The organism is Nodularia chucula CCY0103, from assembly GCF_963923915.1.
GTDB lineage: Bacteria > Cyanobacteriota > Cyanobacteriia > Cyanobacteriales > Nostocaceae > Nodularia > Nodularia chucula.
On record NZ_CAWUOL010000001.1, the window covers coordinates 115,344 to 212,312 of the forward strand.

Consider the following 96,969-nt stretch of genomic DNA (forward strand, 5'->3'; position numbering starts at 1 on the left):
GTTGCTTGCGAACAGATTATGACTATACGCTAACTAGATTTAGGATTAAAGATTGCCAAAATTTCCACTTTGCGCTACCACTCCTGGTATGGGAATCACAACTAAAATATTTCATGTATAATGTCTTCCTGCTCTGGTTTTAGCTATATACTTAGTGACTATAATTACTTTTGAAACCATTTCCGTTCTAGAGAATTTAGGTGACGAAAGTTTCACTTATACTTAATTGTATTTATATTGACATAGTAAAATTTCGTGCATTATTGGATGGTAATTTATCCCATGTTGTGCGATAAATATCGTATTTAAAAAATTTTTTCAAGCAGGAATAAATTATTACAGAGGGTTGTATGAATTTTAGTTTAATTTTCGCCAATCATCCTCACAGTATATGGCTATATGACCAAAAAACTGGCAAATTTTTAGATGTTAATCAAACTGCTATTATGCAGTACGGATACTCTAGAGAAGAATTTTTGCAAATGCACATAGAGGAAATTCAAGCAAAAATATCTGATTTAGATATGTCTGGGCAATATAAGCATCGCAAAAAGAATGGTGAATTTATTTCTGTAGAGACAATTGAATACGAAATTAAATATGAAGAATATCATGCTAAGTTAGTTCATATTAAAGATATTGCAGAAGATAAAAAACTAGAAGACACTCTTCAGGAAAGTGAAATAAAATTCCGCTCAATTTACGAGGTAATTCCTGTACCATTAATTATTTTACGGTTAGAAGACGGCATCATTTTATATGCCAATTCAGAATTACTAAAAATAGTTAATTGTGGATTAAAGGATTTAATTAATTGCCCAATTTCTGATTTATACTATGATCATACTTCTCAAAAACAAGCAATTTTATCTGCCCTGAATCAAGATGAATTACTGCAAAATTACGAATTACTACTTCAGCGAAAAGATGGTAGTTATTTCTGGGCGATCGCATCATTTCAATATTTAACTTTTCAGGGAGAATCGGCAATATTAGCTGTATTCTCAGACATCACTTCCCGGAAGGAAACTGAACTAGCTTTTAAGGCTCAAGCGGAACGAGAACAATTAATGCGAACTGTGTCTGAGCGGATTCGCCAATCTTTAAATTTACAAGATATTCTCAATACTACAGTTGAAGAAGTACGGAATTTACTCAAAGTTGATCGGGTTGTAGTTTATCAGTTTGCTGCTGATATGAGTGGCAAAATTGTTGCGGAATCTGTGGGAGAAGGATGGACAGTGGCTTTAGGAGTGACAATTAAAGATACTTGTTTTCAAACAGGAGGAGCCGTAGCTTATTACCAAGGACGAAAACGGGCGATCGCCAATATTTATCAAGCTGGATTAACTGATTGTCATCTTCACTTATTAGAACAATTTGAAGTCCAAGCTAATTTAGTCGTGCCGATTTTGCTAAAAATAGATGAGGAAAATACTGGCTCATCTTTGTGGGGTTTATTGGTGGCGCACCAATGTTCTACTAGCCGTGATTGGGAAGAAAATCAATTAGACTTGCTGGATCAACTTACAGTGCAGATTGCGATCGCCATTCAACAATCTAGCATATTTCACAAAGCCCAAAACGAGTTAGCAGAAAGACAAAAAGCGGAAATTAACTTAAAAGCTGCATTAGTAGAAAAAGAAGTTTTATTAAAAGAAGTTCACCATCGAGTTAAAAATAACTTACAAATTGTATCCAGCCTCTTACAACTCCAGTCTCAAACAATCAAAGATCCAGAAATTAGCCGGGTTTTCCAAGACAGCCAAAATCGCATTGACTCCATTTCGCTGATTCATAAAAACTTATATCTAGCCCCCAATATAGGTATACTGGATGTTCCCGACTATGTGGAAAATCTCGTCACCAGTATCCTGATTTCTTATCAAATAGAACCAAGTAAAATTTACCTAGAAACTCACATAGATCCAGTTAACTTAAATGTTGATCAAGCCATAGGCTGTGGGCTAATCATCAACGAATTATTATCCAATTGCTTTAAACACGCCTTTCCTGGTCAAAAAACAGGTAAAATTACTATTGATTTACGTGGTATCGGTAACGACGTTGAAATGATAATTCAAGATAATGGCGTTGGTTTACCAGATAACCTAGATTGGAGTAGTGCTGATTCTTTGGGTCTTTCATTGGTTTATGACTTAGTGATAGAACAACTAGAAGGTAGCATTACTGTAGAACGTCATCATGGCACAGTGTTTAAAATCCAGTTTCCCTGTCTAACCTTGCAGCACAATGGATCAAGTGAGAATTTTAGTTGTTGAAGATGAAGTGATTGTAGCCAGAACCATTGCTAATCAACTTACTCAGTTAGGATATATGGTTACGGGTAAGGCTTCTTCCGGGGAAGTGGCGATCGCTAAAGCATTAGAGACTAAGCCACAACTAGTATTAATGGATATTATCCTCAAAGGTAATATGGATGGAATTGCAGCAGCAGCTTCAATTCGGGACCAGTTAGATATTCCCGTAATTTTCCTGACTGCTTACGGTGACGATCAGACTTTACAACGTGCAAAACTCACTCAACCCTTTGGATATGTAGTTAAACCATTCACTGCTAAAGATTTAAAAATAGCTGTAGAAATCGGTTTATTAAAACACCAACTAGAACAGGATCTGCGCGAAAGTCGGGACAAATTAGCCACCCTGTTAAACTCCATGAGTGATGCTGTCATTGCAACCAATGAGCAAGCCGAAGTTACATTTATGAATCCTGCGGCTGAATTAATCACTGGTTGGCAACAAGCAGATGCTCAAGGAAAAGATATATCCATAGTTTTTAACATTGTCGATGAAATTACAGAAACTGAACTAGAAAACCCAGTAGTCAAAGTCCTGAGAGAACAAAAAGTTATTTATTTAGGAGAATTTACATCTTTAATTACTAAAAATGGTCAAAAAGTTCCGATTGGGGATAGTGCTTCCCCCATTATGCGACGCTCTGACACAATAGATGGTGTCGTTGTGGTTTTTTGGGATCTTAGTCAACGTCGTCAAACAGAATTTTTGGAGAGAGCCTTAAATCAAGAGCGAGAACTCAACAATCTTAAATCTCTATTTATCTCTACAGTTTCTCATGATTTTCGGAATCCCCTAACTGTAATTCAAACCGCAGTCGAACTCCTAGAAATCCAAGGAGATACCATCACACCAGCCAAAAAAAGTACCTACCTCCAGAGAATTAAAGGTGCTGTGGAATCCATGAAACAATTAATGGAAGATGTATTGTTTATGGGTAAGTCAGATGTGGGCAAACTAGAATGTGATCCCCATCTAGTCAATTTAGACAAACTATTTAGAGAATTTATTGAAGAATTTTCTTTAATTAGCCATGATAGAAATGAAATTATATTTACCTGTAAAAGTCAATTCACAGATGCTTTAATAGATGAAAAACTGTTACATTATATATTTCTGAATTTACTTTCTAATGCAGTTAAGTATTCTCCTCCTAATCAAAATATTCAAGTAAATTTAACCTGTGATGTCACAGAAAATATAGTCAAATTAGAGATTCAAGACCAAGGAATTGGGATTCCCGAAGTAGATCAACGGCGATTATTTGAATCATTCTATCGAGCCTCGAATGTGCATTCCATCCAGGGTACAGGACTAGGATTAGTGATTGTTAAAAGATGTGTGGAAACTCTCCAGGGTGAAATTAGTTTCAGTAGTGAAGTTGGTGTGGGTACAACATTTACAGTCATGTTTCCCCTTAATTATTCTGTCGGACACCATCCACCACAGGCGTAACTTGTTCACCAGAAAAGGGATTTGTACCACCACTCCAGTTAAAGTCACTAATCCGGATGCTAAAACCGCCTAATTCTAATACTGGGTTATAACGCAAAGTTAGTCCATAGGTGCGGCGGCTATATTCTAAAATATAATCTGTGCTAGTTTCTTTACCAGTGTCTAAGTTAATTGCTGTTTGAAAACCCAAACGCAATGGCCCGTAAATCTGCTGTGAGATTCCCGCACCTAACACTTTGTTATCAACGGAACGATCAAACAAAAACGGTGATAAGCCACTATTGAAACCCTGAGAATAAGTGACATTAAAAGCAGTGTAATCCAGGTATGGACGGGAAAAATTACCAAATTGTCCGATTAAGCCGATTGAACCGGTCAGGGTACTTTGATTTTCATTATTAGTATAATAACTACTTGTACCTGTGAGACTAGCCACGGTTTGCACGTAAGGGACAACAGGATTTGGTGTGTACTTTAATCCCTCAGTGGCGGTAGGTGGTAATGGTTCACCCTGCCAAAGTAAAAAGCCCCGACTCAGGCTGGCAGTACCTTGGAAGCGTCCCAGAGATATCCGATTATTTGTGCGGTCTGGTTCTAGTAAGTCTAGGCGGTCAGTGTTGGCGTTAATATATTGTACGCCTGCTTGATAGTTAAGGTTAATACCAGTATTACCTAAAGGAATCACAGGAGAGCTAATTAAACCGCCAAGACTACTTTGGACAGTTTGAAAACCGAGAGTACCATTGTATAGGCGATCGCGGTAACTATATTCCAAATTTAAAATGTGGGGATTGACATCGCCTAAAGCGTGGCGCATTCGCAAACTTCCCCGCAAATTTTCCTCAACCTGACTTAAATCAAAACTAGTTAATTCCCCAGCCCCTTCAACTGTTGTCCGTGGATTTAAAACCGCATTTACACGGGTTGTAACTCCAAATAAACTTGCTAAATCACCTGTACCTTCTTGTAAGGCTTTCTGCACAAAGAATTGTGGCGTAATTCGCCAATTTGTCTGTTCATTATCTACGGGGGTGAAGCCTCTTTCTAGAAACAACCCACCACGGCGATCGCCATCAAAACCCGGAGAAACAAAAAATGGTGAAGCATCCCGTTCAAAACGGTCTATAGTCTGTCTATCTACCGGAATGGGAATAGAAAGTTTTTGGTCAAATACTAAACGCTGTCCCCGCGTAGTAATGGTTTCAACTAAAGGAGATTCCTGGGTAGCAGTAACTTGAGAAGCACGTAACTCTAACTCTGGAGGTGAAAAGGGATCATTAGTAATCCGCACATCCTCAGCTTGCCAGCCTCGCGGATAAAATTCAATCCGTTCTGCTTCAAATCGCAGTCGCCTGACTTGACCGCCATTTTCAGGCGTAGGTACGTTACTTGTTGGTGTACCACCTAAAGTAAAATCAACACCCCCAGGACTACTGATTCCAGTCAGAGGTTGATTTCTTCTGACGCGATCGCTTAAAGGACTCTGAATTTGACTAGGTATCACATCACTAGCCGAAAAAGCCAAATCTCTTTGGGCTGAGGGGACAAAAATTTCCCCACTGCCGTTTTCTATTTCCCCATTATCTTGGATGAAATTATAGCTAAACCGTTCCCCTCGCAACACTTGATCGCCTCGTGTTAAGGCCACATTCCCAGACCCCACAGCGATCAAATTATCTAAATTCACCTGCAAGCGATCGGCATCTACCACAGCCCCATCAAAGCGCACCACAACATTACCTTCTGCGGTAATAATCTGCCGTTCTGCATCATACTCCTGCCGATCTGAGATCACCTCTACAGTTCTTTGTCGTACAGGCGGCGTAGATGTGGACTCTTCAACTGCTGGGAGGCGTGACTTAAATTCTATAGTTGCAGGGCCAGTATTTTCCTGACTAGATTCACGTGACTTAAACTCTAAAGTATTTTCTACCGGTTGAGAACTCCAGACATCATCTTCCGCCACCGAAATATTGATACTATCCGGAAATTGTTCTATGGAAACATTACTAACCGCCCCCTGTGGAGTTTCTTTCTCCGCTAGGACTTGCACCTGATTTCCACTGCTAGAATCACCCACACTCTGGGGACTCCCCAAACTCGCAGCACTCTGAGAACCCCTCAAAGGCGAAAATTCTGGCGGGAAAATTTCCCCACTACTATCAGGCGGAATTGACAAACTGAAAACAGCTTGATTTTTTTCCACTTGAGGAATTTGTGATACCACCAAGAACTTTTGTTGATCCCTTTCGGTATTAGTTTCACTCCTGAAAATTGCCGGAAATTGACTATCACTAACAGAAGAAACAGAGTTTTCTGATGGTATCGGTTCAACAATTGGTTGTAATGCTGGCGGAATGGAATGAAGCATATCTGGGCAAATCAAGCTAACAAATAGCCAAGTAGTAGCCGGAAGGATGAATAACACCTTTTACCTTCCGACTTTCGCTGTTTGCCTAAACATAACAGACTGCTCAGGAAGGAGGTTTAATGTTGTCCGTCTTCCGGCAGTTGTGCATAATTGATCAGAATCCTACTCTGAATCTCGCCGTCCGGGGTTACGGGCTGGATCGTTCGACAAGAATCCGAACACAAAAATAGCCACAAAGAACGCAACAACAATATAAACAGCGATTTTTAAAGTCACCATACAAATATCTCCAAAGGGTGTGAGAAAAAACTGTCTCTTTTACTATCGGCCATACATAAAATATAGCTACCTTATATTACCGAAATCTCGTCCCTTTTTGAGATGACTTTGCTTAATACACCTTAGCTGTTTTTCGCTCTTACTCCAGAGACGTTAACTAACAACAGAAGTTTCCCCTAAAAGTCACCAAGACTATGATGCTACCAAATCTTTGCTGACTCGACTTCTAATCACTCGGACAGGGGAACCGACAGCCACAGAATAGGGAGGAATATCTTTATTTACCACTGATCCCGCACCAATCACACTACCCTTACCGATAGTCACCCCATCCAAAACCGTTACTCCATGACCTAGCCAACAGTCATCTTCAATCACAATTCCCTGACGAGTTACCCCTTGAAATTTTATCGGCTTTGTTAGGTCTGCAAATTTGTGGTTATTGGCATATATTCCCGTATGGGATGCGATCATACAATGCTTACCAATTTTGATATTTCCAGGGCCAGCAATACAAACATCAGGAGCGATAAAAGTTTCATCATCAATAAATATAGAAGTGTCATCTAAACACCCAATATCAACATAACGCTCCAAAGCTACACCATTACCCAAACAAATTTTATTATTTTGGTGTCCTTGGGCATCCATTCGCACACCCTTAAAAATAAACACCCCATCACCAAGCTCAATTCCAGAAGTTCCCAGAAATTCCACCCCATTTTGAATATAAATAGGTTTACCCATCCTCGCAAAAATCTGACGGTATCCTAGACTTCGTAATTTTGGCCCCAGGGCAAGTGTGGGAATTTCTCCTAGTAAAGTAGTAATTAATAATTCTTGTAATCGCTGCAATTTTGAGTTATATCGCTTGTTATTCATAATGCAAAATCTCTTTGTTGTTCAAAATCTTCAAAACTGAAGAACAATATTTGGGAAATATTGGCAGTAGCACATATAGCAGTTCCCATGCTCGTGAGGTACAAAGTTTTTTAGTTTTAGGGAACAGGGAACGGGGAATAAATTGGTGTGTACTTCATCAGAGTGGGAAAGGCTATATACTGGTATTTTAAAATTACCAATTCACTGATTTTCATACACAACGATTCCATCACATTTACCCAATTAGGAATAGAACCACTAAAATTAAATAGGTAAATTTTGCATCAAACCTAATCCAAATTTTCGGCATTTTTCGGCGGGTTTATCCCTCATTCTGTTCAGGATAAAATTTAAGAAATGAAGGTACTATAAAAATCTAGTCCGCCTAACAATGACTTACTATCAATCAGCAAATTAAAGGAGCTTTTTCAATGCAAACAAATTCTTACTATTTTCACTGGCTTACTTGAAAATATCCTCTCGTTTTACCAATTTATCAAACATAAGCCAGATTGATATTCTATGAAAATTCTTATTCCAAAAAATCAAACTCAGGGTGGAGTTTCACCAACTTCAGCCATCACATTCAAATTAACCATCGGTGCAAATAAATAAGCACTGCCACGATTGCAATGACGACTTTCTCGCAACAAATTTTTAAAAGACGCGGCGCTCATCATGTTACACATCAATGATTTATAGGCAAGCTAAATAACAACTGTAATTATGTTAATTATTTTTCGTGATAGTTTTTTAAGCTTAACACATTTCTTTAAAAGCGAAGCACTTTTATTGAATAAGTTTTTCCTATTATTGATGTATCTCTATTAAGTTCAGAATAAACCTACATAATTAATTGGATAATAATTAGCAATATATATAGGAATCATATTTGATTTCTGAAAAACACGTAGGGTGCTGTATAGCCCAAGGGGCATGGCTCCGCTAAAGCGAAGCGTAACGCACCATCCTGAAAGCCTTTCGTGCGTTACGACGTTCCGTCTAACACACCCTACAACACCTAGATTTTTTCAATAATCAAACCGTAGTCCTATATATTGAATTTCTGCATAACTTAACTATTGATTATTTGGAGAGTATAATCTTTTACTAAGCTTATACAAACGATAATTATATTAACTAATTTTTTGAGGATTAATAATGTACTTATACCAAAATACATTTTGTGGAAAAATATCATCAATTAGTCAAGTTAATTTGATATTAAAAATGTTGATCATCACTACCTATAACTATCTGGGTTCAGTATTTTACAAGTATAAAATTCAAGCAATAGCATCTGTAGTGCTGTAAAATTAGCACAAAAAGGGGTCACTCACAATTAATGTGGTTTAATTTTTATATACTTTGAGGAATCATGTAAATCATTATAAATAATATTAACTTTCATCACCTTGACATATATTTCAGGATGCTACAAAGATAATTTAATTTTACATTGAATAAAAAATAAATATTCAATCTTAATTACATCTAAATACAGCAATAAGAACACACAGATTTTTTACTTAATCGCCATGAGAATTGATATCGGATTATACTTAAAAGTTTTGGGGAAATATAATAAATTCGCCGACACTCTTAGCAAAGGTTTTTTCTGTTTAGTTGAGGCTTCCAGTCGCTAGTTATACATGAGACTTGACAAACATCATCCAATCACAAACTAGATATTAGATAACAGCATGAATTGCTTATACACGCAATTACAAATATAAGAAAAAAGCAGTTTTATACGAGATATAACTGGGAGAATTTATGTTTGGTAAATCCTTAGAAAAAAGTATATCTCTAGATTATGCTGAATATAGATACGATTGATACTTATTTATGAATTTTTTTATTACATTTCATGCTCTAGAGTAAATCATACCAACTTAAAAGGAATTTAGAACCAAAACAGATGATGAAAACCTTGCAATTAAGGAGTTTCAAGGCTTTTTCCATATCCTTGCGATATCTGATATAATTTCTGACTTTGGTCGTGGGGGTAAAAAAAGTTGCATATAGGCTTTTTAGCTAAAGACTCCAGCATAATCAGGATTTATTTATATTTGTTTAACTTTTAGCTGATAGACCAAGAATGAAATTTTAATATACTAAGTAAATACTTGAGGGTAATCCATAGACTTAAAAATTCCCTTGGTGTAAACTTTATCAGCGATGTCAGAAATAATTTTTGATGCTGAAAAAGCCATCGTAATTTTACAAACACAGTAAAAAGAATTGGCGACGGTGGGTAGACAGCAAGAGATACCTCAGAAATAGCCAAAATTCAACTTGGAGTTTTATCAAAATTATGCAGCCAATTCGTACATTTAACGTTTCCCCTTCCTTACCATCACGGCTGGAACCTCTGAGGAAATTAGCATATAACTTGCATTGGGATTGGAATGTTGAAAGTAAAGATTTATTCCGTCGTTTAGACCCGGAACTGTGGGAGTCTAGCCATCATAACCCAGTGTTAATGCTAGGTACTATCAGTCAAGCGCGGTTATTAGAAGTTGTGGAAGATGAAGGCTTCCTCGCGCAAGTGGACAGGGCGGCGCGCCAGCTAGAAGATTATTTACAAGAACGTACTTGGTATCAGAAACAACGTCACCAAGAACCCAAGGAATGTTACGCCTATTTTTCGGCGGAATTTGGACTTGTAGATTGTTTACCAGTTTATTCTGGGGGTTTAGGTGTTCTTGCAGGGGATCACTTAAAATCTGCAAGTGATTTGGGTTTACCTCTTGTGGGTGTGGGTTTATTGTATCAACAAGGATACTTTGCTCAGTACCTGAATGCAGATGGTTGGCAACAAGAACGTTACCCCATCAATGATTTCTATAATATGCCTTTGCATCTGGAGCGTAATCCTGATGGTTCGGAATTACGAATTGCGGTAGATTATCCAGGGCGCAAGGTTTACGCCAGAGTTTGGCGCGTACAGGTGGGAATGGTGCCACTGTATATGCTAGATACCAACATTGAACCTAATAATCCTTACGACCACGATATTACGGATCAGCTGTATGGTGGTGATATCGATATGCGTATCCACCAGGAAATTATGCTGGGTATTGGTGGTGTACAAATGTTGAAGGCTCTGGGTTATGATGTGACTGCTTATCACATGAATGAAGGCCATGCGGCTTTTTCGTCTTTAGAACGTATCCGCATCTTAATTCAGGAAGCCGGATTGAGTTATGATCAAGCTAAACAAGTGGTAGCCTCTAGCAATATTTTTACTACTCATACGCCAGTACCCGCCGGGATAGATTTGTTCTCTCCTGACAAGATTCTCTATTATCTGGGGTACTATGCGGATATTTTTGGCTTGCCTAAAGAGCAGTTTTTAGGGCTGGGGCGAGAAAATACTGGTGATTTATCTGCACCTTTCAGTATGGCGGTGTTGGCGTTAAAGATGGCAACATTTTCTAACGGTGTGGCACAGTTACATGGTGTGGTATCACGGCAAATGTTTCAGGGTTTATGGAAAAAGGTACCGGTGGAAGAAGTACCAATTGCGGCAATTACCAATGGTGTTCATGCACGTAGTTGTGTGGCTAAGTCAAATCAGGAGTTGTACGATCGCTATTTAGGCCCCAATTGGTCATCAGCAGCACCAGATAGCCCTTTGTGGGATCGGATTGATACGATCCCCGATGAGGAATTGTGGCGCAATCACCAACGCTGTCGCTTAGATATGGTTGTCTATGTTAGAGAACACTTAGTAAAGCATTTGCGCGATCGCGGTGCGTCAGCTGCGGAAATTCACCAAGCCCAAGAAGTTCTCGATCCCAACGTTTTCACCATTGGCTTTGCACGACGTTTTGCCACCTACAAACGCGCTACCCTGTGGATGCGTGATTTAGATAGAATCAAGCAGATTTTGCTGAGTAACAAAAATCGCAAAGTGCAATTTGTGATCGCTGGTAAGGCTCACCCTAAAGATATTCCAGGAAAAGAATTGATCCGTGATATCAATCACTTTATTACTGAACAAAACTTGGAAAAACAAGTGGTGTTTGTGCCTAATTATGATATCCACATTGCTCGCTTGATGGTAGCAGGTTGTGATGTCTGGTTAAATACCCCTCGTCGTCCCAGGGAGGCTTCCGGTACTAGTGGGATGAAGGCGGCTATGAATGGGTTGCTAAATTTAAGTGTTCTTGATGGCTGGTGGGATGAGGCTGATTATGTCCGGACTGGTTGGTCAATTGGACATGGTGAAAATTACGATGATCCTAATTACCAGGATGAGGTGGAGGCTAATGCTCTTTATGAGTTGTTAGAGAAGGAGGTTGTGCCTCTGTTCTATGAATATCAGGATGTTGATGGCTTGCCCAGGTCATGGATTGCTAAGATGAAGGATGCTATTCGCTTGAATTGTCCTTTCTTTAATACAGCGCGGATGGTGGGCGAATATGCTCAACGGGCTTATTTTCCGGCTAGCGATCGCTATCATGTTCTCACTGCTGATAATTACGCTCCAGCGAAGGAGTTAGCCAGTTGGAAATCTAAACTCAGCGCCAAGTGGTTTAATATCAAGGTCAAAGATATTGATGTATCCACAGATGCTGATATTGAGGTCAACCAAAGTGTTGCTGTCAAAGCCAAGGTTGATTTAGCGACTCTGACTAATGATGATGTCCGGGTGGAGTTATACCAAGGTACGATTGATGCCAATGGTGAAATTGTCAATGCTATACCTGTGGTGATGGATTACCAAGGACAAGATACAGATAACTTAAGTGTTTACACTGCTAATATCACGTATACGGCTTCTGGTTTACAAGGTTTGTCTCTGCGTGTTCTACCCCAGCACCAACATTTGTCTAGTCCTTATGAGCCAAGATTAATCGCTTGGGCTGAATAGGGAAGAAGCAGGGGAGCAGGGCGCAGGGCGCAAGGGTAAAGAAAATTTTCCCTCCTATTCCCCACTCCCCACTCCCCACTCCCCACTTTTCTCAGGGATGACTATGTAGCCGGTGGTGCGATCGCCTAATACTAAGTTATGTTGTTCTCCCCAATACCACCAGTGGGCTGCTACATACGCACAAATTAAGCTGTCTAGTTTGTCTTCGTATGCTTTGAGTGCTGCACCTGTGGTAGGGATTTCGGAATTAAACGAACCACAGAGGCGCAAAGTACACAGAGAGGGAGTCAGGGTGGGGAGAATATCGAGAATATAATTTTGCAGTTTAATTAATTCTAAGCGACGCTCATTGATGCGTCCTTTTTTATATTTGAGGATGCGTTTTAAGTTGAATAAGTTAACTATGGCTGGATGGGGAAAGACTTCTATTTGATATCTACCTGGTTTTTGGGGATTAATTGTGGGTGCGTGGGCAAATCCCCGCAATTCTAGTTCTAAACCAAAGTTGATTGTGCGTTCTGCAAAGGGTAAGTTTTGATTAGCTGGGTAGCATCCGGCGTGATATTTGCCAAAGTATTTGTGTGTGAGTTTGTCCGGTAGACGACTTCCAATAGCGTTGGGGATCAAGGTAGGCGCGTCTACAGCAATTATGCCTGGTTCTTCTGGTGAGACATTTTTATCTATCCATGTCAGGATGTCTGCAATCAATTCTAGACGGTCTAAATCTAGGATTTGCAGTTGTCCTGCGATTAATTCTAAGCAGCACAAGCCGCTTGGTTGCGATTTCCAGCCTAAATCAACACCGATAAATTTCATGAATGTTATGAGTTAAAATAATGGGAAGTATATCCTAATCTGCTTCACATAAGAATAATTAACTTTGTATTCTGAATGGGGAGATTGATTCAACACGAATCGCCAGATTTCACCTCATGCAAGGTTTAATTCGTTGGTTTTTGCCTAATCTATCCTTAACTTAACTGTATTGAAATATATCTCTTTTAAAATTTGAGAACATTATAATATATCAAAAGACTTTTGATGCGTGTTATTAGCAAAAGAATACTTAGAGAATTTTGGGAAAAACACTCGCAAGCGGAATCAGGACTTATATTATGGTATCAGCGATTATCTGATTCTGAAGTGCAAAGTTTTAATGATGTCAGAAAAATTTTTTCATCAGCAGATTTAGTTGGCAACTTTACCGTCTTTAATATTAAAGGTAATAATTACCGACTCATAACCTATATAGATTACGAGTATCAAATTTTATTTGTACGTGCTGTACTTACACACGCTGAATACGACAAGGAGAATTGGAAAAATGACGAGTGGTTTAGAAACTCCTAGTAGCTACTATATAGAGCTAATGACCACATTTCCTCCCCGTCCAATTACTAATGATGACGATTTAATTGCTACCCAATCTCGAATTAATGGGATTCTGGATCAAGGAAATCTCACACAAGATGATCGAGACTATTTAAAAGTTCTTGCTACTCTGGTTTATGACTATGAAGAAAGTCATGAATTAATCCCTACTCTTCAAGGTGTTGAATGTCTCCAAGCATTATTGGAAGAATCTAATCTACAACCTCAAGATTTAGCTGACATCTTAGAAAGTGAGTCAACAGTTCTAGATATTTTAAATGGCAAACGCCAATTAACAGCAATAGAAATTCAAAAGTTGGCAAATTTTTTCCAGATTTCACCTACTTATTTAGAAATTTCTCCTGGAAAATGTCAAAATTGAATGAGTTTTGTAACCGCCACTTTACAGAGGGCGAATTTGAGATAAATTAAGTTGAAATTTATGGGCAAGCAGCGTATTCTTTCTGGAGTTCAACCAACGGGTAATTACCATCTGGGTAACTACTTGGGAGCTATTCGCAACTGGGTAGAAGGTCAGAGCGAATACGACAATTACCTCTTTGTGGCTGATTTGCACGCCATTACTGTACCACACGACCCCAAACTGTTAGCGTCTAATACCTATACCCTGGTGGCGCTTTATCTGGCTTGTGGTCTGGATTTAAATCACTCTACTATTTTTGTGCAATCTCACGTCTCTGCCCACAGTGAACTTACCTGGTTGTTTAATTGCATTACACCTTTAAACTGGTTGGAAGACATGATTCAGTTTAAGGAAAAGGCGATTAAGCAGGGTGAAAATGTGAATGTCGGCTTGTTGGACTATCCTGTGCTGATGGCTGCTGATATTTTGCTGTATCAAGCTGATAAAGTGCCAGTAGGTGAAGACCAAAAGCAACATTTGGAACTGACAAGAGATATTGTTAACAGATTTAATCACCAATTTGGTAAACCTGACCAGCCTGTGATTAAGTTACCAGAGCCTTTAATTCTTAAGGAAGGGGCAAGGGTAATGAGTTTGGCGGATGGTACACGCAAAATGTCGAAGTCTGATCCGTCTGATTTAAGCCGAATTAGTTTACTAGACCCACCAGAGCAGATTCAATATAAGATTAAGCGTTGTAAAACTGATCAGGTTCGGGGTTTGACTTTCGATGATCCGGAGCGTCCAGAGTGTAATAACTTGTTAAGTCTGTATATGCTGCTGTCTGGAAAGAAGAAGGAAGAGGTCGCAGCAGAATGTCAAGACATGGGCTGGGGACAATTTAAGCCATTGTTGACAGAAACCACAATTAATGCTTTAAAACCAATTCAGGAAAAATACCAGGCGTTGATCGCAGATCAAGCTTATCTCAATTCTGTGTTGCGGGATGGACGGGAGAAGGCTGAGGCGATCGCCAATCAAACTTTGACACAGGTAAAAACTGCGTTGGGCTACACTCTACCTCTTTAAGGGTTTCGCTTTTGGGCATAATTCGTTATAGCCTGGAAGGAAACCGAAACATTAATGTTATGCAGGATACCCAAAATCCCACAGTTTTAAATTCATTTCGTCGCGCCGCACAAGCAGGCGAGTTTTTAGTTACCGCCGAGGTAGCACCCCCAAAAGGGGTAAATGTCACACAGATGATTTCAATGGCGGCGACCCTTAAGGGGAGGGTTCATGCCGTCAATATTACCGATGGTAGCCGCGCTGTATTGCGGATGTCTTCGTTGGTAGCCTCAGTTTTTTTGTTACAAAATGGGATTGAGCCGATTTGTCAGATGGCTTGCCGCGATCGCAATAGAATTGGTTTACAAGCTGATTTAATGGGCGCTCATGCCTTCGGTATCCGCAACATTTTAGCTTTGACTGGCGACCCGGTGAAAGTAGGTGATCATCCCCATGCCAAACCAGTATTTGATTTGGAATCTGTACGACTGCTACAACTAATTCGCAAGATGAATCAGGGCGTTGATTGTAATGAGCAGCCTTTCCCCGATGGTGCTACTGATTTATTTGCTGGTGCGGCTGTCGATCCCCAGTCTCCTAGTTGGTCAGGTTTACAAAAGCGATTTGAACGGAAAATCGAAGCCGGAGCGCAATTTTTCCAAAGTCAAATGATTACAGATTTTGAACGTCTGGAAAAGTTTATGGATACCATCGCCACTAGTTACAATAAGCCGATTTTGGCTGGGATTTTTCTGTTAAAGTCTGCCAAGAATGCTCAGTTTATTAATAAGTGTGTTCCTGGTGTCAATATTCCCCAACACATTATTGATAGATTAGCCCAAGCCAAAGATCCCCTTCAGGAAGGAATGACAATTGCTGCCGAACAAGTGGTAATGGCGCGACAATTATGTCAGGGTGTCCACATCATGGCTGTGAAACGGGAAGATTTGATTGCGCCAATTTTAGATTTAGCGGGAATGACACCAGTGCATTAGGTGCTACCCCCGTAAAAGTGCGATCGCATTTCCTCTTGATTCCGGGTGATGCGATCGCCCTTCATTAAAGATTAAATCTCTACTGATCCGGTTTGCTAGAGAAAGCATTGAAAAAGTATCACGATACTTAAAAGTATCTCAACCGTGTTTCTCCTATTACCTAAAGGGGATGGTTTGACCGCCATGCCACAGATATTCTGATGAAACTAAATGTTATCCCGGAATAAATCCAGTGAATCACCTGCAATTTTGCTAAATTTAAGCAGATTTTTGGTTACAGTCAGTCGTCAACCCCTAACAAAACGAGTATGCTGTAGAAACCATATTAGAGCTATTGCCCCTATGAAGACTCGTAAACATTATCAAGGTTGATATGGAAAACTGAGTTTTAGTCTTCTGCTATCAAAAATTATTGGTAGCTGGTAGATAAGTTTTATGCAACGGAGATCATACCAAGTTGAAATTACGCGCCATCGCCTCGGTGTATTCTGGACAATCAATTAGTGGAAAAATTATTCCCTTGACTGGATAGGATTAACCGGGTGTAATTGATGTCCACGGCATTAAAGATTCGCGCTGCTATTCCACCGTGGATTCAGTTAGTAGAGATTGGAGAGCCAAAATTTCTATGCCTTCAGATGCTGAACTCTCTTTGGAGGCCGGTTTAGTTGCCCTCAAACAAGGAAATTACAAAACTGCGATCGCCAAACTTATACCTGTAGCTAGTAATCAAGAAAATCCTAACGCTAATTTACAGGCACGAGTTGGTTTAGTCATGGCTTACGCACGCGTTGGGCAAATCCGCCAAGCCACCATCCTATGCCAAACTCTGACTCGCAGCCAAAATACACAAGTTCAAGAATGGGCTAAAGTTGCCCTCTCACACTTGACAAAGCGCAAAAAAAACACCAAAACAGCCACAAATTCATCAAGCGGATTTGTCGCTTTTGAAAATTCTCGAAATACTCCATCTACAAATAAAGTACCAGAAGCTACAAGAGATCACAATTCATCTGCCGCAAAATCAGGTAACTTACAAAACCCCAACATCCCATCAGGTGAGTACCGCAACTTGATGGAATCAGCACCTGCTAGCACAACAGGAAGTTTTTCGGATTCCAGTAGTTATGGAACAGCGCCATCATCCAATATTTATTGGCGACAGGCAAAACGTGCCAAAGTTTGGCAGCCACTGCGTAAGCCTAACTTAATTCCCTTGCGGTTGCTCACAATCGGTACATTCATAGCTGTATTTTGGGTACTGCGATCAATAGTTAATCTCGCAATGGGATTAATTAACTCTACTTTAGTAAAATTACCTTACCTACAGCCGATACAGTTTTTATACGGCAACCCCGACCCATTTTTATTGATAGCTTTATTAATAATCATGGGATTATCACCTTGGTTACTAGATTGGCTATTAGGCAAATTTTATCAACAGCGAGATTTGTCTCCAGAAGTTTTACATGGTTACAGTCGGGAAACAGCCAGGGTATTACAACGTTATTGTCAACAACGTCGCTGGAAGTCACCGAAACTACGCATTCTACCTATAGCTGCTCCCATAGCACTGACTTATGGAAACTTGGCTCGGAATGCCAGGATTGTAGTCAGTCAAGGACTTCTGGAACAACTGGCAGATGATGAAATTGCTACTATTTATGGCACACAGTTAGGACATATTGCTCACAAAGATTTTGTTGCTTTGTCTCTGGTCTTGCTACTGACCCTACCAATTCATCGGTTATATCAGCAAATATCCACCTGGGGCAACAAAAAATCAGAGGGAATTTGGTATAAGCCAATTACTATTGTGGCTAGTGTGATTTATGGCTTTTGGTGTTTGTTGACTGGTGTTGGTTTATGGTTATCGCGGTTACGATTTTACTATAGCGATCGCCTCTCCTCCGAAATCACCGGTAATCCTAACGCTCTCACACGCGCCTTACTCAAAATTGCCATCGGCATTGCTGTTGACATTCAAAAATCAGAACAAACCAATTGGCATTTAGAAAGTTTAAATTTATTTATCCCAATCGGGTATCAGCAAAGCCTATCCTTGGGTAGTATTGCCGGAAAAATGCCCTTTGAATCTATCTTGACCTGGGATACTCTCCATCCCTATCGTCACTGGATGACTATCAATAACAGCCATCCTCTTATCGGCGATCGCATTCAACATCTGAATCAAATTTCCCGCCATTGGCATATAGACCCAGAACTAAATCTAACTAACAAATACACCCATCAGGTCAACCGGCAATCCTTCCTGTTACAAATCTCTCCCTTTTTAGGTATACCCCTGGGAGTGATGTTTGCCGGTCTTGGTTGGGGTCTGTGGCAAGCTGCTTTTGCTTTCAGGATGTTGAATTTAAAATGGATCTATGAAGATGGGAATTTTGTCATCGGTTCGGTACTAATTTGCTTTGGTATGGGTCTAGTGTTCCGGATGAATCGGTTTTTTCCCGACATCAAAACCCCTAATATCCAAGATGAACAAAACTTACCTAACCTACTAGCTCATCCCTCTGCCATTCCTATTGATAGTATTAGTGTCCGGCTAGCCGGTAAGCTATTGGGTCGCCGAGGTACAGGTAATGGCTTAGGACAAGATTTAATCCTTCAGTGCAGCACAGGATTAGTGAAATTACGTCACGTTGCTGCTTTAGGACAGTCAATTAATCCTCAAGACTTAATTGGTAGACAAATTATCGTTACAGGCTGGTTCCGTCGGGGAGCTACACCCTGGATTGATATTCACAAAGTAGAAACCCAAAGCGGTAAAAACATTTATAGTTCTCATCCCTTTTGGTCTACTTTTGTAGCCATTGCAGCACAGGTTTGGGGTGCAATCATTTTTCTCAGAGGCTAATGCTGCGAAAGAATGAGTCTTTGAATGATTTTTGGGTAATCAATTGTTCGGTTTTCTGTTTAGTAACCCTATCCCCTGAATGTAAAGAAAAATTGCACCTTCACTCCAATAATGTTAAATTTATTGATGAATTATTGACAAAAAAATTAACTTCCCAATGCCGCGCAGTTATCCAAAAATTAACCGATTCGTGCAAACTTATCCTTTTAATTCTCTCCATACAGTAGAAAATCCGCCAGCCATCGGCTGGTTTTTGTCTCTAATTCAGCAGTGAAGTGTACTTTATGCTACGATATTTTAATGCTATTGTGGAAAATGTATGTTCTGAACTAGCTACGCAGATGACACCGTGGTAATCTAAAGAATGGTATTTATTCCGCTAGCAAGGTTATCAAAGAAGATATTTACTTGAGCAAGCCAAGGCTTATAAATTTACGATTCTTAGAATTAAGGTGGTATTAGCTAGGCGTTGTATACGCTTTTGTATTAAACAAGCTTGATCCCAACGAAAAACTGTATTGTATAGGTTGACAGTTTGGAGTAAAAAATTTGGTTTACGGCAGTCTTGGTCAATAGCATCTATTTAACAGCCAAAGCCAAGTAATTATTTTCTTGCCTTGCCATGTTCGTTCAACTCTGGAGGTATAGTTCATGTCCGTTCGCCTATATATAGGTAATTTGCCAAAAGAAGAAATAGATCGTCAGGATTTACAAGCAGTTTTTGCCGAAGAAGGCGAAGCTGTGACTACAAAACTGATCAAAGACCGTAAAACTGGTAAATGCCGTGGTTTCGGTTTTCTTACAGTCAACAATGATGAACAAGCTGATCAAATTATTGAAAAGTATAATGGTCAATTGTTCAAAGAGACTCCCATCAAACTAGAGAAAGCATTACCCCGGACAAAGGGAGAAGAAGGTGAAGACCAAGCTCCTAAACCTGCCTCCAGTAGTGCTACTAGTCATCCGGCTCCTACTATCCAAAAAGAAGGTAGTCGTCGTGAAAAAAGCGGTAAAAAATCTCGCCGTGGTGGTGGCGGTAGTGTCCGGGAAACTAGCACAGGTGGTGACTCAGATGCAATTCGTCCAGATCCACGTTGGGCTTCTGAACTAGAAAAGCTCAAAGAGATGTTAGCGGCACAAACTACAAACTGAGTCTGTGGGGAATAGAACTGAAAACTGCAATTGTTCAGTTTCTAGGTTTTAATTCCCCTCTTTTGTGCGTTATTGCTACTTTTAGTGAAATTTGCCCAGATTTATAGCAACCGCCAAGGACGTTAGGACATAAGCTGATCATAAAAGTTAGATACCGAAAGGCTTTGGTAATTGATAACTATTGCATTGCTTCCCAAACGGTAAATACTTAACTATAGGACTACGGTTTGATTATTGAAAAAATCTAGGTGTTGTAGGGTGTGTTAGACGGAACGTCGTAACGCACGAAAGGCTTTCAGGATGGTGCGTTACGCTTCGCTTTAGCGGAGCCATGCCCCTTGGGCTATACAGCACCCTACGTGTTTTTCAGAAATCAAATATGATTCCTATATAAACCTTGAATTATTCATACTGCTCTATTTATATCGAAGTTTATCTATTACAAGTATTGGATATAAATATAATTTCTGGATGTATAAAGAAGTTGCAGAGAATTTTTGTGCAAATAACTATAGACCGCGTAGCCAATATCAGAAATTTTTTGACATAATTAAAATAAAATAAAGATTACAGTTCCTAAATAGTTGAGTTAAATTTGCGCGGCGAAACTTTGACGACACATTTCTAGAATTAGCAACACACAAAGTATGAACGCTATTACCGACAAACGTATTGCCTTAATTTCTGTTCATGGAGATCCGGCGATTGAAATTGGTAAAGAAGAAGCTGGCGGACAAAATGTTTACGTGCGTAATGTGGGTGAATCCCTAGCAAAGCTAGGATGGCAAGTTGATATGTTTACCCGCAAAGTCAGTGCAGAGCAAGAAACTATTGTGCAGTTGAGCAAAAATTGTCGTACTATCCGTTTAGAAGCAGGCGGTGTAAAGTTTGTGCCACGGGATGATCTGTTAGAATATATGCCGGAATTTTTGGATAATTTCCTGAAATTTCAAGCTGAGAATCAGATCACCTATCAGCTAGTTCACACCAACTACTGGCATTCTAGCTGGATAGGGATGCAATTGAAAAAAATCCAAGGTACTCAGCAAATTCATACTTACCATTCTTTAGGAGCCGTTAAGTACAATACAATAGAAACAATTCCCCTAGTTGCTAGTCAGCGATTGGCAGTGGAAAAACAAGTATTGGAGACAGCAGAAAGGATTGTGGCTACAAGTCCCCAGGAACAGCAACATATGCGATCGCTCGTTTCTACAGCAGGTGAGATAGATATCATTCCCTGTGGTACAGATATTCAGCGTTTTGGTTCTGTGAATGGCCATGCTGCTAGATTACAATTGGGAATTGCCCCAGAGACTAAGGTGGTGTTGTATGTGGGACGTTTTGATCGGCGTAAAGGCATAGAAACCTTGGTGCGTGCAGTTAACGAATCTCAGTTACGTGGCGATCAAAACCTGAAGTTAATTATTGGTGGTGGAAGCACTCCTGGTAATAGTGATGGTATTGAGCGCGATCGCATTGAGAATATAATTCAAGAATTGGGAATGACTGAATTTACCACCCTCCCCGGTCGTCTCAGTCAAGAAATATTACCCACGTACTATGCGGCGGCTGATGTTTGCGTGGTTCCCAGTCACTATGAACCTTTTGGACTCGTAGCCATTGAATCCATGGCCAGTGGTACACCTGTAGTCGCCAGTGATGTGGGTGGATTACAATTTACTGTGGTTCACGAAGTGACAGGTTTACTAGCACCGCCACAAAATATCGCCGCCTTTACAGCTGCTATAGATCGAATTTTGTTAAATCCACAATGGGGAGAGGAATTAGGTAAAGCTGGCAGAAACCGGGTAGAAAGTAAGTTTAGTTGGGATGGTGTCGCCACTCAGCTAGGTGAACTTTATAGCCAAATTTTGCAGCAAAAAGTCAAAGAACCAGCATTGCTTCAGTAGTACGTAATATAAATGTTGTGCAACCAGTTGACTATACGACCCTTACAGCTTCTTGTAGCGAACTACGCGCTCACTGGCTGCCATCTCGATTAGAACAAGTTTACCAGCGCGATCGCCACACTATTGCCGTAGCATTACGCACCCTCAAACAAAGGGACTGGCTAGAAATTTCTTGGCATCCCCAAGCAGCCCGTATCTCTATTGGCGAACCACCACCACGATTACCAGACACCTTCACCTTTAGCCAACAATTAGTACATCAATTGGGTGGTTTAGCCTTGGTGGACATTCAAGCGATCGCACCTTGGGAGCGTGTTGTAGATTTACAATTTGCCCGTCGTCCCGGAGAAGACGCACTCTACCATATATATGTGGAAGTGATGGGCAAATATAGCAACGCCATCCTCACCGATGCTAATAAGATGATCATCACAGCAGCCCATCAAGTTGGTCAGCATCAGTCTAGCGTCCGTCCCATTCAAACTGGACAACCTTATGAAATCCCGCCAAAACTAACTGGCCCCGTTCCCAGTTTAAGTGAATCCCCAGAACGCTGGCAAGAAAGGGTGAGCTTAGTACCAGGAGCCATCAAACGTCAATTATTAAAAAGTTATAGCGGCTTGAGTTCGGCACTGGTAGAGTCCATATTAGTAGCAGCAAATTTACCCCCAGAGATCACCACAGATCAACTCAGAGCAGAAGACTGGGAAAAGCTGTTTACCCGATGGCAAGAATGGCTACAAGCATTAGAACTAAGTAAATTTCAACCAGCTTGGACAGCAAAGGGTTATACTGTCATGGGTTGGGGCGCTGTTACACCAGAAACAAATATCCAAACTTTACTTAATCGCTACTATACTGACGAATTAAATCAGCAAGTTTTCGCTCAGTTACAGCATCAATTAAACCAGAAACTACATAATATTTTAGTAAAATTACGGAATAAAGCCGCCACTTTTTCCCAACGCTTGCAGCAATCAGATCAAGCTGATGAATACCGAGCTAAGGCTGATTTATTGATGTCTCACTTGCATAAATGGCAACCAGGGATGATAGAAATTATCCTGACTGATTTTGAAACAGAGCAGCCAGTGGCGATCGCCCTGCAACCAGATAAAAACGCCGTCCAAAATGCCCAAAAGCTTTACAAACAGCACCAAAAACTCAAACGCGCCCGTGCTGCGGTGGAACCATTGCTTTTTGATGTCAACTCCGAAGTTAGCTATTTAGAGCAAGTAGAAGCGGCGATCGCTCAGATAGAAAACTACCAAACAGCCGCAGATTTACAAGCTTTAGAAGAAATCCGCGACGAGTTAATTTCCCAAAAATATTTAGAAGATCCCGGATACCGCAGCCGCAGTAACAGCGAAACAGCCAGCACCAACTTTCATCGTTACCATACCCCCAACGGCTTTGAAGTTTTAATCGGTCGCAACAATCGCCAAAACGATCAATTGAGCTTTCGTGTAGCTGGAGATTATGATTTGTGGTTCCACGCTCAAGAAATTCCCGGAAGTCATCTACTACTGCGTTTAGAACCAGGAGCAGTTCCAGAAACAGTTGATTTGCAATTTGTCGCTAATCTCGCCGCTTACTATAGTCGCGCCCGTCAAAGTGAGCAAGTACCAGTAGTTTATACTCAACCCAAGCACGTTTACAAACCCAAAGGAGCCAAGCCAGGTATTGCTATTTACAAACAAGAGCGCATTCTCTGGGGACAACCGCAATGTGTAATTCGTAATTCGTAATTCGTAATGCCTCTTTTCCTGCGGAACGCTACGCGAACAGAGGAGCTTCGCTCTAAGCGCAGCTATGACGCAGGCTTTACGTAGTTCAAAGTCTCCCTTATCCTGGTTCTGCCTATTCCCCCTCCTGGTATTTTTATTTATTCTCCAAGATAGAGGTTGGTTTTGTTGGGACTTATCTTTTTTTAGAGATTTTTATAAAAAAATTGTGTTGACTGTTACAATATTGTTAAGAAAAGTTGCCCGTCAATTTTGGGAACGCGCAATTTAAGTTTCACTCCATGAGAAGACAACGCGGAAAAACATTTTTCAGGCCAGCTGTGGGAAGCTGGTCTTTTTCGTGGGCAGTCTGGGAGGTGCAGAGTGCAGAGTGCAGGGTGCAGGGGCGAAGATTGTTACTATCTAATCCCCAATCCCCAATCCCCAATCCCCAATCCCTTAGAAACTGAATCTAGTTCTCAGCGCACCAATCACGACATCATTATTATTGCTGTTATGGTCGGGTGATGTTAACCAAATGACACCGGGTGTAATGGTAATGTTATCGGTCAATTGATACTGGTAAAAAGCTTCAAGGTGATAGGAAGTATCCCTATCTGTACTCACTCCTGGGATGCTGGAACTAGTAACTCTGGGTTCTACACCAGCAATAATTCCAGCTAAGTTACCTCTTTTACCCAAATCAGGAAAGCCCAGGGTAACAGCGTAATTCCAAATTTCCGCCTCTCCGCGATCGCCTGTCAAGGCGCGGCTATTAGTATATCCAGCCCAACCACCTAATACTAGTCTTTCACTGATACCAATGGAGGCTTGGACACCGTAGGAATCGCTAGAAAATGCTTCACCATTCAAATCTGTGGTGGCTGCATTACTACCAGTCAGTAGTGGCTGTTTGTAAGAATTAATGTAAGTTAATCCTAACGCAATGCGATCGCTCGGTTTAATAGTTAACTGTGCTAAAGCACCGTAAGCACCATCAAATAAACCATTCTTCGGTGAGGGATCATTAGCTCCACCACTCAAATATCCTAAACTGAGTGCTAATCTATCGCCAAACTCCTGAGTTACCCCCAAACCCGCACCACCTATCTGGTTATAAATGGGGTTACGTGTACCAAAAGTTGACAAAGCCCCACTGCTACCATCACCGTCAAATATATTAACTGTACTAGTGATGTCATCTGCTGCGCCAGCATTAGCGATCGCAATTACCTCTGTTCTCGCACCCAAAGGAAACTTGTAAAACAGTGCATCTATCACAGCATTGGTAGTACCATCCTCACCAGCAAAAAATAAGTTACCCTCTGCTGTGCCAATATTAGGGCTAAGAATATTATTAGCTTGGATTCTCGTAAACAGGGTATCTTTCCCCGTAAAACTGGTAACAAATTGAATCCGTGTTCTCGTTCCCAGAGTCGTATTGTTATCAGTGATATCTTGATCATTCACCCTGTCACCACCCAAAACATCACTAATAACTGCCACCACTTCCCCTTGTAGTTTAGTAGTAGTGGAAAATCTATTAGCTTCCAATTCAGATGTAAGTGCTTCTAGCGAATCTACTCGTCCCCGTAATGTGGCTAATTCTGCGGAAAATTCTTCCTGTAACCTGACTAATGTGCCTAAATCTTGTTGTGACACCATATCGCTAGTAGCCGTAGCAATCAGTTCATTCACCCGATCTAGACAAGCATTCAAACCAGCCGCAAATTCATATCGAGTCAAAGCACGATTACCGCGATAAGTGCTATCAGGATAACCTGCAATACAACCATAACGTTCTACCAAAGACTGCAAAGCCTGAAAAGCCCAATCAGTAGGTTGCACATCTGATAACTGAGAAACCGAGGTAACTTGCGCCATTACCTCACCTTTCGTAAGGTTATCATCTGCAAATTTTGAATTATTTATTACTGATTTTACTGGTATTTCCCCTGAATAACCAGCAGGACTAAAAAAAAGCATAGCACCGCCTAGCATGGGGCTAAACACTAAGTATTTCCAGAATTTTTGCATTTCCTTCCTCACACTTAATTAATAGATTGCACTTAGCCACGGCATTTGAGAGAATACCTTTTGAAAAAAAAGTATTTCGCAAATATTAACAGAAGTTTAAGAATTTTGCTAATATCCCCAGGCGTAACTTTTATTGCATCCAGATGGAAATGAAGTATCTTATGAAACTTGTATAAAATCTGCTGTTATTTATACAAAATATTTTTTTGACAGCGATTGTGCGATAATAAGACTTATTCTATAATGTAGAATGAGTTTCATTCTCAATAAAAATTTAGAAAAACTAGGTCATGATCACTTTAGTTAGAGGAGAAAAATCGTGATTTGGAATCGTTTTCAACCTAAAAAACTCTCACCAAACCGAAGTATCCTGACTTTAATAGCTTTATTGACACTATCAGTCACTGCTGGCTGTAACGAATCAAACACAGATGTAGCAGAAAATTCAGCACAAACACCACAGGCACAAGAAGCAGTAGTCCCAGACAATACAACAGATAAAGTAGATGTTGTAGCTACAATTTTGCCTACTTATTTATTTACTAAGGCAGTAGCAGGAGAAGCAGCAAATGTATCAATTATTGTCCCACCAACTGCCGATGCTCATGATTATCAATCAACACCTGATGATGTCAAAGCTATTTCTAACGCCAGTATTTTAGTGAAAAATGGTTTGGGAATGGAGGAATTTCTGGACGATACCATCAAAAATGCCAATAATCCTAACTTGATTAAGATTGATGCCAGTCAAGGTATTGAAACCTTAGATGCAATTTCTCCTGTGGATAAAAGTGTAACAGAACATGGACACAGCCACGGACATAGCCACGGACATAGCCATGATCAAGGAAATCCTCACGTCTGGTTAGATCCAATTTTAGCAAAACAGCAAGTAACAAATATTCGGGATGGATTAATTGCGGCTGATCCTGCGAATAAAACTATTTATGAAGCCAACGCTGCGGCTTATATTCAACAATTGCAGAAGTTAGATCAAGAATTTCAGCAAACATTGCAGAAAACTCCTAACTGCACTTTTATTACTTTCCATGATGCCTTTCCATATTTAGCTCAACGCTATAACTTAAAACAGGTCGCTGTAGTACAAATTCCTGAAGACCAACTTTCACCAGCAGATGTGCAGAAAGCCGTAACAGCTGTACAAAAATATAATGCTAAAGCATTATTTAGTGAACCAGGAGTTGATAATAAATTGCTAACAACTCTCGCACAAGATTTAAATATAACCGTGCGTAACTTGGATTCTTTAGAAACTGCTGGTGGTGATACTAATCCTGAATATTACTTACAAGCCATGAGAAATAATTTGCAAACTCTAGCGGCTGGTTGTCAATAATTGCATAGAGAAGACAGCAATTCCTCATCATCGTTTATCTTCAGGGCATGATTAATTAATACTAATTATTCAGAAATAATGGCATCTCCTATTTTAAAAGTCGAAGGATTAAATGTATATCAAGGCAGTTATCAGGCTGTGCGAGATGTCACCTTTGAATTGTTACCAGGAACAGATACAGCTATCGTTGGTCCTAATGGTGCGGGAAAAAGTACCTTAGTGAAAGCAATTTTAGATTTAATTCCCCACAGTGCAGGTAAAATCGAAATTTTTGGTCGCCCAATTAGCAAGTTAAAAAAATTACGTTATCGATTGGGTTATATGCCCCAAAATTTTATCTTTGACCGCAGTTTTCCCATTTCTGTAGGGGAATTAGTGGGATTGGGATGGGCGAATGAACGCAAAAATCAACCTTCATTTTTTCCCCAACTATGGAAACAAGATAGGAGAAAATCCGCAGCAATAGCAGAGGCTTTAAGGCGTACCGATGCTTATCATCTTAAGCATCAAGCAATCGGAACTCTGAGTGGTGGTCAATTGAAGCGGGTATTGCTGGCTTATTGTTTAGTGATTCCTCGCCAACTCTTGGTGCTAGATGAAGCTTTTGCTGGGGTTGATATCCAAGGGACAACAGATTTTTACGCTTTGTTAAATGAATTAAAGCGGGAAGAAGGGTGGACGGTGTTGCAGGTTTCCCATGATATTGATATGGTTAACCGTCATTGCGATCGTGTTCTTTGCTTTAATCAAACTGTTGTTTGCACTGGCGAACCTGAAATTGCTCTTTCACCCCAAAACCTTTTAGCAACTTACGGGACTGGCTTCAGCCATTATCAGCATCACCATTAATAAAACTAAAAATTATCTGCGTTCATCTGCGTTTAATTATTTCTTTGTTTGATTATTTTTTGGCATCTGGTTCATCTAAGTGTTCAGCTACTGCCTGATAAAGATGAAAAATATGATTATCGTGAAGATGATAAAATACATTGCGTCCTTGTTTGCGATATCCCACTAAACGCATTACCCGTAAATTTCGTAATTGGTGGGAAACAGCAGATTCGCTCATGTTTAGTAATGATGCTAAATCACCAACACAGAGTTCCTTATTAGCTAAAAAAGATAAAATTCTCAGGCGGTTACTATCTCCTAAAAAGCTAAAAAATTCTGCCATCCTTTGAGCTTTTTCGGTGCTGAGAATTTCACCTGCTAAGTCTTCCACAATCATAATTATTAATATTTATACCCATCTATTTTAAATTATACTCAATATTCTGTAACTTTTAACATAAATCTATTAATCATAATTTTGATTTACATTTCTAAATATTTTCCAGCTATCAATAACAATAAGCTCAAAAAATATATTTTACTAATTAGGATAGTTTAGGTGTAAAAGTCAGTATATGTGTAAATAAGCTATTTTTTATTACTAAAAATTTGTTAGAATATCCTGATTAATACGGTAATAATCATGAATAAAATGGGATAGGTATAAATTTTAATTATGTATTTATGTTCTATTTACCAGTTTAACTGGCTAGCGATCGCCCCTAACTTTGACTTTGTAAATTTGTTACAATTTCCCTTCATGCAGAGAGCGATCGCAGGTGCTGTATTAATGGGCATTCTAGGAGGACTATTAGGTAGTTTTGCCACTCTGCGCCAGCTATCTTTTTTTAGCCATGCTGTAGGTCATGCAGCATTAATCGGCGTAGTCTTAGGAGTATTGCTACAGCTAAATCCAACTTGGATGCTATTACCTTTTACCCTAGTATTTGGTGTAGTTGTCCTCTACTTCATCGACAAAACCGATTTAGCCAGTGATAGCGTTTTGAGTATAGTGCTATCGGGGGCTTTAGCCATTGGCATAATTATGACTAGCTTTGTTCCCGGTTATCGTGGCAACTTAATGAGAGTATTATTTGGCGATATTCTGGCTATCAACAATACAGATTTAATTTTGACCGTACTTTTGCTCATCGCCAGTAGCATATTTATACTTTTAACCCTGCAACAGCAAATTTTATTGACTCTCAACCCTGATGTTGCTCAAGTACAAGGTGTTCCCGTCCAACTGTATCGCTATGGTTTCATTATTTTACTTTCCCTGTCGGTGGCTGTAGCAATCACAGCTATTGGCGTTTTGCTAGTCAATGCCTTTTTGGTGATTCCCGCTTCCACAGCCAAGTTAATCAGTCATCACTTTAGCCGGTTTTTGGGCTTATCCATCATCATCGGTTCTACCACAAGCTTTGTTGGTATTATGGTTTCCGGTGTTTTCAACTTGGCATCAGGCCCTAGTATTGTACTTGTGCAGTTTTTGTGCTTTCTCGGTGTTTTTTTGGCAGTGAAGTTGCAGTTTAAAGCAGTTTAATTTTTTTTTCTGAAAACTCTTGCCAAGCAATTGTTGTTGTGCTAAATTTAATAATCGTGAGTCAAATAAATAACCGCGCCGGGGTAGCTCAGTTGGTAGAGCGGAGGACTGAAAATCCTTGTGTCACCAGTTCAAGTCTGGTTCCTGGCATATAAATAGATAAAGTCCCTTAAAAGCAACTGTTTTTAAGGGGCTTTTACCTGTAACTAGTGAAAAATTGTTTTTTTTGTAGAGAGCAAATATACCACCCGCCCAGGAAGTTAGGAAATAGACTGATCATAAAAGTTGGCTCCCGAAAAGCTTTTACCCTACTCCCCACTCCCCACATCCTTAACTATTGCCAAGATGCCCAGATTCATAGAAAATCAATAAATACAAAAGGCAACTGCAACAACCAACCTGCCATGTTTGGACTAATAGATGTATTCTGGGCTTATATTCTAATCGCCATATTAATCCTCTTAGGAAGGTTAATCAGACAGCGCCTGGGAATATTGCGATCGCTCTACATACCCAGTTCCATTGTTGCAGGTATTATTGCCTTACTTCTAGGTAAAAGTGCTTTGGGTGCGATCGTCCAATCAATCGATCCAAAATCTCCCCTGGTTCAAGGCATATTTACAGAAAACATCCAAGCAGTTTGGTCACAGTCTCCTAGTATTTTTATTAATATTGTTTTTGCTACCCTATTTCTCGGTCAGTATGTTCCTACATTGCAGGAATTTTGGCGGAAAGCTGCACCACAAGTCGCATTAGGTCAAGCGATCGCCTGGGGACAATATGTGGTAGGAATAATACTAGCTATCACCATATTAACACCAGTATTTGATTTACCGCCCATAGTCGCTTGTTTAATTGAAGTCGCCTTTGAAGGGGGACACGGGACATCAGCCGGGATGGCTGCAACTTTTACAGACTTGGGTTTTAGCGCCGGGCAAGATTTATCTCTAGCTTTAGCCACAGTAGGACTAATTTCTGGAGTCGTTTCCGGGACAATTTTAATCCACTGGGGACGCAGAACAGGAAAAATCCAAGTTAGCCGCGAACCCTCAGATCATCTAGAAAATGCAGAGAATGAACTACCAAAAGAAGAACCAAGTGTCACAATTGCCAGAAAAAATCTAGTCCGTGACTTACTAATTGATCCGTTATCACTCAACTTTGGTTTTGTGGGATTAGCGATCGCCATCGGCTGGTTAATTTTAGAAGCCTTACGCTTCATAGAATCAATTACCTGGGGTAGAAATGGAGTGCAACTGATATCCTATGTACCCCTATTCCCCATCGCCCTGATTGGGGGAATAATAGTGCAGTATATAGTTATGCGTACCAGACGCACCTACTTAATTAGTCGTCCCCTCATGGAAAACATTGGCGGACTGGCGTTAGATATTACAATTGTCACAGCCCTAGCAAGTATTTCTCTCTCTGTACTGGGTGATAATCTGGTTCCTTTCTTGATTTTATCCATTGCTGGGATTGCATGGAACGTCTGTGCGTTTGTCTTTTTAGGCCCTCATCTTCTACCTTTTTACTGGTTTGAACGTGGTCTGGGCGATATGGGACAATCGATGGGAGTCACTTCCACCGGATTATTACTATTGCGAATGGTAGATCCAGATAACCAATCCGGTGCTTTTGAAAGCTTTGCTTATAAACAATTACTGTTTGAACCTATCGTTGGTGGAGGCTTATTTACCGCCGCCGCACCGCTTTTAATTGTTAATTTTGGCTCCATACCAATTTTGCTATTAACCTCATTCATCCTGGCATTTTGGCTAATATTTGGTTTCTATAACTGTAAGCAACTACGCAAGCAAGGCGCAAACTAAGGATCTTAAACCCACGCAGGTGGCCTTCCCTCCGGGAAGACGCTTCGCGTCATGTTTATGTAGCTGCGACTTCTAGTCGCCAAGGCTTTCTTGACTGTAAGCAGAAAAACCAGTTTCCTCAACAAATTTTTTCGCTGCTTCCAGCAGATACTCATAATAAGTACGAGCCACAATAGATAACTGTTTACCAGCAGGATAGCCGATAAACCAAGTCCGCTTAATGGGAAAATGTTCTACATCCAAAATACTGAACTCAGAAGAATCCGGCATCAAAGTATGACGCGATAACACAGAAATACCTAAACCCCCGGCGATCGCTTGCTTAATCGCCTCATTACTCCCCAACTCCAGCTTCACTTTTACTTGCACATCATGTTGATCAAACAATTGCTGTACAGCCCGGCGAGTTCCTGAACCCGGTTCACGCATAATAAAAGGTTCATTTGTCAACCTATCTATAGGAATATTTTTCTCTTTTGCCAAAGGATGATTAACCGGTGCAAACACCACCAAGGGATTATCTAAAAATGGCTCATAATTTACATCTAGACTTTCTGGTACTTGGCTCATAATGTACAAGTCATCCATGTTATTCACCATCCTTTCCAAGAGGCGTTCATGGTTAGTTACTTGTAACGAAATCTCAATTCCTGGATAAAGTCGGCAAAATGGCCCCAATAAACGGGGAACAAAATACTTTGCCGTCGTAATCACAGCCAAGCGTAATTGTCCTTGTTTCAAACCTTTTAAATCTGCCACAGTCATTTCAAACTGGGCTATAGTTTCAAAAATCTGGCGACAAGTTTCAAATAACTCCCTTCCCGCTTCCGTCAAAAAAAGCCGTTTTCCTACTTGTTCAAATAATGGCAACCCCACCGACTTTGTGAGTTGTTTAATTTGCATTGAGACAGTAGGTTGGGTAAGAAATAATTCTTCAGCCGCACGAGTAAAGCTACTGTGTCTAGCCGCCGCCTCAAACACTTTCAACTGGTGTAGCGTCGCCTGCTTCAACGGTGATTCTCCTCTACTAGCAATTTAAATTTATAGCAACCCCCAAGGATATTAGGACACAAACAGATAATAAAACTCTTACAATTAGTGAGTTTCAAGGCTGTCCCCTGCTATATAATCTAGTATCACTGAACACTTACCCATGATACCGGATCACCCATACAAAGTTCTGAATTGTAGTATAGATAAAAGTCTATTAATCTAATTAAAACAAAGTTATCTTACTTATGATATGGCAAAAATTAAAAGTGAAATACTTGCGGTGAATTAGTTTTAGAGTTTTGCCCTGTCCTAACTTCCTTAGCGGTTAGGACAAAACTAATAATGACAAAGGCTATTACACCTCAATGACAATTAGCGATCATCATTCATCTTTCCATAGTTCCTCTATCACTTTTTCCGTAACTTTGGCTGGGATCTGAGATAAATCAGGCAACTGTAGCACTTCTATTTCAGCCACTTGTTCTTCTCTCTCTACAGGCATATTCAATGGTTCGCGGTGTTCAATCCAGCAACTAGCTAAAGGTAAAGTGTTTTCCATTTCATCCAGTGGGCGAGGAATCACCATCACTGCATTCAATTCCCCAATCCTTTCTGCTTCAAACATTCCCGCTTCCACAGCTACGGCTACATTCGCCACAGTCCCACGAATAATGGCAGTACACAAACCTGCACCGATTTTTTCATATGCTGCCAAATGAACATCAGCCGCTTTTAACATAGCATCACAAGCACCCACCATTGCCGGAAATCCTCGCGTTTCCACCAAACCAATGGCTAAATTACTTAAACTGCTTTCATTCCCTTCTTCCATTAATTTACTTAGACGGCTAGTAATAGGTAATACTATCTCCAAGTTCGGATAAGGTCGAGGAATCACCAAGCTAGAAACCAATTGACCAAACTGTTCAGCTGTTTGCACCCCAGCTTCTACCGCCAAGCGCACATCAGCAATACCGCCCCTGACAATAGCCGTACACTGACCACTACCAATTTTTTCATAACCCACGAGATGAACCCCAGCCGATTTCAGCATCATATCTGCTGTCCCCACGATGGCGGGAAAGCTGCTAGTAGAGACTAAACCCAAAGCAGTGTTTTTCAGACTATCTCGACGGCGGGATTTCTGAATTGTGCTAAGGGAGTGTTGATTAGGTGTTTCCATGTGAATTTTCCAGGTTACTCACCAAACTGATAACTTACTACTAACACTTACTCAGAATCGTCGTCAGAAATAGGTTCATTTAGGGTTTTCCTATGGGGAAATAATGTAACTAATAATTTACTTATACTTACTTGTCCATAAATTTGGTTTCGGATACTATTAGATGCTTCAGTGGGAGGCTGGCTAGATTGTGGTTCCTGGAGACTGGAGTTCATAGCATCGGCTTTTTCCTCCACAGGTGCAGGTTCTTCTACAGGTTCAGGCTGGCTTTCCGGGGGAGATGAAGCCTGAGAAGAGGAAACCGACTGGTGTTTGAATTTCCAGTAAGTCTTGGCTGAGACGGTAGTTGAGGAGATAACTGTTTCCTCTTCTACTGTTAAACTATTTTCTGGCTGTTCTTCATCACTGGTGTTAGCAGTGTGATCAGGGGATAATTCCGGTTGTTCTGTGTTTTCAATCTGTCGGCTAGTGTCTCCCAAAATTGAGCCTGGAGGAATCACTAATCCCGGCTGAATAGAACAGTTAAAAACTGTCGTCGCTGAACCAACACAAGCATTTGCGCCAATTTTACCTGAACCAACCATCAAAAAACCGGCTCCCAAGTTGGCTCCTGCTTCTACCTCTAAGGTTCCTTCGCTAACTTGGAGAATTGACCCCATACCAATACAGACTCCTGGACCGATGATAATCTTGCTGTTGATAGCTGCTTGAAGTATCACTCCAGGTGCAAGCACTGCGCTAGGATGAATTGTCACCTCGCCACTAGTGTAAGAGTCGAAGTTGTTGCTGAGGTGCAGTGGCGGCACAGACATGAAAATTTTAACCTCGGAAGCCGGAAAAATATGAGTGCTGAGGGGTGAGTGGTGAAGTAAAAAGACAAGTCCCTACTCCCCCGGTTACTGAGCGCAGTCGAAGTAACTCCCTACTTCCCCTCTATATTATGGACGTTGAATAATCGTCTCTAAGATACGGCGTTTAGCTTTGGTGTCAATACCAATTAAACGCACATATTCTCCGGAATATTCACTAAGGTAGCTTTCTAAGGTGGCGATCGCTTCTCGGTCAGATTTGGTCTCTATTTGACCACAACTTGCCCAAGAACCAGTGCGGAACCGTCTTTCGTCTACGTGTTCAGCGCTAACTTTATATCCACCAGCCAAAATTTGTCTGATTTGATCTACAACTTCAGAACTTAATTTTGTACTAGTAGCAGTAGCGGTCGCGGTAGCACTACCATAACTTCCTCTACTAACAGATTTTTGCTGTTTATTAGCAGATGGGGCAACTGGTCCATCTGGTCTTTGGATAATGCTTTCTAAAACCCGTCGTTTAGCTTTTTTATCAATACCGATTACACGGACATACTCACCTTGATGGCCTGCTAGACATTCTTCTAAAGCAGCAATCACTTCATTTAGAGAAGTTGATTGAATGGGCTGACAACTTTGCCAAGAACCAGTGCGGAACCGTCTTTCATCTACGTGTTCTGTCCCAATTTTGTAACCACTTGATAGCAAATTACGAATTTGATCTATCGTTTCGCCATCGAGTGCGCCACTGCTAGGAACGTGACCATTGCCATTACTCTTGTAACGACCATTACCATTACTAGCCGCTGTATAGGCGCTAGATTTAATCGCACTCACGACACCATCCGGGCGTTGAATAATGGTTTCTAACACGCGCCGTCTACCACTATCAATGCCAAACAGCCGGACATATTCGCCGCTATGATCTCTCAAACAACTTTCTAGAGTGGCGATCGCCTCACCCATTGATCCAGGTTGAATGGGCTGGCAACTTTGCCAACAACCAGTCCGGAACCGTCTTTCGTCTACGTGTTCTGTCCCAATTTTATATCCTTGGTCTAAAAGATAACGTACTTGTTCGATGATTTCTGCACCCAAGCTATTGCTCGACACTTCACTACTCCTTTCTAGCTCTAAAACGGTAATACCAGTATTTGTATAAGATTTAGCAATCTCATCCCGAATGGGTGCAATACAATTGCTATCCGCAGCACACTGATAACCAGTTCTTAACAACTGATTTACCCCAACCACATGATGAGCGAACTCCTGATCCGCGACCTCGGCATTAGGCAAACGGTCAGCTTGATGCTGAGTAGTAATGATTGAACCCGAAGGTACGTACTTACCCGGAGGAATTTCTACATCTTTAATTAAAACGTGCATCATGATGACGCAGCCTGCACCGACTCTGGCATTAAATACCGTAGAACGAAAACCAATAAAGGCATCATCTCCTACATAAGCCGGTCCATGAATCAGTGCCATATGGGTAATAGAAACATTTTTCCCTACCCATACTGAGTATTTATTTTGGTCGTCGCCAATTACTCGGCCTTGATCCAATCCATGAATTACTACACCATCTTGAATATTAGTATTTTCGCCAATATAAAAAGGTGTGCCTTCATCCGCTCTAATCGAGGTTCCCGGCGCAACGATTACATTTGCCCCTATCCGCACATCTCCAATAATATTGGAGGCTGGATGTACAAATGTGCTTTTATGGACTTTTGGCTCGGCTAAATTCCTCGACCACGGGGTTGGGGGTGCCGCCGTGCTGCGGACTACCATTGCAAGATTCCTCCTGAATTATGCTTTTTGTCAGTTATTTCAGTCTCTTTACTGTTCACTGACTATTGATACTGCTCTTTTTTGCTATACATAAGGCGATTTTCCACGTAAATGGTATCAATAATCGCCACTACTGCTGCATCTACTGGTCTCTGTTCGTTACCGAGAATTTGACGAGCGGCACTACCACGAGTGACTAGCACCCACTCATCTACTCCAGCGCCAACTATATCTGCCGCTACTTCGTAGTTGGGCAAAATATTTCCTTCTTCATCTACTAACTGCAACAACAGCAGTTTCACACCTCGAAGACTTGGATCTTTTTGTGTACTGACTACTGTGCCACGAACTTTGGCAACTTGCATTACAGATTATGGTCTTCTACCAAAAGGACGAATCGCGTTCACATTTTCCCGGAACTGTTCTACATCTTCGGTATAACGAATTGGGAGGACGTATTCCAAGTTTTCATGGGGACGAGCAATGATATGGGTGGATAATACTTCTCCCCCGTTGACTCGTTTGACTGATTCCACTCCCGCACCCACGGAAGCTTGAACTTCGGAAACGTCACCGCGAACGATCACTGTAACTCTACCGCTACCGATTTTTTCATAACCTACCAGAGTAACGCGAGCGGCTTTTACCATCGCGTCAGCAGCTTCTACTACTGCTGGAAAGCCCAGCGTTTCTACCATTCCCACTGCAATTGACATTAGTTTTAATCCTGAATTAAAGTTTTTAACCTAGAAAAAGTAGACTTTGAGACAGCAGTCTCGTTAATTACTTTGTTTAATCAGCTTTTAAGTCCGGAACTGTTCTACAGCTTCCGTGTAACGGATCGGCAAAACGTACTCTAAGTTTTCGTGGGGACGGGCAATGATGTGAGTAGATAAGACTTCACCACCATTAACTCTTCTGGCGGCATCAATACCCGCAGATACGGAGGCTTGTACTTCCGATACATCTCCCCGCACAATCACGGTTACTCTCGCACTCCCAATTTTTTCATATCCTACTAACGTAACACGAGCGGCTTTCACCATCGCATCAGCAGCTTCTACTACTGCGGGAAAACCCTTAGTCTCAATCATTCCAACTGCAATTGGCATCGCAGAACTCCTAAAAATTTAATCTGATCAGCACTTTTTTGTGAAATGTTTAACGTGATGGCTGTATTTTGAGCCATAAAAACACTTCATAAATTAAGCATAGGAAAGCTTGGTCTTCCTGGCAATATAAATTAGTATAATAGTTTATGATAAATTAGTTTTAAAAAACTTAACAAAAATTTATACCGCAGGATACTCAACAGAAGTTGTACGATTACTATAGTATCCCCTCATGCTTTATAATTTTTTTTATTACATTTACAAAATGACATTCATAGCCAGGGGTAATCATCTCTAGTGAGCGGATATCGACGGCTGTATATTATGCTATCTCTGACTTTGCCAGATTTGAGCGGAGAAGCAACGACTTTGTGAAAAATATATAATTTTTTTTAATATATCGTATAAATATATTTGCTGAAAATAGAAATAGAAATTTATAATGACAAATGATGTAATAGAATTAAAACCTCCCAAATATGTAAACTAACATCAAAATAATACCCGAATAAGGTAAGCTGAAGAAAAAATGCTCACTCAAAATATAAATATAAAATAGTTTTAAAAAAGCTAAAAACTTATCATAAGTTATTTTTTTAGTAAATCATTATTTTAAGAAAATTTAAGAACAAGTCTAGGCTGAGTCGTCAAGGAAAATCTCAATGAATCAGTTTCTATTTTCAACAAGTTGGTGGGTGCCATTTTATAGTCTAATGGGCGCACTTGTAACCTTGCCGTGGGCGATGGGAATCATTAAACGTACAGGGCCTAGACCTGCGGCATATTTCAACTTGTTAACGACTATGATGGGTTTTGCCCATAGCCTTTTGGTATTTAAGCACATTTGGGATCAAGAACCAGAAATTTTAGTAATTAATTGGTTCCAGGCTGCGGATTTTAACTTATCATTTGCCCTGGAACTCTCACCAGTGAGCATTGGAGCAACAGTATTAATTACTGGATTAAGCTTGTTAGCACAAGTGTATGCCTTGGGATACATGGAAAAGGACTGGTCTTTAGCCCGTTTCTTCGCCTTAGTGGGCTTCTTTGAAATGGCGCTGTCTGGTTTAGCGATTAGTGATTCCTTGTTTCTCAGCTATGCAGTTTTGGAAGTCCTCACCCTTTCTACATACCTGTTAGTAGGGTTCTGGTATGCTCAACCCCTAGTAGTGACGGCGGCACGAGATGCCTTTTTAACGAAGCGGGTGGGAGACTTATTGCTATTAATGGGCGTAGTGGCGCTTTCGACAATGGCAGGTAGTTTGGATTTTTCTGATTTATATGAATGGGTGCAAACGGCTGAATTAAGTCCCCTGACATCGAGCTTACTGGGTTTGGCATTGATTGCCGGACCTGCCGGTAAATGCGCTCAGTTTCCCTTACACCTGTGGTTAGATGAAGCAATGGAAGGGCCAAACCCGGCTTCCGTGATGCGAAATTCTTTGGTTGTCGGTGGTGGTGCTTATGTGTTGTATAAACTTCAGCCAATTTTAGCTTTGTCCCCAGTTGCGTTAGATACGTTAGTTGTGCTAGGGACTTTGACGGCAATTGGGGCAACATTAGTCTCACTGGCGCAAACAGATATTAAGCGATCGCTCTCTCATTCCACCAGTGCATACATGGGCTTAGTATTTTTAGCCGTGGGGTTAGAGCAAGGTGGTGTGGCCTTAATGTTGCTGTTAACTCATGCGATCGCTAAAGCTCTATTATTCATGAGTTCCGGTTCAGTCATTTACACCACCAGCACCCAAGATTTAACAGAAATGGGTGGATTGTGGTCACGGATGCCAGCCACCACCACAGCCTTTATAGTCGGTTCTGCGGGGATGGTAACATTACTACCACTAGGGAGCTTCTGGGCAATGCTGGCATGGGCTGATGGCTTAGTTCATGCTAGCCCTTGGGTAATTGCCGTTTTAGTGTTAGTCAACGGCTTGACAGCGTTAAACCTCACACGAGTATTCCGATTAATCTTTTGGGGTAAACCACAACAGAAAACCCGTCGTTCCCCGGAAGTTGGCTGGCAGATGTCATTGCCAATGGTTTCACTGACTATAGTGACTTTACTGTTACCCCTGATGTTACAGCAATGGTTTCTGCTGCCCAATTGGGAAAGTCTGGATTGGTACATCTCATTGTTGCTTCTTTCTTCAACTTTAATTGGGGTAGGCATAGGATCTACCCTTTATCTGCATAAAGCATGGTCACGATCTAGAACTTTGATCTGGAGAATTATGCAGGATTTATTGGGTTATGATTTTTACATTGATAAAATTTATAAGCTAACCATAGTTAATGCCGTCGCCCTGCTATCGAAGTTTTCGGCTTGGAGCGATCGCTATCTGGTTGACGGTTTTGTCAACTTGGTAGGATTCGCCACAATTCTCGGTGGACAAGGTTTAAAATACAGCATTTCTGGTCAATCCCAGGGGTATATATTGACCATCCTCGTAGTAATCAGCGTTTTGGGATTCTTCGTGAGTTGGTCATTAGGTTTACTAGATAAATTACCTTTCTAAATATTTTCCTCTCTTCCTTTACCTCGTTTTGCCAATGCTGAGTGCATTAATCTTACTACCCTTATTGGGTGCAGCCTTAATCGGATTCTGGCCTGCTGAAATTAGTGGGAAACTTTCTCGGACAGTAGCTTTACTGTTCAGCAGTATCATTTTCTTGTGGTCAGTTTTACTGGCTATCAAGTTCAACCCTGGGGAAGCCAGTCAACAGTTTACCGAGTTTATCCCTTGGATAGATTCTTTAGGCTTGGATTATAATTTGGGCATAGATGGTTTATCTTTACCGTTGCTACTTTTGAATGGTTTGTTAACTGGTATTGCCATCTATAGCAGCGATCAATCCCTTCAGCGTCCCAGATTTTATTACTCCTTAATCCTGTTGTTAAATGCTGGGGTTACAGGAGCATTTTTGGCACAAGATTTACTCCTATTTTTCCTATTCTATGAATTGGAACTCATCCCCCTATATCTGTTAATTGCCATTTGGGGTGGTGCAAGACGCAGTTATGCAGCCACAAAATTTTTGATTTATACGGCGGTTTCCGGAATCTTAATTTTGGCAAGTTTCCTGGGTATGGTGTGGCTGAGTGGTTCTGATAGCTTTGCACTGGCAAGTTTGAATGCTACAACTTTGCCTTTAGCAACACAGCTATTACTCTTAGGAGGAATTTTAGTTGGGTTTGGAATTAAAATTCCTCTGTTTCCCTTCCATACTTGGTTACCAGATGCCCACGTAGAAGCTTCTACACCCATTTCTGTGTTATTGGCAGGAGTGTTATTGAAGTTAGGAACCTATGGCTTACTCCGCTTTGGCATGAATTTGTTACCAGAAGCTTGGAGTTATTTAGCCCCTTGGTTGGCAACTTGGGCTGTAATCAGTGTACTCTTTGGCTCATCCTGTGCGATCGCCCAAACAGATATGAAAAAAATGGTAGCATACAGCTCCATTGGACACATGGGATACGTACTGTTAGCGGCAGCAGCAGCCACACCTTTAAGCACTTTAGGCGCTGTCATGCAAATGATTAGTCACGGCTTAATTTCCGCCCTCCTATTCCTCCTAGTAGGAGTGGTTTACAAAAAAGCTGGTAGCCGAGATTTAGATGTGATTAAAGGACTACTGAACCCAGAAAAGGGTTTACCTGTAATTGGGAGTTTAATGGTTCTAGGAGTCATGGCCAGCGCTGGTGTACCTGGAATGGTAGGCTTTATCTCTGAATTTATTGTATTTCGGGGCAGTTATCCAGTATTTCCAGTGCAAACCCTCATATCTATTATTGGTACAGGGTTAACTGCGGTTTATTTCTTAATTCTCATGGATCGTGCCTTTTTTGGGCGATTATCTGCACAAGTTATCAACTTACCGCGCGTATTTTGGAGCGATCGCATACCCGCAATTATTCTAGCAGTATTAATTGTAATTTTCGGCATCCAACCCGCTTGGTTAGTGCGCTGGACTGAACCAACCATCACAGCAATGGTTAATACCCAAAATGTAGCAGCTGCGGTGTCCTTAAATAAGGAAAGTGGGGATTAGGGATTAACAAAAATCCTAACAATCCCCAATATCTAATTTACAGTGGGAGGAAGTCACTTTAATTTTAATAAAGTGACTTCTTAAAAATATTTATATCAAGAGCTAACTTTTATTGGTATGATAACTATAACATTTTTGAGGAAAAGAGTTTATTCGCCTTGCTACATTACACAATACCGTTAGACAAAACTAGAGGATGGTATATGAAATTAGATCAAACAGAGATTTATGCTGATGGAGCAGAAATTATGTTTAGTCATAACCTAACTAAACTAAAATTCTATTCTGTCGTTGATGTTTCAGAAAATAATGGAGAAATACAAACAGAAGAAGAACTCAAAGTACAGATAGCTATTCCAACACTTTCTTTATTGAGGTTATGTGCCGGATTTTTACATCAAATTAAAACAGATGAAAAAGAAGTCATTGCTATGATTGATAGTAATAAGGAGGAAATTATTAAAACCTTAGAAAAATTCACTCTAAATAATTCACTCTAAATAATAGTGATGGAGAATAAGATGTTATCTACAGAATATGTTTCCAAAAAAATCAGCCGACCAAATGGTTTTTTGAATTACTACAAACCCTACAAAATAGACAGAAATAAATCCTTTCATATCAGGACTATTCATATCGCTCCTATACGGTTTGATAAATTAAGGAACAATAAACAAATTTATAAAATTTCATATTCTGAGAAGCATAAAACTCCAATTAACGAAAATAAAGTACAAAATCTAGTTGCAATATTACGTAATTATCTGGATTTATACTATGATTGGGATGGCTATCAAGGAATTGCGCCGCAATTAAGAACAGTTGAAGAAAGTATTCGCCTAGTTGAAAAATTACCCGATTCCATACCACTGCCAAAACCTATGGTAAGTGGTACAGGGATAGTTGGTCTATTTTGGGAAAAGAAGAATATTTATGCTGAAATATGTTTTGAGGGTGATGGAACGTTTTGGTATTACGGAAATGATGGTAATTTTGAAATAGGAGAAGATTCTGTATCTCTTAGAGAAGATACTACGCTGCCAGTAGACTTAATCAATTTAATTAATAAAATTTAATCTTCTATGAATTGCTCAGATATTTATAGTATAAAATCTAATAAATGTAAATTTATACAAGAAAATGATGCTGAATGTACTTGTGAGAATACTTCAGTTAGTAGTTATTCTCCAGGTGTTGTAGAAGAAAACGAGATATTAATAAGACAGATTTACTCACCAATTCATATAGACGAAGAAACGGGAAAAATAAAACCACTTGCCTTTGATGATGTTAAAGATAAAGGTATGTCTGTAAATCGTAAAAAATATTCTTCTAAGGAGCAATTACTTCAAAAAGTTGAAAATAAACTAAGATTAGATCAACAAAGAGGTAAAAATAGGAATTTTCCTGGTGTGATTTATGCAAATTGTTATAAGGTTAGACGCATAAGCAGTAGTAATGGTATTAAAGCTTTTTGTGTATATGATACAGGTAACAAAAATGATTATTCTCATGCAGATATATGTCAAGCTATCTCTGGGCGTTTAGAAGGTAGTAAAATACGATATGAATTAAGGCAAGTATTTTCAGAAAAACCTATTACATTGGATATTTTATTTAATAATTAATTTGTATTTCAGTGAAGATTTTATTTTTTGACTTAAATATTTATAATCAGATGTCCAAAATATCCTGTTTTCTTGTCTAATTTCTGTTGTACTTGTTTCTTGTATAGCGTTTCTATATCTACATTATGTAAACAATATGTAAACAATTATCTGTGTTTAGCTTATTTGTGGTTAATTAAGTCTTACTTATGTGTACTTCACTTGGGGAATAACTGCTAAATATGTTTTTAAACAAGTTATGTGCTTCTTCTCACTCATCTATAATTACTTGGAGAACTGGTAATGGTAACTAAAAGCAAGAAACCTGCTCATCATCCTTTAGCTGAATATATTGACAGATTACTAAATGGAGGTACATTACTTCCCGATAGTCCAGAGAATGTCATGGAAGTAGTTGGCATACTCAAAAGCTATGGCATAGTTTTAGATGCCTATTCAAAAAATCTTATATATATTGCTGAACATCAATTTTTAGTATTTTTCCCGTTTTTTAAATACTTTAACGGCGAAATTTCTTTCCCAAAACTCATGCGTCATTGGTGGCATGACAGAATTAACTTTGAATATGCTGAATATTGTATGAAAGCCATGATGTGGCATGGTGGTGGGGGACTAGATCAATATTTAGATACACCAGAATTTGCAGAAAGAGCGCAAGCAGTTATTCAAGCCAAATTTAACAATAATCCCATGATGATGGGCATACACCAATTGTTTCCTGACTTTTTACCGGAAATGTTGCGTGTCTCTGCTTACTACACTGGTTTAGGTCAATTTTGGCGGGTGATGGCTGATATGTTCTTGGATTTATCAGACCGCTATGACCGAGGCGAGATTAAAACTATACCTGAAGTTGTAGACCACATTAAAGCAGCTTTAGTGGCAGATGCTGTCAAGCCTATTACCTACGCTGTCAAAATTAAAAACCAAGTCTATGACATCATTCCTAAATCTGTGGGTTTAACTTTTCTCGCAGATACAGCTGTTCCTTATGTAGAAGCAGTATTCTTTCGGGGAACTCCTTTTCATGGCACAGTTTCATACAATGCCCAAGCTTATCAAATTCCCCTTGACCAATCTCGATTTCAATATGGCGCACTATATGCCGATCCTTTACCTATCGGTGGTGCTGGTATTCCTCCCACTTTGCTGATGCAGGATATGCGCCATTATTTACCAGATTATTTACACGAAATTTACCGTCGCAGTCTTCGGGGTGAAGATGATTTGCGAGTACAAATTTGTACAACTTTCCAAAAATCTATGTTTTGTGTGACTACGGCAGCAATTTTGGGATTGATGCCTTATCATATCGATACTGAAGATGCATCTGAACAAACTGCTAATCGCGTCTATTTACAAAAGTGGATGTCTCGGTTGGAAACTTCGCGGTTACAGGATGTGAATAACTAAGAGTATCGTTAGGGTTTGCTTAGATATAGGACTTACGCAAACTCTACAAATTCTTGGCGTTCTTGGCGACTTGGCGGTTTGATAAATTGAGCTTTTCGGCAACTTTTGCGTAAGTCCTGAGATAGTAAAACCTAGATTTATTGATGTTTTCGGTCTTTTACCTTGTGAAAAAAGCGCAAGCAAATAGGGGTATAAGGCTAAAAAATATTGCATTTATAGCCATCGCCAAGGTAGTTAGGACATTTCCTGTTCCCTGTTCCCTACCCTGATGTTTTGATTGGGGAAGATAGCAAGAATCCAGTTGACATTCTTTTACCATGGTCTAGAGTATTTTCTGGCAAAAATCAATCTCTCATCTAGTGCGATCGCTAACGATATTTGTTACGGTGGCACGATAAGATTCTAAAACACTAGTCTTAATATAAGGTCTAAATGGCAGAAACACTATTTTTTAACGCTCTCCGGGAAGCCATTGATGAAGAAATGGCGCGTGATTCCAGTGTATTTGTTCTTGGGGAAGACGTAGGGCATTATGGCGGTTCCTACAAAGTTACTAAAGACTTATACAAAAAATATGGCGAACTGCGAGTTCTGGATACCCCCATCGCCGAAAACAGTTTTACTGGGATGGCTGTAGGCGCAGCCATGACTGGGTTACGACCGATAATTGAAGGCATGAATATGGGCTTTTTGCTCCTAGCCTTTAACCAAATTTCCAACAACGCGGGAATGCTACGCTATACTTCCGGCGGTAACTTTAAAATCCCTATGGTGATTCGTGGCCCCGGCGGTGTGGGTAGACAGTTGGGTGCAGAACATTCTCAACGTTTAGAAGCCTACTTTCAAGCCGTTCCTGGTTTAAAAATTGTTACCTGTTCCACACCCTACAACGCTAAAGGGTTACTAAAATCGGCTATTCGTGACGATAACCCGGTTTTGTTCTTTGAACACGTTCTACTTTATAACTTAAAAGAAGATTTACCAGAAGAAGAATATTTCCTACCTTTGGATAAAGCAGAAGTTGTGCGGAAGGGGAAAGATGTCACAATTCTGACTTACTCCCGAATGCGCCATCATGTGTTGCAAGCGGTAAAAACTTTAGAAAAACAAGGTTTTGATCCAGAAGTTATTGACTTAATATCACTCAAACCTTTAGATTTTGATACCATCGGGGCATCCATACGCAAAACCCATAAGGTCATTATTGTGGAAGAGTGTATGAGAACTGGGGGTATTGGTGCAGAGTTAACTGCTTCTATCAATGACCGTCTGTTTGATGAATTAGATGCGCCTGTGCTGCGGCTGTCTTCCCAAGATATCCCCACACCTTACAACGGTAATTTGGAACGGTTAACAATTGTCCAACCAGAACAAATTGTTGAAGCTGTGGAAAAAATGGTGGCTATGCGAGTTTAAGAATTGCGAAGTAGGTAGGGGCGGGTTTCAGCAGTGGGTATGTGGTTGATCGAAATTCTGAATAAACCCGCCTGTAGAGGAGTAGGGAGTGGTTAGTGGAGAAGAGGAAGGGTTGTAAAGCAGTAGTCCGTGTAAAGGAATTTCCAACTCCCCTGCTCCCCGCTCCCCGCTCCCCTGCTTCTTCATCTTCCCCTAAAGGTGGATTCAGCCATTCATAACTCGCACAAAGAACGTTATTATAGCCTTTGTCAGTTGCGAGTTATGGTATGCAAAGACAGCGATCGCTATTAGTTTTAATTTTTGTGTTGCTCATTGCCGCTATTGCAGTGATAGCAACTATTCCAGTTCCCTTGGGATTAGACTTAAGGGGAGGCTCACAGTTAACCATTCAGGTGAAACCAGCACCGGGAATGAGAGAAATTACTGAACGAGATTTGGCCGGTGTTCAGAAAGTTGTGGAAGGTCGAGTAAATGGCCTCGGGGTTTCCGAGCCAGTCATTCAAACTGTAGGTACAGATAAAATTCTTGTGCAGTTACCTGGTGTCAATGATCCAGAGCAAGCCGAGCGAGTCTTAGGCGGGACAGCACAGTTAGAATTTAAACAACAACGCCAGGGTACTGAAACTCAATTGTTTGCTTTTCAATCGTCACGCAGCGAGCTAAGAGCGCAGCAAGAACTGTTAAGAACCAGTGATGACAAAGCACTAATTATTAAAAATCAAGAAGAATTACAAAAAAATAATCAGGCGATCGCCGAATTGTTTGAAAGTAGTGATCCACCATTAGATGGCAAATATCTTCAGGATGCCTATGGTGAACCCACTACAAGTAATAACTGGAATGTTGCCATCCGGTTTGACGCTAAAGGTGGTGAACTGTTTGCCAATATCACCAAAAACCTCGCAGGTACTGGCCGGACTCTCGGCATCTTTTTGGATGATGAACTAATTAGCGCTCCCACAGTCGGTCTAGAATTTGCCGCTACAGGCATTACTGGCGGTGCAGCCATCATTACTGGTCGTTTTACTCCCCAAGAAGCCAATGACTTGGGTGTGCAGTTACGTGGTGGTGCGTTACCTGTACCAGTGGAAATCGCCGAAAGACGCACAGTAGGCGCTACCTTGGGTAGAGATAGTATTCAAAGTAGCATTTATGCTGGTATCGGCGGACTCATCCTCGTATTAATATTTATGGTGGTGTACTATCGATTACCAGGATTGATTGCGGATGTGTCATTAGTTATCTACTCCCTCCTCACCTGGGCGAGTTTTGCTCTCTTAGGCGTTACCCTGACTCTGCCAGGAATCGCTGGATTTATCCTCAGTATTGGTATGGCAGTTGATGCCAATGTGCTAATTTTTGAGCGCACAAGGGAAGAATTACGAGCCGGAAAATCGCTGTATCGTTCTGTAGAATCTGGTTTTTATCGCGCCTTTTCCAGTATTTTAGACAGCAACGTTACTACATGGATTGCTTGTGCAGCCCTATTTTGGTTTGGTTCGGGATTAGTCAGAGGCTTTGCTCTCACCTTAGCCTTGGGTGTAGCGGTGAGTATGTTTACAGCAGTTACCTGTAGCCGCACACTCATGTTTTTAGTAGTTACCAATCCGGCGGTAAAAAATAAGCGAGAGCTTTTCTGTCCGAACCTGCCAGCATTAAATCAGGCGGAGGTGGCTAAGTGAAACTAAGTATTAACAAAACGCGATCGCTATGGTGGGCTATTTCTAGTGCCATTATTCTCATTAGTATCATCTCAATGGTGATTTCGTGGCAAAACCCCCAAATTCGCGCCCCCCTACGCCCCGGTTTAGATTTCATCGGTGGTACACGTTTACAATTGGAACGTGATTGTACACAACTAAATAACTGCGACCAACCAATAAACATCACCACCGTCCGGGAAGTAGCCCAGGCACAGGGTTTAGGTGATAGCAGCATCCAAATAGTTGGTGAGAATGGAATATCAATTCGCACTAAGGACTTAGATGTTAATCAACGCACCAATTTACAAACTGCTTTAAGCGAAAAAATTGGGGCTTTTGACCCACAACAAAACCAAATTGATACTGTAGGCCCTACCCTGGGAGCCGAATTATTTAGGTCTGGTATTATCGCCCTGATTGTTTCTTGTGCGGGAATTATTATTTACTTGACCTTCCGCTTTCAATTAGATTATGCCTTATTTGCCATTGCAGCACTATTTCACGATGTCTTGGTTACTTTAGGCGTTTTCTCAATTTTCGGGTTAGTCCTGGGCATGGAAGTGGACAGTCTGTTTATTGTGGCGCTACTGACTATCATTGGTTTCTCCGTTAACGATACAGTAGTTATCTACGATCGCATTCGGGAAACTATCAAAATCCATCCTGATCAACCGATTGCTGACACTGTGGATGATGCTGTCAACCAAACATTGGGACGTTCTATCAACACTAGTGCTACCACTATGCTGCCCTTGTTTGCTATCTATTTCCTTGGCGGCGAAAGTCTAAAAAACTTTGCTTTAGCTCTAATTATTGGGTTTACTGCGGGAGTTTATTCCAGTCTTTTTATCGCCAGCACTCTTCTGGCTTGGTGGCGAGAACGCACAGGTAAATCTCCGGTATTAGTGAGTACCGAGCCAGTAGATACATCTGCTAGTTCTCAAGACAGTTAAAATGAGTTTAAAGCAATACCTGGCGATCAAACAATCTTTCCTGAATGATCATCAGCCAAGGTTTTCTGCTTTTCATTGATCTGCAATTGGTTGTTTACTCTGCTATGGATCAACCGGAAAAAACATCAATAAATAGCAACGATGCCGATAAGATGGATTTATCTTTTACCAAACAAGTACAAAAGCTACATCAGCTAACTGTATACGGTAGATGGTTTTTTGTTGGCTGTTTGTGGCTCACTATTGCACCATTCTCCTTGTGGAATTTACGGGGAGAAATTGCTCTTTTACAACAATATTTTACCTGGGTAGCAGTCAGATATGGACTATTCTATAATCCACTACCTACCCTGGGTTTAGCTTTTTGTATCGCTACTACTGTTTCTACTTTAGTTTGGCAAAGCCGAAATATTCTGCTGGGATTACCGCCACAGGAACAAAAACGTTTAGAAAAACAAGTTTTGAAAATCAGAGAACAGGGACAAACTCATCCTCTGTGGAAGTGGATTTGTCACTAATTTTTGATATTTAAACTTGAAGATACTTGCACATAGATATCATTACTCACAGCTTTTCAACACAATATGACAAAAATCAAACTGCCAAATTGGGGTGTACAAGATGAACTCTCCTCAAATTCAATTTAGCGAACATCGCCTTTCGGAAATCAACCTTTACAAACTCCAAGAATTATTTAATCTTGCCGCTTTTTGGGCAAAAGGTCGTACTATTGAGGATCTGAGCATAGCGATCGCCAATAGTGATCCAGTAATTCATATTTGGGATGGAGAAAGACTGATTGGCTTTGCCAGAGCCACTTCTGATGGTATCTATCGTGCTACCATTTGGGATGTCGTGATTCACCCAGAGTATCGTGGCACAGGTTTGGGACGTAAGTTAGTAGAAACGGTTTTGACTCATCCCCGCGTGAGACAAGTTGAGCGAGTATATTTAATGACTACTCATCAACAGGAATTTTATGAAAAAATCGGTTTTCAGTGTAACCCGACGATTACAATGGTGTTACACAATCAACCTGAAATTGAACCCCTTCCCGCTACTCAAGTTCACCTTCAGAAATCACTAGGGGGATAGATACTTGTAACCGAGTCAAATCCTCTGTTGTTTCTTCAGTGATTGGATATCTGACAATTTGTAATTTTCCTCCCATCACTTCCAATAGAGTTTGATTCAATAACAATTTCATTCCTGGAGAAAAATTTAGATTATCTTCATCAATATCAAAACTCTCAACTCCTGATTGAATCAAATCAATAGATTCACTTGTAGTGAAAGCATGGCTAGGTAAATCTAGGAAAATTTCCACAGTCTGATTTGTGAGTGATAAACTACTAGAAAGACTGATACTGCCAAACTGCATTTTAGCAATGGCAGTGTCTACTAAATTCACCAATATTTGCCTGAGCCATCGGTAATCTGCCAAAACATAAATTTCTGGATCGGGAAGCAACACACGCAAAGGAAAATTGCGATTTGCTGCTAGCATATAAGTTAAATTATTAACTTCCTGTAAAACTGTAGCCAGACAATGGGGTTGAATATCTAATTTATTAGTCCCGTGTTCTGTTCTAGCAATGTTGAGAATTTCATCAATTAGATGTAACAGTTTTAAAGCTCTGTCGTGGGCTTGAGCAATAAATTCTCGCTCTTCTTCCGGATTTTCACACAAATCTTCTAAAATTAACTGATGTAAGCCAATTAAACCATTTAATGGCGATCGCAATTCATGGGTACTCCGCGCCAAAAATCCGGCTTTAAACAGGCTCATTTCCTGCGCCATTTCGTATGCTAACTGCGTTTCCTTAGTCTCTTGTATAAGTTGTGAAACTTGGGTTTTATCTACGGATTTGACTGGAGATAAACTAAATAAATTGTTTAATAACCAACTAAATAATCCCCTAACACCCAAACCTAATATTAATCCTAATCCTAAATAGACCCAGTTATTCCAATTCATAGTTGAGGAAATGTTCACTAACTTATTACTTGACCACAATTCGTTGAAGTTAATTTACGGATTTTGTTGTTAATTAGTTTCATAAAATCAGGCATATATCAGCTATTTATCTAGCTAAACAGTTACCTTAATTAACTCAAGCAAATTTATTTAATTACAGATCAAACTCAGGTGAATCTAAATTTGATTTCTGTTGGCGTAGCCTGCGCTTTGCGCTTACAACTGAAAAAGCTGTTTTCCACTCCCTACTCCCTAATCCCCACGTAACGAATAGCAAAAATTAATTCACCACAACTATAGACGGTGAATCAAGATAAATTTATTCATATCAACCATTAAGGATGATATGTGTATTCAATTAATCTTATTGACACTAGGTTACATAAATAGTTCCGCGATTTTCCCCAGGAGAGACGCTACAGAAATGCTGTTAGTTAGTCCTCAGAGAGAATGGGTATTGATTTTGACTGCACCTTGGCGCAAAATTTGCCAGTTAGTCCCCGTCCATTTAATCACAGTAGAAGGTACACCAACGCTAGAAATTTTGCCATCAAACTCTGTAGGTTTCAAAGTCAGAACTTCTGGAAACTGCTGGGAAATTTCTTCTAACTTTTGTAAAGGCTGTTGACCCGAAAAATTGGCGCTAGTTGTGGCCAGGGGGCGCGTTTGTCTTAATATACTTTGAGCGATCGCACTGTCAGGAACTCTGATCCCAATTGTAGTCGGGTTATGAGGATTCATCTGTTTTGGCACTTGATCGCTAGCTGGTAATACCAATGTCAAGCCTCCTGGCCAATGTCTACCTGCTAACTCTTGCCAAATTTTCAACTCATTTTCACTACCTTTAACATAAGGCCATAAATCCTCTGCACTCGCCCCCATTAAAATCAGAGGTTTATCCTGACTACGCTGTTTAGCCTCAAAAATTAATTGGGCTTTTTCTGGTAAAACTGCCAGTGCAGGGACGGTATCTGTAGGAAAACTCACTAATAAACCACCACCTGCACCGGCGATTAAATCCACTAAAGAAACTAGACTCATCTTGAATTATTTGATGTAAGCTAACGCAAAGCGTTCAATCCCGGCTAAATCGGCATGAATTTGAATATTACAGTAACTACCTTGTTGTTCTAATAGTTTCCGCACAATATCCGCCTGTCCTGCCATCATTTCAATTAGCCACACACCACCAGAAACCAAATAGTTGGGAGAAATTTCTATCAACTGGCGAATACAATCCAAGCCATCAAAACCACCATCTAAAGCTAGATTTGGTTCATGATTCACTACTTCTGGTTGGAGAGTAGCCACGGTACTGGTGGGAATATAGGGCGGGTTAGACACCATACCACTAAACTCACCTTTCCAGGCTGTAAGGGGCTGCCACCAAGAACCCTGGTCAAATCTAATCCGGTTTTCAAAACCCAAATTACGCGCATTGTCACGGGCAATTTTTAAGGCTTCTGGGCTGTAATCAATGGCATGAATTGTCGCTTGTGGTAAAGCATCTGCTAAACCCAAGGCGATCGCACCGCTACCAGTTCCCAAATCAGCCCAATGTCCAGAAGTGAGAAATGGGGCTGCACTAGTATGAGTAGCAGCAGCCACAGCTAAATCAATTAAATACTCGGTTTCTGGTCGGGGAATCAAAACCGCCTTTGACACTGTGATTTTAAAGTTGCGCCAAGGTGTAACTCCAGTTATGTATTGCACCGGCAACCGTTCATTTAATCGCCTTTGCCACAACCGTTCTAAATCCTCTAAAGGCAACACCATTTTAATCTCAGGCCAATCTTTAAAAGATTCTAAACGCAGTGCCAAGCGGTCTAAGCCAGCTACTTCCAGTAGTAACCAATCCACCTCAGCAGATGAAATATCACTAGCCATAGCAGAGGCGATCGCTTGCTTACGCCATCCCCAAAGCTGTAAACCGGAAACTACCTGTAGCTGTTTATCTACCATGCCTTAACGTCGAGGAGTTGTGCTATCTGCGGGCAAAGTCTTGATATACTCTCTAGATTCTTGGGAAGGCACTAAAACAACTTGATTCAGCCAAGGATCATTTTTATCCTGCATTGTTTTAATCACCCCATCTATATCTATTACCTGAATATCTGCTTGGGGAAATTTGGGTTTCACTTGACTTAACAACCCTTGGGCATCTTGCTTACTTAAAAACAAAGGAATCAGTTCTTGATTCTCAGAAGTCAGTTGAATTGGCACATAGCCCTGATCTGGAGAAAATCTGACTGCAAAAATTGGCACGCTATTAAACTGCTGTACCTGTTGACCACTTTGACGCAATAAATCCATTGCCCCCTTGATTTCTTGTTCTACAGGTTTAAAGGCAAATAGAAGCCGTTCTGACTGGTTTTGACTTTGTTGTAATTGCTGATAAATTACCCCTAGAGGCACTGCTGTTACTTGTAGGCTTTTCACCATTTGCTGCATTTGGGGGTTTTGGCCTTGGACAGTTTGCAGTTCTTTAATAAAACTTTGAGCTTCCTGCCGACTCATATAAACCCCTGTGACTGAACCACCGGATTGTTGAGCATTTGGTAAAGGACGACTCAAAGGCAAACCTTCCTGATTAGTAATTAAATATACAGGAACTGAATCTAGCTTCTCTTTAATTTGCTGTTCTGACAAAGCTAGTACAGGAAAACTGCCAATCATGACAGATCCCAGTAAGGTACTTCCTACTAAACCTAATGTTGCTCCCCAGCGAACTAATGCTTTCATAATTACTCCTCGTCTCAATAGTTAAATTCAGTTAATCAAATAGTTGGATTAGCACCACACTCACTAGTCTTAGTTGTATAGCAATCCATTTAAAATGTGTACAATTTCTTTTTGCAGTTCAATATTAACAATCAATTCTCAAACAGGACTATTTTCCCAAGTTGGATTATTTATCGAGTTATGCGATCGCCTTGTCTATTCCTTTGTATCGCCTGTATTATCGCCCTGCTCTTCACTATACAATGCAGTTAATGTCTGGTTAACGCACTCTTAATAAACCAAAACTTTCCCAAAAGTGAAATAGTCAACACCATCTAACTGATTAATTCAGATGACGACATCACATCATCAATCGTTCCAAGGCTTACTGCTTTAATGGAGATTTACCAGCACTCATCTATCCCAGCTAAGATTGAAACAACTACCAAGGGATGACTGCTACCTCTAGATGAGAGTAGACAAATATTACTAAATAATTAAAGTCGGGATGACAGGATTCGAACCTGCGACATCCTGCTCCCAAAGCAGGCGCGCTACCAAGCTGCGCTACATCCCGAAAACATTCAGCTTAAAGCAAATAATTAGGTTTTAATCTAGCCTAATCATAGCATAAGTTATGCTTTAACATGGTTGATAGAAGTTTTGGTGGATTCACCTAACTTCTTACTCACCACAGCAATAAACAAATCATAGCAGCTTTTACATATTTTGGCTAACAAATTTTAGCTGATCTTGTTATCAATAAAATTATATATGCCAAGAATACATCAAGCTGCTTTCCTTCTGCCCTTTGTTTGCTGCTGAAAATCAGTGTGGATACCAAAACATACCTTTGATGCCTTCTGGATCAGACATAAAACCCATCCCGCGATAAAAATCTAGAACATGAGGGTCAGCAAAAAGTGTCACATTGCTAATTTCCTCACTTCTGAGTTTTTTGAGGACATATTTCATCAGCGCCTTACCCAGTCCTTTACCTTGAAAATCTGGGTGAACTACCACATCCCAAATAGTGGCATTAAACGCATGATCTGAGGTAGCACGCGCAAAACCTATCAGCCGTTTTTTGTTACCTCGCACTTGCCACATAGAGGCGACGAGAAAACTATGCTCAATGGCTTTTTTTACTTTTCTTAAAGGACGACGCGACCAACCAACTGCATCGCAAAGCTCCTCTAGTTCATACAAGTCAATTTCTCGATCCGTACTAAAAACTATGCGAGTTTCTATCTGAGAAGCTTCACCAGATTGATTAGAGCTAGATTCGCCCCAACCAGACCCTGTAATTTCTTCAACAGAGGTAGTTTTACTTGTCGCTAAAGAATCCGGACTATTAAACCAAGTTTTCCAAAAACCCATGCCGACGTGGTTCGGGTAGTATAACTCAATTGGTTTCCGCTTTCGGGGAATGTTGATTTTCGTCTTACAAAGCGACAACCTCAAATATTCCTAACTCCGGAATTTTTAATGGCAACTGCTTATGATGACGTGTTTCACACCAATCATATCCAAGTCTAGCATTTTGTTGTAGACCATAGAAAAAATTTCCGTAAAAGCCCAAAATATCACTTAATATTCTGTAGGATTTGAAATTAGGTATGGGATATTAGGCAATAATTGCTTGTCACCCCGTATCTTTAAGATATGGGAAAGAAAAAAATTGTGTGCCGCACGCTACGTGTCTCCACACCAGACCTAATCATCTGGTTTCAAAAATTTGAGTAATTTTTTGGGGTTTCCTAGTCCCCTGTTCCCTGCTGATGAAAGCAAGTGAGTCCTATACCCAACGATGGCTTCTGGTTTAAAATCTTCGACACTGGAACTTCTAAAGCGCTTTAACCGAGCCTTTCCCCAGTTTTATGAGCAATTTGTGAGTAGTGAGATTCAACTGCAAAATTTGCGCCTAGCTTACCGTCTTTATAAAACTAAGCGGGCTGTTATCGAATTAAAGTCGGAAGGTAGCAAAAGCGCTTTGCATTTTGCTTACCGCAATCAATCCTTTTTGCTCAGTGATATTTTCGGTGTGCTAGCGGCCTATGGATTAACCATTCATGGACTCAGTTTATATGGTCAGATTAGACCGCCAATGTTAGTTTTTATCAAACTCCTGGTATCTCGTGGGAGCAAAGCTTTAACCGAGAAAACCGCAGAAAATGTTTGTCGCGCTATTCGTGAGGCTTTAGGCGGGCGATTTGAGGTAGAAGAAATGCTAGCTGTAGAATTTAATCTCGATACTGGACTAGAACAAGTACAAACAGAGTTTTATGTTGATCCGGTGTTTCATCTTCCCGCCCTGGTAATTGAAGCGGACAATCAACCGGGATTATTTTACAAAGTTATGCACACCATTTGGCAAGAAGACCTTCTAGTAGTCAATGCTAATTTGCTGGTTTGGCGGGGACGCACACGGCTTATCCTGTATTTATTGGGACCGAATGAAAGCCTGATTCCGGAATATTTAGGACACAAAATTGCTGAAGGGGTGAGGTTGCGGTTATTAGGTAGATAAATCAGTCTAGTTAATGTCCCATAGTATACAGGAAGTCGCTATTGATCCCAGACTGAAAAACTGTATTAAGTGTCGCAGTATCTGACTCGCACCCGTTCTTCAGGGTACGATATTAAGTATGGCAACCATTGAAATCTTGGGCGTTCCACACGCATACGAACTCACGGCTCCTACTTCCTGTCCTCATGCTTTGGTGTTTATCCACGGTTGGCTAAATAGCCGTGGGTATTGGCAACCTGTAATTTCCCGGATATCAATTGATTTGCAGTGCTTGTCTTATGATTTACGAGGTTTTGGAGAATCTAAATCCCAACCAGAAGTAGATTTTAGTCAGGAAAAAAGTTCTGTCAGTTTGACTTCTCAATCAATTGATGATTTAAGTTTGTCTTTCGATTCTGTTTATACGCCAGCTGTTTACGCTCAGGATTTAGCAGCCCTTCTGGAACAGATGAATATTACTAGTGCTTGGCTAATTGGACATTCTTTAGGAGGCACGATTGCTCTTTGGGCGGCTGCTCAAATGCCGGAATGTGTAAAAGGAGTGATTTGTATCAACTCAGGCGGTGGTATTTATCTCAAAGAAGCTTTTGAGCAATTCCGTTCAGCAGGCCAAAGATTTTTGCAAGTCCGTCCCCGTTGGCTTTCTCATCTCCCTTTGGTTGATTTGTTATTCACTAGAGACAGTGTAGCCCGTCCTTTAGATCGTCATTGGGCGCGTCAGCGAATGATTGATTTTGTCATGGCTGATCCAGAAGCGGCATTAGGCGCATTGCTAGATTCCACAACAGAGGAAGAAATTAACCGTTTACCGCAGCTAGTGTCTCAATTGCAACAACCAGTTTATTTTTTAGCTGGTACTGATGATAAGGTGATGGAACCTAAGTATGTTCGCCATTTAGCTAGTTTTCATCACCTTTTTCAATACAGTGGCGACAATGTGATTGAAATTCCTAATTGTGGTCATTTAGCAATGTTAGAACAGCCAGATGTTGTTGCTGATTACATCAGGCTAATCGTTAATCGGTGAATTGGGGAGTAGGGATCTGGGGGAAATAAACAAATTAATAAAATTTCATCACCTGGCTGAGTGGCAGTCTAGACTCGACCCCTAAAGTCAAAGGTGATGTATGACCTAGTGATAGGTGATGAGAGGCGGCGCAGGCGATCATGGCGGCGTTATCGGTGCAATATTTCAGGGGAGGGAAGAGTACACGTATCTGATGCTCGGCGGCGTTTGTCTGTAAGATTTTTCTCAAGCTGCTGTTAGCGGCTACCCCTCCACCAATGGCTATGGTGTTCAAATTATGGTCGAGGGCGCAGGCGATCGCTCTTTTGGTCAGCGATCGCGCCACAGTTTCCTGAAAACTCGCTGCTAAATCATTTACGGGCACTGGTTTTTCATCTTTCTCTAATTGCTGTACTAATCGCAGTACCGCCGTTTTTAAGCCACTAAAACTGCTGTCATAGCGATGATATCCCCCACTCGGTAAAGACACTTTTCCCTCTGGCAAACTAAAGGCGCGGGGATTACCAGTTTGTGCTAATTGGTCAATTACTGGACCACCGGGATAACCCAATTTTAACAACCGGGCAACTTTATCAAAGGCTTCTCCAGCTGCATCATCACGAGTTTCGCCCAAGGTTTCGTAATTACCACAATTCTTCACATAAATCAAACTTGTATGTCCACCAGAAACGAGTAAGCTAAGGAATGGGGGAGCTAAAGTTGGCTCACTCAAATAAGTCGCGTAAATGTGACCTTCCAAGTGATGCACTCCCAAAAATGGCTTGTTGTGTAACATGGCTAAAGTTTTAGCAGCAGTTAACCCTACTAACAATGCGCCTACCAGTCCAGGGGCGCAGGTGGCCGCGATACCATCTATGTCCTCCCAGTTTAGTTGGGCTTGTTCTAGAGCCTGGGCGATCGCCTCATTGATTGTTTCTAGATGTTGACGGGATGCCACTTCTGGTACTACCCCGCCATATTGACGATGAACTAAAATCTGAGAAGCGACAATACTGCTATAAACTTGACGATTGTTTACAATAGCGACGGCAGTTTCATCGCAGCTAGTTTCGATTGCTAAAACAGTTGCCATTTTCAGGTTGTGTTAAGTAACGATTTGTTTGAGAAGCTTTAACTTTTATTTACTTAAACTTTACTGCGTTCCCAGCCAAGAGTATGATGACTTTCTAGTTATGCAAATAAACAACTGTACAAGCCGCTTCGTTTTGTACAAAGAACTTTGTGTTTTGTAATAAAAGGAAACAAATCTATGAGACGATTGTTTGCTTTGATTTTAGCGATTTGTCTTTGGGCTAACTTTGCCCCCCCAGCCCAAGCGCTTGGGGCTAACCTAGTACCCTGTAAAGACTCTCCCGCCTTTCAAGAGCTAGCAAAAAATGCCCGTAACACCACCGCCGACCCCGAATCTGGCAAAAAGCGGTTTGAACGTTATTCTCAGGCATTGTGTGGACCAGAAGGTTATCCTCACTTAATTGTTGATGGTCGCCTAGATCGAGCTGGTGACTTCCTAATTCCCAGTATTCTCTTTTTGTACATTGCCGGTTGGATCGGCTGGGTAGGACGTGCTTACCTGCAAGCCATTAACAAGGATGAATCCAAGGAAATCCAAATTGACCTGGGTTTGGCACTACCCATTATTGCATCAGGCTTTGCTTGGCCTCTAGCAGCGATTAAAGAATTCCTTTCAGGTGAATTAACCGCCAAAGATTCAGAAATTACTGTTTCTCCTCGTTAATTCTCCCTTACTCAATTCATTTGTTTTGGAGACTAAATTCATGGCAGACAAGAGCGATCAATCCTCTTACTTCATCACCTTTCTTTCTACAGCTCCAGTGGCCGCTACTATCTGGCTAACCATTACAGCTGGGATTTTAATTGAATTTAACCGCTTTTTTCCCGACTTACTTTTCCACCCACTACCATAGGTAGAAAATTGAGTTTCAGGCTAATTTTTTGTGGTGGGATTACTCAAGCTAATTGAGCGAAACTACTGCTGAAATTAGCAGTAAATATCAGCTATGAAACTCGTAAAGCTGTAAATAGCTTGCGGGTTTCCTAGTTTAGTAAGATTTCGTAAATTAATTTTTCTAAACTTCCTAGCCAAAAAACATATTTAGCTACAAATATTATTAATAATATAAAAATGCCCCAATTCTAAATTTAGAGGCGAACACAAAATATGTCCCAAGCAGTAAATTCATCGAAAAATCGCCCTAGCGATCCTAGAAATAGCGAAATTGTTGCTCCAGCAGGACGCGACTCCCAGGAAGGAAACTTAGAAACCCCAATTAATTCATCTCCCTTGGTGAAGTGGTTCATTAATAACTTACCTGCCTATCGTCAAGGTCTCAATCCTTCTCGACGTGGACTAGAAGTAGGCATGGCTCATGGTTACTTGCTATTCGGACCTTTTGCTAAACTAGGACCCCTACGTAATGCCGATAATGCTAACTTAGCTGGATTACTGGCAGCTATTGGTTTGGTTGTAATTCTGACTGCCTGTCTATCCTTATATGCTAATAGCAATCCCAACAAGGCACTGGCTAGTGTCACAGTCCCCAACCCACCAGTAGATGCTTTTAACTCCCAAGAAAGCTGGAATAATTTTGCTAGTTCTTTCTTAATCGGTGGAATTGGTGGTGCAGTAGTGGCTTATTTCTTGAGTAGCAATTTGGGACTCATTCAAGCTCTATTTAGCTAATTTCATTTTTTAACTGTTAGGCATTGGGCATTGGTAATAGCTAATTGTGAGTTACTTTTTAGTGTTACCCATGCCTAATGTCCTATTATTACTGTTAATACGCAAATGAAAAGCTGCGTTCTTTGGTGTGGAAAATGTTTAGTATTACAGAGTTTTAGCTACCCAAATAATGTAGCTTCTATGGTGCTGAGAGCATTTTCTAAATCATCATTAACAATTTGAACATCAAATTCCTCTGCGGCTTTAACTTCTTCTTCGGCGCGGTTTAGGCGACGAGCGATCGCCTCCTCAGAATCTTGGGCGCGACCACGTATGCGGCTCTCCAATTCATTCAGGGAAGGCGGTAGAATAAAAATGCTGAAAACGCCGGGGAAAGAAGCACGGATTTGTCTTGCTCCTTTTAGTTCAATTTCTAGCACCACTAACTTGCCAGATTGAACTTGGTTAAGCACAGCCTCACGGGGAGTACCATAATAATTCTCTGCAAATTCCGCCCACTCCAAAAATTCACCTTGATCAACTAATTGTTCAAACTTACTGCGGCTAATAAAGTAATAATTTTCCCCATTAATTTCTCCTGGACGAGGAGAACGAGTCGTCGCGGATACAGAATAGTAGAGTTCCGGATGACGTTTTAACAGTTCTTGCATTAAAGTACCTTTACCAACCCCACTGGGGCCAGTTAAAACAATTAGCCGACCGGGAGAGGGGCTTGCTTGGGTGGGAGAATTAGTCTGGATAGGTAAAACTTGCATTATCCGTTCAAACTGTGAATTAATTATTTAGACATTATTAGTCATTAGCTGTGTTTTCGTGATCAGAGGAACTTTTGAGCAACGAATTTGTAGCACGAGTGACAGAAAATTTGTCTAATTCATATCCTACTGCTGATGTGGTGCAAATGGGGGTAGGGTGCTTAACCTACATGAAATCAGTTCTCTACAGTATGATGATCACGAGATATCACAAACCGATTCGCTACCGTTTCCGGTTGAATCGCTGAAAGAATGACGTGGCTAGAATCAGTGATAATTACGGCTCTTGTCCGACGACCATAAGTCGCATCCACTAGTTGACCTCTATCCCGTGCATCGGTAATGATCCTTTTAATGGGCGCTGATTCTGGACTAACGATGGCAACTACTCTGTTGGCAGAGACGATGTTACCGAAACCAATGTTAATTAATTGTATTTCCATAAAAAATTTACACCAAATCTGGTGTGATAAGTTGGTAAGGTAATTATCCCCATGTTATCGTTAAAAAACGGGAGTTACAACGATTTATGTTTAGCAAGGGTGAGTTTTTAAATGACAAATAGGTTTTTTAGCTAATAAATAACCAGATATACTGTAAATCTTCCCCAGGAGATATGCGAAAATATAAAAAAACAATCTAATTCGCCAATGTAAATTTAGTTTTCATCAAGTTTATATTAAAACTGGACTAATTGACACTCCCCGGCGTGAACGCACGGGGATTCTTGGATCTAAGACATAACTTGCTCATGCAGGTTTTCACCAGTATGAGTAGAGGTTTTATCTCCCCAAGCGTTGCTTGCGTCTAGCGCAAAAGTTCCGGTATGCCCTACCGTACCCAATCCCCGACTAAGGATGATTCTAGCCGCGTTTTCATCTCTATCCATCACGCATCCACATTTACAAACGTGGGTTCGAGTGGATAGGGTTTTTTTGACAATTTCACCACAGCTAGAGCATTCCTGGCTACTGTATTGCGGGTTAACCGCCACCGTTACCCGTTTAAATACTTTACCAAAGTATTCAACCCAGACACGGAACTGATACCAAGATGCGTCATTAATAGACTTAGCAAGACAATGATTTTTCACCAAATTTTTAATTCTCAAATCTATGCGCTACGCGCACGCTACGCGAACATAGGCTATCAAGTCGTGAGACTGAACTACGCACCGTGCTAATTTCACAGCATGGTCTTTACGTTGCCTACTTATTTTGAGGTGGCGTTTTCCTAAAACAAGTCTTGCCTTGCCTCTATTTTTTGACCCTTTTACCTTTCTGGAAACTCGACGTTGTGAGCGCTTGAGAACTTTTTCACCAATACGAAGAAACTTAGGGTTCTCAACCATTATTCCATTAGAATCGGTGTAGTATTCTTTCAGCCCAACGTCTAACCCAACTGTATTGCCCGTAGGTTCTATGTTCTCAGAACGGTTTACATCAATACAAAACTGAACATACACACCATCTGCACGTTTGACCAATCTCACCCGTTTAATCTGGTTAACTTGGTAGAAATGCAAATCACGAGTACCTTTGAGTTTTAAGCGACCAATGCCTTTTTTGTCGGTGAAAGTTATTGATTTACGGTCATCGGCAATCCGCCAGCCTGATGTTTTGTACTCAACCGAGCGACAATCTTTCTGGAATTGAGGATACCCCTTTAAGCCTGGAATACCCTGTTTGCAGTTGTCATAAAACCGAGCGATAGAAGACCATGCACGTTCAGCAGAAGCTTGACGAGCCATTGAGTTAAGTTCATTCGCAAAGGGAAAGTTAGCTGCAAGTACAGCACAATATTTTTGCAAGTCGTTTTTGCCTATACCGCTAACATCCATCCATAGCCGAATACAGCTATTCCGAATGAACTTAGCAGTACGAATTGCTTCATCTACTGCAACGAATTGCGCTGGTTTTCCATAAGCTTTGAACTCAAAAACAAGCATCTTTCTACCTCCTGGCTTATACTACCATATTTGGTATAAGATTAATTCAAATATAATAAAAAGCCGTCGTTCCACGACGGGGCTTTAAACCCATTTCTTCGGTAACAATTTTCCTACCTCTAAAGACAGTAATCAGTAAATATTGTTTCTTCAACACGGCATCTGTGAGTTGACAAAATATCAGAGGAGTGTAAAAGTTGTTTTGAGCAGTTGAGATATCAAACAACCCTAGTGCTTGTTTATCGCCTCATGAGCCACATAAAGTAATATGACTTTTGAGACGCTAATTAAACGATCCTAAATAAATCTTGGCGATTTGTTAGGGATTTTAGGTGTTAATACACATTGATATTCTGATACTGGCTCACCCACTCACATTAACAAGAGCGAAGAGACAGACAATCAATGCACGAATTGTTAAATTTTAATGATGGAAATCTGCTGCTACAAGCTTTAACTCACCGTTCCTATGTCAACGAACACCCTGGTGAAAAGCATAATGAGCGCTTGGAGTTTTTAGGCGATGCTTTACTGACCTTTATCAGTGGTGAGTATCTGTATACGCGCTATCCAGATATAGCAGAAGATGAAATGACTCGTCGTAGATCGGCACTAGTAGATGAAAAACAATTGGCAAAATTTGGGTATGACATCGGTTTAAGCTCACAAATGCGCTTAGGGAGAGGAGCAAGACAAGATGGCGGATTTCAAAGCCCTAATTTATTGAGTAGTACCTTTGAATCGGTTGTGGGCGCGTATTATTTAGATTGCGATCGCAATATTGAAAAAATTCGCCCAATTATTCAAGATTTATTTGATTCTGTTCCTCCAGCCATTATGGAAATCCGTTCTAATGTGGATTCCAAAAATCGATTGCAAGAGTGGGTACAAGCAAAATTTGGATCTGTACTACCTAAGTATATAACCGAACGCATCGGCGGTCAGGATCATGCTCCAGAATATCTGGCTAAGGTATTTGTGGGTGAGCAGATTTACGGATACGGAAAAGCTCGTGGTAAAAAGGAAGCTGAAAAACAAGCTGCGGAAGATGCATTATCTAATCTGAAAAAACAGGGTTTAATTTAGTGGGTGTCTTTGTGGTTAGATAATTCTTTCTTCCACAAAGACACAAAAACTAATCAATATTTAGTTTTCTTTTTCAGTTCTCGCCATTTTTCCTGTAATCCATTCAAATTAGGAGTATGACCACCGTAACGCCAACCCACGTAAGCTTGGCAAATTTCATCTATCACCTGAGCTGTAGCTGGGGGATGATGCTGGTGTGATATGTTGGCATACTCTAAGGGTGTCTGTGCAGGATGTTTACCCAAACCTTTTTGAGCTAGCCATTCCAGCATTTGTTGATACAGACTTTCCATTGGGGGCAATTTTTTTAACCAGCGACGTTTCAACCATTGTCGCCACTGTCCCCAAGTTAGCCAACCTAAAAATGCCGTGCTTGTAGCTATGATTAATCCTGTTACAACACCAAGCCATCCTTGAGAAAAGAGAGCCAAGAATCGCATAAATGATCTAATTAACCAGGTAAAAATCTTACCAAATAGCGTGTTTAAAAATCCTGTGACAGGACTAGGTAGCCAGCCAGCTACCCACTGCCAAAATTGCCGTAGGACACTAAATGTCTCTATGTCTTCAACAGAAGGGGGAATTAAAGGATTGTTGGGGATGGGGTCAAAAGCAAACCATCCATATCGAGGGAAGTAAACTTCTGTCATTGCGTAAGCATCTGTGTTACGCACAACGTACATCCCGGTAAATGGATTAAATTGTCCAGCGCTGAAACCAGCCATTAATCTGGCGGGAATATCAATAGAGCGCAGCATTATTGTCAGAACAGTGGAAAAGTGATCGGGATAGCCGCCGTTGTTTTTGAATAAAAAGGCTTCTACCAAATCTTCATCTTCACTCAAAAAGGGCAAGCCTAAAGGATTGTCAGGAACAGAGTAGTTTTGCTTAAGGTACTGCGCCAAGTAAAGAGATATTTCATAAGCTGAATCCAGGGTTTTGGCTGAATTTGCTACTCGTTCTTGGTTGTAATTATTGATGATTTCTTCAGTGCGTTGGCGAACTTTTTCCTTAATTTCTGGGGGAACTTGGAAGTAATGATCTCGAATATGGGGGGGATATCTGGTGGAAGCCTCACCTAATAAAGTGCGATCGCGGTATGGTACTTGAGAAACTACAGTGTAGGTCATTCCTTCTGATAATCCTACAGGCGATCGCAGGCCATTTTCTTGATCCACTGCAATAATCGGTGCAGGATAATAGACCTCTTTTGGATGAGCCATAGCCGGAATCAAGTTAGGCAAATCTGACACCACTGTATAAGTTTGCACTATTTCTCGACTGCGACCAATAAATATGGGTAAAGGTAGACGAATTTGATAAGACCAAGGCGCTCGCCTGTGGGTAGTAACATCATCATTCCGGGAAATCTCCCATCCTTGCCCCGTGTAGTGGTCAAATGCCAGCACTCGCCAAAATCCTTCAATTTGCGATCGCACCCGCATTACTACCTTGGGTGTCATCTCTCCCCGCAAATTCTGGTTCATCTGGCTATTAAAACCGTAATAAAAATTATTATCTAGTTGACCATTTTGGTCTTCTCCATCACCGCTACCAGTACCATCATTGCCCCTACCTTCACGAACATAACCAGGATTAATAATAGTCTGACCCGTAAAATCATCATCGACATTAATAGGGGCGCTGACAGGAAAACTCCGGAGTTGATAACCAGGAAATCTCGGTAAAACTGCAAAAATTGCCAGTCCCAGCCCTACTATGATCAAAAAATTCAAACTTAAGAATTTTAAATTCAAGATGGGAGAACTTTGCAGAGAGAACTTTTTATTTTTTGGTTTTAATTTCTGAATACCGAGTTGAGAGCGATAGTTTAATACTAAAGTCGGCAAGGCGATCGCCAGAAATAACAGTAGCATGGGGGCAAAAGCTAGAGTTTGACTGAGTGTTGCTGCCACACCCAATAAAATCAAACCAATCACAATGGAATAACCCAAACTTTTGCGCCGAGGCGTATCAAAACTGTGGAGTATTTGCAGTTGAATCAATAACTCCGCCAAAGCCAGTCGCGTATCATGCAATTCTCCCAGCAACCGTCCAAAGAAAGCACCTAGTGCAATTAACATTCCGATGGCGATACAGAACTTAACTGGAATATTGGCACTACGACGATGGTAATAACTCCAGGTTGCACCTAATATACTTAACGGCACAGCCCACAGACTAAATTGAGTCTCGCTAGCAATATCCGTCGCCACAACGCCCACAATTACTAAAGCTAGCACTAGTAGCCGGAGGGAAAGAGCATTTTCCACATCCGTTGGGGCTGATCCTCGGTCATTTTGTCGCCAGTAACGGCCTATAGGTAGAAGCGCAACCTGATTGATTCTAGATAACTTAAACATTGAGAATATAACCCAAGGGGTATTGTAGATGCCATAGACACAATTTTGAGCAAGTCAACTAATATCAACCAAGTTGAAAAAAAATATGACAGATACAATTCAGATAGAAATCCAAATTGAGTCTGACCTTTTAATTGCAAATTATGAATGACAAATTAGTAAGACTACCCTGCTTGTGCTGAGTAAATTTGCCCACGAGTTCCTCCCCAGACAAAAAAAGGACTTCCCGGAGGTAAGCCATGTCAGTTTTAGTATCTCAGACAACTATCATTGTCATTGCGGTTTCAAGATCACAAATCATCACCGCTTGTTAATAAAGTAGAAACCCTAATGATCGATTGTTACTCAAAGATAACATTAAGACCACAATCACCATTTAATACATCGGTATTAATCAACCTAAAAAAATCACAGCAGTTATTGTCACTAAATCGTGGGATTAATGACAAACATTAAAGGCTGTTGGTCTAACTCCGTAAAATCAACTTCCAGAGTATAAATAGGAAGTGGTTGATTACAGTATAACTCTACACTCAAATTTCCTGGAGTCGCAGAATTTGCTACCGATTGGTTGCCATTTCCTTGCAATTTCAAAATTCCTGGAGCCGGTAACTTACAATCAACACTCAACTGTGTTAGGCCCTCTTGAGATTGGTATTCTACCCTCACAGTCAGAGTTCCCGCGCTAGTTAGCCATTGTCTTTCCAGCACAGGACGGGCTGATGATACTCGTAAAGTCAAATTATCCAGCAGTTCTTTAGCTGCTAGCAACGACAAAGCCATCTGTTGACGTGGCTGTAAATCTGAGTAATCGTCCTGAATATCCGGCATAGAATCCAAAGTATTCACAGAACGATAAGTGCTTCTCAACACCAATCCAGCTAAATCATTGATTGTTTGAGACTCATTCGGAAAAAAGCCTTCAACTACCTGAACTAGTTTTGCCCCTAGAGGTAGCGAAGAAGTAATCAAACCTTGACATTTTGCCAGTAAATCTTGGAAAACTTTCTCTGGTAAAGGAACAGGTATATTCAGCTTAGATTGCTGTGCTATCCATGCCCAATGAGGACTCAATGCCGGTGATTTTTCTTCCACAACATCTGAGTACTCTACCAATTGAGACTCCCAAGGAAATAAAGGAGGCTGCTTTTCAACTTCAACTTGTAACCGACGCTTAAGGACGGCTTGAAAACGTTCTTGCACAGTAGGAATTTCTCCCAATTGAAAGGTTTGGGGGATTCCTCCCAATTATGGCTCACCGCCTGTAAAGGCGGCTACCTCCTTGAGAGAGTTATATACCCCGTCAATTTCCTTACAATCTAACAATTTACACTCATAGATGTTAGCTTTATGTAGCAACAACCAATCAAGTAAATCAGTTTGTAAGGATTCTGAGTCACTATTCATGAGTAGATGCACTTGATCCGGATACTAAAGAGTTACGAATTTCCCATGCTTGTTCCAGCATTTTAAACCATCGTTTTTGGAGTTGCGCTGTGGACAAACCTAAAGTTTTGGCAATTTTTTCATCTGGTTGTCCTTCTTGTTTCAATTCCAGTAACGAGCGCTGTTTATCATCCAATTGCGCTGTATAATCTTGCCATTGCTGGGGAGTCAAACCCAAATTAGTGTGCAGTGAGGCTTCCAACCACTCGTGAACTAATTCCCAACGATGTAACAACGCAAACCTGATCAGATGATATTTAAAGCGTTGCTGTAAGTAGTCACGCTGACGGGGAGTTAAACCCAAAATTGACTCAATTTCCTGAGTAGACAAATCCTGAAGACGGAGAGAGAAATAATCAGCACAATCAGATTGTTGCCGTTGTTCCAGATAATCCATTAATTCTGTAATCACCACCGAACGCAGAGTATCTTCTTCTGGTTCTGGTTCCGGCTGCATAGCCATAGCTGAACGCAACTGCTGTACTGCGGGTTCTTCCCAAGAACCGTCATTATCGTTAGAACTACCTTCTGCGGCTTGTTCTATATCTACACTGGTTTCCTGGGGTTGCTGTTGCGAAAAGGTTTGGGCGCGGAGGATAATTAGCTGCTGCTGTCTTCCTGGTAAAGGGATTCGACGCTTACCATAGCGTTCAGTAAATGCCATGTACTCTGCCAATTCCAGCAGACTTTGCGGACGATAAGTCGCACCCAACTGATTTTCCCGACGGAAAGCATTTAAAGCTTCTAAATAAAAACCTTGGAGAAAATCTTCAATAATGGTCAGCCGCCCTTGATAGCTCAACTGCCTTTGAGGAGGATTAATGTAGCGATAAATAATTGCACTTAGAGTACTGTGTAACTCTACCCTACCTCGACTGGAACCCAACTGATAGTACCTGAGACACTGTTGCAGTCGATGTCTAGCCAGGGAAATAGCCGAACTTTGCACATCACCAGAAGCCTGGATACGTTTACTCTCTTGGCAAATTCGGTATACTTCTGTAGTAATTCTGCTGGCTACATCATGGCAATTCTGCTGTGAAGCCTTGGTGAATTCCTGAAGTTCCTGGTATAGGAGTTGGAATGTTCCCTTAACGCTGATAGAATTGTCTTCCTGAACGGTTGGGGTGGAAACTGTTTTGGTTGGAATTGTTGCAGTTGCGGCTGAATTCATAGTCTCGGTTTTCAAAAGACCCTACAATACTTAAGTAAAACCTGTGACGACTGTGGGTGTTGGCTGGTGGTTTAGATTTACTGATTAACTAAACATGGGCTAGTCCGGTACTTAAAATGTGCCAGATATTGATTGTTCCCAACTTTGATGGGATCGTTCACAATTTGATAGATGCTTTTGCCATTACCCAGGAGCCGTTTACAAGTCATTATGGATTTAAAAAAACAAATTCAATTGCTGATTAATAATGCACCCCGCGATGGCATAACACCACATCTTGTTTCAGCAATTAGTCCTGTATTGATCTCGATCACTAAAAAGTTACGCCATTCCCAGTACTATATTCTTCAGGATTCAGAAGAAAGCTGGGTTTTAACCACATTGAGCAATCGGGTAAATCCAGGATTAGAGAAGCGTGTTGTCTACGCTTTTTCTACCATACAGGATGTCTCCCTAATTTCACCTGCTGGGCTAGACCCTCAAATCGTACCTAAAATTGTTCCTGTAACCCATATTTTGTTCCAAATGGTGGCATTAGAACCCGTAGATAGCATAGTTTTTTTAGAAACGCCGGGTCAGACCACTCATACTGTGGAAATTAAACGTGCAGAATTGCAAAACCTCCTGCAACAACAGATGAAACAGCAGCCAAGAGGTTCACAAATTCCGCCAAATATTGCATAAATAAATTTTGCAGTTGGGATTCATTAGATACATCTAACATTCCAACTGCAAAACCTAAAATTTTTAATTGAAAAATCTCAAATTTGTTAATAAAGCCGACTGAGTACGTAGTCAGCAACATTAATTAGTGCTTCTCGTGATTCAGAGGGGGACAGAACCTCCAGATGATCAACTGCTAACTTAGCATGGTAAGCCGCTAATTCCCTCGCTTGCTGTATACCTTGACTGTCTTGAATCATATCTAGGGCTTGCTCTAAATCTCCTGCTTGCTCAAACTTCCGTTCAATCAGTGCTTCTAGGTCTGGTTTTTCCTCTAAAGCAAATAAAACGGGTGCAGTGAGATTACCACTTTTGAGATCCGAACCAGCAGGTTTACCCAAAGTGTCAGATGTGCTAGTGAAATCTAAAATATCGTCTACAATCTGAAATGCCAGACCTAGATGACGACCATAGTTGTACAAATGTTCGGCAGTTTCTGAAGAAACGTCACTCAGTAAACCAGCTGCTTTGGAACTGTTGGCAATTAACGAAGCTGTCTTGTAATAGCTCTTTTTGAGATAAGTCTCTATAGAGATACCATTATCAAAACAATTTATTCCTTGCTGGATTTCGCCGGTAGCCAGATCCATAATCACTTCTGAGAGTAGTTTCACCACCTCCAAATTGTCCAAATTGGCTAAATACCAGGACGATTGGGCAAAGAGAAAATCTCCTGCTAGGACAGCAATACGATTACCGAACAGACTATGAACAGTAGGCACACCACGTCGCATTTGTGCTTCATCTACCACATCGTCATGCACTAAGCTTGCCGTGTGAATCATTTCTGTGATTTCTGCTAGGCGGCGGTGACGCAGGGTTATGTCTTTTTCTAACATTGTGGCCCGCGATATCAGCAGAACAATTGCTGGTCTAATACGCTTTCCCCCAGCACCGAATAGATGTTCGGCGGCCATAAATAGGATGGGGTGGCGATTTCCAACTAGCTGCTTGAGGTTGTCTGCTAGTAGTCGCAGGTCTGCTTCCACAGGGGTAAACAGGGAGGTGGCTGAGGTCATGGATGGGCGGACTCTGGCTTAGGTTACGAAAGTTTACATATCCTACACTCATTTTAAGATAACCCTGTGCCAGCGCAAAGTTTTGATTAGAGAATACTTGCTTGTTTGCTGCCTATTATTTGTCAATCTTGAAGATCATCCAGATATCTTAATTGCCTACGATCCTTATGTATAGCGTCTATCGCTCTGTTTTTGCCTCCAAAAAATATGCTCTGCTTTAAAAAAATATTTTTTTAAATTTTTTGTTGCTATCGTCAATAGTGAAATAAATATAAATTACTTAATTTTTTCTGTATACTTTTAAGTAAGTAGTAAATTATATATATATTTTCTATAACCACTGATTTACCACAGTATTGCTGTTTTTCTGCCAAAAATTAATTCTAATCAATCAAAATCAAAGTTGTATATAATACAAACTATTATACATTTATAATTTTAACAAGGGATAGATCAGTCTGAGGATATGAATTTTTGAATATCTATAAATTTTTAAATTTAACCGCAAATTGGTCTTAAAACTGAGGATCATTGTGTTACCCTAAACTTACTAGGGATTTTAAATTTTTCACCACTCATTTTTGCCAAAGTAAAATTTTAAGTAATTTTACTCAACAGGTTTGAGTGTCTAAAATAAGTCATCACTGTCAACTAAGAATTAAGAAAACTATTTCTTTATTCTTTATCGGCAAAATAAGCCTCCAGAAGTAAAATATTGTGATAACCATCAGGATATCGCTGAAAGTTTTTAGCATCTGTTCAACGCTAAAAATTTTGTTTTCATAGGGGTATGTCCATAAATAATGCAGACTCATTAGACTGCTGAGGAGTGCAGTGGGAATTGCAGTTTAGCAATTTAACTGTTGTGGTGTGTGGTCTGCAAAAGGTCAATTGAATAATTATTTTAGTTAACCGTAAATAATTGTATATTTACGGAAAATTTTATAGAAAAATATCAACCATCAAGGATCACTGAGTTGGTTGAGTTTTTACTAATGCTAAAAAATCACATATTTCATTGAGAAGAGTGGTGGTAGAACCATGATTTACGGGAAGATACCTATGTTGACTTTTATTTTAGCCGCCGGATATTTGTTTACAGTCTATTTATTATTAGCACTGGCCAAGAGAACGGGCAAAAAATCTGATCCTCAAACTATACCTACAACTAATCCCGGAAAACAGGATTCAGATGTGTTAGTAAATGCTCATGTGAGTGAGGTGGTTAACAGTCAATAGGCTAACAATTTTAGAGATCAGGTACAATTGCAAATTCACATAATTTATTAATAACTATTAAAATTGATGCACGGTGGTATCAGTAAAATCGACACTTTCCACTGCGGGAGTATGTCCTAGCCACTGAACACCGGATTTGGCAAATTTTTCTGGACAACCGCTAACAGAGAAGCGTGTTGGTAATGGCGGGTGCGTATTTCTTAATCCCAGTAGGTCTAATTCTTGAGTACAAGCTGCTACGACGTGAACTGCTGGATCAACAAGTTTGACTTGAGAGGGGAGAAGCGATCGCAGTATTGGTGCAAGATGGGGATAATGGGTACAGCCGTAAACCAAGGTATCAATGTCTTGCTGAATTAACGGTTCTAAATATGACCGTGCAACCTCAGCAGTGTAAGGGTCATGGATGCGATTTTGTTCAATTAGTGGCACAAACTCAGGGCAACTAACTTGCCAGACTTTAACATTGCTATCAATTTCCAGAATAGCATGACGATAGGCATTACTTTTAGCTGTGGCTGGAGTAGCGATGACACCGATGCGTTTGCCTTGCTGTACTGCTGCCTTAGCCCCTGGTAAAATCACTCCGATGATTGGCATACTAAACTCTCGTCGGACTATTTCTAGTGCGAGGGCAGAACTAGTATTACAAGCCATAATTACCATTTTTACCCCTTGGTGCTGCATCCAGTTGAGGATTTCGCGCACATACTGTAGGATTTCTAGTTGCGATCGAATGCCATAAGGCAATCTTGCTGTATCTCCAAAGTAAATGATCGATTCATGGGGAAGATGGCGATAAAGTTGACGGAGTACTGTCAGCCCGCCGACTCCACTATCAAAAACGCCAATGGGGGCGCGTTGAGGCTCTTTATCAGCAAAATTGTCGTCAAAAATGGATGATGAGTACACAGGTAGATATTGGTTGAGCTTCTGGGATATAAAATACAAAATGTAGCAGAAAATATTCGATTCGTAACGTCTAAATTGTCGATTTGAAAATAAAATTCTGACCTGCGGTGTTCACAGATCAGAATTTTCTGAAGTTCCCACGGTGCATGACAGATTACAGGCGTGGGGCTAACAGAAGATTGATATTGAGTGATTAACTTATCTGCGTTGTAGATGCTGGAGAATACCACGAGCGATCGCATCTGCCATTTGATTTTGGTAAGCTGTGGTTCTCAGCCTAGCTGCATCCTGCGCCCCTGTGACAAAACCTACTTCTACTAGCACTGAAGGCATAGAACTTTGTCTGAGGACGTAAAATCTGGCTTGTCGGACGTTTCTATCTCTGATAGTGACATTCTGAACCACGCTATTATGAATCGAGCGAGCTAAACTCTGACCACTCTGGAAATAATATGTTTCCAAACCATTGACATCCGGGCGACTCATACTGATGGCATTCGCATGGATGCTGACAAATAAATCAGCATTGGCTCGGTCTGCCAACTGCACACGTCCTTGGAGGCTGACAAAATAATCGGAATCACGGGTTAATACGGCTTGGACACCGTTTTGCTCCAAAATCGCGGCTACTCTTTTGCTAATGGGCAAAACTATATCCGCTTCACGCAGTCCGCCAATACCAATTGCTCCGGGGTCTCTACCGCCATGTCCGGGGTCAATCATCACTACTGCTCTGGTTTTAGGTGCGGGACGTGATGCAGGCTGGGGTCTGGGTTGAGGGGGAGCAGTGGGAGTTGGTAATTGTCCTTGGGTTGGTGGTGGTAGAGGTGGTAAAGCAACTGGGGGTGACACATTAGCTTGGCGAGAGCCTTGTAATTGTAAAGCTACAAGCTGATTGCTAACTTGGTTTAGTTCCCCAATTTGCACTCCGGTGGCTGGTTGTACCAAAATCACCACAGAATTGTTTTGTGGTTGCAAACGTACCCGAAGAATGGGACTATTGGGGCCAAAATTTGGGCCTGTAACGTTGGCAGCTAACTTAGCATTGGGAATAGTGATGCGGAATAAACCAGATGATCTATCCCAGCCACCAGTGGCGTTGAGTTGGCTATCTGATCTAATCAGTAATTGGGTATCGTTATTTGCCAATTCCACCGACTGAATTGTTCCTGGGGAATTATTGGCAATTGATATATTGTTATTACTTGGGGGTGGGGGTGCTGGCTGATTATTTTGGGGATTATTGACAGTAGCATTTGCTGGTAATCTCACCACACGAGAGGGTAAAACCACCAAACCGCCATTACTACTATTAGTTACTTGCCAGTCTGGACTATTTTGGTCTACTCGCAAAGTCAGGCGGACACCCGGTGGTTGGCCATTTAAGGCTGTTAATTCTACCCGATTAACACCATGTCTGTTAATTTCATTATTTCGCTGGGTTAAACTGGGTGACAAGCTCGCATCGGCGATATCCATAAAAATGGTATTGCGATCGCTGCTGCGATTAACTTTAACTTGAGGATTGCCCCCATTAGTCCGGAGAAATAACCCATCCCCTGTCACCTGTAAGTTCTGAATTTGAGTTCTTCCTGGTGTGGCGCTAGCAATTTGGTTAGAGAACTCTGGTCTGGGTGCAGCATCAGAATCAATAGTTACCACATTGTAGATATTTGTAGCAGTAGATGGTGGTGGAGTAGGTTGGCTAGGACTAAGTTGGGCTGCATTCTCTTGTATTGGCGTTGGTAACTTTACCCGCCAGCGATTGGCACTGACGTTTTCAAATTGTACCTGCTGGGGGTCTAGAGTATAGCCAGGACTGAGTTCCACAACTAGGCGTGTTGTTTGTGGATCAAACTGTCCCACACGGACAGCACGAATCGCACCACCTACCTGTTGGGTGGACTGTGGCCGCCCGAAGGTAGTGCCGGGTAAATCAATTACCAGACGGGTAGGGCCAAATATGAGTTGTGCTTGGGGTTGAACAGGGCTGTTAGTGTTAATTTCCAGACTATTTTGATTGGCATCAAAACGCCAAGATTCCAGTCTTGCTGCTACAGCCGGCGACGATAGTAAGACAAGAGTTCCTACAGTACTGGGTAGTAACCAGTGTAATTTCACAATCCTTTCTCCTGATTCGCGTTCATGGGAGCCATCAATATCTCAACATATATGCTCATCGTCACACTGTTACAACCTAATCTTTCTGTTTGATACTTTTGTGACTTTTGTGCTGCTATAAAGACACAATTAATGGCTTAAATTACTAGTATTCCCTCTAACTTTGCCATCCTATCAGGATATTATATTCATGCCCGCAAAGTATTTTAGATGCAACAAGAGTATCACGATTATTAACTATAATCAGTCAATTTTTGTTCGTGATACTTGACTTAGCCTGTTAAGTGTGTTTGAGATTGGTAATGTCTGGCAATCAATGTTTTGAGTAAAAATTTTCAACTACTTTTAATTGATGTATTCAAAGTTGCAGTCACTGATAGCTAATTGTTGCCAAATAGCTAAATTCACATTATCAAGCGGGGAAAGACTGGTCAAACATAACATTTTGAATGCTAGTAGTAGTGAGACAAAAACTAAAATTGATAATCTCCAAGGACGGACATTGAGGGATTATGTTTCCTGAGACTGGGGGTTGGGGATTGACTGTTTGATTTAAGGAAGATATTTTCCTCGACTATAGACTCTCCACCCCAGTCTGTTGTCCGTCAAATTAGTTAGCTTTTGGATGCTTTATCCCCAGAATCTAAGTTATTTTCCTGGTCTTTGCCATCATTTACCGTAGCAACAATCGATTGAGATTTTTCAACATTCAAGGGTGTCCCAGTTGCATTTTCTAAAATCAGTTTGTCTGAGTCTGTGACTAAATTGTCTGATTCAGGAAATACCAACCTTAATAGTGGGGGAGCTATAAAGGTGGTAATGATCACCATCATGATAATTGCCGCTCCCAGTGATTTGGAAAGAACACCGCTGGCAGCACCGACACCAGCAAAAACCAAACCGACTTCACCACGAGGAACCATCCCCACACCAATTGCTAAACGGTTGATTTGGGGTTGACCAAAGACACTAAAACCTGTAATCACTTTACCAATGATGGCCACTATAATCAGGAAGATTGCCATAATTAAACCTTCTCGATTGCTGGGAATGGTTGGGTTCAACACTCCTAAGTCTGTTTTTGCCCCAACAGTGACAAAGAAAATCGGGACAAGGATATCAGCAATCGGTATAACTTGCTTTTGCAATTCTTTGCGTTTATCTGTTTCTTCTAGGACTAAACCTGCTGCAAATGCTCCCAAAATTGCTTCTAATTGAATTACTGAGGCTAAATAGGCCATAGCGAAGGCAAAGATGAATGCTGGGATGACTAGTTCACCACGTGTTTTCAGTTGTTCGGCGATCGCTACAAAGGTCTTGTTGAAAATATTACCTAGAACTACAGCACCAATCAGAAAACCACTGGCACTAATAATCAGGTAGATAACTTTGCTTACGTCTACTACCCCATCTTTAGCCAAGCTGGCAACTACTGCTAAGACGATGATTCCTAATACATCGTCCATGACAGCAGCACCGAGAATAATCTGTCCTTCTTTGGAACTAAGTTTTCCCAGTTCTGACAGTACCTTGGAAGTAATCCCAATACTAGTAGCAGTCAAAGCCGCCCCAGCGAAAATTGCAGGTACAGCACCGACACCAAAGAAAAACATTAATCCCACAGTACCAGCAGTAAAAGGTACTACTACCCCCACCACTGCTACTACGGCGGCTTGGGCCCCCACGGATATCAGGTCTTTTAAATTGGATTCCAACCCAATTTCAAATAGCAGAATGATTACACCCAGTTCTGCTAACACAGAAATGACTTCTGATTGAGCCTCGAATACGGCTGGGGTAGCTTCCGGAGTTAAACCCGCAGTCATTTGGAGAAAGGTCATGATCAGAGAGTTAGAACTGTCTGTTCCACCTTCTGGAAACACCAACAGATGCAACACAGAGATGCCCACAACCACACCTCCTAAGAGTTCACCTAAAACAGGCGGTAACCCTACTCGGTTGGATAACTCTCCACCAACTTTACTGGCGAGATAAATTACCACTAAACTCAGTAAGACTGCCCCTATCACCATTGAACTGTCTGCTGTTTCTGTGGTACTGGCCAGCAGGGGAAAATATACGTTGATTGCATCTAATAACTGCATTATGTTGTGCAAAAATCCTAATGTGTGCTGAGAAAATCCTTCTCTATAGTTTTACTACTTTATGGGAAGTTATATAAAGGGAAAATATATGGAAAACTATTCTGTGCTATTAGTCAATGAAATTAGTTTTTGCCAGTAAAATTCCGAAACTGGGACAACAGACAGTCTAGGAAGGCGCAGCAAGTCAAAATCTGGGAATTGTCCACTTTGCTTGATTTGAGCTAGTTCCAGGGGTACAGAGACTCTTCTGAGTGCCTTGATATCTACAACTACTCGTTTCGGATCGTTTAATGTTGGATCAGCATAGGGCTGAGTGACGACTTCTGCTATACCCATGACTTGTCGTTCTTTTCCTGTATGGTATATCAAGGCTAAGTCGCCAATTAGCATATTCCGTATATGTTTGAGTGCTAGGGGATTGTTGACTCCATCCCACACTGTACTCCCATCTCGTTCTAGATTAAAGTATGAATATTTTTCTGGTTCAGTTTTGAGGAGCCAGTATGCCATCAAATAATCTCCGCAAGTTTTAATTATTTTTTTTAGTTTCCAAAAATGTAACGGTTCCTAGTTATAACCAAGACAGTGCCAAAGTCATAATAAATAACTAAGGCAACATTCTGAGCGCTTAATTCATCATAGTTCAGAGATGCTTGTTGATAGTTTGTGAATTACTACATAACTTTTCTTTTAAACATCTGGATAATCTTTTAAGAGGAGTCAAAATTTTATGGGTGGACAGGCTTTATCCGGTTCTCAGTTGGGGGTTGGGAATTTTGGGAAAATCTTACTATTAGTTTTGCTGGTAGGTGTAATTTTTATGCAACCTGGATCAGCTCAACAAAAAGACATAATGTTACGAACTCTGACAGTGAGCGGTCGGGGTGTGGAAAAAATTCCTACTACTCTCTCTCAAGTAAGTATGTCGGTTGACGTTCAGGATAAAACTGCTCAATCAGCCCAAGCAGAAGCGGCTCGGAGGTCATCAGCTGTGGTAAGTTTCCTGCAAAGTCGAAATGTGGATCAGTTACAAACTACGGGTATCCGTCTCAATCCAGTTTATAGTTATACGGATAATGTGCAAAGAGTTACTGGATATGCTGCTAATAATACTGTGAGTTTTCGGATTGCTACAGAGAACGTTGGTGTGCTTTTAGATGAAGCTGTGAAAGCTGGTGCAACGGGAATTAATGGTGTGACTTTTATTGCTAGTGATCCGGCGATCGCAGCTGCTCAAAAAAAAGCACTCACACAAGCCACCCAAGATGCTCAACAACAAGGTAATGCTGTTTTAAGTAGTCTAGGTTTCCAGGCTCAGGAAGTGGTAAGTATTCAAGTTAATGGAGCTAGCGCGCCACCACCACCTATGTTGCAGCGTGCTGAAGTTGGTAAGTTATCTAGCGCTGATGCTTCCACACCAGTAATTGGTGGTGAACAGGAGGTAGAAGCATCTGTAACGCTACAAATTCGTTATTAAGTTATTAGGCTGAGGATCAGGGAAAGCAGGTAGGATAAATGATTAATGATTGGTTAAAAGTGTTCTGAAGACATATCTGCCATACCTGCTTCTGTATCCCGCTTGGAACCTAACAACTCTAATTGGTCTACTCTAATAATCGGCATGGAACGGTTAGCTCCTGTTTGGCGATCGCTCCATGTGTCAAACTTTAAGGAACCTTTAACTCCAATTAAACTGCCTTTACGCACATAATTACCCGCTACCTCGGCTGTTTTGTCCCACAGTTCCAAGGTGAACCAGTCTGGTTTATCGTCTTTACGCGATCGCCGATTCACAGCTAAGGTTAATCTACACTTCACAGATCCCGACTCAAAATATTTAATATCTGGATCGCCGCCGACACGACCAACAAGAGTGACAATGTTAATACTCATGGCTTTGTTTATAGTACAAACTTACTGATATATGTAATTTTTTATCATAACTAATTGTGAAGCCATTTCAAAATATGTTAAAAACTTAACAGTAAACCTGAGTATAAAAATGAAATAGTTAGCTAGAAAAACTTGCAAAAGTATACGGATATATTGAATTAGTTAGGGAATATCAACAACATAGACACCTAAAAGCTAGTCAGAATAGCTAAAGGCCTTGAGAAAATCGCTGACTTGCTAGACTCTTGCACCAAAACATAATAAGATCCAGCACTACTAACTCTAACAGTTTTTAGCCAACAATTATCACAAATAAGGGAATTAGAGACGAGTGGGGCTTTTTAGGAACTTTCAATCATCATTGGATATAGGTATCGACCTCGGTACTGCCAACACCTTAGTTTATGTATCTGGCAAAGGAATTGTACTTCAAGAACCTTCCGTAGTCGTCATTGACGAAAACAGACGGGACGAAGCCTTAGAAGTAGGGGAAGAAGCGAAAAAAATGCTCGGACGTACACCAAAAAATGTGATTGCAGTCCGTCCCTTACATGATGGAGTCATCTCTGATGTAGAGGCAGTAGAGCTGATGTTAAAACGCTTTATCAAAATCGTCAACGGCGGTAAATCATTAATGACACCGCGAATTATCATTGGTATTCCCAGTGGTGTAACAAAACTAGAAAGAGGAGCCGTATCAGAAGCCGCTATCAAAGCCGGAGCCAGAGAAGTCTACTTAATGGATGAGCCAATGGCAGCAGCAATAGGCGCTGGACTACCTGTCGGCGAGGCCACAGGAAACATGATTGTAGACATTGGTGGTGGGACTACAGAAGTTGCCGTACTCAGTTTTCAAGGTACTGTCATCAGTGAATCAGTACGGGTTGCTGGTGACGAACTTACAGAATCAATCATTAAGTATCTCAGAAAAGCTCATAACTTAGTTATTGGAGAATGGACGGCTGAAGATATCAAAATTCGTATTGGTTCAGCTTATCCCACCCAAGATCAAGAAGAGCCAATGATGGAAGTCCGAGGTATCCACTTGCTTTCCGGTTTACCAAGAACTGTCACACTTAGAGGCGAAGAAATTCGGGAATGTATGTTGGACTCCCTAATAGTGATTATAGAAGCTATCAAGCGAACACTAGAAAGGACACCACCAGAATTAGCCTCAGACATTATTGACAGAGGAATTATGATCGCTGGAGGCGGTGCTTTGCTCAGAGGTATAGATACCCTCATAAGTCAACAAACAGGTATCATTACCCACATTGCAGCTGATCCTCTCTGTTGTGTTGTCCTGGGAATAGGACGAGTATTAGAGAATTTTGATCAGCTAAAACGTACTTTAACAGGTCCCTATACCGATATTTAGTTAAAAAAAATAGATATTGGCTTCTCTGTGAGTGACATTTTGGTTTAATGTCAATAGAATGTAATATTTTTTTAATTTATAAACTTAGAGATAGATGGTTAATGTACGTCGTTGGTGGGATAGTAAATTACTGCAACTGGGTTTGGCTACGGTAGTGCTGGGTAGTGCGTGGATGTTGAGACAAACTCAAGGTCATGTACTCCTAGAAATGTACCAATTAGCTACCCGTCCCTTGGAAATGTTACAGACAAGCCCAACCCGTGAAGAACGTTTGAATGATGCTCGCTTTTGGGAATTACAAACACGCATAGCCGATTTAGAAGGTCAAAATCAAAACCTCCAAAATTTATTAGGTTACGTTGAGAAAGAATCACTAGGATCAGAGCCAATCATAGCCCGTGTAGTCGGGCGCAGTGCTGACCATTGGTGGCAACAAGTTATTCTCAATCGTGGCTCTAAAGATGGCATTCAACAAGGCTTTATTGTCCAAGCTGATGGTGGTTTGGTGGGTTTAGTAGAGAGTGTTACTCCGAACACTAGTCGTGTATTACTAATTAGTGACCTGAAAAATCAAGTGGGAGTAACAATTAACCGTTCTTCAGCTAAAGGTATTTTGCGGGGAGATGCTTCTGGTGAAGGTGTGTTGGAATTTTATGGAAAAATGCCTGATGCCAAAGTAGGAGATTTAATTTCTACATCTACTTACAGTCAGAGATTTCCTGCGGGTATACCAGTGGGAAAGATTACATTCCTTGATTTTAAACAATCTCCGGCATCAGTGGCAAAAGTTCAGCTTTTAACGCCGATACTATCATTAGATTGGGTTGCTGTATATGCTTTCGCACCAAGTACTGATGATACAGAGCCAACTAACTCAGAATTAGCCAACTAAAAGTGTATTGAGATTTTTATGAAACTGCCTTTATTCAAAGGTATCAGCCCTACTACAGTTAGAGAGCTAAAGCGAAGATTTTCACTGCTGAATACATCTATTTTTCACTGGAACCGGGGTACACGTAAAATAATCAATTGGGCAGTTACCTTTGGGTCTGTGCTGTTGTGTGTACTTATGTTACCAACCCGCTTTTTGGGAATGGAATTATTGGGAATTGGCCCTAATTGGCTGTTAATTTGGGTGGTGGCTTGGAGTGTAAAGCGTTCGTTCTGGCAAGGATTATTTGCTGGTGTAGTTTTAGGATTACTTCAAGATGCGATGACATCACCTGAACCTACCCGTGTAATTAGTCTAGCTGTTGTCGGTTCTTTGACTGCGTTGCTGCAAAAACAGCGTTTTATCCAAGAAGATTTTATTTCTATTGCTTTAATTGTTTTTCTCATGTCAATTTTGGCAGAAACTATCTTTGGATTGCAATTAGCTTTCATGGGGGATATTTTCGCTGGGGAAACCACAATGAGAGCGGAAGATATCTGGGCGTATTACCAACGAGGCGCTCTGGCTTCTGCTATTCTCAGTAGTCTTTGGGCCCCTGTGATTTATTATCCCTTAAATTTGTGGTGGCAAAAGTCCAAAGTATTGAAATCATAGCTGGGGAGTGGGGAGTGGGGAGTAGGGAGCAGGCTTGAAACTCCTGAATTGCAGGGATTTCATGATTTGTTTTTGTCCTAACGTCCTTGCCATTTGCTTTCCGTCCTAATTTTTATGTGATTGTCAATGTTTAAGATAGGAGCAGCTAGGGTACACAATATTGAAAGTACCGCCCAAAATTATGGATAATCTCCCAGTGGTTGCTCAAGCAGATATCTCTCTCAACAATGATACGCAGGAAAATGGGCTGATATTGCCATCGCCAGTTGACTCTAATTCACAACAAAAACCGACAATAGGTAGTGAATTTGACCGGGCGATGATGCAACGGTGTTTGACACTAGCACGCCGTGCTTTGGGACGCACTTCACCAAATCCTTTAGTGGGGGCGGTGGTTGTCCAAGATGGCAAGATTGTGGGGGAAGGGTTTCATCCCGGTGCAGGTCAGCCTCATGCAGAAGTTTTTGCGTTGAAAGCTGCCGGTGTGGGGGGGGACTCGACTGAAGAGAATCGCGCTCGTGGTGCTACCGTTTACGTTAATCTGGAACCTTGTAATCATTATGGACGCACTCCCCCCTGTTCAGAAGCATTAATTGCGGCTGGTGTGGCTAAGGTAGTGGTAGGTATAGTTGACCCCAACCCTTTGGTGGCTGGCGGCGGTATTGCTCGTTTACGGGCGGCTGGTGTCGAGGTGATTGTAGGAGTGGAAGCGGAAGCCTGTTATCAACTGAATGAGGCTTTTATTTATCGTATTCTCCATAAACAACCTTTGGGGATTTTAAAATATGCCATGACTTTAGATGGTAAAATCGCTACTACTTCTGGTCACAGTGCTTGGGTGACAAATCAAGATGCCCGTAATCAAGTTCATCAACTACGGGCGGGATGTGATGCCATTATTGTTGGTGGTAATACAGTCCGAAAAGATAATCCTTACTTAACCAGTCATCAGGTAGGCGCACATAATCCCCTGCGGGTGGTGATGAGTCGCAAGCTAAATTTGCCGGAAGATGCCCGCCTGTGGCAAACTACTGAGGCTCCCACTTTGGTGTTGACAGAGGAGGGAAGCTCTCCTGATTTTCAAAATTTCTTGCGTCAACAGGGGGTTGAGGTAGTAGAATTAACATCCCTGACACCAGAGTTGGTAATGACGAATTTGTACGATCGCGGTTTTTGTAGCATTTTATGGGAATGTGGTGGTACTTTGGCCGCCAGTGCGATCGCTCAAGGTGCAGTACAAAAAATTCTCGCTTTTATTGCTCCTAAAATTATTGGTGGTAGTCATGCTCCTACACCTGTGGGTGATTTGGGTTTGAATATTATGACCGAAGCCCTGAATTTGGAACGGGTTCGTTGGCGTGTGGTTGGTTCTGATTGCTTAGTTGAAGGTTATTTACCACAAAAAAACTCATAGTTGATAGTCCATGGCCAATAGTTGTCACTATTGTCTGTGGGCTTGATCACTGTCGCTCATAAGCAAGATCACGGATGAGGGTCAGTCGAGATTGAATGTAATCACTGAGGTAATCCGTTTCGTGGGCATCTAACAATGCTTGCTTTGTAGTTTGTTTTACTAGCAATTGTACCAAGCTAGCATCATCCATCTGTAAGAGGAGCTTGGTTTGAGAATTTTCAACTACAGACCAAAGCTGACGCAGAATTTTAGGAGTCATCAAGACCTCTAGTTAATCATTAACTTAGCTATTATTTAGATTACACAATTTAGGGAACAGATAACGCTTAAATATACAACATGAGACAACTATTATAAAAAACTTAATAGACTGATTGATAAGTTTATGAAGATTAATAATTAAGACACTATAGGAATCCGGTTTGATTTATGAAAAACTTAAGTGAGGATGAAATCCGGAACGCACTATGATTAAGGCTTTGGTGCGTTACGCTGCGCTTTAGCGAAGCCATGCCCCTTGGGCTATACACACCCTACGTGTTTGTTCAATAATCAAATAATAGTCCTATATATTTAATAATTCACAAAAAGTTACTTAAAATCTTATTTAAGTAGAAGAGTTGTAATGAATATTTGTTGTCGTCTACATTATTCATCAATAATTATCACAACTATAGCTGGGGACTGGAGACTGGGGATGTTTTGGTGGGTTACGACGGTAATGCATTTTTCGTGTTGTGCGAAGTTTTGTCACCGTCTAACCCACCTTATGGACTAGTACCGCAAGGCGGAAATCAAAAGTCAAAAGTTAAAAGTCAAAAAGCTTATAATATGGGATTTTCATGGGTTTTGAATGGTCTGTTTATTTACGCTGACTTGGACTAGTATATATTTTCCTCCTCAATTGTATTCGGAGTGCTATTAAAATAAAAACCCCAGTTGCAAACCGGGGTGAGAAAATTTAACTAGAATAGCTATAATAACTGCTATATCTGCTATTGTGATTGTTTTAACCAAATAGCATTTACACAGGATTTCGCCCAGATACAACTATAAAACCAACGGAATCAAGTCGAATCTGGGGTTGATGAATCCCATCTAAAATTGCTGTTTTCAAGGAACTTTCTATTTCTAATTCTCGAGCAAGTGCAGTATCCTCTTTTTGGCGATGGAGACGGAGGGTTAATTGCTCTACTTTTTTGTTTAATTCCTTTGTAGCCATCTGCACATATTCTTGTTGTAAGGCGATAAATTCAGGATGCTTATGGAGTAATTCACTAGAAATTTTACGACCTTGATGACAAAAATTCTGCCAATCACTAGGATTGACAAAAGTATCAATAATTCCTAAACGTTCTTTGGCAAGATTATAATCTTTGGATCTCTCGCTATTTCTATCTTTATAGGGTCTTTCCAGAATTTTTAGGAGTAATTGATCTTCAACTAAACCCATAGAATCATTGCGACCATCAATAAAGATAGTTTCTAGCATGGGCGGAAATAAAGCATCAACACGACGCTTTAAGGTGTAGCTCTGGGAGTTATCTAGTGTGTAAGTTTTTAGAACTTCTTTGACAGCTTCTAAATTTGTTTCTACTACATAATTAAACCGGAAACCAAACCATTCTTTACCTTTTGTAGCATCCCAAGATTCATCTGTGCGCCATACTGCAAATGTTTTACCTCTATCATCCCAATTTATATGGCTGACTAGGGCTTCAATTAATCCTTCGCCAATACGAAAGAGTTTAACGCCAGAATTTTGGTTAGCTATGCGGCGATTATAAGTACCAAATTGGTCGGGATGATTATTAGCAAAGTGGGTTTGTAATTCATCTACAGAAACTAAGGTACGGGTTGTTGGTTGATAGCGCTTAATTTCGGCGGAGTTGGGATTGTTAACTGGCTTAAATCCTAGTGCGTCGCACATCCAACCTTCAGTTGCTTGTTTCATTTCTAGATGACAAGCATCGTAATCATCAAGGGTTTGAAAATATTGGCTGGTATTTTCGTTGAGAATATCAATTTCATCCAGTGCAGTTTGCTCGCTAATTTTCAAGGTTTCGGCGGTGATTTGTTGTTGAATTGGCGAAATCACGGCCAATAATCCCGCAGCACTTTTTTGAAATAAAGCTGTTTCTAGTTCTATCAGTTTCTCATCTACATAAAATTGGAGACTGGCGATTGATTGCTCAAAGATACCAAATCCATTTTTTAGGAGTTGATACCAAGCATTGTGTGGACTATCTTCTAAGAATGGTCCTAGTAAGGCATAGGATTGAATGCCAATTTTGCTGCCAATGCGGTCAAATCTACCAATTCTTTGTTCTAATTGATTGGGAGACCAAGGTAGGTCAAAGTGGATGAAGCAGTCCGCGAATTGTAGGTTAAGTCCTTCTTGACCAGAGCGATCGCATACTAAAATAAAGCATCCGGGGTTATTTTGAAATCTAGTTAAGTTTTCTGCAACTTTTTCTTTTGGTTCGGCAAATTGATGGCTGGCGATCGCCTCTGCACCAAAGTAATGAGATAATCGTTGTACAATTGCTTGACAAGACTGTCTAAAACTGGTGAAAACTACGATTTTAGGCAAAATATCCCCAGGCATGGGACGGCGAACTCGATGCTGTATTCTGGTGATTAATTCTGACTTATTTCTACGAACACTGGCAGAAATTTTGAAGTATGTAGCTAACTGATTCAGCAGCACTGTATTTAAATTATCTGTACGTTCTCCCTCTTCTACAGGTTGACGCAGAATTTGCATACAGGATTGTAAAATCTCTGATTCCTCTGGGAATTTCGGGGTAGTAGTTAAGACGCGCAGCTCATTTTCTGTAAACTCCGGGATCAGTTGAGATGGGGTTTTACCTGTGAGGCGCGCAGTAATTACCTGTTCTAAAATTCCTAACCAAGTACCAGAAGCCAGGAATAACAACAGAAAAATTTGCTGATAGGGCTGTTCTTGGGGGGCGAGAGTCCGCCATTTTTCTATCAATTCATGAAGATCAAGCGATCGCTCATCCAAATCATATTCTTCTTTGGGTGTCACATCCCGATCAAAGATGACATCTTCCACCGCCGCACGACGATTACGCAACATTCGCCGATGTAGCCGATAGGTTTCGCTGATATGGGTACGAATGGCGGCGATAATTTCCCCCGTGTCAGCAGTTTTAGCTGTTAAAGAATTTTCTAAATTGTTCGCCTGATTCATCAAATACTCATCTTCAGCAAAGAGATTCCGCAATTCTTGGAGATGAGTTTGCTTAACATCAACATTTGTACCTGCGGGAAAAGCCAAGAGAAAGCGCCCAATTTCTTGGCAATTTTGCACCTTAGCCCGAAAACCTGCCAAATCATTTAACTTATAGGTTACTGGGTCTAGCAGATGTAGCATAGCTAGAAAATTTTGCTCGTGGTTCAGCACAGGAGTGGCAGATAATAGCAGCAAGCGATCGCTTTTATGAGCCAGATTTTTACAAGACTCAAAACGCTGACGCACAGCAGCATCTCTAGAAATGGCCATGACCGCAACATGATGGGCTTCATCCACAATTAAGCAGCCAATGTTGGCTTTCTGGTTAATTTTATGAATATCTTCAACCGCCAGCACCACTACTCGTTTACCAAAATGAGAGATATAAAATTTATTTTCTAATTCCGCCCGCCATTGTGAAACTAAATATTGAGGAACCAAGACCACCGCGCCTTTTTTTGGTTCGTCTAAGAGAAATTGCCGGAGGATGACACCCGCTTCAATAGTTTTTCCTAGTCCCACCTCATCTGCTAACAAATAGCGTTGAATTGGGTCTTCCAGCACCCGGCGGACAACTTCCACTTGGTGAGGATAAAGTTCAATATTCGCGGAAATCAGCCCTTTTATGCCGCGACTCACAGCCCGTTGTTGAATTAAGGATTTAACAAAGGTTAATCTTTTGTCATGAAAATAGGGTGTTTCATGACCCTTCATCGCCAGAGTTTCAATGGGATCTGTAATCGGTATATTACAACGGACATAAATTTCCTGTTCCGTGGCAATTGTCGTCTTTTTATCAGGTAAATCAATTTGATACATTTCTGTATCTTCATCCCAGGTACAAATTCGCCCAATTAGCCATGTGTCCTGGTTCGGCGAGCTAATGTAGCATCGAGTTTGTGGCGGAAGCCGAACTGGAGATAGGGAATCTAAAGATAAGGTTTTTTGGAGGCGTTGCCCCCCGGAACAGAAATACTCAACAATCACATCGGGTTGAGATATCTCAGTAACTTTTCCTATTCCCAAATAGTTTTTCTGGGACTGCACCAGTGAACCAAGCTCAATCATACTTCGACTTATTTGAAGATTCTAAGAGAAATTACTACGCCAAGAGCAATAGCAGTTCTCCACACTAGCTTGATAACGAGAATCTGGCAACTTGAATCAGGAAGAGGTAAAAAAACTCCGATGAATATTGCTGTGCTGTAGCTATGATTAAGTCAGAACAATCTCAGTAGTTCCAGAAGAATCAACAATGGTGACGACAGTTGTTGTGATTAATACTCTCATTTCAATGCTACTACTCTACATAGCTTGGCGAGTATGGAAACTCAAGCAGTGGATTGGGTGTGTAGCTGATAAACTCAACGCCTATGAACGGAATACTCACGCAGTTCTGTTTACAGCACCGGAAAATATTGATATTGCCCAGCAACAGATTTATCACCTACGCCAAAGAAACCAACAGCTACAGCTACAAGTGCAACAAGTACGTCAAATTATCAGTTTACTATTGTTAGGAAAGCGTTTCTGGGGTAAGTCTTTCGGCGGGATGGGTTTGAGATCAAGAAAAAATACAGTCACCAAATAAAAGCAACATTTCTCACTGATATCTGTCAGGATACATTAACTAAATAGCATTATTGGCATCACGACTGGTCAACATCACACCTAAAATGGGTGTAAAGAGAGAAATAATCAAATGTCTAATAACCGTTCTGGAGTATTTGTGGGTGGTTTCATGCTAGGAGCTACCATTGGCGCTTTAACTGGTTTACTTGTAGCTCCTCGTACAGGAAGGGAAACCCGTAAACTTTTACAAAAATCTGCTAACGCTATTCCTGACTTAGCAGAAGATTTATCAACCAGTGTACAAATTCAGGCAGATCGCCTTTCGGCTAGCGCCCTGAGAAATTGGGATGATACCTTAGAGAAACTGCAAGATGCGATCGCAGCTGGTGTAGATGCTAGTCAACGCGAAAGCCAAAACTTAAGAGAGCAACAAGCTCAACAAGACTCAGATTCGATTTCGCCGCAATTGTAAAGCTCATAGATGGTATAACCGTGATTGATCCCCTGTTTTGGTTGGGACTATCCTTATTATTAGTCGCTGCCAGCCTCACTGCTGTTTTGGTAGCGGCCATACCCGCTTTGCAGGAGTTAGCACGTGCCGCTCGTAGTGCAGAAAAGCTATTTGACACTCTCTCACGGGAGTTACCACCTACATTACTTTCTATCCGTCAAACCGGCATGGAAATCACAGATTTAACGGATGATCTCAGTGAAGGTGTGCAAAGCGCAGGTAAAGTAGTTCAGCAAGTTGATCAAACTTTAGACACTGCCAAAAAACAAGTTAAAAACGTGCAAATCAGCACCCGCAGCCTAGTTGTAGGCGTAAAAACCGCTTGGAAATCTTTTACACGTTCCAAACCCGTCAGAAGAGTGGAACGCCTATCAATGAAGGAAAAACCAGCCTTAACGTTGCGAGAACGAGAAATTAAAAAGGGAGTAGGGAGTAGGGAGTAGGGAGTAGGGGGGCAGGGTGCAGGGTGCAGGGGAGAGAAGATGGTAACTTCCCGATGACTAATGATTAACCTTTGCTTAAATCCCTAAAATTAGAGTAAAGTAAACAAGTGTAAAGAAGTATCACTTTTCTCATACTCTTTTAAAACAACTTGTTCACTTCTACTGTTTATACTTGTATAAGAACGTCCATGCATTCCTGTTTTTGGCGACGAACTCTGGTATCTATAACTGTATTTTTCTTGGCTGTGTCAATGTGGGTAATGCATTCACCCCCAGCAATGGCTTACGATAATCCTGACCTATTACCCAACTATCAAACTCCAGTCATAGATTTAGCTAAATCTCTCACAGATATCCAAGAAGCGGAACTGGTGACAGAGTTAGAACAATTTGAAGGTGAAACTGGCTGGAAACTCAGAGTCTTAACTCAGTATGACCGCACCCCTGGTCGTGCAGTGATTAATTATTGGAATTTAGATGATAAAAGTATTTTGCTAGTGGCTGATTCTCGTGGCGGTAACATTCTCAGTTTTAGTGTGGGAGATGCCGTTTATGAACTTCTACCCCGGACTTTTTGGATAGAATTGCAAACTCGCTTCGGAAATTTGTATTTTGTCCGAGATGAAGGAGAAGATCAAGCCATTTTACAAGCCTTAAATTCAGTTGAGGGCTGTTTGCTGCAAGGTGGTTGTTCTGTGGTTCCTGGACTACCTAAAGAACAATGGATACTCACACTCATTACTTCCATTGTGGGGGGGATAATTTGTGGATTTGCAGCTCATCCCCAAAAAGAAGGACAGATTATTGCTTGGCAATGGGCTTTAATTTTTTCCCCTCTTTGGGGAATTTTGTTTATCGCTTTTGGTATTGGCCCGGTGGTGACACGTACCAGTGATTGGTTGCCTCTAGTTCGTAATATCTCTGGTTTTTTGATTGGCGCTTTAGTTGCTTACTTAATTCCTGCTTTGATGCGTTCTTCTTCTAATGCTGAGTCTTAAGTTCCTCAGTGCTGAGTGAAAATTAAAATACTCAAGACCCAGTGTTCCTGAAACTGATAAGCTGAAATCTGGTATCTCAGAGCTGAATAGCAATGGAATGGCACGTAACTGATGCTGAAAGTTTAGCAATCATTGATAGTGAAATAGGTAGTCATGTTTTTTCACCCTCAGAGTATGAAATTGTCAGGAGAGTGATATATGCCACGGCTGATTTTGAATATAAATCTCTGATTCACTTTTCTGAGCGTGCTTTACAAGCTGGTGCGGCGGCTTTAGCGGCACGGACTACAATTGTAGTGGATGTACCAATGGTACAAGTAGGCATTGCCCAGGATATTCAAAATACTTTTGCTAATCCTGTTTATTGCAGTTCGGAGGCTTTAACACGGCCACAAAAAGAAAAATCTCGTCCAGCTTGGGGAATTGAAACTTTAGCCAAGCGTTATCCAGAGGGAATTTTTGTGATTGGTCAAGCTCAAACTGCTCTAACTGCTTTAGTAGATTTAATTGCAGATGAGGAAATTCAGCCAGCGCTGATAATTGCTACTCCTGTGACTTTTCTGAATGGGGATGAAACTAAAGAGCGTTTACAAGATTCTCTAATTCCTCACATCATTATTGAGAGTCGCAAAGGTAATGCTGTTGTGGCATCTGCTATTGTTGATGGATTGGTGGATTTGGCTTGGCAAGCCTATGGTAAGGAGAGAGGAAAAAGTTAAGTTAAAGTCTTTTAGTGGGAACAGGGAACAGGGAACAGGGAACAGTTTTATACCTATATCTTGTGGTTTTATGCTATGGAATAGATGTTATAGCAACCCTCAAGGACGTTAGGACATAAACTGATCATCAAAGTTAGACACCAAAAGGCTTTTACCCCACTCCCTACTCCCCACTCCCTACTCCCTAGCTATATACCTATTCAGACGGATTTGATCTTAATCCATTCTGCGGCGACGGCGGTTTGGTCTTTCTGGTTGTTTTTTACGTAAGCGCCGACTGACTTCACTAAAAAAGTCTCTTCGGAGATAAGGATAGTCGTTTACCCACAGGTCACAACTGGGAATGTAGACATCGGTAAATTCTTCAATGCGGCTCAAGTCAGAACGGTTGGACATGAGAATCATTTCGGCAACTTGACCACGGAGAATGACTTTGTAGGAGTTACGCAGTGGTGCTTGTAATTCCACTGTAAATCCTGTGTTGTCGCCAATTTCTAAGTTAATCAGTTTTTCCCGATTTTCAACAATGACTAACTCACCTTTATTGTTAACGGTTTCTTGTTTGCCCATTAATTTGTCTGTAATCCACCAGTCGAGGATGCGACCGCGAAAAAATCCACAGTATTTATAACGTCGGCATTTTGCATTGCGTATGCTGGCTTGAAATACGGGATACCAGAGCCAAAAAAAAGCACTCAGGACTCCAACGAGAAATGTGATGAGGTTAAATTCTAGGCGTAAGAGAACTTCTCCTAAGAGAATTATGGCTATGGCGATGACAGAAATTAACAGTCGTTGCAAAAAATTTGAAAATTTCCCGGCGTAGTACTGGTATTGTGCGCCAGTGGCAATGAAGGGAACGAGTTGTTCAAATTTTTTCCGTGTCAGTGGGACTAACATAAGTGCTGAGTTTGCCAGTTAAAGAATTTTTTCTAATCCATACACTAATGACTTGATCTGCGAGACTTTGCGAATTGCTAGCAGAACTCCTGGCATATAACAGGAGCGATCGCTGGTATCATGTCTTAATGTATAAATTTGTCCGGGTGCGCCAAATATCACTTCTTGATGGGCTATCAGTCCCGGCAGACGCACGCTATGAATCCTAATTCCTTCTTCTGCTAAACTGCCCCTGGCTCCTGGTATTTTTTCGGTTTCTTCTACAATTGCAGTGTTAAAAGGTTTACCGAGTTCTCCTAGTAATTGTGCGGTTTGAATTGCTGTTCCACTGGGTGCGTCGGCTTTTTGGTTGTGGTGCAGTTCAATAATTTCTACATGGTCGAAATATTGGGAGGCTGTGACTGCGGCTTGTTGTAACAGTACCATGCCTATGGAAAAGTTGGGAATAATTAGACAACCTGTACTAGCTTTTTCGGCAAAATCGGCTAATTCTTGGAGTTTTTCGGGACTTAAGCCTGTGGTACCAACTACTGGACGAATCCCGTAGGCGATCGCACTCCGCACATTATCATAAACTCCATCAGGGTGGGTAAAGTCTACCATGACTCCCGGTGGTGACTGGCGATCGCCAGCTACATAACCCAGCATGGCTTCTAATTGATTGGTAATTGGTACTTCTAAAGGTTCACTTAAACCTGCCAATTCTCCAGCATCTTGGTCTTGATGTTCTGGACTGGTATCAATTGCAGCCACTAAGTTTAAATCTGGTGCTTGCGCCACGGCTTTAATAACTTCGCGTCCCATTTTACCGGCCGCACCGTTAACAATAACTGGGATAGGAGCTTGATTTGTCATAGTTTGGTAATTTGTAATTCGTAATGCCTCTTTTCCTGCGGAACGCTACGCGAACAGAGGAGCTTCGCTAACGTAATTCGTAGTTTCTGGTGCGCGTAATATTATTCGAATACTGGCGACCAAATTTCGGCAATGTTCACTTCCCAACCGGGGAGTAAATCTGGCAAAGTCAGGATATCACCATTTTGTAATACTATTTTCTCACTAGAACGGTAAACTTCCATAGTTCTGGTTCTAGGGTCAATTAAAATGCCGATTTGAGTCCCCAGGCTGATAAATTCTTGAATTTTTTCCCGGAGTTTATCTAAAGAATCGGTTTTAGACTTCACCTCTACTATTAAATCGGGTAGCAATTCGGCATAATCTTCTGTAGAACGTTTGAGCCTATCTGCTCGGATAAATGATACATCGGGAGCGCGTAAATCTTTGTTAGGTAATCTAAAGCCAGCACTGGAACCAGTTACACGTCCTAGCTGCCGTGGTCTTACCCAATTCCTCAGCAGCGCTGCAAATTCAGTTCCTACTTCTTCCGATTCGTAACCCGATGGACTCATAACAACTACGTTCCCGTCTACCAATTCCATGCGATAGTCAGGATGAGCTGCTTGCATTTTCTCTAAGTCTTGGACAGTAAGAGACATAAGACCTCCTGAAGTACCTAAATATATTTTGGCATTTTTGGTAAAGAGTAATTTATCAGCTTTGCAGAATTTTTTTAGGTCAAATTCTGACGGACATGGTGTTTGCAAGTGCTATGAAAATGATTATCATTTAATTATGAGTATATCGATGATTACCGTTGTTGCTGGCCCGGCGGGTTGTGGCAAAACTACTTGGATTTGCCAACAGCTACGTAATACCCCTTCTGCGGAAAATGTAATTTATTTTAGCCCTGGAACTGGGAATGTCCCCATTGACCAGATTCGTCTGAGTGCGGAGTTTCCAGAGGTGAAAGTTTTTAGTGATGGCCAAGAGGTAGAATTTCTCAACCAACTAGCAGGGGCTGAGACTATTTATATAGAACTAGGATTTTATTTAGAACTAAAAACAATTGAGCAAATTGTCGGAAATGTTCCATATCAGTCTGTTGCAGTTTTACCGTCGCAGCTGAAAGATTCGGAATATCACCCCTGGGCGGCAAAAATTGTTAAAGGGCTGGATATTGAGACTAGTATTGCCCAAAATCAGATTTGGCGATCGCCTACCAATGGTCAAGTTATCGACGAAGATAGTTTAAATGAATTTTGGTATGAACTATCCCACGGTGCTTATGGCACAGTCAGCCGTGCTAAAGGAATTTTTGATGTTGCTGATGGAAGGGCATTATACGCCGATTTTGTCGCAGGTGTAGCTACTACAGATTTTCTAGAATTAGACCTACCACGCCACTTAGAAGGAAGACCGCAGCGTTTCAGTGGTTTGGAAGTCTGGGGAGAAAACTTAGATGAGTCGGCCATTAAACAAACATTACAAGATTGCTATTTGTCAGATGGTGCGATCGCCCAATACCAAGAACAAGTAAAACAAATTCTTACAGAGGAGACTATAGAGTGAAAATAGCAGTTATGTCATGTATTCATGGCAATTATGAAGCATTAGATGCCGTCTTATTAGATATAGACCAACAAAAAGCCGATAAAATCTTCTGTCTAGGAGACTTAGTAGGATATGGCCCCCATCCCAACGCCGTAGTTACACAAATTCGGGCGTTAGATATTCCCACCTGTATGGGTTGTTGGGATGAAGATATAGTTGAAGGCTTGAACGCTTGTGATTGTAGTTATCCCTCATTATTAGCAGAGAAGCGGGGAAAAATTGCTCATGAGTGGACAGATAAAGAAATACATCCAGAACACCGGGGATTTTTCGCCCAACTACCCCACAGTTTACGTGAAGAAAATCTAGCCTTCGTTCATGGTAGCCCCCACAGCAACCACGAATATTTATTACCAGAACTTGATGCCTTTGCCGCTTTAGAGCGCGTACTTTCCACAGATGCAGACGTGCTTTTTTGTGGACATACTCATGTACCTTATGTGCGTAATCTAGACGGAGGTAGTTTAAAAATTCGTGTCCAAAGTCAGGAAAAAGCAGCAGCAGAAAAGAGCTTTAATGCTTCCCTCAAGCGAATTATTAACGTCGGTTCTGTAGGCGAACCCCGACATGGGCGACCCAATGCCACCTATGTAATTTATAACACAGATACTCAAGAAGTCACATTGAGAGAAATACCTTACGACTATCAGAAAACCTGTGCAGCAATTATCGAAAAAGGTTTACCCAAAATATTTGCCTGGCGTTTAGCCCAAGGCTTAGAATTTGCGGAAAGGGCTGATGACCCTACCCATGTTTGTACTCGTTAGTGGGGAGTAGGGAGTGGGGAATTATTAATCCAAAAAAATCTAAAATTTGTATGAATAAGTGGGCAATTTTAAGCGGAATTGAAGGTAACTTGGCGGCTTATGAAGCTGTCATGGCGGATATTAAGCGTCAAAATAATGTGGAAGCGTTGTATATTTTGGGCGATTTAGTCGGACCCCGGCGCGAAACTGAACAATTAGTTAAACGGGTGCTAAACCCCCAACGGGGAGAACTAGAACCACTGATTTGTAAAGGTTGGTGGGAAGAACAGTGTTTTATTCTCCACGGATTGGGGGGAAGTGGCGAACCGACAGAATTAATCGCTAAATATGGGGGAGAAACAGTTAAATTGCTGTGGGAATGCGTTTCCCGACCAATGGCACAATGGTTAATGACCCTAGACTTTGGTTTTTTTGAACTGGATTCTTTATTAATACACGGTACAACAGTAGGAATTGACGAAGCACTTACCCCAGATACACCGCCAATTCAAATGCTAGACCGCTTATCAAGAATGCAAGCCAATAACTTATTTTGTGGTCGTTCTGGCTTGGCTTTTCAATATCAACTCCAAGGGGGGTCAATTACTAGCGGAGTTACAACCCTAGATAATCAAGCATCTCCCCAAACTGTGCAAGTCTCGGCGCGTCAGGTAATTGGGGTGGGTAATGTGGGCAGAAATCCAGGGGAAGCAATTTATACACTCTATCATCCAGGGACAAACCATGTAGAGTTTAAAACTGTCCGTTACGGTATTAGCAAAGGTTTTCAGTCCCTGTCAGATGTCAACCCTAAAATAGCTATTAGCTACGACAGCAAACCCTAATTAAAGGTTTGTAGTGAGGACTTGACTTTTTTCCGTCTCCTAATTCACAACAAGCTAAATTTTATTCGCGCAACCTTCCAAAACCATGTCACCTTGAATAAACAAGGCTGAGTAAGGATATAAGTTATCTGACATTCCATCACTACAGTTATTAGCTTTTCTGATAATCAACATTGTGTTGTTTGCTTCCCCCAGTCGATAAACTCTGACTGTCTCTAGAAAGCGTCCATCAGCCCCCAATGGTTCCACATAAGGAAAATCTTCTTTTTGATCCCTTCCTAATGAAGAATAGACAATTCCACTGGAGCTAACATCGACACTCCAAAAGGGTTCAGTCCCAAAAGCCCGAAATTCTAGATTCTCGGTGGTATCGTTGCTCGAAATAGGTTGATTATTATTGGTGCTGTTAGCTGGTACACAACTAGTCAGTCCTAATATCAGGGTACAGAAAATTAAGGTTTTCATGGTGTGTAGAATGTATAAGAACTGATTCATTTTACTTAGGGTTACTTAAGTCATCAGGTTGAATTTGGGAATCAGTCAGAGAAAAAGCAACCACAGTGGCGCAGAGGATACAGAATTATTGATGAAATATGCTTTCAGCCCGCACCAAGAGTTGGGATGAGTGTCAAAATGTAAAGTGTAAAGTTTATTGACAGGGTGAATTATGCCGAAAGCAATTTGGAATGGTACTGTTTTAGCCGAAAGTGATAATACTGTTGTGGTGGAAGGTAATCATTATTTCCCCGCAGACGCTATTAAGAAGGAATATTTCCAAGAAAGTAACACTCATACTAGTTGTCCTTGGAAGGGTGTCGCCAGTTACTACAGCATTGAAGTAGATGGACAAACTAACCAGGATGCTGCTTGGTACTATCCTAGTGCAAAAGAAAAGGCTAAAAATATTGAAGGCTATGTGGCTTTTTGGAAAGGTGTAAAAGTTGAGGCTTAGTTGTAAAATGAGTTTTTTGGCAGATATGGGAATTTAACTAGCAACTGTAATGTAGTCAGGCGATCGCTCATTGTAATTATCTCCCATTGTGGAGTGGAGTGAAAGGCGATCGCCACTAAATTTATCTCTAACTCTTGATCGGCGATCGCTAATTATTCTAAAATTTAAGTGAAGTATAAATCCTGGTGCTTTGTCTTGAGAAATTGCCTATTTTCGTGAGACAATAATATTAAACTGATAACTTATAGTTTAATCATCTGAATAAGATGTAATTTCATGGCTAGACGCTTCATTTTGAGCGACTATTTTGAACAAGTGATCGCTAGTGCAGTTTATGACAAGCTCGAAGATGGTACATTTGCAGGTAGAATCCCTATTTGTCAGGGAGTCATAGCCTTTGGCTCGACTTTGCGCGAGTGTGAAAATGAGTTACGCTCAACACTGGAAGATTGGATTTTGCTGGGGTTGAAGCTGGGACATCCTCTACCAGTGATTGATATTAGTATGAAATAGCCATACCTCAATTTAACTCCATTCTCCGCGCCTCTGCCACTCTGCGTGAGCTTTTAAAAATTAGGTGATAAACCTGCTTGTTTGCAAATTTAATTGGCAGTAATGCGATCAATGGTACGATGCCTTTTTACAGGAATAGTTTTTGTCTCATTACTATAGATAGAATGATTTCCTCCTTCTCTTAACAAATAGAATCCATTCTGTTCTAACTATTTAATTAAATCTTTTCGTTTAACTGACACACTCAAACCTCTACAGGAATTTGTTCGAGTAAAGAATTGCCTGTAGGAATTTCTTTATTTTGTTGACGATAGGCAAGAATCATTTCTTTGGTTGCATCTTGTAACATCGCTCGACATTCTTCTAGAGTTTCTCCCTCAGTGATGACTTCTTGCCATTCAATGAGTTGTCCCATATATCCGCTATTAATTTTTGTATATTTTGCAGTGTATGTTATTAACATCAGGTGGTTATGAATGTATTTCTATAATTTATCGTAGTTTATTTTTTTCTAGGCAAGCGTTCGTGTAGATATCGCAATCATTATCGTCTGTGAAAAACTACGAGTCCGGTTAAATACTTACTAAACCCGCAAACCCGCCAAACCTCTGCTATGTCTCCCCTCCTCGCTTGCCTACGGTGTACACACAAGTAGAAGTAAACTACTAGGG

Annotated in this window: 86 protein-coding genes, 2 tRNA genes and 3 pseudogenes; 50 read left to right on the forward strand and 41 right to left on the reverse strand. The window is 40.9% G+C overall.

Annotation, left to right across the window (positions count from 1 at the left end; translation table 11 throughout):
* The first annotated feature begins 350 nt into the window (after positions 1-350).
* Both ACM0OP_RS00460 and ACM0OP_RS00465 read left to right on the forward strand, forming a co-directional pair.
* Positions 351-2,282, forward strand: a complete 1,932-nt coding sequence (locus ACM0OP_RS00460) for a PAS domain-containing sensor histidine kinase (protein ID WP_414526417.1) — start codon at positions 351-353, stop codon at positions 2,280-2,282.
* On the forward strand, positions 2,254-3,774 hold the full coding sequence (locus ACM0OP_RS00465) for a hybrid sensor histidine kinase/response regulator (protein WP_414526418.1): 1,521 nt from the start codon (positions 2,254-2,256) through the stop codon (positions 3,772-3,774). The genes ACM0OP_RS00460 and ACM0OP_RS00465 overlap by 29 nt, the downstream gene beginning before the upstream one ends.
* Here ACM0OP_RS00465 and ACM0OP_RS00470 read toward each other — a convergent pair.
* The 4 genes from ACM0OP_RS00470 to ACM0OP_RS00485 form a co-directional block, all read right to left on the reverse strand.
* Positions 3,737-6,145: a DUF3769 domain-containing protein gene (locus ACM0OP_RS00470; protein WP_414526504.1), complete on the reverse strand. Its 2,409-nt coding sequence runs from the start codon at positions 6,143-6,145 to the stop codon at positions 3,737-3,739. The genes ACM0OP_RS00465 and ACM0OP_RS00470 overlap by 38 nt on opposite strands.
* Positions 6,146-6,307: 162 nt before the next feature.
* The gene (locus tag ACM0OP_RS00475; RefSeq protein ID WP_280652617.1) at positions 6,308-6,424 is read right to left on the reverse strand and encodes a photosystem II reaction center protein I; all 117 of its coding nucleotides are present in this window, start codon (positions 6,422-6,424) and stop codon (positions 6,308-6,310) included.
* Between the two features lie 192 nt (positions 6,425-6,616).
* A complete protein-coding gene (locus ACM0OP_RS00480) occupies positions 6,617-7,306 on the reverse strand; it encodes an acyltransferase (RefSeq protein ID WP_414526419.1) in 690 nt (229 codons plus the stop codon).
* Positions 7,307-7,857: 551 nt separating this feature from the next.
* Complete coding sequence (locus ACM0OP_RS00485) at positions 7,858-7,986, reverse strand: hypothetical protein (RefSeq protein WP_414526420.1); 129 nt, start codon at positions 7,984-7,986, stop codon at positions 7,858-7,860.
* A 1,637-nt stretch (positions 7,987-9,623) separates the two neighbouring features.
* Between ACM0OP_RS00485 and glgP the strand changes: the two genes are divergently transcribed.
* Complete coding sequence (glgP, locus tag ACM0OP_RS00490; RefSeq protein WP_414526421.1) at positions 9,624-12,188, forward strand: alpha-glucan family phosphorylase; 2,565 nt, start codon at positions 9,624-9,626, stop codon at positions 12,186-12,188.
* A gap of 54 nt (positions 12,189-12,242) precedes the next feature.
* Here the strand turns inward: glgP and ACM0OP_RS00495 are convergent, their stop codons facing one another.
* The gene (locus ACM0OP_RS00495) at positions 12,243-13,004 is read right to left on the reverse strand and encodes a DUF429 domain-containing protein (protein ID WP_414526422.1); all 762 of its coding nucleotides are present in this window, start codon (positions 13,002-13,004) and stop codon (positions 12,243-12,245) included.
* Positions 13,005-13,229: 225 nt separating this feature from the next.
* Between ACM0OP_RS00495 and ACM0OP_RS00500 the strand changes: the two genes are divergently transcribed.
* The 8 genes from ACM0OP_RS00500 (at position 13,230) to ACM0OP_RS00535 (ending at position 23,674) form a co-directional block, all read left to right on the forward strand.
* Positions 13,230-13,538, forward strand: a complete 309-nt coding sequence (locus tag ACM0OP_RS00500; RefSeq protein WP_414526423.1) for a type II toxin-antitoxin system HigB family toxin — start codon at positions 13,230-13,232, stop codon at positions 13,536-13,538.
* Positions 13,513-13,941, forward strand: coding sequence for a helix-turn-helix domain-containing protein (locus ACM0OP_RS00505; RefSeq protein WP_414526424.1), 429 nt, complete (start codon positions 13,513-13,515; stop codon positions 13,939-13,941). Before ACM0OP_RS00500 ends, ACM0OP_RS00505 begins: the two co-directional genes overlap by 26 nt.
* 60 nt (positions 13,942-14,001) lie before the next feature.
* Positions 14,002-15,012: a tryptophan--tRNA ligase gene (trpS, locus tag ACM0OP_RS00510; RefSeq protein WP_414526425.1), complete on the forward strand. Its 1,011-nt coding sequence runs from the start codon at positions 14,002-14,004 to the stop codon at positions 15,010-15,012.
* A gap of 59 nt (positions 15,013-15,071) precedes the next feature.
* Positions 15,072-15,986 carry a methylenetetrahydrofolate reductase gene (locus ACM0OP_RS00515; RefSeq protein ID WP_414526426.1) on the forward strand — a complete coding sequence of 305 codons (915 nt, stop codon included), beginning with the start codon at positions 15,072-15,074 and terminating at the stop codon, positions 15,984-15,986.
* A 628-nt stretch (positions 15,987-16,614) separates the two neighbouring features.
* Positions 16,615-18,861 carry a M48 family metalloprotease gene (locus ACM0OP_RS00520; RefSeq protein ID WP_414526427.1) on the forward strand — a complete coding sequence of 749 codons (2,247 nt, stop codon included), beginning with the start codon at positions 16,615-16,617 and terminating at the stop codon, positions 18,859-18,861.
* A gap of 651 nt (positions 18,862-19,512) precedes the next feature.
* A complete protein-coding gene (locus ACM0OP_RS00525) occupies positions 19,513-20,013 on the forward strand; it encodes an RNA recognition motif domain-containing protein (RefSeq protein WP_414526428.1) in 501 nt (166 codons plus the stop codon).
* Between the two features lie 647 nt (positions 20,014-20,660).
* Positions 20,661-21,926, forward strand: coding sequence for a glycosyltransferase family 4 protein (locus ACM0OP_RS00530; RefSeq protein ID WP_414526429.1), 1,266 nt, complete (start codon positions 20,661-20,663; stop codon positions 21,924-21,926).
* Between the two features lie 17 nt (positions 21,927-21,943).
* Complete coding sequence (locus ACM0OP_RS00535; RefSeq protein WP_414526430.1) at positions 21,944-23,674, forward strand: Rqc2 family fibronectin-binding protein; 1,731 nt, start codon at positions 21,944-21,946, stop codon at positions 23,672-23,674.
* A gap of 435 nt (positions 23,675-24,109) precedes the next feature.
* On the opposite strand, the gene ACM0OP_RS00540 is transcribed toward ACM0OP_RS00535, so the two are convergent.
* On the reverse strand, positions 24,110-25,687 hold the full coding sequence (locus ACM0OP_RS00540) for an iron uptake porin (RefSeq protein WP_414526431.1): 1,578 nt from the start codon (positions 25,685-25,687) through the stop codon (positions 24,110-24,112).
* A gap of 319 nt (positions 25,688-26,006) precedes the next feature.
* On the opposite strand from ACM0OP_RS00540, the gene ACM0OP_RS00545 reads away from it, so the two are divergent.
* Positions 26,007-27,044: a metal ABC transporter solute-binding protein, Zn/Mn family gene (locus ACM0OP_RS00545; protein ID WP_414526432.1), complete on the forward strand. Its 1,038-nt coding sequence runs from the start codon at positions 26,007-26,009 to the stop codon at positions 27,042-27,044.
* A 78-nt stretch (positions 27,045-27,122) separates the two neighbouring features.
* Positions 27,123-27,893 carry a metal ABC transporter ATP-binding protein gene (locus ACM0OP_RS00550; RefSeq protein WP_414526433.1) on the forward strand — a complete coding sequence of 257 codons (771 nt, stop codon included), beginning with the start codon at positions 27,123-27,125 and terminating at the stop codon, positions 27,891-27,893.
* A gap of 52 nt (positions 27,894-27,945) precedes the next feature.
* On the opposite strand, the gene ACM0OP_RS00555 is transcribed toward ACM0OP_RS00550, so the two are convergent.
* The gene (locus ACM0OP_RS00555) at positions 27,946-28,272 is read right to left on the reverse strand and encodes an ArsR/SmtB family transcription factor (RefSeq protein ID WP_414526434.1); all 327 of its coding nucleotides are present in this window, start codon (positions 28,270-28,272) and stop codon (positions 27,946-27,948) included.
* A gap of 279 nt (positions 28,273-28,551) precedes the next feature.
* On the opposite strand from ACM0OP_RS00555, the gene ACM0OP_RS00560 reads away from it, so the two are divergent.
* From ACM0OP_RS00560 to ACM0OP_RS00570, 3 genes are all read left to right on the forward strand, one after another.
* Positions 28,552-29,421 (forward strand): metal ABC transporter permease, encoded by an 870-nt coding sequence (locus tag ACM0OP_RS00560; RefSeq protein WP_414526435.1) that lies wholly within the window; start codon positions 28,552-28,554, stop codon positions 29,419-29,421.
* Positions 29,422-29,498: 77 nt separating this feature from the next.
* Positions 29,499-29,571: transfer RNA gene (locus ACM0OP_RS00565), tRNA-Phe, on the forward strand.
* A gap of 254 nt (positions 29,572-29,825) precedes the next feature.
* A complete protein-coding gene (locus tag ACM0OP_RS00570) occupies positions 29,826-31,253 on the forward strand; it encodes a sodium/glutamate symporter (RefSeq protein ID WP_414526436.1) in 1,428 nt (475 codons plus the stop codon).
* A gap of 72 nt (positions 31,254-31,325) precedes the next feature.
* Here the strand turns inward: ACM0OP_RS00570 and ACM0OP_RS00575 are convergent, their stop codons facing one another.
* The 7 genes from ACM0OP_RS00575 to ACM0OP_RS00605 form a co-directional block, all read right to left on the reverse strand.
* Positions 31,326-32,264, reverse strand: coding sequence for a LysR family transcriptional regulator (locus ACM0OP_RS00575; RefSeq protein WP_414526437.1), 939 nt, complete (start codon positions 32,262-32,264; stop codon positions 31,326-31,328).
* A gap of 364 nt (positions 32,265-32,628) precedes the next feature.
* Positions 32,629-33,429, reverse strand: coding sequence for a BMC domain-containing protein (locus ACM0OP_RS00580; protein WP_414526438.1), 801 nt, complete (start codon positions 33,427-33,429; stop codon positions 32,629-32,631).
* A 47-nt stretch (positions 33,430-33,476) separates the two neighbouring features.
* Positions 33,477-34,241: a transferase gene (locus ACM0OP_RS00585; RefSeq protein ID WP_414526439.1), complete on the reverse strand. Its 765-nt coding sequence runs from the start codon at positions 34,239-34,241 to the stop codon at positions 33,477-33,479.
* 126 nt (positions 34,242-34,367) lie between these two features.
* Complete coding sequence (locus tag ACM0OP_RS00590; RefSeq protein ID WP_414526440.1) at positions 34,368-36,032, reverse strand: ribulose bisphosphate carboxylase small subunit; 1,665 nt, start codon at positions 36,030-36,032, stop codon at positions 34,368-34,370.
* 62 nt (positions 36,033-36,094) lie between these two features.
* Entirely contained in the window at positions 36,095-36,397 is a 303-nt protein-coding gene (locus ACM0OP_RS00595; protein ID WP_414526441.1) for a EutN/CcmL family microcompartment protein, read from the reverse strand.
* A 6-nt stretch (positions 36,398-36,403) separates the two neighbouring features.
* A complete protein-coding gene (locus ACM0OP_RS00600; protein WP_414526442.1) occupies positions 36,404-36,748 on the reverse strand; it encodes a carbon dioxide-concentrating mechanism protein CcmK in 345 nt (114 codons plus the stop codon).
* Between the two features lie 87 nt (positions 36,749-36,835).
* Positions 36,836-37,144: a carbon dioxide-concentrating mechanism protein CcmK gene (locus ACM0OP_RS00605; RefSeq protein ID WP_414526443.1), complete on the reverse strand. Its 309-nt coding sequence runs from the start codon at positions 37,142-37,144 to the stop codon at positions 36,836-36,838.
* Positions 37,145-37,806: 662 nt separating this feature from the next.
* Between ACM0OP_RS00605 and ACM0OP_RS00610 the strand changes: the two genes are divergently transcribed.
* The 11 genes from ACM0OP_RS00610 (at position 37,807) to ACM0OP_RS00660 (ending at position 49,405) form a co-directional block, all read left to right on the forward strand.
* Positions 37,807-39,663, forward strand: a complete 1,857-nt coding sequence (locus ACM0OP_RS00610) for an NAD(P)H-quinone oxidoreductase subunit F (RefSeq protein ID WP_414526444.1) — start codon at positions 37,807-37,809, stop codon at positions 39,661-39,663.
* Between the two features lie 34 nt (positions 39,664-39,697).
* A complete protein-coding gene (locus tag ACM0OP_RS00615; protein WP_414526445.1) occupies positions 39,698-41,197 on the forward strand; it encodes an NADH-quinone oxidoreductase subunit M in 1,500 nt (499 codons plus the stop codon).
* 203 nt (positions 41,198-41,400) lie between these two features.
* Positions 41,401-41,697 carry a hypothetical protein gene (locus tag ACM0OP_RS00620; RefSeq protein WP_414526446.1) on the forward strand — a complete coding sequence of 99 codons (297 nt, stop codon included), beginning with the start codon at positions 41,401-41,403 and terminating at the stop codon, positions 41,695-41,697.
* 21 nt (positions 41,698-41,718) lie between these two features.
* Entirely contained in the window at positions 41,719-42,273 is a 555-nt protein-coding gene (locus ACM0OP_RS00625) for a hypothetical protein (protein WP_414526447.1), read from the forward strand.
* A gap of 6 nt (positions 42,274-42,279) precedes the next feature.
* Positions 42,280-42,825 (forward strand): hypothetical protein, encoded by a 546-nt coding sequence (locus tag ACM0OP_RS00630; RefSeq protein WP_414526448.1) that lies wholly within the window; start codon positions 42,280-42,282, stop codon positions 42,823-42,825.
* 282 nt (positions 42,826-43,107) lie between these two features.
* Positions 43,108-44,238, forward strand: coding sequence for a CO2 hydration protein (locus ACM0OP_RS00635; RefSeq protein WP_414526449.1), 1,131 nt, complete (start codon positions 43,108-43,110; stop codon positions 44,236-44,238).
* Between the two features lie 432 nt (positions 44,239-44,670).
* Entirely contained in the window at positions 44,671-45,654 is a 984-nt protein-coding gene (locus ACM0OP_RS00640) for an alpha-ketoacid dehydrogenase subunit beta (protein WP_414526450.1), read from the forward strand.
* Positions 45,655-45,920: 266 nt separating this feature from the next.
* Positions 45,921-47,336: a protein translocase subunit SecD gene (secD, locus tag ACM0OP_RS00645; protein WP_414526505.1), complete on the forward strand. Its 1,416-nt coding sequence runs from the start codon at positions 45,921-45,923 to the stop codon at positions 47,334-47,336.
* Positions 47,333-48,310, forward strand: a complete 978-nt coding sequence (secF, locus tag ACM0OP_RS00650; protein ID WP_414526451.1) for a protein translocase subunit SecF — start codon at positions 47,333-47,335, stop codon at positions 48,308-48,310. The genes secD and secF overlap by 4 nt, the downstream gene beginning before the upstream one ends.
* Positions 48,311-48,414: 104 nt before the next feature.
* Positions 48,415-48,828, forward strand: a complete 414-nt coding sequence (locus ACM0OP_RS00655) for a hypothetical protein (protein ID WP_414526506.1) — start codon at positions 48,415-48,417, stop codon at positions 48,826-48,828.
* Positions 48,829-48,931: 103 nt separating this feature from the next.
* On the forward strand, positions 48,932-49,405 hold the full coding sequence (locus ACM0OP_RS00660) for a GNAT family N-acetyltransferase (RefSeq protein ID WP_414526452.1): 474 nt from the start codon (positions 48,932-48,934) through the stop codon (positions 49,403-49,405).
* Here the strand turns inward: ACM0OP_RS00660 and ACM0OP_RS00665 are convergent.
* From ACM0OP_RS00665 to ACM0OP_RS00690, 6 genes are all read right to left on the reverse strand, one after another.
* On the reverse strand, positions 49,368-50,288 hold the full coding sequence (locus tag ACM0OP_RS00665; protein ID WP_414526453.1) for a sensor histidine kinase: 921 nt from the start codon (positions 50,286-50,288) through the stop codon (positions 49,368-49,370). The genes ACM0OP_RS00660 and ACM0OP_RS00665 overlap by 38 nt on opposite strands.
* Before the next feature lie 441 nt (positions 50,289-50,729).
* On the reverse strand, positions 50,730-51,329 hold the full coding sequence (locus ACM0OP_RS00670) for an L-threonylcarbamoyladenylate synthase (RefSeq protein WP_414526454.1): 600 nt from the start codon (positions 51,327-51,329) through the stop codon (positions 50,730-50,732).
* Between the two features lie 6 nt (positions 51,330-51,335).
* On the reverse strand, positions 51,336-52,250 hold the full coding sequence (gene prmC / locus ACM0OP_RS00675; protein ID WP_414526455.1) for a peptide chain release factor N(5)-glutamine methyltransferase: 915 nt from the start codon (positions 52,248-52,250) through the stop codon (positions 51,336-51,338).
* A gap of 3 nt (positions 52,251-52,253) precedes the next feature.
* Positions 52,254-53,030: a Tic22 family protein gene (locus ACM0OP_RS00680; RefSeq protein WP_414526456.1), complete on the reverse strand. Its 777-nt coding sequence runs from the start codon at positions 53,028-53,030 to the stop codon at positions 52,254-52,256.
* A gap of 482 nt (positions 53,031-53,512) precedes the next feature.
* Positions 53,513-53,586 (reverse strand) — tRNA-Pro (locus ACM0OP_RS00685).
* 251 nt (positions 53,587-53,837) lie between these two features.
* Complete coding sequence (locus ACM0OP_RS00690; RefSeq protein ID WP_414526457.1) at positions 53,838-54,389, reverse strand: GNAT family N-acetyltransferase; 552 nt, start codon at positions 54,387-54,389, stop codon at positions 53,838-53,840.
* Positions 54,390-54,819: 430 nt separating this feature from the next.
* Between ACM0OP_RS00690 and ACM0OP_RS00695 the strand changes: the two genes are divergently transcribed.
* Positions 54,820-55,539: a hypothetical protein gene (locus tag ACM0OP_RS00695; RefSeq protein ID WP_414526458.1), complete on the forward strand. Its 720-nt coding sequence runs from the start codon at positions 54,820-54,822 to the stop codon at positions 55,537-55,539.
* Positions 55,540-55,657: 118 nt separating this feature from the next.
* Positions 55,658-56,566, forward strand: coding sequence for an alpha/beta fold hydrolase (locus ACM0OP_RS00700; protein ID WP_414526459.1), 909 nt, complete (start codon positions 55,658-55,660; stop codon positions 56,564-56,566).
* Between the two features lie 34 nt (positions 56,567-56,600).
* Here ACM0OP_RS00700 and tsaD read toward each other — a convergent pair whose 3' ends face one another.
* On the reverse strand, positions 56,601-57,638 hold the full coding sequence (gene tsaD / locus ACM0OP_RS00705) for a tRNA (adenosine(37)-N6)-threonylcarbamoyltransferase complex transferase subunit TsaD (RefSeq protein WP_414526460.1): 1,038 nt from the start codon (positions 57,636-57,638) through the stop codon (positions 56,601-56,603).
* A 177-nt stretch (positions 57,639-57,815) separates the two neighbouring features.
* Between tsaD and ACM0OP_RS00710 the strand changes: the two genes are divergently transcribed.
* The 3 genes from ACM0OP_RS00710 (at position 57,816) to ACM0OP_RS00720 (ending at position 59,267) form a co-directional block, all read left to right on the forward strand.
* Positions 57,816-58,301: a Photosystem I reaction center subunit III gene (locus ACM0OP_RS00710; RefSeq protein ID WP_414526461.1), complete on the forward strand. Its 486-nt coding sequence runs from the start codon at positions 57,816-57,818 to the stop codon at positions 58,299-58,301.
* Between the two features lie 40 nt (positions 58,302-58,341).
* Entirely contained in the window at positions 58,342-58,491 is a 150-nt protein-coding gene (psaJ, locus tag ACM0OP_RS00715) for a photosystem I reaction center subunit IX (RefSeq protein ID WP_414526462.1), read from the forward strand.
* A gap of 254 nt (positions 58,492-58,745) precedes the next feature.
* Entirely contained in the window at positions 58,746-59,267 is a 522-nt protein-coding gene (locus ACM0OP_RS00720; protein WP_414526463.1) for a photosystem I reaction center protein subunit XI, read from the forward strand.
* 158 nt (positions 59,268-59,425) lie between these two features.
* Here ACM0OP_RS00720 and gmk read toward each other — a convergent pair whose 3' ends face one another.
* The 3 genes and pseudogenes from gmk to ACM0OP_RS00735 all read right to left on the reverse strand — a co-directional run bounded on the left by gmk (position 59,426) and on the right by ACM0OP_RS00735 (position 61,970).
* Entirely contained in the window at positions 59,426-60,025 is a 600-nt protein-coding gene (gmk, locus tag ACM0OP_RS00725) for a guanylate kinase (protein ID WP_414526507.1), read from the reverse strand.
* A 173-nt stretch (positions 60,026-60,198) separates the two neighbouring features.
* Positions 60,199-60,465, reverse strand: coding sequence for an extracellular matrix/biofilm regulator RemA (gene remA / locus ACM0OP_RS00730; RefSeq protein ID WP_193997704.1), 267 nt, complete (start codon positions 60,463-60,465; stop codon positions 60,199-60,201).
* A 290-nt stretch (positions 60,466-60,755) separates the two neighbouring features.
* Positions 60,756-61,970 (reverse strand): annotated as a pseudogene (locus tag ACM0OP_RS00735) (RNA-guided endonuclease InsQ/TnpB family protein).
* Between the two features lie 405 nt (positions 61,971-62,375).
* On the opposite strand from ACM0OP_RS00735, the gene rnc reads away from it, so the two are divergent.
* A complete protein-coding gene (gene rnc, locus ACM0OP_RS00740) occupies positions 62,376-63,056 on the forward strand; it encodes a ribonuclease III (RefSeq protein ID WP_414526464.1) in 681 nt (226 codons plus the stop codon).
* Positions 63,057-63,109: 53 nt separating this feature from the next.
* Here rnc and ACM0OP_RS00745 read toward each other — a convergent pair whose 3' ends face one another.
* From ACM0OP_RS00745 to hetZ, 3 genes and pseudogenes are all read right to left on the reverse strand, one after another.
* Complete coding sequence (locus ACM0OP_RS00745) at positions 63,110-65,419, reverse strand: transglutaminase TgpA family protein (protein WP_414526465.1); 2,310 nt, start codon at positions 65,417-65,419, stop codon at positions 63,110-63,112.
* A 426-nt stretch (positions 65,420-65,845) separates the two neighbouring features.
* A pseudogene (locus ACM0OP_RS00750) lies at positions 65,846-66,826 on the reverse strand (PatU).
* The gene (gene hetZ, locus ACM0OP_RS00755; protein ID WP_414526466.1) at positions 66,819-68,039 is read right to left on the reverse strand and encodes a heterocyst differentiation protein HetZ; all 1,221 of its coding nucleotides are present in this window, start codon (positions 68,037-68,039) and stop codon (positions 66,819-66,821) included. The pseudogene ACM0OP_RS00750 and the gene hetZ overlap by 8 nt, the downstream one beginning before the upstream one ends.
* A gap of 210 nt (positions 68,040-68,249) precedes the next feature.
* Here hetZ and ACM0OP_RS00760 point away from each other — a divergent pair, with 210 nt between their 5' ends.
* Positions 68,250-68,723 (forward strand): hypothetical protein, encoded by a 474-nt coding sequence (locus ACM0OP_RS00760; protein WP_414526508.1) that lies wholly within the window; start codon positions 68,250-68,252, stop codon positions 68,721-68,723.
* Positions 68,724-68,809: 86 nt separating this feature from the next.
* Here ACM0OP_RS00760 and sds read toward each other — a convergent pair whose 3' ends face one another.
* Positions 68,810-69,781: a solanesyl diphosphate synthase gene (gene sds, locus ACM0OP_RS00765; protein ID WP_414526467.1), complete on the reverse strand. Its 972-nt coding sequence runs from the start codon at positions 69,779-69,781 to the stop codon at positions 68,810-68,812.
* Between the two features lie 1,062 nt (positions 69,782-70,843).
* On the opposite strand from sds, the gene ACM0OP_RS00770 reads away from it, so the two are divergent.
* Positions 70,844-71,020: a hypothetical protein gene (locus tag ACM0OP_RS00770; RefSeq protein WP_414526468.1), complete on the forward strand. Its 177-nt coding sequence runs from the start codon at positions 70,844-70,846 to the stop codon at positions 71,018-71,020.
* Positions 71,021-71,077: 57 nt separating this feature from the next.
* Here the strand turns inward: ACM0OP_RS00770 and murI are convergent, their stop codons facing one another.
* The 4 genes from murI to ACM0OP_RS00790 all read right to left on the reverse strand — a co-directional run bounded on the left by murI (position 71,078) and on the right by ACM0OP_RS00790 (position 76,668).
* A complete protein-coding gene (gene murI, locus ACM0OP_RS00775; RefSeq protein ID WP_414526469.1) occupies positions 71,078-71,932 on the reverse strand; it encodes a glutamate racemase in 855 nt (284 codons plus the stop codon).
* 198 nt (positions 71,933-72,130) lie between these two features.
* Positions 72,131-74,053 carry an N-acetylmuramoyl-L-alanine amidase gene (locus ACM0OP_RS00780; RefSeq protein WP_414526470.1) on the reverse strand — a complete coding sequence of 641 codons (1,923 nt, stop codon included), beginning with the start codon at positions 74,051-74,053 and terminating at the stop codon, positions 72,131-72,133.
* 614 nt (positions 74,054-74,667) lie between these two features.
* Positions 74,668-76,158: a cation:proton antiporter gene (locus ACM0OP_RS00785; RefSeq protein ID WP_414526471.1), complete on the reverse strand. Its 1,491-nt coding sequence runs from the start codon at positions 76,156-76,158 to the stop codon at positions 74,668-74,670.
* Between the two features lie 96 nt (positions 76,159-76,254).
* Entirely contained in the window at positions 76,255-76,668 is a 414-nt protein-coding gene (locus ACM0OP_RS00790; RefSeq protein WP_414526472.1) for an EVE domain-containing protein, read from the reverse strand.
* A gap of 220 nt (positions 76,669-76,888) precedes the next feature.
* On the opposite strand from ACM0OP_RS00790, the gene ACM0OP_RS00795 reads away from it, so the two are divergent.
* Positions 76,889-77,635, forward strand: coding sequence for an SIMPL domain-containing protein (locus tag ACM0OP_RS00795; protein ID WP_414526473.1), 747 nt, complete (start codon positions 76,889-76,891; stop codon positions 77,633-77,635).
* 53 nt (positions 77,636-77,688) lie between these two features.
* Here the strand turns inward: ACM0OP_RS00795 and ACM0OP_RS00800 are convergent, their stop codons facing one another.
* Positions 77,689-78,051 carry a single-stranded DNA-binding protein gene (locus tag ACM0OP_RS00800; RefSeq protein WP_414526474.1) on the reverse strand — a complete coding sequence of 121 codons (363 nt, stop codon included), beginning with the start codon at positions 78,049-78,051 and terminating at the stop codon, positions 77,689-77,691.
* Positions 78,052-78,418: 367 nt separating this feature from the next.
* On the opposite strand from ACM0OP_RS00800, the gene ACM0OP_RS00805 reads away from it, so the two are divergent.
* The 4 genes from ACM0OP_RS00805 to ribD all read left to right on the forward strand — a co-directional run bounded on the left by ACM0OP_RS00805 (position 78,419) and on the right by ribD (position 82,389).
* The gene (locus tag ACM0OP_RS00805) at positions 78,419-79,429 is read left to right on the forward strand and encodes a rod shape-determining protein (protein WP_414526509.1); all 1,011 of its coding nucleotides are present in this window, start codon (positions 78,419-78,421) and stop codon (positions 79,427-79,429) included.
* A 94-nt stretch (positions 79,430-79,523) separates the two neighbouring features.
* On the forward strand, positions 79,524-80,321 hold the full coding sequence (gene mreC, locus ACM0OP_RS00810; RefSeq protein ID WP_414526475.1) for a rod shape-determining protein MreC: 798 nt from the start codon (positions 79,524-79,526) through the stop codon (positions 80,319-80,321).
* Positions 80,322-80,339: 18 nt separating this feature from the next.
* Positions 80,340-80,975, forward strand: a complete 636-nt coding sequence (mreD, locus tag ACM0OP_RS00815) for a rod shape-determining protein MreD (RefSeq protein ID WP_414526476.1) — start codon at positions 80,340-80,342, stop codon at positions 80,973-80,975.
* A gap of 181 nt (positions 80,976-81,156) precedes the next feature.
* Positions 81,157-82,389, forward strand: a complete 1,233-nt coding sequence (gene ribD / locus ACM0OP_RS00820; protein WP_414526477.1) for a bifunctional diaminohydroxyphosphoribosylaminopyrimidine deaminase/5-amino-6-(5-phosphoribosylamino)uracil reductase RibD — start codon at positions 81,157-81,159, stop codon at positions 82,387-82,389.
* Between the two features lie 46 nt (positions 82,390-82,435).
* On the opposite strand, the gene ACM0OP_RS00825 is transcribed toward ribD, so the two are convergent.
* Both ACM0OP_RS00825 and dpdE read right to left on the reverse strand, forming a co-directional pair.
* Positions 82,436-82,648 carry a hypothetical protein gene (locus tag ACM0OP_RS00825; RefSeq protein ID WP_414526478.1) on the reverse strand — a complete coding sequence of 71 codons (213 nt, stop codon included), beginning with the start codon at positions 82,646-82,648 and terminating at the stop codon, positions 82,436-82,438.
* A 765-nt stretch (positions 82,649-83,413) separates the two neighbouring features.
* Complete coding sequence (gene dpdE, locus ACM0OP_RS00830; RefSeq protein ID WP_414526479.1) at positions 83,414-86,716, reverse strand: protein DpdE; 3,303 nt, start codon at positions 86,714-86,716, stop codon at positions 83,414-83,416.
* 187 nt (positions 86,717-86,903) lie between these two features.
* Between dpdE and ACM0OP_RS00835 the strand changes: the two genes are divergently transcribed.
* The 5 genes from ACM0OP_RS00835 (at position 86,904) to ACM0OP_RS00855 (ending at position 89,891) form a co-directional block, all read left to right on the forward strand.
* A complete protein-coding gene (locus ACM0OP_RS00835; RefSeq protein WP_414526480.1) occupies positions 86,904-87,239 on the forward strand; it encodes a hypothetical protein in 336 nt (111 codons plus the stop codon).
* A 111-nt stretch (positions 87,240-87,350) separates the two neighbouring features.
* A complete protein-coding gene (locus ACM0OP_RS00840) occupies positions 87,351-87,692 on the forward strand; it encodes a YtxH domain-containing protein (protein ID WP_414526481.1) in 342 nt (113 codons plus the stop codon).
* A 20-nt stretch (positions 87,693-87,712) separates the two neighbouring features.
* On the forward strand, positions 87,713-88,174 hold the full coding sequence (locus ACM0OP_RS00845; RefSeq protein ID WP_414526482.1) for a hypothetical protein: 462 nt from the start codon (positions 87,713-87,715) through the stop codon (positions 88,172-88,174).
* 188 nt (positions 88,175-88,362) lie between these two features.
* On the forward strand, positions 88,363-89,172 hold the full coding sequence (locus tag ACM0OP_RS00850; protein ID WP_414526483.1) for a TPM domain-containing protein: 810 nt from the start codon (positions 88,363-88,365) through the stop codon (positions 89,170-89,172).
* Positions 89,173-89,264: 92 nt separating this feature from the next.
* A complete protein-coding gene (locus tag ACM0OP_RS00855) occupies positions 89,265-89,891 on the forward strand; it encodes a precorrin-8X methylmutase (protein WP_414526484.1) in 627 nt (208 codons plus the stop codon).
* A 216-nt stretch (positions 89,892-90,107) separates the two neighbouring features.
* Here the strand turns inward: ACM0OP_RS00855 and ACM0OP_RS00860 are convergent, their stop codons facing one another.
* The 3 genes from ACM0OP_RS00860 to ACM0OP_RS00870 all read right to left on the reverse strand — a co-directional run bounded on the left by ACM0OP_RS00860 (position 90,108) and on the right by ACM0OP_RS00870 (position 92,287).
* Positions 90,108-90,791, reverse strand: a complete 684-nt coding sequence (locus ACM0OP_RS00860; RefSeq protein ID WP_414526485.1) for a phosphate ABC transporter permease — start codon at positions 90,789-90,791, stop codon at positions 90,108-90,110.
* An 18-nt stretch (positions 90,792-90,809) separates the two neighbouring features.
* Positions 90,810-91,646 carry a 4-hydroxy-tetrahydrodipicolinate reductase gene (gene dapB / locus ACM0OP_RS00865; protein WP_414526486.1) on the reverse strand — a complete coding sequence of 279 codons (837 nt, stop codon included), beginning with the start codon at positions 91,644-91,646 and terminating at the stop codon, positions 90,810-90,812.
* A 101-nt stretch (positions 91,647-91,747) separates the two neighbouring features.
* On the reverse strand, positions 91,748-92,287 hold the full coding sequence (locus ACM0OP_RS00870; RefSeq protein ID WP_414526487.1) for a Uma2 family endonuclease: 540 nt from the start codon (positions 92,285-92,287) through the stop codon (positions 91,748-91,750).
* Between the two features lie 136 nt (positions 92,288-92,423).
* On the opposite strand from ACM0OP_RS00870, the gene ACM0OP_RS00875 reads away from it, so the two are divergent.
* Genes ACM0OP_RS00875 through ACM0OP_RS00885 form a run of 3 tightly spaced genes read left to right on the forward strand, consistent with a single transcriptional unit; the run spans position 92,424 to position 94,833 of the window.
* Positions 92,424-93,200 (forward strand): CobW C-terminal domain-containing protein, encoded by a 777-nt coding sequence (locus ACM0OP_RS00875; RefSeq protein ID WP_414526488.1) that lies wholly within the window; start codon positions 92,424-92,426, stop codon positions 93,198-93,200.
* Positions 93,197-94,009 (forward strand): metallophosphoesterase family protein, encoded by an 813-nt coding sequence (locus ACM0OP_RS00880; RefSeq protein ID WP_414526489.1) that lies wholly within the window; start codon positions 93,197-93,199, stop codon positions 94,007-94,009. The genes ACM0OP_RS00875 and ACM0OP_RS00880 overlap by 4 nt, the downstream gene beginning before the upstream one ends.
* Before the next feature lie 50 nt (positions 94,010-94,059).
* Positions 94,060-94,833, forward strand: coding sequence for a metallophosphatase (locus ACM0OP_RS00885; protein ID WP_414526490.1), 774 nt, complete (start codon positions 94,060-94,062; stop codon positions 94,831-94,833).
* A 54-nt stretch (positions 94,834-94,887) separates the two neighbouring features.
* Here the strand turns inward: ACM0OP_RS00885 and ACM0OP_RS00890 are convergent, their stop codons facing one another.
* Complete coding sequence (locus tag ACM0OP_RS00890; RefSeq protein ID WP_414526491.1) at positions 94,888-95,328, reverse strand: COG3650 family protein; 441 nt, start codon at positions 95,326-95,328, stop codon at positions 94,888-94,890.
* A 172-nt stretch (positions 95,329-95,500) separates the two neighbouring features.
* Here ACM0OP_RS00890 and ACM0OP_RS00895 point away from each other — a divergent pair, with 172 nt between their 5' ends.
* The gene (locus ACM0OP_RS00895) at positions 95,501-95,785 is read left to right on the forward strand and encodes a DUF427 domain-containing protein (RefSeq protein ID WP_414526492.1); all 285 of its coding nucleotides are present in this window, start codon (positions 95,501-95,503) and stop codon (positions 95,783-95,785) included.
* Positions 95,786-96,061: 276 nt separating this feature from the next.
* On the forward strand, positions 96,062-96,298 hold the full coding sequence (locus ACM0OP_RS00900; protein WP_414526493.1) for a type II toxin-antitoxin system HicB family antitoxin: 237 nt from the start codon (positions 96,062-96,064) through the stop codon (positions 96,296-96,298).
* Positions 96,299-96,387: 89 nt separating this feature from the next.
* Here ACM0OP_RS00900 and ACM0OP_RS00905 read toward each other — a convergent pair.
* Positions 96,388-96,495: pseudogene (locus ACM0OP_RS00905) on the reverse strand (type II toxin-antitoxin system HicA family toxin); the annotation flags it as partial.
* A gap of 47 nt (positions 96,496-96,542) precedes the next feature.
* The gene (locus ACM0OP_RS00910) at positions 96,543-96,761 is read right to left on the reverse strand and encodes a type II toxin-antitoxin system HicB family antitoxin (protein ID WP_414526494.1); all 219 of its coding nucleotides are present in this window, start codon (positions 96,759-96,761) and stop codon (positions 96,543-96,545) included.
* Positions 96,762-96,969 lie beyond the last annotated feature (208 nt).

Bases quoted from the DNA above. Each gene is read 5' to 3' on its own strand.
- ACM0OP_RS00860 (WP_414526485.1), bottom strand. From the start codon at position 90,791: ATGTTAGTCCCACTGACACGGAAAAAATTTGAACAACTCGTTCCCTTC.
- ACM0OP_RS00680 (WP_414526456.1), bottom strand. From the start codon at position 53,030: ATGAAAGCATTAGTTCGCTGGGGAGCAACATTAGGTTTAGTAGGAAGT.
- ACM0OP_RS00515 (WP_414526426.1), top strand. From the start codon at position 15,072: ATGCAGGATACCCAAAATCCCACAGTTTTAAATTCATTTCGTCGCGCC.
- psaJ (WP_414526462.1), top strand. From the start codon at position 58,342: ATGGCAGACAAGAGCGATCAATCCTCTTACTTCATCACCTTTCTTTCT.
- ACM0OP_RS00520 (WP_414526427.1), top strand. From the start codon at position 16,615: ATGCCTTCAGATGCTGAACTCTCTTTGGAGGCCGGTTTAGTTGCCCTC.
- hetZ (WP_414526466.1), bottom strand. From the start codon at position 68,039: ATGAATTCAGCCGCAACTGCAACAATTCCAACCAAAACAGTTTCCACC.
- ACM0OP_RS00480 (WP_414526419.1), bottom strand. From the start codon at position 7,306: ATGAATAACAAGCGATATAACTCAAAATTGCAGCGATTACAAGAATTA.
- ACM0OP_RS00785 (WP_414526471.1), bottom strand. From the start codon at position 76,158: ATGCAGTTATTAGATGCAATCAACGTATATTTTCCCCTGCTGGCCAGT.
- ACM0OP_RS00795 (WP_414526473.1), top strand. From the start codon at position 76,889: ATGGGTGGACAGGCTTTATCCGGTTCTCAGTTGGGGGTTGGGAATTTT.
- ACM0OP_RS00700 (WP_414526459.1), top strand. From the start codon at position 55,658: ATGGCAACCATTGAAATCTTGGGCGTTCCACACGCATACGAACTCACG.
- ACM0OP_RS00550 (WP_414526433.1), top strand. From the start codon at position 27,123: ATGGCATCTCCTATTTTAAAAGTCGAAGGATTAAATGTATATCAAGGC.
- mreC (WP_414526475.1), top strand. From the start codon at position 79,524: ATGGTTAATGTACGTCGTTGGTGGGATAGTAAATTACTGCAACTGGGT.
- ACM0OP_RS00500 (WP_414526423.1), top strand. From the start codon at position 13,230: ATGCGTGTTATTAGCAAAAGAATACTTAGAGAATTTTGGGAAAAACAC.
- ACM0OP_RS00760 (WP_414526508.1), top strand. From the start codon at position 68,250: ATGGATTTAAAAAAACAAATTCAATTGCTGATTAATAATGCACCCCGC.
- ACM0OP_RS00825 (WP_414526478.1), bottom strand. From the start codon at position 82,648: ATGACTCCTAAAATTCTGCGTCAGCTTTGGTCTGTAGTTGAAAATTCT.
- ACM0OP_RS00475 (WP_280652617.1), bottom strand. From the start codon at position 6,424: ATGGTGACTTTAAAAATCGCTGTTTATATTGTTGTTGCGTTCTTTGTG.
- ACM0OP_RS00555 (WP_414526434.1), bottom strand. From the start codon at position 28,272: ATGATTGTGGAAGACTTAGCAGGTGAAATTCTCAGCACCGAAAAAGCT.
- tsaD (WP_414526460.1), bottom strand. From the start codon at position 57,638: ATGGCAACTGTTTTAGCAATCGAAACTAGCTGCGATGAAACTGCCGTC.
- ACM0OP_RS00530 (WP_414526429.1), top strand. From the start codon at position 20,661: ATGAACGCTATTACCGACAAACGTATTGCCTTAATTTCTGTTCATGGA.
- sds (WP_414526467.1), bottom strand. From the start codon at position 69,781: ATGACCTCAGCCACCTCCCTGTTTACCCCTGTGGAAGCAGACCTGCGA.
- dapB (WP_414526486.1), bottom strand. From the start codon at position 91,646: ATGACAAATCAAGCTCCTATCCCAGTTATTGTTAACGGTGCGGCCGGT.
- ACM0OP_RS00660 (WP_414526452.1), top strand. From the start codon at position 48,932: ATGAACTCTCCTCAAATTCAATTTAGCGAACATCGCCTTTCGGAAATC.
- ACM0OP_RS00495 (WP_414526422.1), bottom strand. From the start codon at position 13,004: ATGAAATTTATCGGTGTTGATTTAGGCTGGAAATCGCAACCAAGCGGC.
- ACM0OP_RS00615 (WP_414526445.1), top strand. From the start codon at position 39,698: ATGCTGAGTGCATTAATCTTACTACCCTTATTGGGTGCAGCCTTAATC.
- ACM0OP_RS00720 (WP_414526463.1), top strand. From the start codon at position 58,746: ATGTCCCAAGCAGTAAATTCATCGAAAAATCGCCCTAGCGATCCTAGA.
- glgP (WP_414526421.1), top strand. From the start codon at position 9,624: ATGCAGCCAATTCGTACATTTAACGTTTCCCCTTCCTTACCATCACGG.
- ACM0OP_RS00910 (WP_414526494.1), bottom strand. From the start codon at position 96,761: ATGTTAATAACATACACTGCAAAATATACAAAAATTAATAGCGGATAT.
- ribD (WP_414526477.1), top strand. From the start codon at position 81,157: ATGGATAATCTCCCAGTGGTTGCTCAAGCAGATATCTCTCTCAACAAT.
- ACM0OP_RS00505 (WP_414526424.1), top strand. From the start codon at position 13,513: ATGACGAGTGGTTTAGAAACTCCTAGTAGCTACTATATAGAGCTAATG.
- secD (WP_414526505.1), top strand. From the start codon at position 45,921: ATGCAAAGACAGCGATCGCTATTAGTTTTAATTTTTGTGTTGCTCATT.
- ACM0OP_RS00890 (WP_414526491.1), bottom strand. From the start codon at position 95,328: ATGAATCAGTTCTTATACATTCTACACACCATGAAAACCTTAATTTTC.
- ACM0OP_RS00670 (WP_414526454.1), bottom strand. From the start codon at position 51,329: ATGAGTCTAGTTTCTTTAGTGGATTTAATCGCCGGTGCAGGTGGTGGT.
- ACM0OP_RS00540 (WP_414526431.1), bottom strand. From the start codon at position 25,687: ATGCAAAAATTCTGGAAATACTTAGTGTTTAGCCCCATGCTAGGCGGT.
- ACM0OP_RS00595 (WP_414526441.1), bottom strand. From the start codon at position 36,397: ATGCAAGTTGCCAAAGTTCGTGGCACAGTAGTCAGTACACAAAAAGAT.
- trpS (WP_414526425.1), top strand. From the start codon at position 14,002: ATGGGCAAGCAGCGTATTCTTTCTGGAGTTCAACCAACGGGTAATTAC.
- ACM0OP_RS00465 (WP_414526418.1), top strand. From the start codon at position 2,254: ATGGATCAAGTGAGAATTTTAGTTGTTGAAGATGAAGTGATTGTAGCC.
- ACM0OP_RS00485 (WP_414526420.1), bottom strand. From the start codon at position 7,986: ATGATGAGCGCCGCGTCTTTTAAAAATTTGTTGCGAGAAAGTCGTCAT.
- ACM0OP_RS00625 (WP_414526447.1), top strand. From the start codon at position 41,719: ATGTTATCTACAGAATATGTTTCCAAAAAAATCAGCCGACCAAATGGT.
- mreD (WP_414526476.1), top strand. From the start codon at position 80,340: ATGAAACTGCCTTTATTCAAAGGTATCAGCCCTACTACAGTTAGAGAG.
- ACM0OP_RS00895 (WP_414526492.1), top strand. From the start codon at position 95,501: ATGCCGAAAGCAATTTGGAATGGTACTGTTTTAGCCGAAAGTGATAAT.
- remA (WP_193997704.1), bottom strand. From the start codon at position 60,465: ATGGAAATACAATTAATTAACATTGGTTTCGGTAACATCGTCTCTGCC.
- ACM0OP_RS00460 (WP_414526417.1), top strand. From the start codon at position 351: ATGAATTTTAGTTTAATTTTCGCCAATCATCCTCACAGTATATGGCTA.
- ACM0OP_RS00570 (WP_414526436.1), top strand. From the start codon at position 29,826: ATGTTTGGACTAATAGATGTATTCTGGGCTTATATTCTAATCGCCATA.
- ACM0OP_RS00710 (WP_414526461.1), top strand. From the start codon at position 57,816: ATGAGACGATTGTTTGCTTTGATTTTAGCGATTTGTCTTTGGGCTAAC.
- ACM0OP_RS00900 (WP_414526493.1), top strand. From the start codon at position 96,062: ATGGCTAGACGCTTCATTTTGAGCGACTATTTTGAACAAGTGATCGCT.
- ACM0OP_RS00635 (WP_414526449.1), top strand. From the start codon at position 43,108: ATGGTAACTAAAAGCAAGAAACCTGCTCATCATCCTTTAGCTGAATAT.
- ACM0OP_RS00590 (WP_414526440.1), bottom strand. From the start codon at position 36,032: ATGGTAGTCCGCAGCACGGCGGCACCCCCAACCCCGTGGTCGAGGAAT.
- ACM0OP_RS00585 (WP_414526439.1), bottom strand. From the start codon at position 34,241: ATGTCTGTGCCGCCACTGCACCTCAGCAACAACTTCGACTCTTACACT.
- ACM0OP_RS00770 (WP_414526468.1), top strand. From the start codon at position 70,844: ATGTTGACTTTTATTTTAGCCGCCGGATATTTGTTTACAGTCTATTTA.
- ACM0OP_RS00840 (WP_414526481.1), top strand. From the start codon at position 87,351: ATGTCTAATAACCGTTCTGGAGTATTTGTGGGTGGTTTCATGCTAGGA.
- ACM0OP_RS00610 (WP_414526444.1), top strand. From the start codon at position 37,807: ATGAATCAGTTTCTATTTTCAACAAGTTGGTGGGTGCCATTTTATAGT.
- prmC (WP_414526455.1), bottom strand. From the start codon at position 52,250: ATGGTAGATAAACAGCTACAGGTAGTTTCCGGTTTACAGCTTTGGGGA.
- ACM0OP_RS00835 (WP_414526480.1), top strand. From the start codon at position 86,904: ATGGTGACGACAGTTGTTGTGATTAATACTCTCATTTCAATGCTACTA.
- ACM0OP_RS00560 (WP_414526435.1), top strand. From the start codon at position 28,552: ATGTATTTATGTTCTATTTACCAGTTTAACTGGCTAGCGATCGCCCCT.
- rnc (WP_414526464.1), top strand. From the start codon at position 62,376: ATGCACGAATTGTTAAATTTTAATGATGGAAATCTGCTGCTACAAGCT.
- ACM0OP_RS00870 (WP_414526487.1), bottom strand. From the start codon at position 92,287: ATGTCTCTTACTGTCCAAGACTTAGAGAAAATGCAAGCAGCTCATCCT.
- ACM0OP_RS00630 (WP_414526448.1), top strand. From the start codon at position 42,280: ATGAATTGCTCAGATATTTATAGTATAAAATCTAATAAATGTAAATTT.
- ACM0OP_RS00655 (WP_414526506.1), top strand. From the start codon at position 48,415: ATGGATCAACCGGAAAAAACATCAATAAATAGCAACGATGCCGATAAG.
- ACM0OP_RS00855 (WP_414526484.1), top strand. From the start codon at position 89,265: ATGGAATGGCACGTAACTGATGCTGAAAGTTTAGCAATCATTGATAGT.
- ACM0OP_RS00885 (WP_414526490.1), top strand. From the start codon at position 94,060: ATGAATAAGTGGGCAATTTTAAGCGGAATTGAAGGTAACTTGGCGGCT.
- ACM0OP_RS00525 (WP_414526428.1), top strand. From the start codon at position 19,513: ATGTCCGTTCGCCTATATATAGGTAATTTGCCAAAAGAAGAAATAGAT.
- ACM0OP_RS00875 (WP_414526488.1), top strand. From the start codon at position 92,424: ATGAGTATATCGATGATTACCGTTGTTGCTGGCCCGGCGGGTTGTGGC.
- ACM0OP_RS00640 (WP_414526450.1), top strand. From the start codon at position 44,671: ATGGCAGAAACACTATTTTTTAACGCTCTCCGGGAAGCCATTGATGAA.
- ACM0OP_RS00605 (WP_414526443.1), bottom strand. From the start codon at position 37,144: ATGCCAATTGCAGTTGGAATGATTGAGACTAAGGGTTTTCCCGCAGTA.
- ACM0OP_RS00745 (WP_414526465.1), bottom strand. From the start codon at position 65,419: ATGTTTAAGTTATCTAGAATCAATCAGGTTGCGCTTCTACCTATAGGC.
- dpdE (WP_414526479.1), bottom strand. From the start codon at position 86,716: ATGATTGAGCTTGGTTCACTGGTGCAGTCCCAGAAAAACTATTTGGGA.
- ACM0OP_RS00800 (WP_414526474.1), bottom strand. From the start codon at position 78,051: ATGAGTATTAACATTGTCACTCTTGTTGGTCGTGTCGGCGGCGATCCA.
- ACM0OP_RS00580 (WP_414526438.1), bottom strand. From the start codon at position 33,429: ATGGAAACACCTAATCAACACTCCCTTAGCACAATTCAGAAATCCCGC.
- ACM0OP_RS00620 (WP_414526446.1), top strand. From the start codon at position 41,401: ATGAAATTAGATCAAACAGAGATTTATGCTGATGGAGCAGAAATTATG.
- ACM0OP_RS00695 (WP_414526458.1), top strand. From the start codon at position 54,820: ATGGCTTCTGGTTTAAAATCTTCGACACTGGAACTTCTAAAGCGCTTT.
- ACM0OP_RS00470 (WP_414526504.1), bottom strand. From the start codon at position 6,145: ATGCTTCATTCCATTCCGCCAGCATTACAACCAATTGTTGAACCGATA.
- ACM0OP_RS00665 (WP_414526453.1), bottom strand. From the start codon at position 50,288: ATGAATTGGAATAACTGGGTCTATTTAGGATTAGGATTAATATTAGGT.
- ACM0OP_RS00690 (WP_414526457.1), bottom strand. From the start codon at position 54,389: ATGGGTTTTTGGAAAACTTGGTTTAATAGTCCGGATTCTTTAGCGACA.
- ACM0OP_RS00600 (WP_414526442.1), bottom strand. From the start codon at position 36,748: ATGTCAATTGCAGTGGGAATGGTAGAAACGCTGGGCTTTCCAGCAGTA.
- ACM0OP_RS00790 (WP_414526472.1), bottom strand. From the start codon at position 76,668: ATGGCATACTGGCTCCTCAAAACTGAACCAGAAAAATATTCATACTTT.
- ACM0OP_RS00850 (WP_414526483.1), top strand. From the start codon at position 88,363: ATGCATTCCTGTTTTTGGCGACGAACTCTGGTATCTATAACTGTATTT.